103 protein-coding genes, 1 tRNA gene and 1 pseudogene (1 of these 105 running past the window's edge) are annotated in these 115343 nt (G+C 56.3%); 67 read left to right on the forward strand and 38 right to left on the reverse strand.

Annotation, left to right across the window (positions count from 1 at the left end):
* Window positions 1–92: 92 nt before the first annotated feature.
* Window positions 93–803 (forward strand): C39 family peptidase, encoded by a 711-nt coding sequence (locus M8006_RS05565; RefSeq protein ID WP_250080478.1) that lies wholly within the window; start codon window positions 93–95, stop codon window positions 801–803.
* A gap of 63 nt (window positions 804–866) precedes the next feature.
* Here M8006_RS05565 and M8006_RS05570 read toward each other — a convergent pair whose 3' ends face one another.
* From M8006_RS05570 to M8006_RS05580, 3 genes are read right to left on the reverse strand one after another with little or no spacing between them, the layout of a single operon-like run.
* A complete protein-coding gene (locus tag M8006_RS05570) occupies window positions 867–1730 on the reverse strand; it encodes a MurR/RpiR family transcriptional regulator (RefSeq protein WP_250080479.1) in 864 nt (287 codons plus the stop codon).
* 16 nt (window positions 1731–1746) lie between these two features.
* Complete coding sequence (locus M8006_RS05575; RefSeq protein WP_250080480.1) at window positions 1747–6114, reverse strand: EAL domain-containing protein; 4368 nt, start codon at window positions 6112–6114, stop codon at window positions 1747–1749.
* A gap of 46 nt (window positions 6115–6160) precedes the next feature.
* Window positions 6161–7525 carry an aldehyde dehydrogenase family protein gene (locus M8006_RS05580; RefSeq protein WP_250080481.1) on the reverse strand — a complete coding sequence of 455 codons (1365 nt, stop codon included), beginning with the start codon at window positions 7523–7525 and terminating at the stop codon, window positions 6161–6163.
* A gap of 90 nt (window positions 7526–7615) precedes the next feature.
* Between M8006_RS05580 and M8006_RS05585 the strand changes: the two genes are divergently transcribed.
* The 12 genes from M8006_RS05585 to lpxL all read left to right on the forward strand — a co-directional run bounded on the left by M8006_RS05585 (window position 7616) and on the right by lpxL (window position 18215).
* Window positions 7616–8815: a GNAT family N-acetyltransferase gene (locus tag M8006_RS05585; protein ID WP_250080482.1), complete on the forward strand. Its 1200-nt coding sequence runs from the start codon at window positions 7616–7618 to the stop codon at window positions 8813–8815.
* A 169-nt stretch (window positions 8816–8984) separates the two neighbouring features.
* On the forward strand, window positions 8985–9308 hold the full coding sequence (gene ftsB / locus M8006_RS05590) for a cell division protein FtsB (RefSeq protein ID WP_284046955.1): 324 nt from the start codon (window positions 8985–8987) through the stop codon (window positions 9306–9308).
* A complete protein-coding gene (ispD, locus tag M8006_RS05595) occupies window positions 9305–10006 on the forward strand; it encodes a 2-C-methyl-D-erythritol 4-phosphate cytidylyltransferase (protein WP_250080483.1) in 702 nt (233 codons plus the stop codon). Before ftsB ends, ispD begins: the two co-directional genes overlap by 4 nt.
* A 57-nt stretch (window positions 10007–10063) precedes the next feature.
* Entirely contained in the window at window positions 10064–10546 is a 483-nt protein-coding gene (gene ispF, locus M8006_RS05600) for a 2-C-methyl-D-erythritol 2,4-cyclodiphosphate synthase (RefSeq protein ID WP_250080484.1), read from the forward strand.
* Window positions 10543–11592, forward strand: coding sequence for a tRNA pseudouridine(13) synthase TruD (gene truD, locus M8006_RS05605; protein WP_250080485.1), 1050 nt, complete (start codon window positions 10543–10545; stop codon window positions 11590–11592). The genes ispF and truD overlap by 4 nt, the downstream gene beginning before the upstream one ends.
* 36 nt (window positions 11593–11628) lie before the next feature.
* A complete protein-coding gene (gene surE, locus M8006_RS05610; RefSeq protein WP_250080486.1) occupies window positions 11629–12375 on the forward strand; it encodes a 5'/3'-nucleotidase SurE in 747 nt (248 codons plus the stop codon).
* Complete coding sequence (locus tag M8006_RS05615; RefSeq protein ID WP_250080487.1) at window positions 12362–13039, forward strand: protein-L-isoaspartate(D-aspartate) O-methyltransferase; 678 nt, start codon at window positions 12362–12364, stop codon at window positions 13037–13039. Before surE ends, M8006_RS05615 begins: the two co-directional genes overlap by 14 nt.
* A complete protein-coding gene (locus M8006_RS05620; protein WP_250080488.1) occupies window positions 13036–14001 on the forward strand; it encodes a DUF368 domain-containing protein in 966 nt (321 codons plus the stop codon). Before M8006_RS05615 ends, M8006_RS05620 begins: the two co-directional genes overlap by 4 nt.
* Window positions 14002–14008: 7 nt before the next feature.
* Window positions 14009–15034, forward strand: coding sequence for a peptidoglycan DD-metalloendopeptidase family protein (locus M8006_RS05625; RefSeq protein WP_250080489.1), 1026 nt, complete (start codon window positions 14009–14011; stop codon window positions 15032–15034).
* A 101-nt stretch (window positions 15035–15135) separates the two neighbouring features.
* Window positions 15136–16113: an RNA polymerase sigma factor RpoS gene (gene rpoS, locus M8006_RS05630; RefSeq protein ID WP_250080490.1), complete on the forward strand. Its 978-nt coding sequence runs from the start codon at window positions 15136–15138 to the stop codon at window positions 16111–16113.
* Window positions 16114–16145: 32 nt separating this feature from the next.
* The gene (gene alr / locus M8006_RS05635; RefSeq protein WP_250080491.1) at window positions 16146–17240 is read left to right on the forward strand and encodes an alanine racemase; all 1095 of its coding nucleotides are present in this window, start codon (window positions 16146–16148) and stop codon (window positions 17238–17240) included.
* 60 nt (window positions 17241–17300) lie between these two features.
* Window positions 17301–18215, forward strand: a complete 915-nt coding sequence (lpxL, locus tag M8006_RS05640) for an LpxL/LpxP family Kdo(2)-lipid IV(A) lauroyl/palmitoleoyl acyltransferase (RefSeq protein ID WP_250080492.1) — start codon at window positions 17301–17303, stop codon at window positions 18213–18215.
* A 66-nt stretch (window positions 18216–18281) separates the two neighbouring features.
* Here the strand turns inward: lpxL and speD are convergent, their stop codons facing one another.
* From speD to M8006_RS05660, 4 genes are all read right to left on the reverse strand, one after another.
* On the reverse strand, window positions 18282–19076 hold the full coding sequence (gene speD / locus M8006_RS05645; protein ID WP_250080493.1) for an adenosylmethionine decarboxylase: 795 nt from the start codon (window positions 19074–19076) through the stop codon (window positions 18282–18284).
* Between the two features lie 165 nt (window positions 19077–19241).
* Entirely contained in the window at window positions 19242–19661 is a 420-nt protein-coding gene (locus M8006_RS05650) for an OsmC family protein (protein ID WP_250080494.1), read from the reverse strand.
* 107 nt (window positions 19662–19768) lie between these two features.
* Window positions 19769–20434 (reverse strand): N-acetylmuramate alpha-1-phosphate uridylyltransferase MurU, encoded by a 666-nt coding sequence (gene murU / locus M8006_RS05655; RefSeq protein WP_250080495.1) that lies wholly within the window; start codon window positions 20432–20434, stop codon window positions 19769–19771.
* Window positions 20431–21456 carry an aminoglycoside phosphotransferase family protein gene (locus tag M8006_RS05660; protein ID WP_250080496.1) on the reverse strand — a complete coding sequence of 342 codons (1026 nt, stop codon included), beginning with the start codon at window positions 21454–21456 and terminating at the stop codon, window positions 20431–20433. The genes murU and M8006_RS05660 overlap by 4 nt, the downstream gene beginning before the upstream one ends.
* Before the next feature lie 70 nt (window positions 21457–21526).
* On the opposite strand from M8006_RS05660, the gene M8006_RS05665 reads away from it, so the two are divergent.
* From M8006_RS05665 to M8006_RS05695, 7 genes are read left to right on the forward strand one after another with little or no spacing between them, the layout of a single operon-like run.
* Window positions 21527–23974: an LPS-assembly protein LptD gene (locus M8006_RS05665; protein ID WP_250080497.1), complete on the forward strand. Its 2448-nt coding sequence runs from the start codon at window positions 21527–21529 to the stop codon at window positions 23972–23974.
* A gap of 46 nt (window positions 23975–24020) precedes the next feature.
* Window positions 24021–25046, forward strand: coding sequence for a peptidylprolyl isomerase (locus M8006_RS05670; RefSeq protein WP_250080498.1), 1026 nt, complete (start codon window positions 24021–24023; stop codon window positions 25044–25046).
* Window positions 25046–26122: a 4-hydroxythreonine-4-phosphate dehydrogenase PdxA gene (gene pdxA / locus M8006_RS05675; protein ID WP_250080499.1), complete on the forward strand. Its 1077-nt coding sequence runs from the start codon at window positions 25046–25048 to the stop codon at window positions 26120–26122. The genes M8006_RS05670 and pdxA overlap by 1 nt, the downstream gene beginning before the upstream one ends.
* Window positions 26123–26139: 17 nt before the next feature.
* Window positions 26140–26955, forward strand: coding sequence for a 16S rRNA (adenine(1518)-N(6)/adenine(1519)-N(6))-dimethyltransferase RsmA (gene rsmA / locus M8006_RS05680; RefSeq protein WP_250080500.1), 816 nt, complete (start codon window positions 26140–26142; stop codon window positions 26953–26955).
* Window positions 26952–27329 (forward strand): Co2+/Mg2+ efflux protein ApaG, encoded by a 378-nt coding sequence (apaG, locus tag M8006_RS05685; RefSeq protein ID WP_250080501.1) that lies wholly within the window; start codon window positions 26952–26954, stop codon window positions 27327–27329. Before rsmA ends, apaG begins: the two co-directional genes overlap by 4 nt.
* 48 nt (window positions 27330–27377) lie before the next feature.
* The gene (locus tag M8006_RS05690; RefSeq protein WP_250080502.1) at window positions 27378–28193 is read left to right on the forward strand and encodes a symmetrical bis(5'-nucleosyl)-tetraphosphatase; all 816 of its coding nucleotides are present in this window, start codon (window positions 27378–27380) and stop codon (window positions 28191–28193) included.
* Window positions 28190–29335, forward strand: coding sequence for a tRNA nucleotidyltransferase/poly(A) polymerase-related protein (locus M8006_RS05695; protein ID WP_250080503.1), 1146 nt, complete (start codon window positions 28190–28192; stop codon window positions 29333–29335). The genes M8006_RS05690 and M8006_RS05695 overlap by 4 nt, the downstream gene beginning before the upstream one ends.
* Window positions 29336–29356: 21 nt before the next feature.
* Here M8006_RS05695 and folK read toward each other — a convergent pair whose 3' ends face one another.
* Both folK and folB read right to left on the reverse strand, forming a co-directional pair.
* On the reverse strand, window positions 29357–29899 hold the full coding sequence (folK, locus tag M8006_RS05700) for a 2-amino-4-hydroxy-6-hydroxymethyldihydropteridine diphosphokinase (protein ID WP_250080504.1): 543 nt from the start codon (window positions 29897–29899) through the stop codon (window positions 29357–29359).
* On the reverse strand, window positions 29899–30267 hold the full coding sequence (gene folB / locus M8006_RS05705) for a dihydroneopterin aldolase (RefSeq protein WP_250080505.1): 369 nt from the start codon (window positions 30265–30267) through the stop codon (window positions 29899–29901). Before folB ends, folK begins: the two co-directional genes overlap by 1 nt.
* A 113-nt stretch (window positions 30268–30380) precedes the next feature.
* Between folB and plsY the strand changes: the two genes are divergently transcribed.
* Complete coding sequence (plsY, locus tag M8006_RS05710) at window positions 30381–30956, forward strand: glycerol-3-phosphate 1-O-acyltransferase PlsY (protein ID WP_250080506.1); 576 nt, start codon at window positions 30381–30383, stop codon at window positions 30954–30956.
* Here the strand turns inward: plsY and tsaD are convergent.
* On the reverse strand, window positions 30940–32004 hold the full coding sequence (gene tsaD / locus M8006_RS05715) for a tRNA (adenosine(37)-N6)-threonylcarbamoyltransferase complex transferase subunit TsaD (RefSeq protein WP_250080507.1): 1065 nt from the start codon (window positions 32002–32004) through the stop codon (window positions 30940–30942). The genes plsY and tsaD overlap by 17 nt on opposite strands.
* 247 nt (window positions 32005–32251) lie before the next feature.
* Between tsaD and rpsU the strand changes: the two genes are divergently transcribed.
* The 3 genes from rpsU to rpoD all read left to right on the forward strand — a co-directional run bounded on the left by rpsU (window position 32252) and on the right by rpoD (window position 36483).
* Entirely contained in the window at window positions 32252–32467 is a 216-nt protein-coding gene (gene rpsU, locus M8006_RS05720; RefSeq protein WP_160419605.1) for a 30S ribosomal protein S21, read from the forward strand.
* A 102-nt stretch (window positions 32468–32569) separates the two neighbouring features.
* The gene (gene dnaG / locus M8006_RS05725) at window positions 32570–34414 is read left to right on the forward strand and encodes a DNA primase (protein ID WP_250080508.1); all 1845 of its coding nucleotides are present in this window, start codon (window positions 32570–32572) and stop codon (window positions 34412–34414) included.
* A gap of 218 nt (window positions 34415–34632) precedes the next feature.
* Window positions 34633–36483, forward strand: coding sequence for an RNA polymerase sigma factor RpoD (rpoD, locus tag M8006_RS05730; RefSeq protein ID WP_250080509.1), 1851 nt, complete (start codon window positions 34633–34635; stop codon window positions 36481–36483).
* A gap of 102 nt (window positions 36484–36585) precedes the next feature.
* On the opposite strand, the gene M8006_RS05735 is transcribed toward rpoD, so the two are convergent.
* Window positions 36586–37239 (reverse strand): hypothetical protein, encoded by a 654-nt coding sequence (locus M8006_RS05735; RefSeq protein ID WP_250080510.1) that lies wholly within the window; start codon window positions 37237–37239, stop codon window positions 36586–36588.
* Between the two features lie 142 nt (window positions 37240–37381).
* Between M8006_RS05735 and M8006_RS05740 the strand changes: the two genes are divergently transcribed.
* The 4 genes from M8006_RS05740 (at window position 37382) to mtgA (ending at window position 41624) form a co-directional block, all read left to right on the forward strand.
* The gene (locus tag M8006_RS05740) at window positions 37382–38749 is read left to right on the forward strand and encodes an L-serine ammonia-lyase (protein WP_250080511.1); all 1368 of its coding nucleotides are present in this window, start codon (window positions 37382–37384) and stop codon (window positions 38747–38749) included.
* A gap of 89 nt (window positions 38750–38838) precedes the next feature.
* Entirely contained in the window at window positions 38839–39948 is a 1110-nt protein-coding gene (locus M8006_RS05745; RefSeq protein WP_250080512.1) for an S-(hydroxymethyl)glutathione dehydrogenase/class III alcohol dehydrogenase, read from the forward strand.
* A 48-nt stretch (window positions 39949–39996) separates the two neighbouring features.
* Entirely contained in the window at window positions 39997–40851 is an 855-nt protein-coding gene (gene fghA / locus M8006_RS05750; RefSeq protein WP_250080513.1) for an S-formylglutathione hydrolase, read from the forward strand.
* 47 nt (window positions 40852–40898) lie between these two features.
* A complete protein-coding gene (mtgA, locus tag M8006_RS05755; protein ID WP_250080514.1) occupies window positions 40899–41624 on the forward strand; it encodes a monofunctional biosynthetic peptidoglycan transglycosylase in 726 nt (241 codons plus the stop codon).
* 21 nt (window positions 41625–41645) lie between these two features.
* Here the strand turns inward: mtgA and M8006_RS05760 are convergent, their stop codons facing one another.
* Window positions 41646–42419: an EAL domain-containing protein gene (locus tag M8006_RS05760; protein ID WP_488592956.1), complete on the reverse strand. Its 774-nt coding sequence runs from the start codon at window positions 42417–42419 to the stop codon at window positions 41646–41648.
* A gap of 21 nt (window positions 42420–42440) precedes the next feature.
* The gene (locus M8006_RS05765) at window positions 42441–43394 is read right to left on the reverse strand and encodes a DMT family transporter (protein WP_430886808.1); all 954 of its coding nucleotides are present in this window, start codon (window positions 43392–43394) and stop codon (window positions 42441–42443) included.
* A gap of 138 nt (window positions 43395–43532) precedes the next feature.
* Between M8006_RS05765 and M8006_RS05770 the strand changes: the two genes are divergently transcribed.
* The 3 genes from M8006_RS05770 to M8006_RS05780 all read left to right on the forward strand — a co-directional run bounded on the left by M8006_RS05770 (window position 43533) and on the right by M8006_RS05780 (window position 46764).
* Window positions 43533–43922, forward strand: a complete 390-nt coding sequence (locus tag M8006_RS05770; RefSeq protein WP_250080515.1) for a DUF4168 domain-containing protein — start codon at window positions 43533–43535, stop codon at window positions 43920–43922.
* Window positions 43923–44119: 197 nt separating this feature from the next.
* The gene (locus M8006_RS05775; RefSeq protein ID WP_250080516.1) at window positions 44120–46033 is read left to right on the forward strand and encodes a DUF294 nucleotidyltransferase-like domain-containing protein; all 1914 of its coding nucleotides are present in this window, start codon (window positions 44120–44122) and stop codon (window positions 46031–46033) included.
* Window positions 46033–46764, forward strand: a complete 732-nt coding sequence (locus tag M8006_RS05780) for a 3'-5' exonuclease (protein WP_250080517.1) — start codon at window positions 46033–46035, stop codon at window positions 46762–46764. Before M8006_RS05775 ends, M8006_RS05780 begins: the two co-directional genes overlap by 1 nt.
* A 187-nt stretch (window positions 46765–46951) precedes the next feature.
* Here the strand turns inward: M8006_RS05780 and M8006_RS05785 are convergent, their stop codons facing one another.
* The 7 genes from M8006_RS05785 to M8006_RS05815 all read right to left on the reverse strand — a co-directional run bounded on the left by M8006_RS05785 (window position 46952) and on the right by M8006_RS05815 (window position 54693).
* Entirely contained in the window at window positions 46952–48619 is a 1668-nt protein-coding gene (locus M8006_RS05785) for a BCCT family transporter (protein ID WP_250080518.1), read from the reverse strand.
* A gap of 96 nt (window positions 48620–48715) precedes the next feature.
* A complete protein-coding gene (locus tag M8006_RS05790; protein WP_250080519.1) occupies window positions 48716–49135 on the reverse strand; it encodes a universal stress protein in 420 nt (139 codons plus the stop codon).
* Window positions 49136–49224: 89 nt separating this feature from the next.
* Window positions 49225–50103, reverse strand: a complete 879-nt coding sequence (locus M8006_RS05795) for a glycine betaine ABC transporter substrate-binding protein (RefSeq protein ID WP_250080520.1) — start codon at window positions 50101–50103, stop codon at window positions 49225–49227.
* Window positions 50104–50334: 231 nt separating this feature from the next.
* Window positions 50335–51168, reverse strand: a complete 834-nt coding sequence (locus tag M8006_RS05800; RefSeq protein WP_250080521.1) for an ABC transporter permease — start codon at window positions 51166–51168, stop codon at window positions 50335–50337.
* Window positions 51168–52370 carry a quaternary amine ABC transporter ATP-binding protein gene (locus tag M8006_RS05805; protein ID WP_250080522.1) on the reverse strand — a complete coding sequence of 401 codons (1203 nt, stop codon included), beginning with the start codon at window positions 52368–52370 and terminating at the stop codon, window positions 51168–51170. The genes M8006_RS05800 and M8006_RS05805 overlap by 1 nt, the downstream gene beginning before the upstream one ends.
* A 408-nt stretch (window positions 52371–52778) precedes the next feature.
* Window positions 52779–53654 (reverse strand): AEC family transporter, encoded by an 876-nt coding sequence (locus tag M8006_RS05810; protein WP_250080523.1) that lies wholly within the window; start codon window positions 53652–53654, stop codon window positions 52779–52781.
* A 64-nt stretch (window positions 53655–53718) separates the two neighbouring features.
* Entirely contained in the window at window positions 53719–54693 is a 975-nt protein-coding gene (locus M8006_RS05815; protein ID WP_250080524.1) for a LysR family transcriptional regulator, read from the reverse strand.
* 207 nt (window positions 54694–54900) lie between these two features.
* Here M8006_RS05815 and M8006_RS05820 point away from each other — a divergent pair, with 207 nt between their 5' ends.
* Complete coding sequence (locus tag M8006_RS05820) at window positions 54901–56865, forward strand: ligand-gated channel protein (protein ID WP_250080525.1); 1965 nt, start codon at window positions 54901–54903, stop codon at window positions 56863–56865.
* A gap of 115 nt (window positions 56866–56980) precedes the next feature.
* Here the strand turns inward: M8006_RS05820 and M8006_RS05825 are convergent, their stop codons facing one another.
* The gene (locus M8006_RS05825) at window positions 56981–57448 is read right to left on the reverse strand and encodes an Lrp/AsnC family transcriptional regulator (protein ID WP_250080526.1); all 468 of its coding nucleotides are present in this window, start codon (window positions 57446–57448) and stop codon (window positions 56981–56983) included.
* A gap of 133 nt (window positions 57449–57581) precedes the next feature.
* Between M8006_RS05825 and kynU the strand changes: the two genes are divergently transcribed.
* The 4 genes from kynU to M8006_RS05845 all read left to right on the forward strand — a co-directional run bounded on the left by kynU (window position 57582) and on the right by M8006_RS05845 (window position 61983).
* Window positions 57582–58814 carry a kynureninase gene (kynU, locus tag M8006_RS05830; protein WP_250080527.1) on the forward strand — a complete coding sequence of 411 codons (1233 nt, stop codon included), beginning with the start codon at window positions 57582–57584 and terminating at the stop codon, window positions 58812–58814.
* A gap of 1 nt (window position 58815) precedes the next feature.
* Window positions 58816–59625: an alpha/beta hydrolase gene (locus M8006_RS05835; protein ID WP_250080528.1), complete on the forward strand. Its 810-nt coding sequence runs from the start codon at window positions 58816–58818 to the stop codon at window positions 59623–59625.
* 67 nt (window positions 59626–59692) lie between these two features.
* Window positions 59693–60553, forward strand: a complete 861-nt coding sequence (gene kynA / locus M8006_RS05840; protein WP_250080529.1) for a tryptophan 2,3-dioxygenase — start codon at window positions 59693–59695, stop codon at window positions 60551–60553.
* 173 nt (window positions 60554–60726) lie between these two features.
* Entirely contained in the window at window positions 60727–61983 is a 1257-nt protein-coding gene (locus M8006_RS05845) for an aromatic amino acid transporter (protein WP_250080530.1), read from the forward strand.
* Window positions 61984–62180: 197 nt separating this feature from the next.
* On the opposite strand, the pseudogene M8006_RS05850 reads toward M8006_RS05845, so the two are convergent.
* Window positions 62181–62798: pseudogene (locus M8006_RS05850) on the reverse strand (TonB-dependent receptor domain-containing protein); the annotation flags it as partial.
* Between the two features lie 267 nt (window positions 62799–63065).
* On the opposite strand from M8006_RS05850, the gene M8006_RS05855 reads away from it, so the two are divergent.
* The 7 genes from M8006_RS05855 (at window position 63066) to M8006_RS05885 (ending at window position 69607) form a co-directional block, all read left to right on the forward strand.
* Window positions 63066–63992, forward strand: a complete 927-nt coding sequence (locus M8006_RS05855) for an ABC transporter substrate-binding protein (protein WP_250080531.1) — start codon at window positions 63066–63068, stop codon at window positions 63990–63992.
* A 32-nt stretch (window positions 63993–64024) separates the two neighbouring features.
* Window positions 64025–64993 (forward strand): FecCD family ABC transporter permease, encoded by a 969-nt coding sequence (locus M8006_RS05860; RefSeq protein ID WP_250080532.1) that lies wholly within the window; start codon window positions 64025–64027, stop codon window positions 64991–64993.
* A 58-nt stretch (window positions 64994–65051) separates the two neighbouring features.
* Complete coding sequence (locus M8006_RS05865) at window positions 65052–66128, forward strand: FecCD family ABC transporter permease (RefSeq protein ID WP_250080616.1); 1077 nt, start codon at window positions 65052–65054, stop codon at window positions 66126–66128.
* Window positions 66125–66928: an ABC transporter ATP-binding protein gene (locus tag M8006_RS05870; protein ID WP_250080533.1), complete on the forward strand. Its 804-nt coding sequence runs from the start codon at window positions 66125–66127 to the stop codon at window positions 66926–66928. Before M8006_RS05865 ends, M8006_RS05870 begins: the two co-directional genes overlap by 4 nt.
* A 76-nt stretch (window positions 66929–67004) precedes the next feature.
* Window positions 67005–68750: an ABC transporter ATP-binding protein gene (locus M8006_RS05875; RefSeq protein ID WP_250080617.1), complete on the forward strand. Its 1746-nt coding sequence runs from the start codon at window positions 67005–67007 to the stop codon at window positions 68748–68750.
* 129 nt (window positions 68751–68879) lie between these two features.
* On the forward strand, window positions 68880–69125 hold the full coding sequence (locus M8006_RS05880) for a hypothetical protein (protein ID WP_430886809.1): 246 nt from the start codon (window positions 68880–68882) through the stop codon (window positions 69123–69125).
* Window positions 69125–69607 carry a phosphatidylglycerophosphatase A family protein gene (locus M8006_RS05885; protein ID WP_250080534.1) on the forward strand — a complete coding sequence of 161 codons (483 nt, stop codon included), beginning with the start codon at window positions 69125–69127 and terminating at the stop codon, window positions 69605–69607. Before M8006_RS05880 ends, M8006_RS05885 begins: the two co-directional genes overlap by 1 nt.
* 98 nt (window positions 69608–69705) lie before the next feature.
* On the opposite strand, the gene M8006_RS05890 is transcribed toward M8006_RS05885, so the two are convergent.
* The 3 genes from M8006_RS05890 to M8006_RS05900 form a co-directional block, all read right to left on the reverse strand.
* Window positions 69706–71088, reverse strand: a complete 1383-nt coding sequence (locus M8006_RS05890; RefSeq protein WP_250080535.1) for an NAD-dependent succinate-semialdehyde dehydrogenase — start codon at window positions 71086–71088, stop codon at window positions 69706–69708.
* Between the two features lie 219 nt (window positions 71089–71307).
* Window positions 71308–71967 carry a peptide-methionine (S)-S-oxide reductase MsrA gene (gene msrA / locus M8006_RS05895; RefSeq protein ID WP_250080536.1) on the reverse strand — a complete coding sequence of 220 codons (660 nt, stop codon included), beginning with the start codon at window positions 71965–71967 and terminating at the stop codon, window positions 71308–71310.
* A gap of 135 nt (window positions 71968–72102) precedes the next feature.
* Window positions 72103–73836, reverse strand: coding sequence for a methyl-accepting chemotaxis protein (locus M8006_RS05900; protein ID WP_250080537.1), 1734 nt, complete (start codon window positions 73834–73836; stop codon window positions 72103–72105).
* Between the two features lie 199 nt (window positions 73837–74035).
* Here M8006_RS05900 and M8006_RS05905 point away from each other — a divergent pair, with 199 nt between their 5' ends.
* The 6 genes from M8006_RS05905 (at window position 74036) to M8006_RS05930 (ending at window position 79859) form a co-directional block, all read left to right on the forward strand.
* Window positions 74036–75688, forward strand: a complete 1653-nt coding sequence (locus tag M8006_RS05905; RefSeq protein WP_250080538.1) for a GMC family oxidoreductase — start codon at window positions 74036–74038, stop codon at window positions 75686–75688.
* 186 nt (window positions 75689–75874) lie between these two features.
* Complete coding sequence (locus M8006_RS05910) at window positions 75875–76078, forward strand: cold-shock protein (RefSeq protein ID WP_009101184.1); 204 nt, start codon at window positions 75875–75877, stop codon at window positions 76076–76078.
* Between the two features lie 261 nt (window positions 76079–76339).
* Window positions 76340–78109, forward strand: coding sequence for an SLC13 family permease (locus tag M8006_RS05915; RefSeq protein WP_250080539.1), 1770 nt, complete (start codon window positions 76340–76342; stop codon window positions 78107–78109).
* Between the two features lie 69 nt (window positions 78110–78178).
* Complete coding sequence (locus tag M8006_RS05920; protein WP_250080540.1) at window positions 78179–78847, forward strand: alpha/beta hydrolase; 669 nt, start codon at window positions 78179–78181, stop codon at window positions 78845–78847.
* Window positions 78848–79024: 177 nt separating this feature from the next.
* Window positions 79025–79101 (forward strand) — tRNA-Ile (locus tag M8006_RS05925).
* Between the two features lie 275 nt (window positions 79102–79376).
* Window positions 79377–79859 (forward strand): nucleoside deaminase, encoded by a 483-nt coding sequence (locus tag M8006_RS05930; protein ID WP_250080541.1) that lies wholly within the window; start codon window positions 79377–79379, stop codon window positions 79857–79859.
* Window positions 79860–79864: 5 nt separating this feature from the next.
* Here M8006_RS05930 and M8006_RS05935 read toward each other — a convergent pair whose 3' ends face one another.
* Window positions 79865–80239: a septal ring lytic transglycosylase RlpA family protein gene (locus M8006_RS05935; protein WP_250080542.1), complete on the reverse strand. Its 375-nt coding sequence runs from the start codon at window positions 80237–80239 to the stop codon at window positions 79865–79867.
* A 180-nt stretch (window positions 80240–80419) separates the two neighbouring features.
* On the opposite strand from M8006_RS05935, the gene M8006_RS05940 reads away from it, so the two are divergent.
* Window positions 80420–80977 (forward strand): cytochrome b, encoded by a 558-nt coding sequence (locus M8006_RS05940; protein WP_250080543.1) that lies wholly within the window; start codon window positions 80420–80422, stop codon window positions 80975–80977.
* Window positions 80978–80990: 13 nt separating this feature from the next.
* Here M8006_RS05940 and ltaE read toward each other — a convergent pair whose 3' ends face one another.
* From ltaE to M8006_RS05960, 4 genes are all read right to left on the reverse strand, one after another.
* Window positions 80991–82007, reverse strand: a complete 1017-nt coding sequence (gene ltaE, locus M8006_RS05945; protein ID WP_250080544.1) for a low-specificity L-threonine aldolase — start codon at window positions 82005–82007, stop codon at window positions 80991–80993.
* Between the two features lie 717 nt (window positions 82008–82724).
* Window positions 82725–84167 carry an NAD(P)(+) transhydrogenase (Re/Si-specific) subunit beta gene (locus M8006_RS05950; RefSeq protein WP_250080545.1) on the reverse strand — a complete coding sequence of 481 codons (1443 nt, stop codon included), beginning with the start codon at window positions 84165–84167 and terminating at the stop codon, window positions 82725–82727.
* Window positions 84168–84183: 16 nt separating this feature from the next.
* The gene (locus tag M8006_RS05955) at window positions 84184–85755 is read right to left on the reverse strand and encodes a Re/Si-specific NAD(P)(+) transhydrogenase subunit alpha (RefSeq protein ID WP_250080546.1); all 1572 of its coding nucleotides are present in this window, start codon (window positions 85753–85755) and stop codon (window positions 84184–84186) included.
* Window positions 85756–85884: 129 nt separating this feature from the next.
* Window positions 85885–87735 (reverse strand): ABC transporter ATP-binding protein, encoded by a 1851-nt coding sequence (locus M8006_RS05960; RefSeq protein ID WP_250080547.1) that lies wholly within the window; start codon window positions 87733–87735, stop codon window positions 85885–85887.
* Between the two features lie 237 nt (window positions 87736–87972).
* On the opposite strand from M8006_RS05960, the gene M8006_RS05965 reads away from it, so the two are divergent.
* Complete coding sequence (locus M8006_RS05965; RefSeq protein WP_250080618.1) at window positions 87973–88533, forward strand: DUF1415 domain-containing protein; 561 nt, start codon at window positions 87973–87975, stop codon at window positions 88531–88533.
* Between the two features lie 31 nt (window positions 88534–88564).
* Here M8006_RS05965 and M8006_RS05970 read toward each other — a convergent pair whose 3' ends face one another.
* A complete protein-coding gene (locus M8006_RS05970) occupies window positions 88565–89557 on the reverse strand; it encodes an LLM class flavin-dependent oxidoreductase (protein WP_250080548.1) in 993 nt (330 codons plus the stop codon).
* Window positions 89558–89876: 319 nt separating this feature from the next.
* On the opposite strand from M8006_RS05970, the gene M8006_RS05975 reads away from it, so the two are divergent.
* Complete coding sequence (locus M8006_RS05975; protein ID WP_250080549.1) at window positions 89877–91634, forward strand: methyl-accepting chemotaxis protein; 1758 nt, start codon at window positions 89877–89879, stop codon at window positions 91632–91634.
* 137 nt (window positions 91635–91771) lie between these two features.
* Here M8006_RS05975 and M8006_RS05980 read toward each other — a convergent pair whose 3' ends face one another.
* Window positions 91772–92491, reverse strand: a complete 720-nt coding sequence (locus tag M8006_RS05980) for a murein L,D-transpeptidase catalytic domain family protein (RefSeq protein ID WP_250080550.1) — start codon at window positions 92489–92491, stop codon at window positions 91772–91774.
* A gap of 94 nt (window positions 92492–92585) precedes the next feature.
* On the opposite strand from M8006_RS05980, the gene M8006_RS05985 reads away from it, so the two are divergent.
* Window positions 92586–94265 carry a L,D-transpeptidase family protein gene (locus M8006_RS05985; RefSeq protein ID WP_250080551.1) on the forward strand — a complete coding sequence of 560 codons (1680 nt, stop codon included), beginning with the start codon at window positions 92586–92588 and terminating at the stop codon, window positions 94263–94265.
* Window positions 94266–94376: 111 nt separating this feature from the next.
* Here M8006_RS05985 and M8006_RS05990 read toward each other — a convergent pair whose 3' ends face one another.
* Window positions 94377–96077, reverse strand: a complete 1701-nt coding sequence (locus M8006_RS05990) for a peptidoglycan DD-metalloendopeptidase family protein (protein WP_250080552.1) — start codon at window positions 96075–96077, stop codon at window positions 94377–94379.
* A 472-nt stretch (window positions 96078–96549) separates the two neighbouring features.
* On the opposite strand from M8006_RS05990, the gene M8006_RS05995 reads away from it, so the two are divergent.
* From M8006_RS05995 to tpx, 4 genes are all read left to right on the forward strand, one after another.
* The gene (locus M8006_RS05995; protein WP_250080553.1) at window positions 96550–97470 is read left to right on the forward strand and encodes a LysR family transcriptional regulator; all 921 of its coding nucleotides are present in this window, start codon (window positions 96550–96552) and stop codon (window positions 97468–97470) included.
* A 75-nt stretch (window positions 97471–97545) separates the two neighbouring features.
* On the forward strand, window positions 97546–98544 hold the full coding sequence (locus M8006_RS06000) for a glutathione S-transferase family protein (RefSeq protein ID WP_250080554.1): 999 nt from the start codon (window positions 97546–97548) through the stop codon (window positions 98542–98544).
* A 524-nt stretch (window positions 98545–99068) separates the two neighbouring features.
* Window positions 99069–100772 carry a DEAD/DEAH box helicase gene (locus tag M8006_RS06005; protein ID WP_250080555.1) on the forward strand — a complete coding sequence of 568 codons (1704 nt, stop codon included), beginning with the start codon at window positions 99069–99071 and terminating at the stop codon, window positions 100770–100772.
* Between the two features lie 294 nt (window positions 100773–101066).
* Window positions 101067–101567 (forward strand): thiol peroxidase, encoded by a 501-nt coding sequence (gene tpx / locus M8006_RS06010; RefSeq protein ID WP_250080556.1) that lies wholly within the window; start codon window positions 101067–101069, stop codon window positions 101565–101567.
* Window positions 101568–101574: 7 nt separating this feature from the next.
* On the opposite strand, the gene M8006_RS06015 is transcribed toward tpx, so the two are convergent.
* Entirely contained in the window at window positions 101575–102255 is a 681-nt protein-coding gene (locus tag M8006_RS06015) for a gamma-glutamyl-gamma-aminobutyrate hydrolase family protein (protein WP_250080557.1), read from the reverse strand.
* Window positions 102256–102385: 130 nt separating this feature from the next.
* Window positions 102386–103399, reverse strand: a complete 1014-nt coding sequence (locus M8006_RS06020; RefSeq protein WP_250080558.1) for an amidoligase family protein — start codon at window positions 103397–103399, stop codon at window positions 102386–102388.
* Between the two features lie 157 nt (window positions 103400–103556).
* On the opposite strand from M8006_RS06020, the gene M8006_RS06025 reads away from it, so the two are divergent.
* Complete coding sequence (locus tag M8006_RS06025) at window positions 103557–105845, forward strand: mechanosensitive ion channel domain-containing protein (RefSeq protein WP_250080619.1); 2289 nt, start codon at window positions 103557–103559, stop codon at window positions 105843–105845.
* On the opposite strand, the gene M8006_RS06030 is transcribed toward M8006_RS06025, so the two are convergent.
* Both M8006_RS06030 and M8006_RS06035 read right to left on the reverse strand, forming a co-directional pair.
* Window positions 105762–106193, reverse strand: coding sequence for a hypothetical protein (locus M8006_RS06030; RefSeq protein WP_250080559.1), 432 nt, complete (start codon window positions 106191–106193; stop codon window positions 105762–105764). The two genes, M8006_RS06025 and M8006_RS06030, sit on opposite strands and share 84 nt — an antisense overlap.
* A 38-nt stretch (window positions 106194–106231) precedes the next feature.
* On the reverse strand, window positions 106232–107221 hold the full coding sequence (locus M8006_RS06035; protein ID WP_250080560.1) for a J domain-containing protein: 990 nt from the start codon (window positions 107219–107221) through the stop codon (window positions 106232–106234).
* Window positions 107222–107508: 287 nt separating this feature from the next.
* On the opposite strand from M8006_RS06035, the gene M8006_RS06040 reads away from it, so the two are divergent.
* The 5 genes from M8006_RS06040 to M8006_RS06060 all read left to right on the forward strand — a co-directional run bounded on the left by M8006_RS06040 (window position 107509) and on the right by M8006_RS06060 (window position 111770).
* Window positions 107509–108198 (forward strand): CBS domain-containing protein, encoded by a 690-nt coding sequence (locus M8006_RS06040; protein ID WP_250080561.1) that lies wholly within the window; start codon window positions 107509–107511, stop codon window positions 108196–108198.
* A 164-nt stretch (window positions 108199–108362) separates the two neighbouring features.
* Window positions 108363–108527: a DUF2256 domain-containing protein gene (locus M8006_RS06045; protein ID WP_250080562.1), complete on the forward strand. Its 165-nt coding sequence runs from the start codon at window positions 108363–108365 to the stop codon at window positions 108525–108527.
* Window positions 108527–109939 carry a DASH family cryptochrome gene (locus tag M8006_RS06050; protein ID WP_250080620.1) on the forward strand — a complete coding sequence of 471 codons (1413 nt, stop codon included), beginning with the start codon at window positions 108527–108529 and terminating at the stop codon, window positions 109937–109939. Before M8006_RS06045 ends, M8006_RS06050 begins: the two co-directional genes overlap by 1 nt.
* Window positions 109940–109956: 17 nt before the next feature.
* Entirely contained in the window at window positions 109957–110451 is a 495-nt protein-coding gene (locus M8006_RS06055; protein ID WP_250080563.1) for a DUF3429 domain-containing protein, read from the forward strand.
* 62 nt (window positions 110452–110513) lie between these two features.
* The gene (locus M8006_RS06060; RefSeq protein ID WP_250080564.1) at window positions 110514–111770 is read left to right on the forward strand and encodes a lytic murein transglycosylase; all 1257 of its coding nucleotides are present in this window, start codon (window positions 110514–110516) and stop codon (window positions 111768–111770) included.
* Between the two features lie 67 nt (window positions 111771–111837).
* On the opposite strand, the gene M8006_RS06065 is transcribed toward M8006_RS06060, so the two are convergent.
* Window positions 111838–112551 carry a 16S rRNA (uracil(1498)-N(3))-methyltransferase gene (locus M8006_RS06065; RefSeq protein ID WP_250080565.1) on the reverse strand — a complete coding sequence of 238 codons (714 nt, stop codon included), beginning with the start codon at window positions 112549–112551 and terminating at the stop codon, window positions 111838–111840.
* A 129-nt stretch (window positions 112552–112680) separates the two neighbouring features.
* Here M8006_RS06065 and phaR point away from each other — a divergent pair, with 129 nt between their 5' ends.
* The 4 genes from phaR to M8006_RS06085 all read left to right on the forward strand — a co-directional run.
* Window positions 112681–113190, forward strand: a complete 510-nt coding sequence (gene phaR, locus M8006_RS06070) for a polyhydroxyalkanoate synthesis repressor PhaR (protein WP_250080566.1) — start codon at window positions 112681–112683, stop codon at window positions 113188–113190.
* A 101-nt stretch (window positions 113191–113291) separates the two neighbouring features.
* Entirely contained in the window at window positions 113292–114587 is a 1296-nt protein-coding gene (gene purD / locus M8006_RS06075; protein ID WP_250080567.1) for a phosphoribosylamine--glycine ligase, read from the forward strand.
* A 36-nt stretch (window positions 114588–114623) separates the two neighbouring features.
* Window positions 114624–115076, forward strand: coding sequence for an acyl-CoA thioesterase (locus tag M8006_RS06080; RefSeq protein WP_250080568.1), 453 nt, complete (start codon window positions 114624–114626; stop codon window positions 115074–115076).
* A protein-coding gene (locus M8006_RS06085; RefSeq protein WP_250080569.1) for a phosphoribulokinase crosses the window boundary here: on the forward strand, window positions 115076–115343 show its 5' end (the start). Its footprint extends 605 nt past the window's final position; 268 of the gene's 873 nt are visible here — the first part of the coding sequence; it begins with the start codon at window positions 115076–115078; its stop codon lies beyond the right edge, outside the window. Before M8006_RS06080 ends, M8006_RS06085 begins: the two co-directional genes overlap by 1 nt.

Here is a 115343-nt window from a genome sequence, read left to right on the forward strand (position 1 = left end):
CGCGCATCTGCTGGAGCGCTTTTCTTTCTACTTGGGTCTGGACTTCAATTGCATAAAATCCCGACCCGACTTTGACGAGATGTGCCACTACGGTGCTATCGCGTCATGAAACTGTCCGAACCATTGTATTTAAAGAGTTGTTGTTATTGCATGCGGTTATATTTATTTTGCTGCCTGTTTCAGCATCGGCGTCAGACTCCGCGTATATCAGTCATTCTCATCTGCGTGGGTCTATTGGCATCACAAGCTGGAAATCGTTGCGCGATTCGGGAGTCGTCAAACAGGATCTTGATGCGTCATGTGGTGCGGCATCGGTGGCAACAATTCTTAATGAACACTACGGCCAATCAATTACCGAGAAAGAGGTGTTAGATGCCATGGGTGTTTTGGATGAGGAAAATGAAGATGGAATGGCCTCTTTTGATGATCTCGCCAATGCCCTGACGGAGTTTGGTTTTCGAGGCGTTGGGTATGCGGCCTCATTCAACCAGCTTACCCAGTTAAAAATTCCCACTATTGTCTATACAAAGCATCGCAAGAATGATCATTTTTCCGTCTTGCGTGGGATTGATGATGATACGGTTTGGCTGGCAGATCCTTCGCTGGGTAACCGCACCTATAGCAAATACCAGTTTCTGGATATGTGGGAAACTCGCGACGACTCGGTATTGAAAGGCAAGATTCTGGCGATTGTGCCTCTGATTGAAGAAACGCAGAGCGCAGAAGACTTCTTTACCACCCACCCACGTCGTCAAACGGCTCAGGCGGTAAAGCAGCAGGCTTTTCGGGCTCATAGCCCTTGAAAGACCTGCGCTTTTTTAGATAGCCGCCCTGGGTGGTTTGCAGCTACCCACGCCATTGATGGATCAACCACCCGCTTTCTTGATAGGGAAGCGGGTGTCGCGCAAGCTATCTTTGATTTTTTTTAGGTGCGGCAAAAAGTCTTCACCGCGGCGCAGGGTAACACCGGTGGCTAGGGCGTCGATCAGCGTGAGCTGAATCATTCGCGAGGTCATCGGCATGTAGTGGTCGGTGTCCTCGGGGGTGGCGACGTCTAGCGTAGCGGTGCATTCAAACGCCAGCGGTGAGCTGGGCGCGGTGATCCCCAATACCACTGCGCCCGATTCGCGCGCTAGGCGAGCGATATCAACCAGCTCCCGAGTGCGCCCGGTGTAGGAAATAACGACGACCACATCGCCAGTGTGGCAGGCGGCGGCGACCATACGCTGCATGAGCACGTCGATGTACACCATTACCGGTAAGTTGAAGCGGAAAAACTTGTGTTGGGCGTCTTGGGCCACCGCGCCCGAGGCACCTAGGCCAAAAAAATGGATCTGCTTGGCTTGAATGAGGTAATCGACCATTCGCTCAACGGCGTCGGCATCCACCGCTCGGCGCGCGTCATCAAGTGCGGCGATAGTGGCACCGAAAATCTTCTGTGTGTACTGGCTAGCGTCATCATTTGGCTCGACGGCACGGGTGACGTACGGCGTGCCACCGGCGAGGCTTTGCGCCAATTTGATTTTGAAATCGGGAAAGCCTTTAGCACTGAAGCTGCGGCAAAAACGGTTAACGGTGGGCTCACTGACACTGGCGGCTTGTGCGAGGCTGGCGATGCTCAAGCTGGTGGCGGCGCCGGGGTCAGCCAAAATGACGTTGGCGACCTTACGTTCCGAGCGGTTGAGCTCTTCCAAACGTTGGCGTAAGCGGTCAAGCAGGTCATGGGCCATTACGTATCTCCGTGGGTCAAGGGGTCGTGAGCTGGGGGGTTGGTATCGTGGGTGCCCAATGAGCACACCAATGAGCAAAGTCGGTCGCCGAGAGTGGGCGAGAGTAAAAATACCCCTGCGCCATTTCGCAGCCTATCGAGCGTAAATACGCCGCCTGTGCCGCGGTTTCGATGCCTTCTGCCACGACATCGCAGCCAACGCCGTGGGCGAGCTGGGTAATGGTGCGGGTGAGTTCGCGATCGGTGTCGCTCTCCTCTAGGTCCATCACGAAGGCGCGGTCAATCTTGAGCGTGGAGATAGGGAGCGTTTTTAGGTAAGCAAGCGAGGAGTGTCCCGTGCCGAAATCGTCAATCGCCACGCTAATGCCGGCCTCAATCAGCTGAGCGAGCTGATGACGGGCGTTAGCGATGTCGCGCATCAACCCGGATTCGGTCACTTCAATGCTGATCAAACGGTGCGGCACACGGTGTTCGGCCATGCGTGTAAGCAGCATTTGAGCAAAGTAGGGGCGCGCAAGCTGTCGAGTCGCGACGTTCACGGCGATATGAAACTCGTCGCTTACCCAGGGACTATGCCGCCAGGCGGCGGCTTGGAGGATGGATTGCTCAAGCACCCACTCGCCAATGGCGAGAATATCACCGCTGGCCTCGGCCAAGGGAATAAAAAGCCCCGGTGAAAGGTGGCCCATCTCCGGCTGTTTCCAGCGCAGTAGCGCTTCGGCGCCAGTAATGCGTAGCTCGTTTAACGAGAGTTTGGGTTGAAATACCAGCGACATTTCGCCCCGCTCGGTGGCGCCGCGTAGGGCGTTTTGTACCTTTAAGCGGTGGCGCTGCTGCGCTTCTAGGCTTTCGGAATAACGCTGTACGCGTAGGCCTCCTTCGCTATGCGGTAACGAAATCGTGGCCATGTGAACCAAGCGTTCGCCTGCAAAATAGCTTTTTGCCCAGCTAATACCGATGCGCGCATTGATATTGAGCAGCAAGTCATCTAGCTTTTGATCGTGATCGAAGCAGGCTAATAGGCGTGTGGCCAGGGTATTTAAAGTGTCTGGATCATTCTCGGGAGAAAGCAGCAGTAGCTCGCTACCGCCCCAGATGCCTAAGGTGTGTGTGTCGTCAAGCTGAGTTAAAAGCGTTTGGCCGAGCTGGCGCAGTAGCTTTTCAGCGACGCTATAGCCGTGGAGGCGAACCACATCGTCTAACCCATCGAGGGCGATAAACAAAAGTCCGGCACCGCTGCCACCCATGGAAGCTTCGCGTAGCGCTTGGGTGAGGCCCCGGCGGCTGGGCAGTTGTGTGATGGGGTCGGTGCGCGATTGGCGGTCGAGTTCGCGAGTGCGTTTTTCTACTATGCGTTCGAGCGTTTCCGCTTGTTGGTCGCGCACGTGGTAGCGGTGCTCTATCGTGAGTGTGTTGCGAATGCGCTGCAGCACTTCATCGTGCTTAAACGGTTTGGTGAGAAAATCGCGCACGCCCATGTCGAGCGCGCGATGGCGGGTTTCGTCATCGATGTGTGCCGTGAGTACGATGATCGGCGGGGTCTGCTCCGCGAAGTGTTCGCGTAACTGCTCCATTAAGGCATAGCCGTCGAGGTGCGGCATGCGGATATCCAAAAGGAGTAAGTCCGGCAGCTGCTCCTGGCAATAATCCAGCACTCGGCGTGGGTCGCTGATGCCGTGAACGCGGCCAAAACCGTGTTCATCGAGCAGTTCAAGCATTAGCTCGACGTTGATCGGGTTGTCGTCGACCACCAAGAGGTGTTTGTTGGCTACGTTCATTGGGCGGCTCCCTCGCGGCTGGGTGTGTCGCTCCAGCGTACTAAGCAGTTTATCAATTTCCAGGGGCTTCGTAAGATAGTCATCAAAGCCCGTCGCTAGACCGTTTTTAATATCGCTGGGCATGGCGTTGGCCGAAAGCGCGATGACCGGCAGGTGCTTGAGCCGCAAGTCGCTGCGAATGGCCTCTAACGCTTGGTAGCCATTCATGCCGGGAAGGTGAATATCCATTAGCACTATGTTGGGCAGACGGCTGCGCATGATATCTAAGCCAATTTCGGCGCTGGGCGCGATGTGAAGGGCAACATTATCGACGTCGTCAATAATGTCTTCCATCAGCCGCTGATTGGCCGGGTTGTCTTCGATGTATAGCAGTGCGTGTTGTTTGGGCGGTGCGCTTGGGTCGGACGTATGCTCAGCATGAGGGTGCTTGGGCGCCGTACTTTTGTCACGGATGGTCGGGAGGGTGAACCAGAACGTGGCGCCTTGGTTGGGCGAGTTTTCCACGTCGACTTCTCCGCCCATGCGCTCCACTAATTCGCGGGTGATGGCAAGCCCGATGCCGGTGCCTTCGATGGTACCGTTTTCGGCGTCGAGCCGATTAAACGGCTCAAAAAGCTCGTGTTGCCGCGCCAAGTCAACGCCGGGGCCGGTATCCGTGATGTCAAAGCGCAGCATATTGCCCTGCGCTTGTGCGCTGATTTCAACGTGCCCGTTGGCGCGGTTGTATTTAATGGCGTTAGAGATCAGGTTCAGCAGTACCTGTTTAGTGCGGGTGTAATCGGCGGATACGCGCCACTCACTGGGCACATGGCAGCGCCCAAGTGTGATGCCAGCCGCATCGGCATTCGCTTCTAGTGTATCGTATGCATCTTGAACCACGCTTTGCACATGAATAGGCTCAATCGAAAGCGGTAATTTTCCTGCCTCGATTTTGGCTAAATCCAGGACGTCGTTAATCAGGCTCAGCAAGTGCTGACCGCTTTTTTCAATTTGATTGACCTGACGTCGCTGCTTGTCGTTGAGGGGATGACGTTTGCCGCTGGCGAGAATTTGCGCAAACCCTAAAATGGCGTTGAGCGGGGTGCGTAATTCATGGCTCATGGAGGACAAAAATTCGCTTTTGGCGCGGTTGGCCTTTTCGGCTTGGTCGCGTGCTTGCGCAAGCTCGCCCATGACGTGTTCGCGTTCGGCCATCTGGCGGTAAAGGTTGATCAGTAGTGCGCAGGTGTCGGTGAACGGCTGCAGCCAGTCGAGCAACTCTTGGTCGAGCGCCTGCTGGCTATTGGCAATGGCGAACATGCCGATCAGCCTACCCGAGCTAAAAATAGGAACGCCGAGGTAATTATTGATCGGGGGATGCCCAGTAGGGAAGCCGCCACGCAGCGGGTGATGGTAAAGGTCTTCGGTCATGATGACTTCACCGTGCGCAAAGACGCGGCCGAGCAGTGTGTCAGGGTTGGTGAGCATCATATCGCCCCGGCGCAGTTGCTCCATTAATTTGCGTGACTTTTCACTCCAAGACAGGTCGGTAATGGCATGTATCTTTAAAATACTGTTGCTATCGGTGGGCAGTACTTCCCCAATCAGCGCGTAGTCGCTGTCGGTAAGATCACGCAACGCTTCCATTAAAAAAGCCCAAAGCCGCTCACCTGACATCAGCGCTTGATAATCGGTAATGCCTTGGTGGAGCACCTTGAGCAGGCTTTGTTCTTTATGTATGCGCTGATGGGTGGCATAAATGTCGCTTAAATCGGTGAGTACGCCAAGAAACTCATCCACCTTGCCGTGCTCATCATGGATGGCGTTAATGGCTAAATGCACAGGAACGCGATGACCATCTTGGTGCCGCGCTTCTACTTCGCGGCCTCTTCCGATCACGTTAGGGCGCCCACCGGCAAGGTAGCGGTTAATGTAGGTATCGTGGTCTTTTGCGATTTCAGGCGGCGTGAGTATCGCGACGTTTTGGCCGATCAGCTGCTCTTTGGTGTAGCCCAAAAGATCCATGATGGCGGTGTTAACCGCGATAATGGTGCCAGCGCGGTCAATGCGCACTTTGGAGACGGCACTGGAATAAAAAAGTGTTTCATAGCGTTTAGCCGTGAAGGCAAGGTCGGCGCTGATTTTTTGCTGGCGCAATAGCTCTTCCACCTGGCCCGCCAAGCGCTCAAGCCGGTGGAAGTCACGCGTGGAGAACTCTCGCGGCTGGCTGTCTATCAAGCAAAGTGTTCCTACTGGCAGGCCGTCGGTGGGGCGCAGTGGGATGCCAGCATAAAAACGGATATGAGGTGATGACTCAACCAGCGGGTTATCCGCAAAGCGCGCGTCTTTTAAAACGTCGTGAATCACCAACGGCTTGTTATCCGCCACGGCGTGAGCGCAAAACGATATGTCGCGCGGTGTCTCTTGAACATCGAAGCCGAGGTGCGATTTAAACCACTGCCGGTTTTCATCCACCAGCGACACGAGTGCGATGGGCATGTTAAACACATCACGGGCAAGTTCAGCCAGGCGTTCAAACGCCTGCTCTGCGGGAGTGTCGAGCACGCGAAGATCGCGCAGTGCCTGGAGTCGCTGGGCTTCATTATGGGGTATGTCGGGCACTTGCATAAGCCCTCCGTCGCAAAAGTCAGGCAGTGGCTGCGCGTATCAAGGCTCAGTAGCCAAGCAGTTTGAGTAGCCAGCGCCGGTAAGGGGGACGAATGAGTGCGATAGGCGTGCGTTTGGCCTGATAAAACACACCGCGCCGGTGGCTGAAGCGCTCAAAACCATGGCGGCCGTGATAAGCGCCATTGCCGCTATCGCCAACGCCGCCAAATGGCAGGCCGGGTACGGCATGATGCAAAAGCGTTTCGTTAAACACCAGCGCGCCGGAGCGCGTTTCATTCATTAGGCGACGCTGCAACGCAGCGTCGCGGGTAAAAGCGTAAAGCACGAGCGGATGCGGTCGCGCGGTAATATAACCAATAGCGGCGTCGATGTCTTTCACACTTATGATCGGTAACGCGCGGCCAAAAATCTCTTCTTGCATCAGCGCAAGGTCTTGGTTGGGGTCAACGACCAGCGCCGGGGCGTATTCGCCCGGGTCAATCACACGGCAACCGTGGTTGTGGGCTTCTTTGAGTAGTTCGGTACTACGAGCCGCATGACGCGCATTGATGGGTGTCGTAACGTCGCGCGCATCCGGGCGCTGCTTGGCGACGGTATCGCTTAGCGCGTGGATCAACGCGTCCAGGTGACGACCTTCGACCAGCACATAATCGGGTGCGATACAGGTTTGTCCGCCGTTGAAGCCTTTGCCGAAAATGATCGCCTCGGCAGCAGCATTAAGGTCGGCATCATCGGCAACGATAACCGGCGATTTCCCGCCAAGCTCAAGCGTGGTGGGCGTTAAGTTTGCGGCTGCGGCCTTGGCGACGTCCCGCCCAACGGCGGTGGAGCCGGTAAACAGTAAGTGATCAAACGCCAACGCACTGAAAGCTTGGGCAATCTCGGCGTTGCCTTGAACCACGTAAAACTCGTCCGGGTCGAAGTAGCGTGACACAAGCTCAGCGAGAAGCGCACTGGTCGCCGGGGTGTGCTCACTGGGTTTGAGCATCACGCGGTTGCCCGCGGCGATGGCGTCGATGGCGGGCATCAGCGCTAGGCTCCAGGGGTAGTTCCACGGCGAAAGAATGCCCACCACGCCTAGCGGCTGCGGGGTGATGCGCGCCCGCGCCGGGAGCAGTCGCCACGAAACGCTCGCCCGGCGTGGGCGCATCCAGCCTCTAAGCTTACGTCGCGCATAACGGGCTGCATGAATCACCGCGCTGGTTTCCGCCAGGCGGATTTCGCTCTCGCTACGCTGGCCAAAGTCTTGGACAATCGCATCGATAATCTCGCTCTGGTGGCGCTTTGTCATGCGCGCTAAGCGCATAAGTCGGTCACGACGTGTGGCAAGGTTTGGGAACGGCGCCTGATCGGCGGCCTGTCGCTGAGTGTCAAAACCGTGTTGAAGTTGGCGCTGAAGGTCGTGCGGCATCGGTGCGTCTCCAGGTGAATCCCGTCGGGCATTCCGCTAGTGTAGAAGGTTCGCGGCGCTGTTCGTATCTTAGTCAATCTTGGAGGTGCTATGCCCTCACCGACGCTGTCGTCTGGTTTACCGCCGCTTGTATGCACTATTCTACCTGGGATGGCGTGTGTAACCGCAAGTCAATGGGATCGATTGGTCAACCCCGATCAGCCGTTTTTGCGCCATGCATACCTGAATGCGCTGGAAGCGAGCGGCTCGGTGAGTGCGGCAACCGGCTGGGAGCCTGCGCATTTCGCTGTGTGGCAAGGGCAAAAACTGGTGGGGGCGCTGCCGCTTTATCGCAAGCACCACTCGTATGGCGAATACGTCTTTGATTGGACGTTTGCCGATGCTTTAGAGCGCGCTGGCGGGCGTTACTACCCGAAAGCATTGAGCGCAATCCCTTATACCCCGGTACCAGGGCCGCGAACGTTGATCGCTCCCGAAAGCGATGAGGCGGAGGTGCGCCAAGCCCTGGCGCAAGGTTTGTGGCAGCTGTGCGACGACGAAGCGCTTTCAAGTTGGCATCTGTTGTTTAGCGCGTGCGACGACGTGGCGGCCTGGCAGACACTTTGCCCTGAGCTCATCGCTCGCGAGGGCGTGCAATTTCAATGGCGCGATGGAGAAGGTGATACCCCGCGCTTTGGCGACTTTGACGGTTTTCTCGCGACGCTGACGGCCAAGCGGCGCAAGATGATTAAACGCGAACGGCGTATCGTGGCCGACCAAGGCATTACCCTGCACCGCCTGGAAGGCGAGGCCATTACCTCCGAGGCGCTAGCGCACTTCTACCGTTGCTACGCAAATACCTACCACGAGCGCGGTCGGCCGCCGTATCTTAACCGTGATTTTTTCCAACGCATAAAACGCACCATGCCCGAATCGCTATTGCTGGTGCAGGCGCGCTTGGATGGGCGCCCGGTCGCCGCTGCGCTTTACTTTCGCGGTACGCAAAGCCTTTATGGACGCTACTGGGGCAGCGAGGTGCTCGCCGATTGTCTGCATTTTGAGGCCTGTTACTACCAGGGAATCGAGTATTGCTTGGAGCAGGGGCTGACGCTTTTCGACCCCGGCACCCAGGGCGAGCATAAGCTGGTGCGGGGTTTCCACCCGCAGCCGCTTCGCTCGCTGCATTATTTTGCTCATCCAGGGCTTGCTGCCGGGGTTGCCCAGTTCTGCGAGGAAGAAGCCCAACACATGGCGGCTTACCGTCACGCCGCAAGCGATGCGCTGCCGTTTCGGCGGGAGAGTAAGACGTGAAGGCGCGCGAGTGAATCGCTTGAATAGCGTCGGGCGGCTCGCTGCGCTAGGTGCTTGGTGGCATAATGCGGCGCAGCGTTTTCTCAACATTTTTTCATCAGGCGGTGCAGTGAGTAGCAAAGCGAACGGTGACACGACAAGGGGGTGGCCTTTTCGGAAGTGGCTCGCGCTGGGGCTGTTTCTGCTGCTGTTATTGCTGCAGTATCAACTCTGGTGGGGAACCGGCGGTTGGTTTGATCTACAGGCGGTGGAAAAACGAGTGGCTACTCAGGAGGCTGCGAATGCGCCGCTGCGCGACCGCAATGCCCGCCTCGCCGCCGAGGTCACCGACCTCAAGCAGGGGCTGGATGCGATTGAAGAGCGCGCGCGCAGTGATATGGGCATGGTGCGGGCGGATGAGCAATTTTTCTGGGTGCCGGGCGTGGCGATTGAACCACAGCTGATCGAAATCAATGCCGGTCTCGTCGTGCCCGTGCAGGAGGGCAGTCAATGAGCGCCACCACCTGGCTGATTGTGCCCGCCGCCGGGCAGGGTAAACGCATGGGCGCGGCCCTGCCCAAGCAGTATCTCACGCTTACAGGCGCGCCGATTCTCGCTATCACCCTGGCGCGCTTGCACGCCGCATTGCCGCACGCGCGCTTGGTGCTGTGTCTGGATGAACAGGATCGCTGGTTTGATCCCGCATGGGTACCGTTTACTCGCTGGCAGCGTGTTTCGGGTGGGGCTGAACGGATGGATAGCGTGTTGAATGCGCTGCAAGCGATTGATGCCGCTGGTGATGACGTGGTGCTGGTCCACGACGTGGCACGCCCCTGCGTGAGTGTAGAAGATTTATGCGCGCTTGAGCAGGCCGCCAAGCAGTACGCTGGCGGGGCACTGCTGGCAATGCCGGTGGCAGATACCATGAAGCGTGAAAGCCGTGACGGTACCAGCGCGCGTACCGAGTCCCGCGATGGGCTGTGGCACGCGCTGACCCCGCAAGGGTTTCGCTATGCGCTGCTTTGCCAAGCGCTCGGCCACGCCCGCAAGCACGAGACGCTGGTCACCGATGAAGCCTCCGCGGTCGAGGCCTTAGGCCATAGGCCCAAACTGGTAAGTGGTCGGCGTGACAACCTGAAAGTGACGCATCCTGACGATTTGGCGCTGGCGGCGGCGATTTTAGCCGCGCAGCGCGAGCAAAGCCGCACGTGAATGCGCGGTCTTTGATGCGCTTTTTACTATGTGATCGATAACGAAAAGGAGTGTTGGATGCGCATTGGCCACGGCGTTGATGTTCACCGTTTCGGCCCCGGCGAGCATGTCATGATCGGCGGGGTCAAATTGCCCTTTACTCACGGCTTTGTGGCCCATTCAGACGGCGATGTGCTACTCCACGCACTCTGCGATGCGCTGCTTGGCGCCTGTGCGTTGGGCGATATCGGACGCCACTTTCCCGATACCGATGACGCTTGGAAAGGCGCGGATAGCCGCGACTTGCTGCGCCGCGTGGGGTCTCTGGTAAAGGATGCCGGTTGGGACGTGGCGAACCTGGATACCACTATCATGGCGCAGGCGCCGAAAATGGCACCGCATATTGAGGCTATGCGCAAGGTCATTGCCAGTGATTTAGCGCTATCGCTTTCACAAGTCAACGTTAAAGCTACCACCACCGAGCGCCTTGGGTTTACTGGCCGCGGGGAAGGCATTGCGGCTGAGGCTGTGGTGCTGCTCACGCCGCGGGGCAACCCATGAACGGGCTTCCCACTTGGGCGCGCACGCTAGACGCTGCGTTTGGGCCGCCGTTGCCGGGGCAATATCGCGCCGCCCCCGATGATTTTATCGTCGAGGAGCAGCTTGATTTCACCCCCGAAGCGCACGGCGAGCACCTGTGGCTTTATATCGAAAAACGCAATCAGACCACCTTGGACGTGGTGAAGCAGCTCGCGCGGCTGTGCGGCGTCACGCCAAGAGACATGGGTTACTCGGGAATGAAAGACCGCGTGGCGATCACCCGGCAGTGGCTGAGTGTTCACTTGCCGGGGCGTGACGCGCCGGTTGACCTCACCGAGCGTTTAGCCGGCGTGGACGTGCGTGTCTTGGCGCAGGCGCGCCATCCGCGTAAGTTAAAGCGCGGTGTGCATCGCACTAACCGTTTCACCCTACGCCTGAGCGGTGAGGCGGTGGCAAGTGACTGCTTCACCGCCCGCTGGCAGGCGCTTTGCCATCACGGTGTGGCGAATTACTTCGGCCCGCAGCGCTTTGGCCCCGGCGGGCGTAACCTCGCCCGCGCTGAGGCGGTGTTGGCGCGCGGCTGGCGCAAACGTGATGATCGTCAAGGAATGCTGCTTTCCAGCGCACGCAGTTTTTTGTTCGATGAAATGTTGAGCGCACGGATTGAAGCAGGCAGCTGGAACTCGCCGCTAGACGGTGACACGCTGATGCTGGACGGCACGCAGAGTGTATTTCGCACCGATCAGGTCGACCAAACGCTAAAAGCTCGCGCCGAGGCCTTAGACATACACCCCGCTGGGATACTGTGGGGCGTTGGCTATACGCCGGATGAAACACCCGCGCAGCGCTTTGAGGCCGAGGTGGTCGAGCGCCACCCGGTGCTGTGCGATGGGCTTTTGCGTAGCGGTATCAAACCGGCGCGTCGTGCACTGCGGATGCGCCTGGGCGAGCCTGAACTAAAGATTGAGGCGGGCCACGCGACGCTTACGTTTTTGCTGCCGCGCGGCGGCTTTGCCACCGCGGTGCTTGGCGAGCTGATCGCGCACCCCGACGTTGCCGGCGGCTAACCTAAAAGTCAGCGGTTGAAACTAAGGAGATAAATGATGCGACGATTGCTGCTTTCCAATGATGACGGCGTCCATGCGCCTGGCTTGCGCGCGCTGTTTGAAGCGCTGACGGCGCACGCGAAAGTGCGTGTGGTAGCGCCGGATCGTGACCGCAGCGGGGCGAGTAACTCGCTGACGTTGTCGCGTCCACTGCGCCTGAGCGCGTTAGATAATGGATTTTACAGCGTTGATGGCACCCCGGCCGACTGTGTCTACCTCGGCGTCAATGGGGTTTGGGACGAGATGCCCGATGTGGTTATTTCGGGGATCAATCACGGCAGCAATCTTGGCGATGACGTGCTCTATTCCGGTACCGTGGCCGCTGCGATGGAGGGGCGCAACTTAGGCATGACAGCGATTGCCATGTCGCTTTGCGGTGAGCGCTATTTTGAGACCGCCGCAAAAATGGCGGCCACGCTCGTCGGCGCGGCGGATCAGCTCTCGTTGCCACCGCGTACGCTATTGAATGTTAACGTGCCGGATGTGCCCTGGGAGCAAATTCGCGGGGTTCGGGTCACTCGCCTTGGCTTTCGTGGCCCGGCGGCCAAGCCGCTTGCCACCGAAGACCCCCGGGGTCGCACGCGCTATTGGATCGCAGCGGTAGGGGCGAATGCCGATGATGGTGAGGATACGGATTTTGCCGCTGTGGAGGCGGGATTTGTCTCCATTACGCCGCTGCAGACCGATTTAACCCGCCACCCAGCGCGTGGCGATGTGCAGGACTGGTTGGATGCTTTTGCCTGATTTGTCCCCGACGGAGCTTCGCGGTCGTGGCATGACCTCGCAGCGTACCCGTGATCGAATGGTCGAGCGCATAGCGCATCAGGGCATTCGCGATGAACGGGTGTTGGCGGTGATGGCCGAGGCGCCACGGCATTTGTTCGTCGATGAGGCACTCGCCCACCGCGCCTACGAAGATACGTCGCTGCCCATTGGCTTTGGGCAGACGCTCTCGCAACCGTTGACCGTGGCGCGTATGACGGAGCTTACGCTTCGCGAAGCGCCGCGGCGCGTGTTGGAACTCGGCACCGGATCGGGGTATCAAACACTGGTTCTTTCGCGCTTGGTGCCCGTGCTCTATTCACTTGAGCGTATTGACGCCTTACACCAACGCGCCGCTGCGCGGCTTAGTCGGTTGGACGCAAAAGCGCGTCTTGCGGTTGCAGACGGCAGTAGCGGTTGGCCACATGCCGCCCCTTTTGATGTCATTTTGCTTACTGCGTGCGCTCAGACGCTGCCCTCGATTCTGCTAGAGCAGCTAAGCGATGGCGGTGTGCTGATTGCCCCGCTGGAAGACGCCGACGGCACCCAGTGGCTCACACAGGTGCGCCGCGTTGGGCAAGATTACGACAAGCGCCGGCTAGAGCCGGTGCGGTTTGTTCCCCTGTTGCAAGGAGTGGTGGATTGAAGCGTCACACGTTGGGCCTCTTTTTTAAAGGCGCCGGGATGGGCGCCGCTGATGCGGTGCCGGGGGTATCAGGCGGGACGATTGCGTTCGTTACCGGCATTTATGAGGAGCTGATTCACACCATTCGCCAGTTTGGCCCGAGTGCCTGGAGCGCCTTTCGCCAAGAGGGGGTGAAAGGGGTATGGCGCCACTTGAACCTGGTTTTCTTGCTGCCTTTGTTGCTAGGGGTCGCGGTCAGTTTGTTCAGCGTGGCGCACTTGGCCGTTTGGCTGATGGAGGCGCACCCGCTGTTGCTCAATGGCTTCTTTTTTGGCCTCGTTGCCGCTTCGGCGTTGGTGGTGCACCAGGCGCACCGCGAGTGGAAAATATGGTATGTACTGCCGTTGGTCGCGGGGCTTTTGATTGCTAAAGCACTGCCGGGGCTGATGCCCCTTGTGCTGATGCTGGGTAATGAGGCGCTGATTGTGGCGGTGGCCGGTGCCATTGCGATTAGCGCGATGATACTCCCCGGTGTGTCGGGCAGCTTCTTGCTTCTCACCATGGGGCTTTACGGCACGATTATGCAGGCGATACGTGGGTTTGATATAACCGTGATCGCGATTTTTGCGGCCGGTTGCGCCGTTGGGCTTGCGCTCTTTACGCGTCTTTTATCGTGGCTCTTGCGCCGCCATCACGGCGCTACCATGCAGTTGTTATTAGGTTTTATTGTCGGCTCTTTGCCAGTTCTCTGGCCTTGGCGCGAGCTGGTAAGCTATCAACTTGGCCCTAATGGGCAGATGATCCCGCTGGCACATCGCTACCTGATGCCGAATGATTATGCGCTACTGATCGGCGGCTCTGCTCAGGTTTGGGGAGTTATCGTTCTTATGCTAGCGGGGGTAGCGTTGGTTGTCGCACTCAATCGCCATACCAACGGCGCAAACACGACACGTAGCGCTCACGTCAGCGCTGAAAAGGAGTAAGAATTGCATGCGTAAGGTTTTGATGATGTCGGCACTTGCTCTGGCCGTTGCTGGCTGTGCCAATCAGCCAGACGCTGGCCCGCAAGTGCGTGACCTAAGCGACGCGCGTCGGGCGGTCGAAAGCACCCCGCAATATACCGTCGAGGCGGGCGATACGCTCTATGGCATTGCGTGGGAACACGACATGGATTATCGCGGCCTTGCCGCGCTTAATGACATTGTCCCGCCTTACAATATTTACCCTGGCCAAACCATTCAGCTGCGCGAAGGTCAAGTTAGTGACGCGCCAGCGCGACGTGACGGTTCGCGCGACTCGCAGGGGGCGGTTGCCACCGGGCTAGGCGCAAATGGCGCTGACGTGGCGCCGGGAGAGCAAGAAATGGATTGGCTATTGCCGGATGAGTCGGCGATAGAACGCAATCAGCGCATCAAGGCGGAGCGCGAGGCGGTTCAAGCCGCTGAAAGTGTGGCGGTAGCGCAATCTCAGCAAACGCCAAACGGTGAGGCTGAAGTGGCCGCGAAGACCGCTTCCCAACCTAATACCGAGTCAGAACCAGAACCGCAAACCGCTGAACCCGAGTCGAAACCCGAACCACAAGCCGAGCCTAGCCAAGTGTCGAGCGTGGATCGCAGCGAGAGAACCTATACCCCCGCCGAAACGATAGATTGGCAATGGCCCGTTGAGGGCGAGGTGGTAAGCGCCTTTAGCGAAGGACAAATTATAACTGCCGGGATTGATATCGCTGGAGAAAAGGGGCAACCTGTCAAAGCAGCAGGGCCAGGAATTGTGGTTTATGCCGGCAGCGGCGTTCGCGGGTATGGCAACTTGGTGCTACTCAAGCATAACGATGCGTTTCTTACCGCCTATGCACATAACGATAACCTTCGCGTAAGCGAAAATGACGTGGTAAAAGCGGGCGAAACGATTGCCACGATGGGCGACAGTGACGCTGAAGACGTGAGGCTGCATTTTGAGGTACGCAAGGATGGTCAACCTCAGGATCCCCTGAATTTTCTGCCATCACGTAATTAAATCGACGCCTCAATAATGATAAAAGCAAACGCGCCAGCAGCGCGCAACGCTCTTGGCGTTTAGATAGTGGAACAAAAGGCGAGATAACGGGGGTGGGAACGATGAGTATGCTGGAACGAGAACTACAGGAAGTAGACCTTAGTGCGGCTGAAGAAACGCTAAGTGAGATAGATAGCGAAGCGGCAGCTGCAGAAGAAGAAGCGTTTGAAAAAGCGCTTGGGCGCGAAGGCCGCCAGCAGCATCAAAGCCTGGATGCCACGCAGATCTATCTCAATGAAATCGGCTTCTCGCCACTATTAACGCCCGAAGAAGAGGTTCACTACGGCCGCTTAGCGCGCAAAGGTGACCCGCTTGGCCGTTCACGAATGATCGAGTCCAACCTGCGTCTGGTGGTAAAGATCGCTCGTCGTTACCTTAACCGCGGCCTGACGCTTCTGGATTTGATCGAAGAGGGTAACTTAGGCCTCATTCGCGCCGTTGAGAAGTTTGACCCTGAGCGTGGCTTTCGCTTTTCGACGTACGCCACCTGGTGGATACGACAAACGATCGAGCGCGCGCTGATGAATCAGACCCGCACGATTCGCTTGCCGATTCACGTGGTTAAAGAGCTTAATATTTACCTGCGGGCCGCGCGGGAGCTGACGCAAAAACTCGACCACGAAGCCACGCCCGAAGAGATCGCTGATCATCTGGATAAGCCGGTCGAGACGGTCAAAAAGATGCTTGGGCTCAACGAGCGTGTTTCCTCGGTCGACTACCCTGTAGGCGGCGATAGCGATAAGCCACTGATCGATACCTTGTCCGATGACGACGACCACGGTCCGGAAGCCTCATTGGTCGATGGCGATGTCAAAGAGCACGTGGATGAGTGGCTGGGCGAGTTGACGGAAAAACAGCGCGAAGTGGTCGTGCGCCGCTTCGGTTTGCGTGGCCATGAAGCCGCGACATTGGAAGAAGTCGGGGCGGAAATCGGCCTCACTCGTGAACGTGTGCGTCAAATTCAAGTGGAAGCCTTGAAGAAGCTGCGGCGTGTACTGGAAAAACAAGGCCTGTCACTGAACGCCATTTTTGAAAGCTAATGTTAACCCACCGATGATAAGCGAGACCAGGCATGCGCCCGTTGGTAGCTCATATCGACCTGGACGCATTGCGTCATAATTATCGACTCGCCTGTTCCTGCGCGCCCCAAAGCCAGGCAGTTGCCGTGATCAAAGCCGATGCTTACGGTCACGGTGCAGTGGCGTGCGCCCAGGCGCTTGAAAGTGAGGTGCCGGCCTTTGCTGTTGCCTGTATAGAAGAAGCGATGGCGCTGCGTGATGCGGGTATTCAAACGCCGATTGTGCTGCTCGAAGGTATTTTCTCCGCCGATGAGCTCCCTTATGTGGATAAACACCGGTTATGGATGGCCATTCACAGCCGGTGGCAGCTCGAAGCCCTGCAGGCATTTACGCCGAGCGCGCCAATTCCCGTTTGGCTTAAGGTTGATTCCGGTATGCACCGGCTGGGGTTTGAGCCCGAGCAGACAGCAAGCGTATGGCGCTCGCTTGAGGCCATGCCGCAGGTGGGCGCCCTGCACTTGATGAGCCACTTTGCGACAGCTGATGCGACGGATACCGGCTATTTTTCTCAGCAAATGGTCACCATGGAAGCGCTGGCCGCCGAGCTTGGTGCGCCGCTTTGTCTGGCCAACTCACCAGCAACGCTGGCTCGCCCGCAAGCCCACGGCGCCTGGAATCGCCCTGGCGTTATGCTCTACGGCAGTGATCCGCTAAAAGCCCCCAACACATTCACGCACCAACTGCAGCCGGTGATGACGCTGCGTTCAGAGATTATCGCTCTGCGCGAGATCAAGGTGGGCGAGTCTGTTGGCTACGGCGGGCGTTGGCGTGCGGCGCGTCGTTCACGTATTGCGGTGATCGCGGCGGGCTACGGTGACGGCTATGATCGCCACGCCATTGACGGCACACCGGTGCTGGTGAATGGTAAGCGAGCCACGCTTGCGGGCAAAGTCTCGATGGATATGCTCACCGTGGATGTCACGGATATCCCCGATGCGGCCATTGGCAGCGAGATCGTACTTTGGGGCAAAGCGAAAAACGGCGAAGTGCTATCAATCGATGAGGTCGCGCGCCACTGTGACACCATCAGTTATACCCTGCTGACCGGTGTATTGCCGCGTGTGCCTCGGCGCTATGGTGGCGTTTAGAGCAGGCGTGTAAACGTCACCGAGCGTCAAACTCCCACTATCAAAGACGAATGAAACCGCATGGCGAAATCGCGCTATCCCAACTCCTTTGCCCATCCTCGTTACTGGCCGACATGGCTTGCCATTGGCGCTATGTATGTGGCGGCATGGTTGCCGTGGCGGGTCAAGCTGTGGCTGGGGAAAGGCATCGGTCTGGCGGCCTGGCGTTTGGCCAAACGGCGCCGATACATTACGGAAACCAATGTAGCGCTCTGTTTTCCTGATAAAAGCGCTGACGAGCAGCGCCGTTTAGTGAAGGAGACGTTCATTGCCAATGGCATTGGGCTGCTAGAAACCGCGGCGGTTTGGTGTCGCGATGCTGAAGACTTTCGCCACCGGGTGGCGTGTGTTGGCGAGGAGCATCTTGCCCGCGCCGAGGCGCAAGGCAAAGGCGTTTTGATTGCCGGAGTGCACTTTTCGGCGCTGGATTTAGGGGGGGCGCTGCATTCGCTGTTTTTTTCTGCCGATGCGGTCTATCGACCGCACAATAATCCATTGTTTGACCGCTTTATGATGCGCGCACGTAAGCGTAATTTCGGCCAGTTGATTGATCGTTACGACTTACGCACCGCCGTGCGGCGGATAAAAGCAGGACGTTCGGTTTGGTACTCACCGGATCAAGATTTTGGCCGAGATGCCAGTGTATTCGCGCCTTTCTTCGGCCAACAGGCCTCAACCATCAAGCTAACGGCAAAAATCGCCCGCTTAACCGACGCGCCTGTCGTATTGCTGATGTTCCACCGCAATCCGGATAACCGCACTTATACCTTCGAATGGCTACCCGCGCTGGAAGGCTATCCCAGCGGGGATGATGTCGCCGATGCCACGCGCGTTAACGCCATTATCGAACAGGCGATTCTTACCCATCCCGAACAATACCTCTGGCTTCATCGACGCTTTAAAACACGCCCCGAAGGCGAAGCCAAGATTTATTGAGTTCCTACCTACTTGAAAAACCGGGCCTGCTGCAGGCCCGGTTTTGTTTATCGAGAAGCGCTGACGCTAATCCAAGTTGCGCGAATAGAAAATTTCGAGCATCTCCTTGCGCAGGCGACTTTCGATATTGCGGGCTTCTTCGAAGGTGATATCGCGCCGTGAGGTGCCGAACAGGTAGTTATCCAGATCGAAGTCTTTCAGCAGCATTTTGGTGTGGAACATGTTTTCTTGGTACACGTTCACATCAATCATTTGATATTGCTGCTTGGTATCGTCGGCAAGATAATCCTGGATCGAGGTGATCTCGTGATCGATGAAGAGTTTCTTGCCGTCAACGTCACGGGTAAAGCCACGTACCCGGTAGTCCGTGGTGACAATGTCAGAATCGAAACTGTGAATCAGATAGTTCAGCGCCTTGAGCGGGCTGATATGACCACAAGTCGACACATCGATATCTAACCGGAAGGTGCTAATGCCATTATCCGGGTGCGATTCCGGGTAGCTGTGCACGGTCACATGGCTCTTATCTAAGTGCGCGACCACGGTTTCCGGCAGCGGGCCAGGGCCGGGCTTAGTTTGGCCGGGGTCGGCCTCGTCAAGCTCGTGCTCGGCAATCAGGATCGTCACGCTCGCGCCATGAGGCTCATAGTCCTGGCGTGAAATATTGAGCACATGAGCGCCAATGATATTGGTCACGTCTTTGAGGATCTGGGTCAGGCGCTCCGCGTTGTAGAGCTCATCGATATAATCGATATAAGCAGATCGCTGCTCTTCGGTTTTGGCGTAACAGATGTCGTAAATATTGAAGCTCAAGGAGCTTGTCAGGTTGTTAAACCCGTGGAGTCGGAGATTATCTGACACGTCCGAACCTCCCTATGGCGGATGAAGACACCCCGACGAGCCAGCGCCGGAACCGAGTCCACTTGATATCAGTGGAAAAGCCGTTAAATACGAGCGCGCGTATTATGCCCGGCTGAGGGCAGCGATGCATCCGGCCGGGCTATTTTTTTCATCGCGTGGTGGCGGCTACGCCTCAACGATTTCGAATGAGTGAGTAATCTCAACGCCACCTTGGCCGAGCATGATCAAGGCGCTGCAGTATTTATCCGCGGAGAGCTCAACGGCGCGCTGTACCTGTTTCTCTTTGAGCCCGTGGCCTGAAATCACAAAGTGAACATGAATTTTGGTAAAGACGGACGGCACGCTATCGGCGCGCTCGGCGTCGAGCTCTGCCACGCAGTCGGTCACATCGGCGCGCGCTTTGTCGAGAATATTGAGAATATCAAAAGCCGTGCAGCCACCCATACCCATCAGTAGCATTTCCATCGGGCGCGGCCCGGTGTTGCGACCACCGTGGTCGGGCGGGCCGTCAATCACGACGCTATGCCCGCTGCCGGATTCCGTCACAAATTGACGCCCATCAGTCCATTTAACCCGTGCTTTCACGTTTCTCTCCTATCTTGTCAGTCTTGCGTCTGGCTGCCGGTACGTATAGGGCACGCAGCATAGCATTTAATCGCTTTTGTGCGGGCGGGCTTTATGCGTGGCTTGGTCTAGACGCTATCGCGAAGCGCGCGATCAAGCGTTGTAAGTCGCGCGGGAGTGCCTACGTCTACCCATTGGCCGCGAAAGTGCTCACCGCTGACGCGTTCGTCGGCCATCGCCGCTTTGAGCAGCGGTGCCAGTGCAAAGGCGCCGGGCGCATGCTCAACGACAAGCGCCGGATCCATCACGCTCAAACCCGAAAAGGTGAGCTTAGGTTCCCCGTGGTGGCGAACGCGGCCGCCGCTCAGCGAAAAGTCGCCTTCGGGGTGGTGCCCCGGGTTATCCACGAGCATGAGATGGGCAAGATCGCCGTTTTTTAGTGCAAGCTGGCTTGGCAGTGCCTCGCACCACACATCGCCGTTAACCAGCAAAAAAGGCGCCCCGCCCAATAGGGGGAGCGCCTGACGAATACCGCCGCCGGTTTCTAGCGGGGTTGCCTCGCGGCTGAAATGCAGGCGTAACCCGAACGCTCGGCCGTCGCCTAAGGTGTGCATAATTTGCTCACCGCGGTAGCTAACGTTGATAATGACATCAACAAAGCCAGCGCGCTTTAAGCGCTCTAAGTGGTGGACAATCAGCGGTTTGCCCGCTACCGGAAGCAGTGGCTTGGGGCAGGTGTCAGTGAGTGGGCGCATGCGTTTGCCAAGCCCCGCGGCCAGGATCATCGCTTTCATTCGGGCCGCTCCTGAGCGTCAAGCGTGGTGAGTTTTTGCGTCATCGCCGGACGCAGCGTTTGGCTGAGCCACTGGGCAAAGTCGGCGTGCTCGGGGAGTGCGGCGAGGCTGTCTTCTAAATGCATGAGAAAATCGGGCAAGTGTTCGAGATACCCGCGTTTGCCGTCGCGCAGCGTCAAACGGCAGAAAATCCCCAGCACTTTGAGTGAGCGCTGAGCGGCCATGGCGTGGCTTTGGCGCAAGAAAGTCGCCTTGTCCGTGGTGCTTGATAGACGACCATCGTCACGGGCTTGCTGGTAAAACTCGACCATAAAGCCGTCGAATTCACGCTGGGAAAAGCGCCAGTAGCGCCCGCGCAAAAGCGAGATCGCATCGTAGCTTAAGGGGCCCGCCACGGCGTCCTGAAAATCGATCATGTAAAGTTGGCCTTGGTGCGGCATCAGGTTCATGGCATCGAAGTCGCGGTGAACAGTGACCACCGGCTGCGAGAGCGCTTGCTGGATCAGTGCGGTGCGCAGCGCACGCCAGCTCTCCGGCACCGGCAGGTCAAGCCAAGCGCGTAAGTGCCACTCGGGGAATAAGTCAAGCTCGCGGCCAAGCAGTGCAGCATTAAAGGCAGGTAGGGCGGCTGGGTTGGCGCGGTTTTGTAGCGGACCGATCAACGCAAGCGCGTCACGTGTGTGAGCGTGAACGGCATCCGCGTCAGTGAAAAGCGTTTGCAGCGGGGTCTCGCCCAAGTCATCCAGCAATAAAAAACCGGCATTCAGGTCGGCGGCGTGAACGCGCGGTACGGGAAGCCCTGCGGCTCGCCATTGGCGCGCAATGCTGACAAACGGCGTTGAGTCTTCTTGGTCGAGTGGAGCATCCATTACCACCTGCGTCTCGCCGCCTGGCAGCGTGAGGCGAAAATAGCGCCGAAAGCTCGCGTCGCCGCCGGCAGGTGCGAGGTGTATGTCGCTGTGTGCGAGGCCGTGTTGTGTCGCGGCCCAAGTTAAAAGGGCGTTTATCCGAGATGATGACATGCAAGCTCCTGGCTGGTCGGGCATGATGCGAGCTGTATAATACCGATTCCCGATGCCAAGGATAACGAACATGGGCAAGCGATTTTTGCGTACCGCGCCGCTAACGCTCGTCGGCAGCCTGCTGGCAGGGGCCTCAAGTGCCGCGATTGCCCAGAGCGAGCCGCTGCCAGCTCAGGCGCTGGACTGGCAAGCCTGGGAGCAGGACGAAGCGGCGAACCAGGTGTGTCGCGGGCGCTATGTGATGCCGGGCTACCGCCTGTCGGCCGGCGATGACCCGCGTGAGCTGCAGGTGGAAACCAGCGAGTCCGACTACGCGGCGGACGGCGAGGCGATCCTGCGCGGTGACGTTGTGTTGCGCCGTGGTGGTACGGAACTTGAAGCCGAGTACCTTTACGTGCCGGCCAGTCGCGAACGGGTCGATGCTGAAGGTGCATTTGCGCTACGCGATGGTCGCGCACTCTTGCGCGGGTCTGAGGCGACAATGTCGCTAGCAGAGGATCGCGGGCAGGTGAGCGACAGCCATTACGTGCTTTACCAAGAGCGCGTGCGCGGCCAGGCCGAGCGCTTAGAACAAGTGGGCGAAGCGCAGTATCGCCTGCGGGACGCAAGCTTTACCACTTGCGAACCCGGCGAGAATACCTGGCAACTGGTCAGCAGCGATATCCGCCTAGATCAAGCCAGCGGCTTTGGCACGGCGCGCAATGCGCGTTTAAAGATCCACGACGTGCCGGTGTTTTACTGGCCTTGGTTACGCTTTCCCATCGATGATCGCCGCCATACCGGTTTGCTCTCGCCAACGATTGGTTTCTCCAGCGACCAATTGGATTACACCCAGCCCTTTTACTGGAATATTGCCCCCAATCGCGATGCCACGATCACGCCGCGTTGGGTCAGCGACCGTGGCCTGCTGCTTGGCGGCGAGTATCGCTACCTGCTTGAGCGCCATGGCCGCGGTAGCCTTGAAGGGGCGTGGCTGAATAGCGATGACGGCGGCTCAGGCGGTGATGAAGGGCGCTACCAAGGCGACAACCGCTGGTATGTTGACGCCGAGCATCGAGGTCGCGTTAACGACCGTAGCGGGTATCAGCTACGTTATGGCGCGGCAAGCGACGGGCGCTATTTTGATGACTTTGGCAGCGAGTTCGGCTCTAGCGACCGTTATGGCATGGAGCGCTTAGCTCAGGTGGATTATCAGGGCGAGCGCTGGCGCTTGGATGCTCGTGCCCAAGGTTATCAACGCCTGGACGATCCCTTAAGCGACAGCGATAAGCCTTTCTACCGCTTGCCCAGCTTGACCGCTCAAGCGCGCTGGCAGCAGGAAAATGGCTTTTATCGTGAATGGAACAGTAACGCCACTTATTTTTGGCGCGATGTGGACGAAACCTTGGTGCCCGAGCGCGAAGCGGCTACCGGCGGTCGTATTCACTTAGCGCCTGCGCTGGGGTGGCGCGTTGAGCGCCCATGGGGCTATTTAGCTCCGCGTACTGAGCTTTGGCACACCGCCTACGCGCTGAATTACGGCAATCGCGAAACGACACTGGATACATCGCCCGATCGTAGTGTTGCAATAAGCTCCCTCGATGGTGGGCTCGTCTTTGAGCGCGAGCTGGATCTTGGCGAGCGTGATTACCGCCAGACGCTAGAGCCGCGAATGAACTATGCGTTTGTTCCGCGTACCAACCAAGTGGATTTGCCCGAGTTTGATAGCCGCGAACGCGCCTTCTCGTGGGAACAGCTATGGTCGGCTAAGCGGTTCTCGGGCACCGATCGGGTGGGGGATTTAAACCGTCTGTCGCTGGGCGTGCAATCACGGCTTTTGGCGGGTGAGTCGGGACAAGAAAGTGTGCGCATCGGCGTTGGGCAAAGCGTCTATTTTGCGGATCGCCGCGTGGGAATCGACGGTGATGACAGTACGTTGCCGGATCGCGACAGCGACAATAACGACGTCAATCCGGAAAGTTATTACCAAGCGACTCGTGATCGATCGCCTTGGGTGGCGCGCCTCGATTGGCAGATTAACGACCGCTGGAGCAGCGGGGCCGAGTGGCTTTACGATGATCAGCGCGAGTTGACCGAACGCTCAAGCGTCGATCTTACCTATCGCCATCCGCGCGGGCACGTGGCAAACCTTGGCTACCGCTGGGAGATCGAAGGCTTTGACCCAAACCTGGTTCCCGGCGATGACAGCTACCGGCGCTACGCGCGGGAAGAATGGGATGTGTCGCTTGCGTGGAAGGCAAGCCCACAGATTGATTTGATTGGCCGTTACCTGCACGATCAAACCAATAACCGCCCGCTGGAACAGCTTTTCGGCGTGCAGTGGAACGATTGCTGCTACGGGCTACAGCTCGTTTGGCGCCAGTGGCTAGACGACAACGATACGGCCCGTGTCGAGGATGACTTTAACGACCGCGGCCTGTTTTTACGTTTTGTCTTCCGCGGCCTAGGCGGGGTTGGCCAAGACGCGGACGGCTACTTTGAACGCACCATTCCCGGCTATCGTCCGACGTCGCTTTGAGCGGTAACGGGGACGATGAGTCAGGATAATTAAAAGAGACGTTTTCATGACGATGAGAAAGATGTTGTTAGGCCGCGCTAAATACCGCGCGTTAAGCAGTGCGTTAGTGCTTTGCATGGGCGCTGGTGTCGTCTTGACGGCCGAGTCGGTTGAGGCACAGTCGCAACCGTTAGGCGAGCGGCAAGTGCTTGACCGGATTGTGGCGGTGGTGAATGACGGCGCGATTATGCAAAGCGAGCTAGAAAGCCGCGTAGATCGCGTTGTCAGCCAGATGGAAGCGCAAGGCAACACACCGCCTCCGCGTGGGCAGCTTGAAGAGCAGGTGCTTGAACGTATGGTGGTGGAAGAAATTCAGCTGCAAATGGCGCGTGATGCCAACGTAAGCGTTGACGACACCGAGCTTAATCGCCAAGTGCGTAGCATCGCCGAGTCGAACAACATGTCGCTTGAGGCCTTTGCCGACCGTCTTGAGGAGGACGGCATGACGCTTGCTCAAGTGCGCGAAGACCTGCGCCGTGAACTGTTAATGCGTCAAGTGCAGCAGCGTCAAATCGGGCAACGAGTTTCGGTCAGCGAACGCGATATCGAGCGCTTTGTTAACCAGCAGCCATCGACCTCAGGCGACACCTCGTTCATCGAAGAGACGCGCGCCCGGCATATTCTGGTGAAGCTTAACCCCACGCGTAACGAAGAACAGGCCCGCGCACGTGCCGAGCAAGCGCGCGAGCGCCTCATGCAAGGCGAAGACTTCGCTACTGTGGCGCGCGAAATGAGCGACGATAGCGGTAGTGCACTCAACGGTGGCTCACTCGGCTGGGTACGTCCAGGGCAAACCGTGCCGGCGTTTGAGGAGGCAATGCGCGAGCTCTCGCCTAATCAAGTCTCGGCGCCGGTGCGTTCGCAGTTTGGTTACCACGTGATCGAAGTGTTGGAGCGTCGCCGTGAAGACGTCACCGACGAGGCGCGTCGTGAGCAGGTACGCCAAGCGATTTTCCAGCGTCGCGCTAACGAAGAGATGAATGCTTGGCAGCGGGAAATTCGTTCGCAGGCGTTTGTGGATATTCGCCTCTAATGCCACAGCGTGAGGCGACATACACTCCCTTGCCGGTGGCCATCACCACCGGCGAGCCAGCGGGTATCGGCCCGGAGTTGACGTTGATGCTCGCCGAAAGCGGTGAACTGCCGCCGCACAGCGTCTCCGTGGGGGATATAACGCTGCTGGCTGAGCGCGCTAAGCGATTGGGGCTTAAGGTCGAGTTGGTGGCCTGCCAACCCGGCGAGCCCTTGCCGCAAGGCCCCGGTGTGCTCCCCGTGTGGCCAGTGGCGCTAAACGCGCCGTGCCTGCCGGGGGTGCTGAATCCCGCTAACGCCGCTTGTGTGATCGCGACGCTTGCGCTTGCCGTGCGCGCCTGTCAAAACGGCCATGCCGCCGCGATCACCACCGCGCCGCTGCACAAGGGAGTGATCATCGACGGCGGCTTTGCCAGCTTTACCGGGCATACCGAATGGCTGCGCGACGCGTGCGGTGTCGACGAAGTGGTGATGATGCTGGCCACCGATAGCGCCTTGCATGCCCAAGCGCCGGGTTGGCTAGGGGCGGCGGATTTGCGCGTAGCACTGGTCACCACGCACTTGCCGCTGCGCGCCGTGGCCGATGCGATCACGCCCGAGCGCCTTACCCGCATTAGCCACATACTCGCGTCGGATTTGTCCCGGCAGTTTGGTATTCCTAAGCCGCGTATCGCCGTGTGCGGGTTAAACCCCCACGCTGGCGAGGATGGCCACCTTGGCCGTGAAGAGCTGGACATTATCACGCCCACCCTTGAGGCACTGCGTGCACAAGGGGTGGATCTGCGTGGCCCCTATCCAGCGGATACGCTTTTCACCCCGCGCCATCTGGCAGAGGTAGACGCAGTACTCGCGATGTACCACGACCAGGGCTTGGCGGTGCTCAAGTACGCCGGTTTCGGCAATGCCGCTAATATCACGTTAGGGCTACCGCTGGTGCGCACCTCGGTGGATCACGGCACGGCGCTCGATCTAGCGGGTACCGGCAAGGCCTCGCCAGCAAGCCTTGCCGTGGCGATTCGGCTGGCGCGTCGTCTGGCCGATCAGTGCGCCGCCACCTGTACGACTTCTTATCTTTGACCCAGGAATTTCGCTTCATGTCTCACGTGCCGCAACACCGCGCTCGAAAACGCTTTGGGCAGAACTTTCTTCGCGACCCCGGCATTATCGGACGCATCATTCGCGCCATTGGCCCGCGCGACGGTGACCGGCTCGTTGAGATTGGCCCCGGGCAAGGGGCACTGACCGAGCCGCTTTTAGAGGAAACGGGCAAGCTGGAAGTCATCGAGCTTGATCGTGACTTAATCCCTGGGCTGCGGGTGCAGTTTTTTAATTACCCTGAGTTTGTGATTCACGAAGGCGATGCGTTGGCGTTTGATTTCGACGCGCTGAAGGGTGACGGCCCGTCGCTGCGTGTAGTGGGTAACTTGCCTTACAATATCTCCACGCCGCTGATCGTGCACTTGCTTGAAGCCGAAGACGCCGTGGCGGATATGCACTTCATGCTGCAAAAAGAAGTGGTCGAGCGTTTGGCGGCAGAGCCGGGCGGCCCCGATTGGGGACGGCTATCAGTGATGGCACAGTACTACTGCCAGGTGGAGAAGCTTTTCATCGTGCCGCCGGAAGCGTTTGTGCCGCGCCCGAAAGTGGACTCGGCGATTGTGCGTTTAACCCCTCACGCGACGCTTCCCCAAACCGCCCATGATACAGCGCTTTTGTTTTCCCTGGTGAAGCAGGCGTTTGGTCAGCGGCGCAAGACGCTGCGCAATAACCTCAAAGGCCGCGTGGATACCGATACGCTGGAAGCGCTCGGTATCGACCCCGGCCGTCGCCCGCAAACCTTAACGGTGGAAGAATTTGTGCGCATTGCTAACCGTGTCGCCACGGATGACTCAGGAGGGAATGAAACGTGAGCGCATTACCCATTCACGTTGCGATCACCGTGGACTACAGCGCCCAGGAGTCCAGTGTCGCGGAGGCGCGCCATGTGTTCAGCTACCGCGTCACCATTGAAAACAACAGCCCGCACAGCGTTCAGTTACTCGCACGCTACTGGAAAATCACTCAAGGCAGCGGCGCCTGCCAAGAAGTGCGCGGCAAGGGCGTAGTTGGGCAGCAGCCGCTGATTGGCCCTGGGCAGCGCTTTCGCTACACCAGCCGGGCCATTCTGCAAACGCCTGTCGGCACCATGGAAGGCGCGTATACGCTGCTGGATACCTCGACGCAGCGCGCCTTTGATGTGAACGTTGCGCCATTTAGCCTGGCGGCGCCGCTGGCGATTCATTAACGACGATGCACTCATAACACGGCACAAAACGTCTTCAGGGAGTTCTCAATGAGCACTTACGTGATCGGCGATCTCCACGGTTGCCACGCGGAGTTTGTCGCGCTGCTGGAAAAACTCGCTTTCAACCCCGACCGCGACCGGCTTTGGCTGGTGGGCGATCTGGTCAATCGCGGGCCCGGCTCGCTTGCATGCTTGCGTGAAGCTCAGCAGATTAACGCCCGCTGCGTGCTGGGCAATCACGACTTCCACCTGCTAGTGGCGGCTCGAGGTGGCGGTAAGCTGCGCAAAAACGACACGCTGGACGACATCTTAAGCGCGCCCGACCGTGAGACACTGCTTGACTGGCTGCAACAACAGCCGCTCACCGTGCGCGAGGGTGAAACGCTAATGGTGCACGCGGGGATTCTGCCATCGTGGTCGCTGGCGCAAGCGCAGTCGCTGGGCGGCGAGGTACAAAATGCGCTGCAAGGCGAAGCGTCGGGTGCTTTTTTGCGCGATCTTTTTGGTAATCAGCCGGATCGCTGGCGGGACGATTTGGCCGGGATGGACAGGCTACGCTGCATCGTCAATGTGATGGCGCGCATGCGCTTTATCACCGCCGATGAGCGGTTAGATTTTGCCGCCAAGCAAGGGCTCGACAGCGCCCCCGAAGGGTTTTCGCCGTGGTTTCAGTGCCCCCGGACCGATCGAGCGCGACTTTTGTTTGGCCATTGGGCCGCGCTTTCGGGCCAAACGCCAGAAGCTGCCATCGATGTCCACGCGCTGGATACCGGCTGCGCTTGGGGTGGGGCACTGACCGCATTGACGCTGGAGACCGGCGAGCTAACGTCAATACCGAGCCATGAGGCAGGACGTAAACCATGAGCGCAACGCGCGAGCAAGGTTCGTGGCGAGACCCTTTGCTAAAAGGACTTGAGGTGTATCGCGTCGGCGGGGCAGTACGCGATGCGTTGCTCGGCTGGCCGGTCTATGACAACGACTGGGTGGTGGTCGGCGCCACGCCCGAAATGATGCGCGCACGTGGCTTCAAGCCGGTAGGGCGCGATTTCCCCGTTTTCCTTCACCCGGACACCGCTGAGGAGTATGCCCTGGCGCGCACCGAGCGTAAGGCCGGGCACGGTTATGTCGGCTTTGAGGTGCACGCAAGCCCCGATGTCACGCTGGAAGAGGATTTGCAGCGCCGCGATTTAACCATCAACGCCATGGCTGAAGCGCCAACCGGCGATATTATCGACCCGTATGGTGGGCGCCAAGATATTGAGGCGCGCGTGCTGCGCCATGTGTCGGACGCGTTCAGCGAAGACCCGCTTCGCGTACTGCGCACCGCGCGCTTTTTGGCCCGCTACGCCGAGCGTGGCTTTCGCATTGCCGAAGAGACTCAAGCGCTGATGGCGCAGGTGAGCGAGAGCGGCGAGCTTGAGCATTTGGCCGCCGAGCGGGTTTGGGTAGAGAGCGAGAAAGCGCTGGGTGAACCGGTACCCAAGGCGTATTTTCAAGCGCTAAAGGCGTGCGGGGCACTTGAGGTGTGGTTTCCCGAGCTCGCAGGCGATGCCTTCGACGAGGGTGTGGCGGCCATGGCGCAGGTGCCTGAGCACGGGGCGACTCAGTCGCACTGGCGCTACGCGCGGCTGGTGTCAGCACTTGACGACCACCAACGCGACGCCCTTGCCGCGCGGCTCAAGCTGCCTAAGGCGGTCGCACAGCTGGCTACGCACAGCGCGCTCACCCAGCGCTTTTTAGCGGGTGCGCAAACGCCTGACGCGGCACTCAAGTGGCTGGCACGGCTGGATGGCTGGCGCAGGCCCGAACAAGTGGCAACCCAGTTGGCACTGGTGGAAGTGCTTTCGCCATCGCAAGCGGCAACGTTGCGCTTCGCGTGGCAGCAGGCCGCCGCCGTTAGCCCCAAAGCGCTGGTGGACGCGGGCTATCAAGGCGCAGAAATTGGTAAGGCGCTGGATCAAGAGCGCCTGGTCGCCATTCAGCGAGCGCTATCGGCAGGGGGGTAACATATAGGCGCTTACGTGGCGTTAGCGCGCAGCGGCAAGCGCGATGGGGTCAGCCTGAGAGATCAAACGCCCGCGCCAAGTGAAATCCACCGGCCAGAGCCGCTGCGCGCCGAGATCAAAACGCTGCCATAAGGTGGTGTAGAGCGTGCCACAAGCCGGGTGTCTCTCACTGGGTAAAAGTTCCGCGAGCGGCTGTAACACAAAAGCGTTGCGCGTGATTTCGTCGCGGGGAAGCGTCACGCCCTCGATAACGCCGCAGCGTGCGCCGACGGTCAATAGGTCGATATCCAGCGCGCGTGGACTAAACTTGGGTGTGTTTGAGCATCGGCCGTGCTCGGCTTCCAAGCGTTTGGCCCATGCCTGAAGCTCTCCCGGCGAGGCGTCGCTTTCAAATGCCACCACCAGATTGTAAAAGTTGCGGCTGTCGTCAAAGCCGACCGGCTCGCTCTCAAATACGCGTGAGATCTTAAGTGCGCCAAAGCGTGCCGTTAGGGCATCCAGGCAGAGGCGAATATGGCGAGCGGGGTCGATATTGCTGCCCAGGCTGACGGTCACTTGTTGCATCACGCGTTCTCGTTCGGCAGGGTGCCGCGGCGGATGGTCAGCCCGACGCTGCGCGCACTGGGCACCGCCCCCGGTTTGCGCACGGTAAGCTCAAGCCAAGTAAGGGGGAACTCATGTCGCAGGGTTTCAACAAGACGCTCAGCGAAGGTTTCGACCAGCGCAAACCGGTGTTCGCGGGCAAAATGCTGAATGCGCTGGCAGATCGCGGCATAATCCAGAGTAAGGCGTAAGTCGTCGCTGGCCGCCGCCGGGCGAATGTTGGTGGCAAGTACCAGATCCAGGCTAAGTGACTGTGAAATGGTGCGCTCCCACTCATATACGCCGATCACGGTGTCGACGTCGAGCGCTTCGATAAAGATGCGATCCATAAACTTTCCCCTGCGATAAGTCAGGAATTGTACTTGAGGCGGGCGGGAAACGACAGTCGCCCGCCAGCAAAATCCGCAGGCGCAGGGCAGTGGGTAAATAAGGGGAAAGCGCCATGCTGTGGGTCATAGTGGGCTACTTAAGCGGCAGTTGGCTGTCATCATTGAGTGTTTGTCGGCTGGCCGGTGTGGCGGACCCGCGTGGGCGCGGTTCTTGTAACCCGGGTTTTTCCAACGTGTTGCGCCTTTACGGGCCGAAACTTGCTGGCCTCACGCTACTGCTCGATGCCGCTAAGGGCGTGCCGGCGGTGCTGGGTGCAAACGCGTTGGGCTATCCGGTATGGCTCCAAGGTGTGGTGGGTCTTGCGGTATTGCTTGGCCACAGCTACCCGCTGTGGCACGGCTTTCGCGGTGGTAAGGCGGTGGCGAGTGCGTTCGGCGTATTGCTGGTATTGACCCCCGCTGTTGCGCTGATCAGCGCGGCGGTATGGGCGCTTTGTGCGTGGCAGCTGAGAACAGCCGCGATGGCCTCGCTTTTCAGCGCGCTAACCGCGCCGCTTACGTGTATCTGGCTTGATCCGGCGTATGTCCCAGTGGTTGGCGTGTTTAGCCTGATGGTGCTGGCGCGCCACTGGGCTAACCTGCGGTGTATTCGGCGCGGGGAAGACGCGCGCGTTAAACATCGGCGCTAAGGGCGGTATCGGGCGTGCTGAGCTGATCCAGCGGCCAGCGCGGCGTAGCTTGCATTTGCCCTGTGGCGTCGCGCTCGCCTGCGGCTAAGCGTTGAGCGCCAACGTAAGCCATCATGGCGCCGTTGTCGGTGCAAAAGCGCCCGCGTGGATAATAGGCGCGCGCCTTGCGCTTTTCACACTCGACGGCTAAGCGCTCGCGCAGCCGCGTGTTGGCGCTGACACCGCCAGCCATGACGATACGCTTCAGGCCAGTTTGGTCTAGCGCGCGGCGGCACTTGATCGCTAGGGTATCCACCACGGCTTCTTCAAAGGCGCGGGCCACGTCAGCGCGGGCTTGCTCGTCAAGCACGTCGCTCGCTTCTAGCTCGCGAATCGCGGTTAGCGTATGGGTTTTTAAACCGGAAAAACTGAAATCCAGCCCCGGACGGTCGGTCATCGGGCGAGGAAAGCGAAACCGTTTGGGGTCGCCTTGTTCCGCCAGGCGGGCCACGTGCGGGCCGCCGGGGTAGGACAAGCCGAGCATTTTGGCGGCTTTGTCGAAGGCTTCACCGGCGGCGTCGTCGACCGACTCCCCCAGCAGCTGGTAGCGGCCGACCCCTTCTACGGCTACGAGCTGGGTGTGCCCGCCGGAGACCAAAAGTGCGACAAATGGAAACTCAGGCGGCTCGTTTTCCAGCATTGGCGCGAGCAAATGGCCTTCCATGTGGTGCACGCCGAGCACCGGAATATCTAGTGCCCGCGCCATGCCGTGCGCGGTCGCCGCGCCTACCATCAACGCGCCCACAAGGCCGGGTCCGGCGGTGTAGGCGATACCGTCAAGGTCTTGGCGCGTTAAGTGGGCCTCGCGCAATACTTGCTCGACCAACGGCAAAAGTTTGCGCGTGTGATCGCGGGAGGCAAGCTCCGGTACGACGCCGCCATACTCGGCATGCATGGCGATTTGGCTATAGAGCGCATCGGCAAGAAGTCCATCGCCGCCTGGGTAAGCGGTGTCATAGATGGCAACGCCGGTTTCATCGCAGGACGTTTCGATGCCCAGTACGCGCATAATGAGACTCCCCGAGCGTGATTGTTGATCATTGGAAAAAAGCGATTTTAGCAGCTTGCGACTCGTTTGTGCGCCGCGCTGCGTGTAAAAATGGCTGCAATGATTTGCAAAGCAAGCGTACCACTACTAGAATATCGTGCGCTGTAAACAGGGTCGTACACGATAGGCGTTTTATACGCTTTCCATACTGGATTTATCGTGTGCGCACTATCCGAACTCAAGATTCCTTAAGGTAGGTGAGTGCTTAATGCCTTCTGTAAAAGTACGTGATAACGAGCCGTTTGACGTCGCCCTGCGTCGCTTCAAGCGTTCTTGCGAAAAAGCCGGCGTTCTGTCTGAAGTACGTCGTCGTGAGAATTATGAAAAGCCGACTGCAGAGCGCAAGCGCAAAGCGGCAGCTGCCGTAAAACGTCACGCGAAGAAAATTCAGCGTGAACAAAAGCGCTTCGAACGTCTCTATTGATCCGTACCGGGAGAGCCTTGTGTAAGTGGTTCTTCTAGAAGGATGCCAAGCGGCTGCCTACGGGTAGCCGTTTGTTTTTCGTATTGGTGAGGCTTTTCCTGTATGGCCGGCCAGATTCCCCAGACGTTTATTGATGACCTGCTTGGCCGCGTTGACGTGGTTGAAGTGGTGGGTGAGCGCGTCCAGCTCAAAAAATCAGGGCGTAACTACTCAGGTCTTTGCCCTTTTCATCAAGAAAAAACGCCATCGTTTACGGTGAGTGCCGACAAGCAGTTTTACCACTGCTTTGGTTGTGGGGCTCACGGCAATGCGCTGCGTTTTTTGATGGAGTACGACAAGCTACCCTTTCCGGAAGCGGTTGAGCAGCTTGCCGGTCGCATGGGGGTAGACGTGCCCCGTGAGGGCGCGGACGATCCGCGTGAGCGCGAGCGGGAAAAAAAGCGCAAGCAAGGCGTTAACCTTTTAGAATTAGCCGCAAGCTTCTATCGTGAAAGGTTAGCCATGCAAGAAGGGCAGGCCGCTCAATACTATTTAGCGGATCGCGGTTTGTCGCCGGAGGTGGTTAAAACCTACGGCATCGGTTATGCCCCGGCGGATTGGGAATCTCTTAAGCAGCATCTTAGCGAGCGTGGCGTAAGCGAAGCGGTGCAGGTGGAATATGGTCTGTTGATCCACCGCGAAGATTCCGGTCGCAGCTATGACCGTTTTCGCGACCGAGTGATATTTCCGATCCGCGACCTGCGCGGGCGCACCATTGCGTTTGGTGGGCGAGTGCTTGGTGATGGTAAGCCGAAGTACCTAAACTCTCCCGAGACGCCGGTGTTTCATAAAGGCCGCGAGCTTTACGGCCTTTATGAAGCACGCCAGGCGCCGGAAAAAATTGAGCAGCTGGTGATGGTCGAGGGCTATATGGATGTGGTGGCGCTTGCGCAGTTCGGCATCCATAACGCGGTGGCCACGTTGGGCACGGCAACGACCGAGGATCACCTTAAGCGGCTGTTTCGTTTGGTGAGTCGCGTGGTGTTCTGTTTTGACGGTGACCGCGCCGGGCGCCAGGCGGCGAGCCGCGCGCTAGAAACGGCGTTGCCGCAGATGATTGATGGTCGCGAGGCGCGCTTTCTGTTTCTGCCCGAAGGCGACGACCCTGATGACCTAGTACGCCGGGAAGGCGCGCAGGCGTTCAAAGATCGTGTCACCTGTGCCATGCCGCTTTCAGAGTTTTTGTTTGAGCAGGCGTCCCAAGGTCGCGACTTGAACAGTGTCGAAGGCCGTGAGCGTTTTGCTAGCCATGTGCTGGCGGCGCTAAACCACGTGCCGGAAGGCATGCTCAAATCGCTTCTGTTGGAAGAGTTGGCGAAACGGAGCGGCCTACGCGAGGCACAGTTGGAAGCCTTGCTAGCAAAGCGTGCGGCTAAAACGTCCACCATGTCTGATGGGGCGAAGGCGCAACCGCAGTTGAGTGAGAGCCCGCAAGAAGAGGCGATGGCGCCAGAATCCGTCGGGGAGGATGCGCCGCGCCGCGCTGGCGTGCTTTCGCCGGTGGCGCGGGTGCTGCAGCTGCTGCTTCACGAGCCGCGTTTGGTTGAGGTTATCGAGGAGCCGCTGGATTGGCTGCCAGATAGCGCTGACGGCAGGTTGTGCCGCGAATTAATTGCGCTGCTCAAAGCAGGGCGTTATCGCAGCCCGCAAGTGCTATTGGCCCACTTTCAAGGCAGCCAGCAAGGCCAAATGCTGGCTGAACTTGCTCGGCGTGAGCTTTTGATTCCGAAGGCTGCTAGGGAGGAAGAGCTAAAGGGCATGATAGCGCACTTGCAGCAACGGCAGCGCAAGCGCTCGCCAGAGCAGGAATATAAGGCGTTGATCGCCCAGGAGCGTGCCGGACAAAAACTCGATAGTACGCAACGCGCCCACCTCGCTCGCTTAGTGGTCGAGCTCGCTCAGCGCTGAAAAGTCGGAAAAGAGGTAGCCGGGGTTGAATTTTGGCAACTTACCTCAAGATAAAGGCTACTCATCAAAATTGGCCGAACTAAATAAACTAACACACCTGAATGACCGCGAAAATACGTCAAGCTGGAAAATAACCCGCTGCTCACGCTATACTGTTCGGCTGGTTGTACGTTCAACGTTTCAGGTGCTTCATTCTTCTTCGTCGAGATAGGGTTTCTATGGCTGGAAATGCGCAGCAGCAGTCACGTCTGAAGGAGTTGATCGCGCGGGGTAAGGAACAAGGCTTCCTCACTTACGCGGAGGTCAACGACCATCTACCTGAGGATATCGCTGATCCGGATCAAGTGGAAGATATCATCGGCATGATCAACGACATGGGTATTAGTGTCGTTGAAGAAGCGCCTGATGAAGACACTTTGATGATGTCGGATCACTCTACCGATGAGTCCGCCGCCGAAGAGGCGGTAGCGGCACTGGCAGCGGTAGAGAGCGACGTGGGTCGTACTACCGACCCGGTTCGCATGTACATGCGCGAAATGGGGACGGTCGAACTTTTGACACGTGAAGGCGAGATTGAAATCGCCAAGCGAATTGAAGAGGGCACCCGCGAGGTGATGTCTGCGCTGGCGTATTTGCCTGGCGCGGTAAGCTCTATTCTCGATGCCTATGACGCCACGCAAGATGAAGAAGCCCCGGGGCGGCTATCGGATTTGTTCTCTGGCTTTATCGACCCAGATGAAGGCATCCCCGGCGTGGCTGAAGCCGAAGTGCCCGAGCCAGAACCTGTAGCAGAAGTTGACGAAGACACCGCAGAGGGTGGCGAGGACGAAGACGACGACTCCACGGCGAATGAAGGCGGCCCCGACCCAGAAGAAGCACGGGCGCGTTTCGAGCAGATTCGCGAACAGAATGCGGCGGTAAACGCCGCATTTGAAACGCATGGTCCTCGCACTCCCGAAGTGAAAGCAGCGCAAAAGCGTTTAGCTGAGCTCTTTTCACCCATTAAGCTCGTGCCCAAGCACTTTGAGCGCCTAGTGGGTCAGATTCGTATTAGCGTTGAGCAAGTACGTGCGCAAGAAAAGGCGATCATGCAGCTGTGCGTGAAAAAAGCCAAAGTGCCACGCAAAACGTTCATTAAAGCGTTTCCCGGCAATGAGTCGCGCAAGGCGTGGTTGAATGAGTTTCAAGAAGGTTTTCCCAAGTACGCGGACCGCTTAGAACCGCTACGGGCTGATATTGCGCGTTCGCAGCGCAAAATTGCCTTTGAAGAAAACATGGTGCAGCTCAACGTCGGTGAGTTGAAAGAGGTTAACCGGAAGCTTTCCATTGGTGAAGCCAAGGCGCGCCGCGCTAAGAAGGAAATGGTTGAGGCGAACCTGCGCTTGGTAATCTCGATTGCTAAGAAGTACACCAACCGCGGCCTGCAATTTTTGGATCTTATCCAAGAAGGCAATATCGGGTTGATGAAAGCGGTGGATAAGTTTGAATACCGCCGTGGCTATAAATTCTCTACCTATGCGACTTGGTGGATTCGTCAGGCGATTACCCGCTCCATTGCCGACCAAGCGCGTACGATCCGTATTCCGGTCCACATGATTGAGACGATCAACAAGCTCAACCGTGTTTCGCGCCAGATGCTTCAAGAAATGGGCCGCGAGCCGACACCGGAAGAGCTGGGCGAGCGCCTAGAAATGCCGGAAGACAAAGTGCGTAAGGTGTTGAAGATCGCCAAAGAACCAATCTCAATGGAGACGCCGATTGGTGACGATGACGACTCCCACTTGGGCGATTTCATCGAAGACAGCACGATGCTGTTGCCGGTCGATATGGCCACCGGCGAAGGCCTGATCGAAGCCACTCGCAATGTTCTTGGCGGCCTCACTGCAAGAGAAGCCAAGGTATTACGGATGCGTTTCGGTATCGATATGAACACCGACCATACGCTGGAAGAAGTCGGTAAGCAGTTTGATGTTACGCGTGAGCGAATCCGTCAGATCGAAGCAAAAGCGTTGCGTAAGCTTCGCCACCCAAGCCGCTCGGAGCCGTTGCGTTCGTTTTTAGACGAGTAGGCATTAAACCGGCGGGTAAAAAAGCCAAGTCGAAAAAAAAGCCCTTGCAGCGCTTAACTAGCTGCAGGGGCTTTTTGTTAGATCACGGTTAGCGGGATGCTATTACGTGCTGGCTAGCCGGGTCCGATAAATGCGCCGGGCAAGCAAAACTAGCTCTACCATCGCGATCAATATCATGCTGTAACCCAAAAGCTCGACGACTTCTTCGGCCATGTCTTTTACATCGCGCGTATAATGTTCTTGCATGACGGTTTGCCAGAACGCTTGACGCCCGAAAAGGCGAGAAAAAATATAGGTAGTAAGCACACCGGCCGTAAACAACCCTAACGAGAGCGTATTGCTATAGTGGGAAAATTCAGCGAGAAAATGTCGCCGCTGAATCACTGCCCACGTGATAGAGGGGATAACGATCAAGGTGACCAAAATTTTCCACGTGTGTTCTGCCACGTAAGCATCGAGAAAATGATCTTGTTCTCGCACCAGAGAAGCGGCAATAAAGGCCAGTAGCAATAGCGTTACGTTGGGCCAAACGCGCAGCACGTGACGAGCATACACCAGCAGCAAACATGCGGTGGCGAGAACCAAGGTTTGCATGAACTCGGTAAAACCTAGCTCCGAGAAGCGAACGGCGGGCAGGTACTTTGCCTCCCAATAAGCGCCTTGAGCAATCAAGCCTATCAATAAAGTGTAGATAACGGTGCGAACAAAAAGAGAACGAAAAGCAATCTGCCAAGTCGGTTCTGTGTGAGTCTTCATGGAATCCTTGATCGGCATGACGGCACGCGAAAGTCTCCGGGCGCGCGTGATAACGTGGCAATAAACATACGTGTGTGAATGCTTATTATATCGTCACTTTTTTGAGTTCGCACGCAAATAAAGACACGAAAAGGGAGCGGTCATGGCCATTAGCGTATTTGATTTGTTTCGTAGGGGGATTGGGCCATCAAGCTCACACACGGTAGGGCCTATGCGCGCAGCTCGCGATTTTTTGCTGTCACTGGGAAAAGCGCCTGTCACACGCGTTGACGTTACCCTACGCGGTTCGCTTGCCGCCACTGGGAAAGGTCATGGCACCGACCGCGCTGTGGTGATGGGGTTGCTGGGCGAAGCGCCGGAAACGCTCAACCCCGACGGCATTGACGCGCGCTTGCAAGCGCTTGATAGGGGCGCGCCGCTCGATTTCCCTAACGGTCAGGCTGTCGCGTTTTCGATGCATGAGCATATTGCCTGGGATGAAACGTGCCTGCCGTTTCACCCTAATGCCTTACAACTTGTTGCGTTCAGCGGCGAGCAGGAAGTGGCGCACAATACCTACTATTCGCTAGGTGGTGGCTTCTACATTGATCAGGCACAAGCGGACGCGGGAGACGTCGGGGAGGATGCCTCGTTGCTTCGCTACCCGTTTGATACCGCCGCCGAGCTACTGACCCAGTGTCGGATGCACGGCTTGAGCATCAGCCAATTGATGCTTGAAAACGAAAAAACCTGGCGTGATGACGCATCAATACACCGTGAGTTACTCACCATTTGGGACGCGATGCGTGAAAGTATCGATAACGGCCTAAACGCCCGAGGTCATTTGCCCGGCGGGCTGAACGTACGCCGCCGGGCGTATGAGTTGCATCAGCGGCTTTTGCACCCGGCTGAAAATGAGCGCCTCATCGTATCGACCTTCTCGGCGATGGACTGGGTTAATCTTTTTGCGTTAGCCGTCAATGAAGAGAATGCCGCAGGGCGACGCATGGTGACTGCGCCCACTAATGGCGCGGCGGGAATCGTGCCAGCGGTGCTGGCGTACTATCTGAAATTTGAACCTGATGCCAGCGACGACGATGTGGTGAATTTTCTACTGACGGCGGGAGCAGTGGGTATTCTGTGCAAGAAGAACGCATCAATCTCCGGCGCTGAAGTGGGCTGCCAGGGTGAGGTGGGCTCCGCCTGCGCGATGGCAGCAGCAGGCTTAGTCGATGTGCTTGGCGGCACCCCTGAACAGGTTGAGAATGCTGCCGAAATTGGGTTGGAGCACAATTTAGGCCTCACCTGCGACCCGATAGGCGGGCTTGTGCAGGTGCCGTGCATTGAGCGTAATGCGATTGCCTCGGTCAAGGCGATCAACGCCGCGCGTATGGCGCTCAACGGTGACGGCGAGCACTTTGTCTCACTGGATAAGGTGATTCGCACCATGCGCGATACCGGTCGCGATATGCAGGATAAGTACAAAGAGACGTCAAAAGGAGGGCTTGCAGTGAACGCGATTGAATGCTGATGTATCAGTTTTGTACGCATTTGGTTTATCCCACCGGCCTGACTGACCTACACTAGCGCCAGTTATTTTTGAACGACTTGGAGATGATGATGAAATCACGTGCTGCCGTTGCGCTAGACGCCGGTAAACCGCTCGAACTCACCGAGATTGATGTGGAAGGCCCGAAAGCGGGGGAAGTGTTGGTTAAAATGGCCGCCACGAGTGTCTGCCATACTGACGCTTTTACGCTTTCTGGCGCTGACCCAGAAGGTAATTTCCCCGCCGTGCTAGGCCATGAAGGCGCCGGTGTGGTGCAAGAAGTGGGCGAAGGTGTGGCCAGCGTGAAGCCGGGTGACCATGTGATTCCGCTATACACCGCCGAGTGCGGTAAGTGTAAATTTTGCTTGTCGGGCAAAACCAACCTGTGTGGCGCCGTGCGTGCGACCCAAGGTAAAGGCGTGATGCCCGATGGCACCTCGCGTTTCTCGCTCGACGGCAAAAAACTACATCACTACATGGGCACTTCGACGTTCAGCGAATATACCGTGCTGCCGGAAGTCTCGCTCGCCGTTGTCTCAAAAGAGGCGCCGATGGATAAAATCTGTCTGCTCGGCTGTGGTGTCACGACCGGCATTGGGGCGGTGCTGAACACAGCAAAAGTCGAGCCCGGGGCGACCGTCGCGGTATTTGGCCTAGGCGCGATTGGCTTGGCGGTCATTCAAGGTGCCGCGATGGCGAAAGCCTCACGAGTTATCGCCATCGATGTGAACCCCGATAAATTCGAGCTAGCCAAGCAGTTCGGCGCCACTGACTTCGTCAATCCCAAAGATTACAGTGACCCGATTCAGCAAGTGATCGTGGATCTGACCGATGGTGGTGTGGATTACTCCTTTGAGTGCATCGGCAATGTCAACGTCATGCGCTCGGCGCTTGAGTGTTGCCACAAAGGGTGGGGTGAGTCGATTATCATTGGTGTGGCCGGCGCAGGCGAAGAAATTTCCACTCGTCCGTTCCAGCTGGTGACCGGCCGCGTGTGGAAAGGCTCTGCCTTTGGCGGCGTGAAAGGGCGCACTGAGTTGCCTGGCTATGTCGACCAGTATATGAACGGGGACATCAATATCGACGATTTCATTACCCACGATATGCCGTTTGAGAACATCAACGACGCGTTTGATCTGCTCCACGCGGGCAAGAGTATCCGTACCGTTCTGCATTACTGATTATTTTGACTAACTCGCTTTTATAAGCCCGTCACCAGGAGCCAGCCCATGAGTATGAGTGAAACGTTAGAACTGGTCTCGGCCAACCGCAGTTTTGGCGGCTGGCACAAACGCTATCGCCACTATTCGAGGGCGTTGGATTGCGACATGGTGTTTGCGGTGTATTTACCGCCTCAAGCTGAAAAGGAGCGCGTACCGCTGCTCTGGTGGCTCTCGGGGCTGACCTGCAACGATGAAAATTTCATGCAAAAAGCCGGTGCCCACCGTGTGGCGGCAGAGCTTGGCGTGGCGATTATTTGTCCCGATACCAGCCCACGCGGTACGGACCTTCCCGGTGAGCATGACAGCTATGACGTAGGCTCGGGTGCTGGTTTTTATGTGAACGCCACTCAGGCGCCGTGGAAGTCGCACTACCGTATGTACGATTATATCGTTGAAGAGCTACCCTCTGTGGTGCGTCAGCACTTCCCGGTTAATGGGCGTGAATCGATCAGTGGGCATTCGATGGGCGGCCACGGCGCGTTGATTCTGGCGCTGCGCCATCCAGGGCGTTTTCGCTCGGTGTCGGCCTTTGCGCCGGTGGTGAACCCAATGGAGTGCTCTTGGGGACAAAAAGCGTTTAGCGCGTATCTGGGCGACGATGTGTCACGCTGGCGCCAGTACGACGCTTGTGAGCTGGTGGCTAATGGCGCCTCGCGTCAACGCTTATTTATCGATCAGGGCGACGCCGATCCGTTCCTTAAAGAGCAGCTCAAGCCTGAGCGGTTAGAGGCAGTGTGCGACGCCCATGATCACCCGCTGACGCTGCGCCGCCAATCGGGCTACGATCATAGCTACTTTTTTATCGCCTCGTTCATTGACGACCACCTGCGCTATCACGCCGAGCATTTGTATAAGCGCTAAGTCGTATTAATGCTTATTCGCAGATGATTAAGACGTAGGGAGTGCGCATGTTGAAACGAGCGCTGCGCCGATTGGCGGGTAGGCTATGGCGCTGGCTGTGGCGCGGCGTTCTGGCATTTGTGATCCTTTCGGTGGCATTCGTGCTGCTTTTTCGCGTGGTGCCGCCGCCTGGGTCGATGGTGATGGTTGAGCGCAAAGTGCAAAGCTGGATAGCTAGCGAACCCATTCGTTTGCAGCGCGAGTGGCGCGACTGGGACGACATGGCCTCTGTGGCCAAGTTGGCGGTGATCGCGGCGGAAGACCAGCGTTTTCCTGATCACTACGGTTTTGATCTCATAGAGATCAAGCGTGCGGTCGAAAATAGACTTGCCGGTGGGCAGTTACGCGGCGCAAGCACGTTAAGCCAGCAAACGGCAAAAAACGTATTTCTCTGGAGTGGGCGTAGCTGGGCGCGCAAGGGGTTCGAGCTGTGGTTTACGCTGTTGATCGAACTGGCCTGGGGCAAACAGCGTATTCTTGAGGTGTATTTGAACGTTGCCGAGTGGGATACGGGGGTTTTCGGGCTAGAAGCGGCCGCCCAGCACTACTTTGGCGTCTCTGCTAATGCGCTTAACGAGCGTCAAGCGAGTCTTTTAGCCGCCATTCTTCCTAGCCCGCTCAATCGCAGTGCGGCAGTACCAAGTGCCCAAGTAGAACAGCGCAGCCAGTGGATTCGCCAGCAAATGCGCAACTTAGGCGGCGCGCACTACCTTGAGCGTATTGCCAGACCTTAACTCGCCAGTGGCGTATTGCGACTAATCGTACAGTGCGTCGTCAACCATCGCTAATGCCTCAAGGCTAGGTCGTGCAAAATAAAAACCTTGTTGTACTGGAAACCCCAACGCTAATAAACAGCGTGATTCTTCCCGCGTTTCCACACCTTCGGCAACGAGCGAGACGTTAAGCTGTTCGGCAAGTGTTACGACACTGCTGAGAATAGCTTGCCGACGCGTGTCGGTATCGCACCCCATGACCAATGTACGGTCAATTTTGAGTGAGTCGGGGCGTAGGTCGGTGAGCAGGTCAAGATTGGCAAAGCCATTGCCAAAATCGTCCAGTGAAGTGGTGAATCCCATTGCGCGGTAGCTATCGATAATATTGCGCATGTGCTCGCGATCTTTCACTCGTTCGGTTTCGGTAATCTCAAAGTTGAGCCGTTCAATGGGCCAGCCAACCCGCTTCGACGTTTCCAGTGTCGCTTGAATACATGCCTCGGGTTCATACACCGCATTGGGTAAAAAGTTGATTGAGAGGCGCTCTTGCATATCGAGTTCACTGGCAATCTCGATCGCTTTAATGCGGCACTCTTGGTCAAAGCGGTACATCAAATCATCGGTGATTTGCGACAAAATACTGCCGGCGGATTCCCCTTTTGGACCGCGCACCAACGCTTCGTGATAAATAATGCGCCGTTTAGACACATCGACAATCGGCTGAAATGCCATGGTAAATGCAAACGGCACGGGGCGATCGCAGCGGTTGCAGTGGCCGTTAACCCGCGCACACTGCTGATTCGTCGAGCTATTCATAGTAGTCTTAATTTACCCATATTATGATGCTTTAGCATTATTTTGCGCTGTTTTGACGACTAATACTACGCCAATAATGGCGATAGCCATTCCTAAAAGCCCTAACCACGGCAGGCGTTCGTTAAACAGCCACCACGCCTGTAGCGCGGTAACCGGTGGTACTAAGTAAAACAGGCTAGCAACTCGCGATGCTTCACCCTTTTTGATCAGTGCCATGAGTAACAAAATAGCGGTGATTGACAAAATGAGCACGAGCCAACCCAACGTTAAAATAAACGTAGGTGTCCAGCTAACTTGGCGTGTCTCAAACACTAGGGCGCCGCTACCCAGTAACAACGCTGCCGCCATGTACTGAATCGCCGTTCCCGGCAAGAGCGGCATATGCGTGCAGAACCGCTTTTGGTAGAGCGTGCCGATCGAAATCCCCAGGAGCGCAGCGGTAACACTCGCGAGCGCCCCAAGGCCAAAGCCGTCAAAGAGTGATTCCGTCGGATCGAGTTTGCTGCCTAGCACCAAGCTTATCCCCACGAGCCCTAATACCAGCCCTATCCATTGCCGCTTAGTCAGTGTTTCACCCAGTAGTGGGCCAGCGCAGGCGGCGGTTAAAAGCGGCTGAAGCCCGACTAGCAGTGACGCAAGCCCTGCAGGCATGCCCAAATAAATGCCGTAAAAAACACCGCCTAAATAAGTGCCGTGAACCAAGCAGCCCGTCACGGCAATATGCCCCCAAAGTGCTGGCGAGGTAGGCCAGGGTACACGCATGACCATCACCAATGGCAAAAGTAGCAACAGCGTGCAAATAAAACGGATAAACAAAAACGTAAACGGCTCCGCATAGGGCAAGCCGAATTTTGCCCCGATAAAGCCCGTACTCCATAGCAGCACAAACACAATGGGCATCGCCGCAAGCCCTAGTTCACCCGGTGTTGCATGGCGCAGCGAGTTCGCAAAGCGCGTCAGAGATGTATTGGCCATAAGATTCCTTTTTTACAAACTGTTACTTAAAAACTTGAACCTGATCCGAACACAGTCATCATAGAAGGTACGTTCGCAACGCATCTGCATAGCAACGTGCTTTTCCACAACCATTTTGTTCACTACCAAGAGGTATCTATGCAACGTTTGACGGCTCTATTTTCTGCAGCGCTTCTCGCCACTGGCTTAATGGCCACAGCAGCTCACGCTCAGCAATCGCAAGACTCTGCACAAGATCCCATGGCAACCCAACAAGCACCGGTGCAGGACTTCTCAGATAATCAACTTCAGCAGTTTGCTGATGCCTCAAAAGAGATCGCGGTCGTTTCTCAAGAATATACTCAGCGTTTGCAGTCAGCAGAAGGTGAGCAAGCGCAGCAAGAGGTGCGTTCTGAGGCTAACGACAAAATGATCGAAATCGTTGAAGACAGCGGCCTAGACGTCGATACCTTTAATGCCATTGGTCAAGCGATTCAGCAAAATCCTGATATGATGCAGCGTGTTCAGGAAATGGCAGAGCAGTCGTAATATCGGCTTTGCCAAGGCAGATTTCTCAGTCTGCCAGATTTTGCTTAAATAGCGAATCCCGTCAGCGTGGCTAACGCCGCCTAAAAGCCCGGCTCCTTTAAGGGGGTCGGGCTTTTTGCGGCGTGCGCTTTACGTTTTCAGGTAGGCCTTCCAAACTGAGCAGTGTGATAATAATGGTCCATTTGTGAGGAGAGCGCATGGACGTGGAACTTCTGGAAATTCGTCAGCACATGAGTCAGTTTCCGCCGTTTGACGCGCTGTCGGACGAATTGCTTGATGTCATCGCGGAAAATATTGAAGTGCGCTATTTCAAAACCGGCAGCGATATTTTGCGTCTCAACGAGCCGGTTAATGAGCTTTGCTATATCCGTAGCGGTGCCGTCGAAGTATATCGCCGTCAGGGAGAGCTCTATAACCGGCTGGGTGAAGGCGATATCTTTGGCCATTTTAGTTTGCTACGTGATCACCGTGTGCGTTTTCCGGCCAAAGCCATTGAAGACACGCTGATTTACTTCATTCCTGAGACCGTATTTCAGCGCCTGTGTGAAAAAGATGAGCACTTTGCCGACTTCGTTGAGCTTGAAAGGCCGCGGCTAGAAAGTATTGCCGAAGAGCAGAAAAAATCCAATGACATGATGGTCACGCGGATTCGCAAACTATTGTCGCGTTACCCCGTCATGGTGGAGATCACCACAACCGTACAGGCAGCCGCTCAGCAGATGAGCGAAGCCCAGGCATCGGCACTATTAGTGTTAAAGCGCGGCGCCGACGAGCCACGTTATAGTTTTAAAGATAGCGAAGGCGAGACCTGGCAGATGTACGGCATCATGACCGATAGTGATTTCCGTACAGGGGTGGTGGCAAAGGGACTTGATCCCTCAACGCCCATTGAGCAAGTCATTACGCCGCGGCTGATTACTGTGCAGTCGGATGTGTCGATATACGAAGCGATGCTGATCATGCTGCGCAACAACGTGCATCATCTGCCGGTGCTTTATCGCCAACGCCCCGTGGGGGTGGTTCACCTATCGGATATTATCCGTTATGAAACCCACAGTGGTTTGTACTTGGTCAGTAACATCTTCAACCAATCGAGCGTGGAGGGGTTAGCCCGCTTAGCGCCTGATGTCCGGGCGGCTTTTGTGCGAATGGTACAGGAGGGCGCGAACTCGCAGATGGTTGGCAGTGCCCTTTCCACCATAGGTCGTAGTTATACTCGTCGCCTGCTAGAGCTTGCCGAAGAGTCGCTCGGAGCGCCGCCGGTGCCCTATTGCTATATGGTCAATGGTTCGATGGCGCGTAACGAACAAACCATCGTCACCGATCAGGATAACGCCCTCGTGCTTTCGGATGCGTTCGACCCTAAACAGCACGATGACTACTTTTATCAGTTAGCTAAATTTGTCAGTGATGGCTTAGACGCCTGCGGTTACACCTACTGCAAGGGTGATGTGATGGCGACCAATACCAAGTGGCGCCAGCCTCTCAACGTGTGGAAACGCTATTTCCATGACTGGATGGCGAACCCTACGCCGGAAAAGCTACTGCATAGTTCGATCTTCTTTGATCTCGATAGCGCCTACGGCGAGGATGTGTACGTTGAACAATTGCAGGATCTTATCGCGACCCAAGCGCCTACATCACCGCTGTTTCTCGCCGCGTTGGGCCGTAATGCGCTTAACCGTACGCCACCGCTCGGTGTGTTCCGTACGTTTGTGATGGAGCAAGATGGCAAACATAACAACTCTATCAATCTGAAACGCCGCGGCACCGCCCCCATGGTCGACCTTATACGCGTTCACGCACTCGCGTGCGGCTCCAAAGCGCAAAACTCGTTTGAGCGTCTGCAGGCCATCAACAATACCCAGCTACTCGCCAGCGGAGTGAGCGATAAGTTGAGCTATGCACTTGAGTTTTTATGCCTTTCGCGCATTCGCCACCAGATGATTGATCTGCAGGAGGAGCGCAACCCGGATAATAATATTGAGCCAGAGAACGTAGAGAGTAATGAGCGCCACGGATTGAAAGACGCTTTTCAGGTGCTAAGTAACGCGCAAAAATTCCTCAAGTTTCGCTACCCCATGCCGTCTAACCGGCAGGGGCGGCGCTAATGGTTGGCATTCGGCCGCGGAAAAAAATCGCTCAGGCGGATTGGAACGCCTATATGCAACAACGTGCCAAGGGCGCTAACGATCCTGAGATAGCACGCTTTTTTAGCACGCCGCTGCCCGCCGCCGATACGCCAATCGATGAGGTGCCGATGGTGGCACTGGATATGGAAACGACCGGGCTCGATGAACGCCGCCATGCGATTGTGAGTATCGGGATGGTGCCGTTTACGCTTAGTCGCATTATGTTATCTGAGCGCCGCTACTGGGTAGTAAAACCTCCACTCCCGCGTCCGCTCTCAGCGTCTTCGGTGACGTATCATCATATTACCCATTCAGAAATTGCCCATGCGCCGGATTTAAACGAGATATTAGCGCCAATGTTGGAAACGCTAGCCGGGCGATTGGTGGTAGTGCATTTTCGCAATATTGAACGACCGTTTTTGGACGCCGCGGTAAAAGCCAGACGCGGTGAAAGCGTGCTGTTTCCGATGATTGATACGATGTCGCTCGAAGCGCGTTTGCATCGCCAATCGCTGTGGGCGCGCTTTCGCCGCTGGGTAGGGCGCCCACCGGTTTCTATTCGTTTAAACGCCAGCCGCGAACGTTACGGGCTACCGGTTTACCAAGGCCACCACGCCTTGATAGATGCCCTCGCCACGGCTGAGTTATTGCAGGCACAAATTGCCACTCACTACGACGCTAAAACGCCGCTACGCGCGCTTTGGTGTTAGTGCATAATGGCGCACCGTTGGTAAAACGGTAAAACGGTAAAACGGTAAAACGGTAAAACGGTAAAACGGTAAAACGGAGAAGCGATAACCATAAACAAGCACAAAAAAAAAGGGCAGCCTAAAGGCTGCCCTAGTTGTTGAAGCGATACGTCATTAAAAATATGAGTTATCGAGATTGCCGCCTGTTTTATTTAGCTCGCGGTTCGCTCATTAGCCCTTTGACGATGGCGTAGCAACCTACCAATAGCACCAGCGTGAAAGGCAGGCCGGTGGTCAGTGCCGCCGTTTGCAAAGCGGCGAGACCGCCACCCAGCAGTAGAGCGATTGCCAGCGCCCCCTCGATCAGGGCCCAGAAAATGCGCTGTGGTTTTGGAGCATCCACCTTACCACCGGCGGTAATCGAGTCAATTACCAGTGAACCGGAGTCCGACGAAGTGATGAAGAACACGATCACCAGCGTAATACCGACAAAGGAGGTAATGGCGGTTAGCGGCAAGTGCTCTAGCATGGTGAAAAGCTGCAGTTCCAGCGCGGCATCCTGTACTTCGGTGATGCCAGAATTTACCACCTGATCAATGGCAGTGGTGCCAAAGGCGGTCATCCATACCACTGAGGCCAACGTCGGCACCAGCAGCACTGAGATCAAGAATTCACGCACGGTACGACCACGGCTGACGCGGGCGATAAACATACCCACAAACGGCGACCACGCGATCCACCAAGCCCAATAGAAGGCCGTCCAGCCTTGGCTAAAGTTGGCATCTTCACGCCCGAACGGCATGGAGAGCGCCGACAAATGGGTCACATAGCCGATCAAGTTGTCGACCACGCCGGTCGCGATCATTAGCGTTGGGCCGACGATGATAACGAACAACAGCAATAGAGCAGCGAGCACCATGTTGAGCTGCGAGAGGCGCTGCACACCCTTGTCGACACCGAGCAAGATAGAACCCAGCGCTACAAGAGTAATCCCTAGAATCAGCAGCACCAGTGTGGTGTCGCCGGAAGGGATACCGAACAAATAATCAAGCCCCCCGGCCGCCTGAGTGGCGCCGATACCCAGCGAGGTGGTCAGGCCAAACAGAGTGGCGAACACCGCCAGGATGTCAATACAGTGCCCTGGCCAGCCCCAAATACGCTCACCCAGAATCGGGTAGAAAATCGAGCGCATGGTCAGCGGCAGGCCCTTGTTGAAGGCAAAGATTGCCAGCGACAGGCCGACGATGGCGTAGGCACCCCAGGGGTGAAAGCCCCAGTGGAAAATAGTGGCGGCCATGCTTAAATCGATGGCGCCGGCCTGGTCTCCTGCGGCAGCCCCCAGCGGAGCCCAGTCGGTGCGTATGCCATTTTCGCCCATGCTGATACCGCCCATGGCGGTGCCGTAGTGGCCCAGCGGCTCGGACACACCATAGAACATCAGACCAATGCCCATGCCAGCAGCGAACAGCATCGAGAACCAACCGGCGTAGCCGAAGTCCGGCTTTGCATCAGCGCCGCCGATGCGCACCTTACCCATCGGGGTGAAGATCAGCACAATGGCCAGCACTACAAAAACATTAGCCCCGAGTATAAAGAACCAGCCCAGGTTGGTGGTCAGGAAGCTAAACATGCTGTTGAAGATCGGCTCCATCTGATCCTGCAAGGCCAGCGTCAGGATCACAAACAGCAGAATGACAATCGAAGAGAAGAGGAAGACCTTGCCGTGAAGGTCCACGTCGATCCCCATCGGAGAGGCGGTTATGTTGTCCTGACCGATCACGTAATCGGTATCAATTAAGTTTGACGCGCCTTCAGGCGCCGGAATACCTTCTGACGATGGTTTATCGTCATCAGGCCGTTGTGTGTTTTTTTCCACGAGATATCTCCGTAGCACGACAAGTTAACGTTGCTTTTATCGGCGCAAAAGTCAATTCAAAGCGTGCGCTGTTAAGCGCAAGTCGTAAAACACGCGTTAATGCGGTCTTACCAGAAAAACAGAGGCATCTGTATGGGTAGCAATCTTACCGCCGTGGGCGGGCATGACGGCGTCAAGTTTTTTCGGCAGGTGGGTGGCCATGATGATCAGATCAGCACCGATCTCATCAATGGCGTTTACCAGGATGTCGTCAAGGTTGGCCACCGGGTCCGTCGAGCCATATACCTTGGCCGTTACAGGTTGCCCATGCACGCCGTGGCGCTTTTGCGCGAAAGCGTCGAGTTTTTGCTCGTATTCATTCGGGGTGCGTGCAACGCTATTGGGGGTGTTGGAGGTGACGCCAACGTAGGTGATTTTAGCGTCGTAATGTTTGGCCATATCGGCAACAACATCAAGTGCTGGCTCCAGCACGTCGATGTGCGCCAGGTCAATGGGCACCATAATGTGCTTAAACATATAAGACTCCTTAGCTATTTAGGCGATGGTTCTTACCCCAACGCGGCCACACGGAAAGTGTGGCCGCTTAACCGTATGTTTAACCGGTTTTACGACTCGCCGTTAACCCACTCGTCAACGATATCTTGGTTGTTTTCAACCCACTGTTTGGCGCTTTCGTAAGGGTCTGCACCGTCTTCACGGTTCATGAGCATGACTTCGCCCATTTGCTCGGGCGTCCACTCAAACGCGTCTAAAATGGCGTAGGCTTCAGGCATATCGTCGCCTAAACCTTCGCGAACCACGGTGTGAATTTGTTCGGCACCGCCGTAGACGTTTTTGGGGTCATCAAGATATTTCAGATCCCAGCGCGAGAATTTCCAGTGCGGTGTCCAACCGGTCACGACCACGTCTTCTTCGTTCTGGATCGCGCTTGCCAGCGCCGCCGTCATGGTGGCACCGCTGCCGCTGCGCAGGTTTAGGTCAAGGTCATAGGTATCCACTACCTTTTCGGTGAGGCCCATCAAGCCCGCACCGGGGTCAATACCAATGATCTCGCCACTGAAGCTCTCAGCGTGCTCGTTAAGCTCAGGGATAGAATCAATATCAGAATAAGCGGGGACGACCAAGCCAAGCTTAGTGCCATCTAGATTGGCGCCTAAGTCTTCGATATCGCCGCCAAGGCGCTCCATGTAGTCGGCGTGCGTGGTGGGAAGCCATGCCGCGACGATGGCATCGGCATCACCGGTCGCGAGGGCTTGAAACATTGCCGCAGCGGAAAGTGATGTCAGGTCAACCTCGTAGCCTTCCTGCTCAAGTACGGCCGCGATGACGTTAGTGGAGGCTACCTCGGATGACCACTCAACATAGGCCAAGTTAATGCTGTTGTGGTCGTCTGCCTGGACGGCGCTGCCAGCTGCGAGGCCAGCACCGGCGACTAGGGCAAGTGCAGCTAAACGGACGTGGTGATTTAAAATGTGTTTTTTCATTCAGTGATCCTTCTTTTGGTTGATCGTCGTAAGCGTTACGAACTGATGCTAAGAACTAATGTTAAGAACGAACACTAAGAACTAACGCTAAGTAAGCAATTCAAAGGTTACTAATTGCGTATGACCTACCTATCATGGTTGTGAAAAAGCCCCTAATCAAGGGGCTTTCTCAACGAGGGTTCTCAACGCGTGCTTTCAATGCGACAAAAACGCTTGAGAAAAGGGCGCCTACTACTTAGCACGCGTACGGCGCAGTGACTGCGTCAGACGGTCTAGCAACATGGCCAGAATGACCACGGCAATGCCAGCCTCAAAGCCGTCACCTGGGCGTAAGCGCTGAATGGCACGCCAGACTTCGCTACCCAAACCGTCGGCGCCGATCATCGCCGCAATAACGACCATTGAGAGTGCCAACATAATGGTTTGGTTAACCCCTGCCATCACCGTTGGCAGTGACAGTGGTAGCTGAACTTTGAAGAGTTTTTGGCTACGCGTAGACCCGTAAGCGTCAGCGGCTTCAATCAGCTCTACCGGCACCTGGCGAATACCTAGGGCGGTGAAGCGGATCGCTGGTGGCATGGAGAAAATCACCGTCGCAAAAATCGCTGATACCGAGCCAATGCCGAAAAAGGGAATTGCCGGGATCAAGTAAACAAACGCGGGCATGGTCTGCATGAAGTCAAGAATCGGCATGACCCCACGATAAAGCCGCTCGGATAGAGCTGCCCCAATCCCGACCGGGATCGCAATGACGATAGCGACGAGCGTGGCGATGACCACCAGCGTCAGCGTTTCGATCATCGGATTCCAGAGCCCTAGGTTCCAAATCAGCGCCAGACCCGCCACAGCGCCGATCGCGAGGCGATACGACGAGGCGCGCCAGCACAAAATGGCGATAAGCGCCATTAATGCCCATTCGGGTAGCCACATCAGCGCGTCGTTTAACGCCTCAATGCCAGTTTGGGTAACGCGTGAAATAGCCCGAGTGACGACCGAGTATTCGCTGGTGAGCCAGTTTAGGCCGCCTTCAATCCAATCGCCCAGTGGGATGCGTGTGATTTCCATTATTTATCTCCTGCGCGTGCCAGTTCGCCTAAAACGGCGCCTTTCACCACGACGCCAAGTAGCCGCTGTTCTTCATCGACCACGGCGATGGGGAAACTTTTGTCGCTAAACATCGCGAACAAGTTTTGTAGCGGTTCATCTGGCGTTACGCGGCGAAAATCTTGGGTCAAGTAATTCGCAATGCTGTCGGCGCCGTCCTCGATGGCTTTGCTGGCCGCATCCACTTCCAAAAGCCCCACTAACTTACGGTTGCTATCGGTTACGTAGATGGAATCCATGGTGTTGTCGCGCATTTTGCGTAATGCCGTGCGTGGGCCGTCACCTTCACGTGCGGTGGAGCGCACTTTGCGCATGGCGTTTTCGGCGGTAAGAATGCGCGACATGTCGACGCCTTCGATAAAGCGCCGCACGTAGTCATCGGCAGGCTTAGTGAGAATTTCTTCAGGCGTGCCGATTTGCACAATCTCGCCGTCTTTCAACAGCACGATACGGTCGCCAATGTTCAGCGCTTCGTCCAAATCGTGGGTGATGAAAACCGTGGTTTTCTTCGTTCTGGCCTGCAGCTGAATGAGCTCTTCTTGCATGTCTTTACGAATGAGCGGATCGAGTGCCGAAAAGGCTTCATCCATCAGCAAAACGCTGGCATCGTTAGCCAATGCACGCGCAAGCCCTACACGCTGTTGCATCCCGCCCGATAGCTGGTCGGGGTACGCGTCTTCCCAGCCTTCGAGCCCCACTTGCGTGAGCGAATCTTGGGCGATTTTTTGCCGTTCGGTTTTATCGACGCCTCGGATTTCCAGACCAAACTCGGCGTTTTGCCGCACCGTCCGGTGGGGAAAAAGCGCAAAGTTCTGGAATACCATCGAAAAATGACGGCGGCGGCAATCGAGTAGCGCTTTCTCGCTTAACGCGGGAATATTTTCGCCGTCAATGATGATCTCGCCTTCGGTGGTATCAATCAGGCGATTGAGGCAGCGGATTAGCGTGGATTTGCCAGAGCCGGATAGCCCCATGATCACTAAGAGCTCGCCTTCATAGACATCGAAGTCGATGTTAGAAAGGCCGAGGGTTAATCCGGTTTGGTCGAAAATTTCCGAGCGCTTAAGGCCTTGATTGCGTAGCTCCAGCCCCTTTTTAGGGTTTTTGCCGAAGACCTTGCTTAAACCGCGCACCTGAATTTTGACGTTACGTGTCTCGTCCATCGGCTATGCCTTTATCAGTAGAAAATTTATCAGTAGAAACTGTCGCCAGTTGAAGAAAAGTCGCCATGCCTTGACCGATGAGCCGCCGTCAAACCGCAAATAATCGACGCTAGCCTTATGCAAAGACTAGCGTCGTATTATCAGTTCATCATAAGTAAAAAAGGCATGAAGTCTGTTTAAATTATTATCGGCAATTATACATAAGTGATGGCAAACTTCCACAAAGTGCCATGTATGCCTACTGTATCGCATCACTATGCGCTATTGGCGGGAAGGTTAGCGTTTACTTAGCTTGCGGCTTTAAACGCTAAAGCGCTTTTGGGTTCTCATCGGGGAGTCAATAAATGCCACCCTCTACCAAAGGGCGAAGTCGTTGCTGGTCACTTCGGCCATGTCCTTCAGCTCAGCTCACACCAACAGCGCCAGCAGAATCGGCAGATAGATGAGCGCCAACAGGGTCGAGCAAAAGACGAGGCTTGCCACGTAAGCTGGCTCGCGGCCTGATTTCTGAGCAAACAGGTAGTTGAACACCGCCACCGGCATGCTCATTTGCAGCACCAAAATGCTCTGTGCCATCGGCAAAAGGCCAAGCGCCTGGCCGATAAGCCAAGCGACGGCTGCGGCAAGGGGGATGCGCACGAGGCTGAAACCAACGCCCGAGCGCAGACTTTTCACCTGGATGCTAGCAAGCGAGACGCCAAGAGTGATCAGCATCAGCGGCACGGTAAAGCCGGACATCAAATCCACACTGTTAGCGAGCCACAATGGGAGCGAGGTGTCGGTGAGCAGCAGCGCCATGGCGATCACGATGGCGTAAACCGTGGGGGTTTTGGCTAAGGCTTTGAGAGGGTTGCCTCGGCTTGCGAGAACGGTGCCGAGGGTGAACTGAAAAAGTGAAACGGTCACCATCACGGTAATGCCGTAGGCAAATCCCGCGCTGCCAAACGCGTAAAGCACCACGGGCAAACCCATGTTGCCGGTGTTGGGGTACATCATGGGTGCCAGCAACACGCGCCAGTCATGGCGTAACAGCTTGGCGACGGCAAAGGTCGCCGCGGCCATGCTCACCATCACCAAGGCGGTTGCCAACATCGTGCGCCCGAAGCCACTGGCGTCAATTTCCGCGCCGCTTAGGGAGGCCAAAACGAGAGCCGGTGTGCCGATGTTAAACACCAGGCGCGTGACAAAATCGACCGGGTAAGGGTGGCCTAAACGCACCCAGGTAAAGCCCAGCCCAGCACCGGCGAGAACAGGTGCCATGACGGCAAAGAGTTCAGCAAGCATGGCGCCTCCAAGCGCGGGCAACAGCGGGAAAGAGAATAACGAAGCGAGTTATTCTGCTGATGCCCTAGCGCTGATGCAACAAGGTTGGCGCAACCGCTGAGGTGCTTGGCACGGGAGATGTCGTGGTGGCTGTGGCATAACCGCTTTGCCAGTCGCGAGGGGTGGCATCGCGCAGCATGTTAAGCAGCGCTGAGACTTTGCGTGGCTGGTGACCATAGGCATACACCAAGGTGACGGGTAGCGCGTCCGGCTGCCAGTTCGGCAGGCAACAAATAAGTTCGCCTGGATGCGCAGCTTCGCGATTTGCTGCAAGCCAGTCGGGCATCAGGCCAATGCCCCGCCCGCGTGCGATCGCATCGGCATGCAGCATCATCTGGTTGACGCGGTAACGCGTCGGGGGCGGAGAGTAGTGGTAACTGCCATATTCACGATGGTGAAACTCAAGCCCGGCCTGCGTATCACCGAGCAGGTCGACCCAATCGTGCTGTACCAGCTCGCGGGGGTGAGTGAGGTCAGGACGATTGGCTAAATAGCTCGGCGAGGCATAGAGGCGACGTGTCAGCCAACCCAAGCGCTCTTGGCGCAACGGTGTCTGGGGAAGTGGGCCTAGCCAGAGCGTTACCTGATGGGCATCGGGCGCGTGGGGTGGCGCATCGCAAGTGCGCAGCGTTACTGAGATGCCGGGATGTTCATCCATAAAGCGATAGATCAAGCGGCCAAGCCAGCCGCGCACCAGGCCGCTGTGGGTATGCACTTCCAGCTCACCGCTGACCTCGTGGCGGAGTGTATCCAGTGCGCTTTGGCTTTGCTCGGCCAAGTTCAACATTTGCCGACAGTAGCGATGAAACAGCTCACCGGCCTCCGTCGGGATCAGCCGGTTGGCCTGGCGGCGCAGTAATGGTTGTCCCACGCGCTGCTCCAATTGGGAGATACGTCGGCTCAGTGTGGATTTCGCCAGCCCCAGTTGACGTGCGCTCTGGGTTAAGCTGCCGCTTGTCATCACGTCGGTAAACGCAGTGAGTTCGTCAAAATCGTGCATGGTAGGCACCGCAATGCTAGAAACAGCGGTATTGTGCCAGTATTATGGGTAAATAAAAATTATTGTGATTTGCTGTTGCGTGGAGTTGAACGCCCTGTCCCGCCTCGTGGTGCCTAAATTATGCGAACATTTAAAGACTAATAGTTCTTATTAGTTTTTAAGTTGATTGTTACCACTTAAAAACTATCACGCAACAGGGGGCCCCGCATGCCGAAGCATCTTCGCAAAACATTATTGACCAGTGCCATTGCCGGTTTGATGTCACCACCGCTGCTCGCCCAGCAAGCCGAGTCGCTGGGCAATATGGTCGTCACGGCTTCGGGCTTCGAACAGCAGGTGGCTAATGCCCCAGCGTCTATCAGCGTGGTATCCCGTGAAGAGCTTGAGCGAGGCCATTATCAAAATATCACTGATGCGCTGCGCGATGTGCCCGGAGTAATTGTCACCGGAGGAGGCGCCGGGGATCGTGGTCATGATATCTCTATCCGTGGAATGCCGTCCCAATACACGCTGATGTTAGTCGATGGCCGTCCGCAAAATTCCCGCGAGTCCCGGCCCAATGGAAGTGCTGGGTTTGAGCAAGACTGGCTCCCGCCGCTACAGTCTATTGAGCGCATCGAAGTCGTGCGTGGACCCATGTCGACGCTTTACGGTTCAGATGCCATTGGTGGGGTCATCAACGTGATTACCCGCAAGGTCGCCCAGGAGTGGCGCGGTAATGTGCAGCTCGACGCTGTGCTTCAAGAAGACAGTGATTCCGGCGACAGCCGCCAGGCCAATTTTTATCTCAGCGGCCCCCTGGTCGGGGATCGGTTAGGGCTTCAGCTCTATGGCCGTACATCTCAGCGTGATGAAGACAATATTCTTAACGGCTACGAAGATAAAAGCCTGCAAAGTGTGACGGCACGGTTCAGCCTTGCCGCCTCAAAAAAACATGACTTTACTTTTGAAGCCGGTATCACGGAGCAAGAGCGCGAATCGTTGATGGGTAACTCAGCGCCATCAGAGGGCTGCCGCTTCGGCTGTGAAGACAGCTTTAACGAATTTACCCATCAGCATGTGGCGCTAACGCACAGCGGCCGTTTCGATTGGGGTACCAGTGAGAGCTACATTCAGCGTGAGCGCAGCGATAACAAATCGCGAGATATTGAAATCACCAACACCACCGCAAAAACCAGCGCGGTCATTCCGCTAGGTATGCATATGGTGACGGTAGGGGCCAACTACGAGGAAGAGTCACTTGAAGATAGTACGACGAACAGACTGCCTGATTCTGATCGTAGTGAGATTGAGAATAGCCAATGGGCAGTTTTCGTTGAAGATGAATGGATGTTGACGCAGTCCTGGGCATTGACCGGTGGTTTACGTGTCGATGACGACGATAATTACGGCAGCCACCTCAGCCCGCGCCTTTACAGCGTGTGGAGCATGACCCCTGACTGGACATTGAAAGGTGGCGTCTCGACCGGCTACCGCTCACCAAGCTTGCGTGAGATCACCCCTGATTGGGGGCAGGTTAGTCGCGGGGGTAACATCTACGGTAATCCTGATCTTGAACCCGAAACGTCGCTTAATAAAGAACTTGCGCTGTTGTACGCCAACGAAGCCGGTCTAAACGCAAGCCTGACGGTGTTCCACAATGATTTTGACGACAAAATCACCCGCATTGCGTGCCCCATCGACATTTGTACCGATGGCAAAAACATGTTTGGCAGCGACCCGACTTACCGAGTCAACGTCGATGAGGCCGTTACCCAAGGGGTAGAGGCGAGTTTTGCCGCGCTGCTCAGCGATACCTTAGCGCTAACTGCCAGCTATACCTTTACCGATTCTGAGCAGAAAAGCGGCGAGTACAAAGGCGAACCGCTTACTCAACTGCCACGCCACCAGGTATCAGCGTCGCTGGACTGGCAGGTGTCCGGCAAGCTAAGCCAGTGGACCAAAGTGACCTATCGCGGTGAAGAAAGCCAGCCCAACACTGGGCCTTCGCAACGCGCGACGGTCGCGCCATCCTACACCGTCGTGGATACCGGCGTTGGTTACCAGCTAAATAAAACGACCCAACTGAACGCGGGTATCTATAACCTCTTTGACGAATCGATCAACTACGACGAGTACGGTTATGTAGAAGATGGTCGCCGGGTTTGGCTGGGGCTGAACGTGGCCTTCTGATATCTGATGAGCCAGTGAGTGCTATAGCGCCATGAGCGCAGCGGGGGCAACGTTAACTAAACGGCTCCCCGTTTTTTATGGCGATAGCACCGCGTTAAGCCCTTGCCAGCAATCCTCAAGGTGTGACCTTAAGGGGGCCACCCACCTTTAAGCTATTCATGGCAACCTGGCTGGCAATATCACGTATGCCCTCCATTGGACTGACGGTGGTGGAGAGAAAGTGAGATAGCTCGGCGAGGTCCGCAACCACAACCTTAAGAATAAAATCATGGTTGCCGGTCACTGTGTAGCAGTCAATGACCTCATCTCGCGATAGCAACGTCGCGACTGCATCTTTGGGTGAGGTCATATGCCCCTTATCAATCGAGAGAAAAATAAAGGCGGTTACCTTGAGGTCCAGCGCCTCTGGGTCAATTCGTAACGCGTGGCCCTGGATAATGCCAGTTTCTTCAAGGCGAGCGATGCGCCGAGAGCACTGGCTTGGCGATAAGTTTACCTTCTCGGCTAGAGAGGCAAGGATTAGGCGGGCATCCCGTTGTAGGGCATGAAGAATCCAGCGATCAAAACGGTCGAGTGGTTCCATTCTTAATTCAAGGCCTTTTTATGCAAAAAAATTGCATAAAATACCTATTTCTCGCTGTGGAACACAAGTTATTCCCACTCTATTCCTTTTAGAATCAATGGCAGGTTCATTGATTGGTTAACTGGAGATGTCCATGCCCCCTATTCCCGAAAGTGTCAGCGAGCTGGATCGTCACGATCCCCTGGCGCCGTTCAAGGCGCGTTTTGCCTTGCCTGAGGGTGTGCTTTATCTGGATGGCAACTCCCTGGGAGCTCAGCCTCTGGCGGCCCGAGATGCCCTTGCCGCGACTCGTGATCAGTGGCGAGATGAGTTGATTAAAGGGTGGAACCAGGGGTGGTTTGATGCGCCTGAGCGTTTGGGCGACCTGCTGGCACCTTTGATTAGTGCTGGGAAAAGTGAGGTGGTTGTAACTGACAACATCACCTTGAATATCTTCAAACTGCTTGGCTATATCACGGAATTACAAGGCCGTTCGCGCCCAGTCATCCTGAGCGAAGGCGGTAACTTTCCGGCGGATGGTTATATTGCTCAAGGGTTTTGCCACTGCGCAGGTTTTGAGCATCAAGTGCTGCCGGAAGGTGGCGCACTTGCTGACTACCTTGATGACAGAGTGGCTGTCGTCGTGCTAAGTCAGGTGAATTATCGGACCGGGCGGCTACGGGATATGTCTGAGACAACCGCTTTGGTGCATGCACATGGCGCTGAGGTGGTGTGGGATCTTGCTCACTCTGCGGGTGCTCTCCCGGTAAACCTGCATGGCAGTGGTGCACGTTATGCGGTCGGCTGCACCTATAAGTATCTCAACGGTGGCCCTGGCGCGCCGGGGTTCCTGTATGTACATAGCGACCACCAGAACCGTGGCTGGCAGCCGCTTTCCGGCTGGCACGGCCATGCAGCGCCCTTTGCCTTCGATGGTGATTACGCTCCCGCTGCGGGAATGACCCGCTTTCGCACAGGCACTCACTCAGCGTTGACCTATGCGCCTCTGGAAGCGTCTTTGCAGCTTTGGCAGGACGTCGACATGGCCGCGTTGAGGAAGAAAAGCCTGGCCTTGGGTGAATTGTTCCGAGACTGCCTGACCGATCTCCTTGAGGCCGAAGGCATCGACGATATCACGATGCCCCAAGAAGAACGCGGTAGCCAAGTGGCCTTCATTCACCGTGAACATGGCTATGCCATCGTACAGGCGCTGATCGCCCGTGGCGTGATCGGCGACTATCGGGAACCCGGGTTAATGCGCTTTGGGTTTACACCGCTTTATCTGAGCTATGCGGATGTCTGGCAGGCAGCTCAGCACTTCCGTGAAGTCGTAGAAAGCCGCGAGTACCTGGAGGCACGCTTCCAGATTCGCTCAGAGGTGACCTGATATGTTGCCTGATGATGCCATTGCTGCGCGTGAACATGCCTATTCCCCTAGCCGCTGGGCTCGGGATTTTGAGGCAACGCTGGCTCGCCAGGCAGGGTGGGGGGAACGGCTAAGTCAGCGCCATCCGCCTAAACGTTTGGCCTATGGCGCCGGTCGTCTGGAAGGAATGAATCTTTTTATACCCCAAGGCGAGAAGCCCAGGCCGCTAATGGTGTTTCTGCATGGGGGTTACTGGCAGGAGTTAAATGCTTCCGCCGTCGATTTTATGGCCTCCCATTGGCTAGAGCAGGGCTGGGCCTTCGCCTCGATGGATTATCCTTTGGCGCCGGAGGCCTCAATGGAAGCGATGGTGGCAGCTTGCCGGCAAGGGGTAGAGATGTTGCGCCGTGAGTCAGCAGCGCTTGAGCTGAATGGGTGTTTTCATTTGGGTGGGCACAGCGCAGGGGCCCAGTTAGCCCTGATGAGCTGTCTGGGCGAGGAGCGATTAGATGGCATTGAATCACTCTTTCTGATCAGTGGTATCTACGATCTTCAGCCTCTGGTAGGCACCTATATCAACGAACCCCTGGAGCTGGACGCCGAACGAGCCGAGCGGCTTAGCCCCTTATACCAGACATTGCATGGGCTGCCGCCATTGCAATTAGTGCACGGTGAGTTGGACCCCCCCGCTTTTCGTGCGCAAGGCGAGGCACTGAAGGAGCGAGCAACGCAGGCGGGTGTGAGCGCAGAACTTTACACTCGGCCAGATTGCGATCACTTCGATATTCTTGAGTATTTAAATACCAGTTTCATGCATTTTAATCACCAATAGCGTGGAAGTTTTTCCGTAACCCCATGACGGGTAGATAAAAGCGATAAATGTCTTAAAGGGAGTGGCTATGAACGGTAATGATAAGAACAAGGCGAGCCAAAACGCATTGAACCTGGATGATGAGAAAAGCGTTCACTGGGACCAGGATATAAGCTATGGGCAATACCTGGAGCTGGAACCACTGCTGTCCTGTCAACGTCCCCGGTCAGAGGTTCACGATGAGATGCTGTTTGTCATTATCCATCAGGTCTCTGAATTATGGCTCAAACAGTGTCTTCATGAAGCCCATGCGGCTGCGAATAACATTATGGCCGACGAACTGCGACCAGCCCTCAAAATGTTGACGCGTGTCGCAAGAATTCAGGAGCAGATGATCCAGGCTTGGGAAGTATTGGTTACCATGACACCGGCGGATTATATTGCCTTTCGCGATAGCCTTGGGCAAAGCTCAGGGTTCCAGTCTTACCAATACCGCGAACTGGAATTTCTTCTGGGTAATAAGCATCCAGGGCTAGTCGAAGTGCATCGTTCACACCCTAAGAACTATCAGCACCTGATGAATGTATTACATGCGCCAAGCCTTTATGACTCGTGCCTGAAGCTGCTTAATCGCCGTGGCTTCAATCTTCCCGACAACGTGGTTAACCGTGACTGGTCCGAGCCGTATATAGCCTCTCCCGAGGTTGAGGCTGTCTGGGCTGAAATCTATAGCGATACCAATCAGTATTGGGACCTCTATGAGCTGGCCGAGAAACTGATTGATACCGAATACAATTTTCAGAAATGGCGTTTTAGTCATATGAAAACAGTGGAAAGAATTATTGGGTATAAAACAGGTACGGGAGGCACTGCGGGGGTTTCTTATCTTAAAAAAGCCTTGGATTTAAAGTTTTTTCCTGAACTTTGGTCAGTTAGAACCGCGATGTAGTTAACGATGACGGGGTCTTTTTTTGGCGTACCTGATTTCTCATAAGTGATGGAGGCGGCTGTTTAGGCCGTCCTCATAGTGGCAGAACCAATCAGGCTAATAAACTGCCAGCTTTAAGGTAAGCCTTCTCGAGAAGCGTGATTGATCTTCGTTAATAACAAAAATGACGACTCATGGTGATGCTTTACCATGCGATGGGCGACAGGATGATTACGATGACAAATAAACCATCTATTTTTGGCGGTGCCAGTATCGTGGCAAGTGTCTGTGTCGGGGCAGGCATGCTCGGGTTGCCGACCGCTGGAGCGGGTGCCTGGATGCTATGGTCCGCATTGGCGTTGATTATCACAATGCTTGTCATGACAGTATCGGGCTGGATGTTACTAGAAGCATTGAAAAATTATGAATATAGAGCGTCGTTCAGTACCGTTACGAAAGATTTGCTGGGAAATAAAGTAAATCTTGTTAATAACGTAATGGTTTATTTTGTCGGTGGGATTTTGCTTTACGCATATATAACATCGGCAGGGTTGATGATTGAGAAGGTGGTCAATGTAAGCAGTGAAGTGGCTTCCATTTTATTTGCGTTTGTTTTCTCAGCGTTTGTGCTTCACTCAACCCGGTCGGTTGATCGGGTATCAGTGATTCTCATCATTTTTATGATTTTGAGTTTTCTGTTTGGCGTGTTTGGTCTGACATTTAATGTTGATATGTCTAACCTTTTTAACGGATTTTCTCAAGAGTCTCACTATTTCCCTTACGTTTTTGCCATGTTTCCTGTGGCACTGACATCCTTTGGATATCATCACTCAGTCGCCTCGTTGCGGTCTTACTATAAAAGTGAAGACTTAGCCAAAAGGGCAATATTGATAGGCACATTAATAGCCTTATGCCTGTATGTTGTGTGGGTGTTTAGTGTGTATGGAAACTTGCCCCGTTATGAGTTTGGCCCCGTCATTTCTCAAGGCGGAGATGTAGACGTTCTGTTATCGAGTCTGGGAGGCGCGATAGAATCTGAGCGGGTATCCAACATCATCAGTATTTTTTCAGCAGCGGCTATTTTTTCGTCTTTCGTCGGTGTTGGCCTGGGCGTGTTTGATTTTATCGCTGATCTGCTTGGCTTTGAAAATAACCGTAAAGGCCGTATGAAAACATGGGTGGCGACTTTTTTTCCGCCTCTTGTCTTGTCCTTATTCTTTCCTTTCGGTTTTTTAATCGCGATTGGTTATGCGGGCGCCGCTGCTACCGTTTGGACGTGTATCGTTCCTGCATTGCTGGCGAGAAAATCACGTGCTATGGCAACAGGTGAGGCAGGTTTTGTGGCACCGGGAGGGAGCAAGATGATTGTCCTGGTCGTTTTTTATGGTGTTGCTGTGGCTGTGTTGCACTTCATGGGCGTTCTAGGTTTATTGCCGCACCCTGGCCTCTGACAATGCGAAGCAGGCTCCCTGCTGAATACCTGACCTTAGATAGAAAAACGGGCGGGCCATTGAATGGCACCGCCCGTTTTTTTCAGTGAGAGATCGAGGTGCTTATATCACTGCCTGGCGCACCATAAAAAAAGCCCCGACGGGTGCCGGGGAAAAATGTCAGCATAAGGATCGAAATAATAGGCTAGCTTAAGCCGTTAGAACGCGTAGCGCGCCGATAGCCATAGGCGGCGGCCTTCTTCGCTATTGGCGTAGCGATTTCCGTAGCTGGTTTGTGGCTTGCCCGAACGGTTGGTTGATGCGTAGCTTTGATAGTCGACGAAGTCTTTGTCGAACAAGTTATAAATCGTCGCGCTTACCATGAATTGCTCTGTGAATGCGTAATTACCACCGAGGTTGAATAGCGAGTAAGCGTTGAAATCACCTAAATCATCAAAGGAAGGTGCACCGCGTACACGCTCGCGGTTGCGGTAGCGCTCGCTGCGGTACTCTGCAGAGAACCAGGCATCTAGCTTGGCGGTCGCCTGCCAGCGTAGGGTAGCGTTAACGGCGTGCTCTGGTGTATCGGTGAGCGGCTCGCCTTTATTACCCCCGCTTTTCTGCTCGCTATCGGTGTAGGTGTAGTTGGCGTTCAAGCGCCAGTCCGGGGAGAACTGATAACCGGTTGAAATCTCCACCCCCTGGGTGATCGCTTCATCGATATTGATATCTTGATCGTATAACCCGTTAGGAATCAGCGGATCGTTCTCAACCAGAATATCGCCGCCTCGAGAGATTTTGTCGTCAAACTGGTTGTGGAACAGTGTCGCACTGGCGGTAAACCCTTGCTGGGAATCCTCTTAAAGACGATGTTTATTAACTGATGATATTAGTTATCAAATGAGACGTGGATTCTAAAAATAAAAGTTCCCAAATACGAGGTGATCCACAGAAGCGGTGTGTTGCACATTTTACAACGGCTGACTTGAGCATGTGATTTGAGAGCGTTGCGTAGTGCGGAACAGGGTATTCGCTGGAATATGGATGCAAGCGTTTTTGATAATCGTTATTATCTTTGGCTGTTTTAATAGCGAGGACACCTTATGCGGGCCGTAACGTTGCGCAGTGGCATTGTAGGACTACTACTGAGTGGATGTTTGGTGAGCGCCGTCGAGGCGCGCACGCTCGATACCGCTTATGGCGAGGTAGACGTGACGGACACGCCTGAGCGTGTGGTCACACTCTACGAGGGCGCGCTGGATGCTTCCCTGGCGGCTGGCGTAATGCCGCTAGGCGCGGTAACCACTCGCGGCGGCGATAACGTGGCCGAGTATATTGACGCGCATTTAGGCGATAAGCGGCCTGCGATCATGGGCGTCGTACGCGAGATTAACCTTGAGGCAGTGCTTGAGCAGCGCCCGGATTTAATCTTAGCGCCCGCTCGGCTCACTCAAGCGCAGTATCAGCTGCTTTCGCGCATTGCACCCACCGTGGTGCCGCCCACCCAGCCAATGGCCCCGGATAACTGGAAGGACGAAGCTCGCCTGTACGGCGACGCGCTGAACCGTCTGGATGCCATTGAAGACGCGATTAACGCCGTTGACGAACGCGCCGCTGAGATCGCTGGCGCCCTGGAGGCTTCAGGCGTGGACGGCAATGCCTTTGTGGTGCGCTGGATGCCGGGCGGGCCGATGGTCATGTCGAAAAACCTGTTTGCCGCCGGGCTACTCACTCAAGTAGGCCTGACGGTAGAAGACGCTGGGCTAGTGGGCGAGCGCGGCGTGCATAGCGATGTGCTCAGCCTTGAAAACCTTTCCCAGGTGGATGGCGACTGGCTGTGTCTGGCCACGCTCAATGAAGACGGCCAGGAAGCCTTGGCATCGGCCAAGCAGAGCCGTGCTTTTATGCGGCTTGACGTGGTTCAGCGCGACCAAGTGGTGCCGGTAAACGGTCAGCTATGGACCAGCGCCAACGGCCCGCTGGCTGCCCTGGCGATTCTTGACGATGTCGAAGCTGCCCTGTTGCCGTGATGCCGATATGCGTTGCCAATCCACGAACGCAAATGCCGTTACTCCTCACCGCCCTCGTGGCGGTGAGTCTCGTTAGCTTGCTGATTGGCGCAGGTGACGTCGGCCCGCTGCGTGCCCTGACGGCGCTGGGCGGTAGCCAGGATAGCGACGCAAGCTTTGTGGTGTGGCAGCTGCGCGCGCCGCGCACATTGATCGGCATTATTGTCGGCATGGCGCTGGGGGTGGCGGGGGCGCTGCTTCAGGCGGTGTCGCGTAACCCGCTCGCCGAACCCGGCCTGTTGGGCGTTAGCGCTGGCGCTGCTTTTGCCGTGGCGATAGCGCTTGTCATGGGCGCCAGTGCGGCCACGTTGCGTATTTCGGTTGCCCAGTTAGGGGCTTTGATAGGCTGCGTGTGTGTGCTGAGCGTTACCCGCGTTCGCGGCGTAGGCAGCGACCCGGTGCGTTTGGTGTTGGCAGGGGCGGCGTTTTCGGGGCTGCTTGGGTCGCTTACCTCGCTGATGCTGCTGTTTGATCAGCGCGTGGCGGATGAAATCCGTTTCTGGGTGATAGGCAGCCTCGCTGGGCGACGCCTCGACGATGTGGTTGCGCTGCTACCCAGCCTGTTGATCGCGGCCGTGGCGGTAGCATTAATCGCCCGCCCGTTGTCGGCATTGGCATTGGGCGAGCGAGCGGCGTCTGGCTTGGGCCATCACCCTGGGCTCATCCGTTGGTGTGTCGTGGCCTGCGTGGCCGTGCTGGTGGGTGCCGCCACGGCGATTGCCGGGCCGATTGCCTTTATCGGCCTAGTGGTGCCGTTTGCCGCGCGGGCGATGGCCGGGCCGGATATTCGCCACACGCTGTGGTTTTGCCTACCGATTGGCCCATTGATGGTGCTCTCGGCCGATATCATCGCCCGCGTGGTGGTGGCGCCCTCGGAGCTACCTATTGGCGTGCTGACCGCATTATGCGGTGCGCCTGTGCTGGTCGCGGTGGTGCGCGCCCGGCGTCTTCCAACTTTGTAACGTCTGGCGTTGAATGCCCATGAAATCGAACGCAAGTGACCTTTCCACGTCGGCTTTTATGCTTGAGCGCAGTTCACCACGGGTAGCCGCGCCGCCAGGTTACTGGCGTATTGCATGGCAATCCCCGCGCGGCAATGCCTGTAGCCTGCTGATTGAGCGGCGTTCGCTGGTTGTCAGCACGGGGCTTTTTGTCGCGCTGCTGTGCGTCTGCGTGCTCTACTTGGGCCTGGGCAGCATGGCGTTGGCTCCAAGCGCGGTAATTCCGGCGCTATTCGGCGCGGGTGAGATGATCAGCGTGTTTACCGTTCAAGAACTGCGCTTGCCCAGGCTGGCCGCCGCCTGCTTGACCGGAGGCGCTTTTGCGCTTGCGGGAGTGCTGATGCAAACCCTGGCCCGTAATCGGCTGGCTACGCCGGGGATTATCGGTATCGATAACGGTGCAACGGCCTTTGCTGTGGCATCCATCGTGAACGTGGGTGTTTCCATCGCCCCGCCCGCCATGGCGCTGGTGGGGGCCGCCACGGCCGCCGCGTTAACCTTTGGGTTAGTGGCGGGTGGTGGCACTCAGGGCTACCGCTTTATCGTCGCGGGGTTTGGCGTGGGCGCGGTGTTTGGTGCGCTCACCCAGTTGATGCTGGCGCGGGTGGCGATTGATGTCGCCAATGCCGCTTACCCTTGGACTGTCGGGTCGCTCAATGCCCGCCATGACAACGCGGTAGGCTTGCTCGCCATAGGGCTGACGGTAGGCATCGTAGCCGCAGGGTTCGTCGCGCGGCCGTTATCGCTAATGCGCTTTAAAGACGCCACCGCCTACGGGCTGGGTATTAACGTCAAAGCGTGGCGTTTTCAGGTGCTGATGCTGTCGGTGGTATTGACCGCGTTGGCGGTGGCGGTAGCCGGGCCGGTTGGTATGGTGGGGCTTATCGGCCCGGAAATCGCCCGCTCGCTTTCCAGCTCCCGCCAAGTGCCTTTCGTCGCGTCACTGCTGTCAGGGGCGTTGGTGATGGTGCTGGCGGATCTTGCCGGGCGCACTTTGTTAGCGCCAATTGAGATTCCCGTCGGCATTGTCATCGCCGTGATTGGCGGCCCCTGGTTATTATGGATACTAATGCGCCCGCAACGGAGCCATGCATGACGCCTGCTGAACCAACCCCTACGCTTGCCACCCAATCGCTTGCTCTGAGCTATGGCACCCGGCGTGTCATCGAGTCACTGGGTGTCAGCTTGCCCAGCGGCCAGGTAACCGCGATTGTTGGCCCTAACGGCTGCGGCAAATCTACGTTGTTGTCCGGCCTGGCTCGGTTGCACAAGCCGGAAAGCGGCGCGGTACTGTTAAACGGCGAAGACATTCAGCGCCTGCCCGCCCGGAAGCTCGCTACCCAGCTGGCGCTACTGCCGCAAGAAGCCGTCGCGCCGGAAGGGCTGACCGTCAACGAACTGATTCGCTTTGGCCGCCAACCCCACCAGGGATGGCTGCGCCAATGGTCGGCGGAAGATCAGCGCGTGGTCGAGCACGCACTCGCCGCCGCTGGGCTTGAAGCGTTGGCCGAACGTCCGTTGGAAGCGCTTTCCGGCGGGCAGCGCCAACGGGCGTGGATCGCTATGACCATCGCTCAGCAAACGCCGCTGTTACTGCTTGATGAGCCAACGTCCGCGTTGGATTTAGGCCATCAGATCGAGGTGTTTGAACTGGTGCGTCACCTGGCCTGTGATGGCCGTACGGTGGTGATGGTGCTCCACGACCTGGCCAGTGCCTGCCGCTACGCTGACCACCTAATCGCCCTGTGCGACGGGCGGATTGTCGCCCAGGGCGCGCCAGCTGAGGTGGTCACACCGGCGCTGGTGCATACACTTTACCAGGTAGAGTGTACCCTCTTGACCGACCCTGACACCGGCAGCCCGCTGTTGGCTAGCGTCAAGCGCTCAAGGCGTTAAGGTTCGCTTTTTAACTTCTGACAATTGCTAAGGAACCCACGTGGCTTCTTCTTCGACGAACAGCTTTCAGGCGTTGATGCGCCTTTTGCGCTATGCCAAAGGCTATCGGCGTCAAATCATGACGGCCACCGTCTGTTCGATTATCAACAAGCTGTTTGATATTGCACCGGAAATTCTCATCGGCGTGGCCATTGACGTGGTGGTTAATCAGGAACAGAGCTTTGTGGCGAGCCTGGGATTTGAAACGCCGCAAGAGCAAATCACCATGCTGGCTGCGCTGACCTTCTTTATTTGGGCGGGGGAATCGCTGTTTGAATATCTCTTTCAAGTCCTGTGGCGCAACTTAGCCCAACGGCTGCAGGCCAATATGCGCCAAGATGCCTACGAGCATGCCCAGTGGCTGGACATGGCGTTTTTTGAGTCGAAAAGCTCGGGCCAGCTGGTCGCCACCATGAACGATGACGTCAATCAACTGGAGCGTTTTCTCGACGGCGGTGCCAACGCGCTGATTCAAGTAGGCGTTACCGTGCTTGCCGTGGGCGCGGTCTTTTTCGTGCTTGCGCCGTTGATCGCGCTACTCGCGTTTACCCCGATTCCGTTGATTATCTGGGGCGCGTTTTTCTTCCAGCGCAAAGCCGGGCCACTATATAACGACGTGCGTGAAAAGGTGGGTGATCTATCAAGCCGCCTTTCCAACAATTTAAGCGGTATCGCCACGATCAAAAGCTTCACCAGCGAAGCCCGTGAAGCCGAGCGCCTGCGCGACGCCAGCGAAGCCTATGTCGACGCCAATCGTCGCGCTATCAAAGTGAGCTCGGCGTTTATTCCGGTAATTCGCATGGCGATTTTGGCAGGCTTTCTCGCCACCTTTACTGTCGGCGGCATGATGGCGCTTAACGGCAACTTGAACGTGGGCGCCTACGGCGTATTGGTCTTTCTGACTCAACGTCTGCTCTGGCCGCTGACCGGCTTAGCACAGGTGATTGACCTGTTTGAGCGCGCCATGGCCAGCACCCGACGGATTCTCGACCTGCTGGAAGAGCCGATTACCGTGAGGGATGACAGCTCCACACCCATGTCCCAGCCAGTTAAGGGCGAGGTGCGCTTTGAGTCGGTGAGTTTTCATTACGCTGCCAGCCAAGTAGGCGTCGATGCGGTGAATCTCCACGCGCCTGCCGGGCATACGCTGGCGCTGGTCGGCGCGACCGGGTCGGGTAAATCGACCTTGGTCAAGCTGCTGCTGCGCTTTTACGACCCGGAAGATGGGCGAGTGTTGATCGATGGCCAGCCGGTGAATGAGGTAAGTATGCACTCACTCCGACAAGCAATAGGCCTGGTCAGCCAGGACGTTTACCTGTTTGAAGGCAGCATCCGCGACAACATCGCCTACGGCAAGCCCGAGGCTGGCGACGCGACGATTATCGACGCCGCTAAAACGGCGGAAGCGTGGAGCTTCATCGAGATGTTGCCCGAAGGGCTGGATACGCCGGTGGGAGAGCGGGGCGTGCGTCTCTCCGGCGGCCAGCGTCAGCGCCTCTCATTGGCTCGGGCGCTGCTGAAAGACCCACCGATTTTGGTGCTGGATGAGGCCACCAGCGCGGTGGACAACGAAACCGAGGCGGCCATTCAGCGCTCGCTGAAACACATCGCCCATGGGCGCACGGTGATCATGATTGCCCACCGGCTATCCACCATCGTGCACGCCGATGAAATCGTAGTGATCGAGAAAGGCCAGGTAGCTGAGCGTGGCACTCATGGCGAACTGCTTGGCGCTAACGGCCACTACGCCGCTCAGTGGCGGGTACAAACCGGCGCCGCGTAATAAGCGTTTAGGATATTGTGTCGCGCGCGTTGGCGTCGCATATTAGGCATACGTTAACGGTACAAAGATACGCCCCGCGAGCTCGATAGACGGGCGCAAAACGGCGTTGTCCAAACGGGGAGGCATGTAATGAATGCAAGCAAAATTCTTCAGCAGTTGATGCAACAGGCCGGCGGGAGCCAGAAGGGTAGCGGTGTCGATGTTCAAGGGATGCTGAGTGGTCTCTCGAAACAGTTCGGCGGCGGCAGCCAGGGGCCGAGCCGTCAACAAAATGCGAGCAGTTCCAGTAGCGATTTTGATATGAAAAGCCTGCTTGGCGGTGGGGTGATGGGACTACTCGTCGGCTCCAAGCGCCAAGCGCAGCAGGCGGGGTAATGCTGGATACGGTTATTTTTTGGTTAGCCACCGGCTTTGGATTGGGGCTAGCGCCGATGGCGCCTGGGACGGTGGGATCGCTGTTGGGGATTCCGCTGGCGTGGTGGCTGTTGAGCCGCCCGCTGGTTCAGCAAGGGACCATCATGGTGGTTCTGCTGGCCCTTGCGGTGCCGATTTGCCACGCTGCTGCGCGGCAGTATTACGCCGGGTTAGACCATGGCAGCATCGTCGCTGATGAGTACCTAGCGTTTCCGCTGGCGGTAATAGGGTTGCAAGCGGCGCGTCATCCACTGGTAATGGCGCTGGCATTCGTTATTTACCGCTTCTTCGATTCGATCAAGCCGCCGCCGATTCATCTGGCAGAGTATGTTCATGGCGGTTTCGGCATTGTTTTGGATGATGTTATCGCGGCGATAGCGACGTGGGTAGTGATGGCGGTTGGGCTAGCACTATGGCAGCGCGGAGTCTCCGAACAGCATTGAAGCTTATAAAAATACGAGCAACGAAAAAAGCGCCGCTAGCCTGATGAAACGCTAGCGGCGCTATTTTTTAAGGCTCACGCTTTTAAGCGTTTACCGCATTACTCTTGCACCACAATCACTGATTTGGCATTCACAAATTCAAGCATGCCGAAACCGCCGTGCTCACGTCCGTAGCCGGAATCTTTGACTCCGCCAAAAGGCATTTCCGGGGTAGCAACACCAAAGCCGTTAATAAACACCATACCGGTATCGAAATACTTGCTGGCCAGCTCCGTGGCACGTTTCACGTCTTTGGATATAATGCCGCCGCCAAGCCCATAGCGGCTGTCGTTGGCGATACGCATGGCGTCTTCATCATCTTTGGCGCGAATCAGCGCTGCCACGGGGCCAAACAGCTCATCATCGTAGGCGGGTTGGCCGGGTGTCACGTTATCCAGCACGGTGACCGGGTAAAAGGCACCTTTGCCTTCCGGCTTCTCACCGCCACAAAGCACGTTCGCGCCTTTGCTAACGCTCTGTGTTACTTGATCGTGCAGGCCGTCACGCAGGTCCACTCGCGCCATGGGGCCAAGGTCGCTATCGGGAGCATTGGGGTCGCCCGCTTTTAACGCCTTCATTTTCGCCACAAGACGCTCTTTGAACGCTTCATAGTTGGCATTGGTCACCACAAAACGTTTGGCGGCGACACAGGTTTGGCCGCCATTGAATACCCGGCCTTTTACACACGTATCGATGGCAACATCCAAGTCGGCGTCGTCCAGTACCAGAAAAGCATCGTTGGAACCCAGTTCCAACACCGTTTTCTTCAAATGTTCAGCGGCTTTTGTCGCTACTTTACGCCCTGCGCCGTCGCTACCGGTGAGAGTGACGCCACGCACTGCTTTGTGGGCAATCACCTCATCGGAAACATCATGAGAAATAATCAGCGTGCGAAAAACATTCTTCGGCAGGCCGGCTTCGCGGTAAATTTTTTCAAGTAGCAGTCCGCTGCCCGTCACGATTTCAGCATGTTTTAGCAGCACGCTGTTGCCCGCCATAATGTTAGCGATGGAGTAACGCACTACTTGATAAGCGGGGAAATTCCACGGCTGAATGCCGTAGATGACCCCCGTGGGCGAGTACGTCACAATTCCACGCTCACCGTTGCTGGGATTGCGCACCTCATCGGCCAGCTTGGTGGGGCCGTGCTCAGCAGTGTAGTCGCAAATACCCACACATAAATCAACTTCCTGGCGGGCTTCTTCGGGCAGTTTGCCCATCTCTTTTACCATTAACTCAGTGAGCGCTTCTTTGTGTTCGTTAAGCGCCTGACCGATGGCTTTGACTACCTTAGCGCGGTGCTCTAGTGGCTTTAGCCGCCAATCAAGAAACGCCTCGTGACTTGCCTCGACCACCTGCTTTGCCTGGCTGGAATCCATCAGCGTGTAGTGGGTAAGCGCTTCGCCGGTGGTGGGGTTTACGGTCGTAATACGGTTGCTCATAAAATCTCCTATCTTTAGATCAACGGTTAAATAAGGCTAAGGTTCAAGCCGTTGAGTGCGAACATCAACTGGTAATAGTCGACCGGTCTATTTGTGATGGCTTACTACTCTAATAGAAAAATGGAGATTTTTCACGAATAAATTGTTAGCGCCTTAATTAAGGCGCTAACCATAAGCTCGCGTTAAAAACGTTTCATGATCATTTGTCCGGTTGCCGCGTTATTTGTAGGTCGGGCCGCCCGCTTCCTCACCCCACACCTCTTCTAAGCGACCATCGCGGCCGCAGCTAAAGCGGTAGAACTTGTAGCGCACCGGATTTTTTTCGTAGTAGTTCTGGTGGTACTCCTCGGCTGACCAGAAGGTATTCGCAGGAACGATCTCGGTCGCAATATCGCGCCCAAAACGGTCTTCCATGTCGGCTTTGCTCGCTAGGGCGAGTTCACGCTGTTCGTCGTTGCCATAAAAGATTGCCGAACGGTACTGGCTGCCCTCATCGCAAAACTGTTGGTCCTCGGCGAACGGGTCGATATTGCGCCAAAAAATGGCTAACAGCTGTTCGTAGTTGATCTGTTCGGGGTCGTATTCAATTTTCACTGCTTCGGCGTGGCCGGTATCGCCTTCGTTGGTTTCTTCATAGGTGGGGTTGTCTGACTCGCCGCCAATGTAGCCTGAGGTGGTGGCGCTGACACCACGCTGGCGGTCGTAGGGTGGTTCCATACACCAGAAACAGCCACCGGCGAAAATAGCCTGGGCGCTTGTATCCGCATGAGTATCAGCATTGGTTTTGTTGTCGGTGTCAGCGGCAAGAGGAAAGCTCAGGCTGCCTGCCGCGGCGACAACCATAAGCGTCAGGGGGTGAAAACCTGTCAAAAGCGACATAAACACTCCAAGCGTCGTATGAGTCCAAAAAGGGACACACCTATAGAAGGTTTTATCGCTGACAGGTTCCTGTTTTTTTATTATGTTTTATATCGTCTTGATTTTTATATAGTGCTTGATTTTTGTAGAGGGTGTTTAGGGTTGCGCAGGCATTAGTGTGCGGCGCTCGCTCTCTTCGAGCACGAAAGTGCCAATGAGGCTTTTTAGCTGCTCTGCCTGCTGGCGCATGCTGCCCGCCGTGGTGGAGGAGCGTTCTACCATGCTGACGTTGCGCTGCGTCATGGCGTCCATGTCGCCGACCGCTTGGTTCACCTCATCGATACCGCTACTTTGCTCCTGGGCTCCGGCGCTGATTTCGGCAATTACATCGGCTACCTGCATAACGCTAGTCACGATATGACGCATGGTATCGCCCGCCTCACTCACAGTGGTTTTGCCGTGGCGCGAGCACTCAACCGAGGTGTCAATCAAAGAACGAATCTCTTTCGCCGCATCGCTTGAGCGAGACGCGAGTTGGCGGACTTCTTGGGCGACAACGGCAAACCCTCGTCCGTGCTCGCCCGCGCGGGCTGCTTCTACCGAGGCGTTGAGTGCCAGAATATTGGTTTGGAAAGCAATCGAATCGATCATGCTGATGATATCGCCTATCTGCGCGGAAGCGTCATCAATCTCTACCATTGTATGTTCCACTTGGCGCATGGTGTCATCGCCACGTCGTGCTACGTTAGCTGTTTCAGAGGCGAGCTGGTTGGCCTTCTGGGCGTTATCGGCGCTATGGGAGACGGTGGCGGTGATCTCCTCCATGGCAGAGGAGGTCTGCTGCAAGTTGGCTGCAGATTGATCGGTGCGCGCGGCAAGTTCTTCACTGCTCTGGGCGATCTCGTTGGAGGCTTGGTAAACGCTGTCAGCGCTTTGCCGCACGGTAAGTAGCGTCTCGCGGATGCGCGTCATAAACGCATTGAACTGATCGGCAAGGTGGCCGATTTCATCGTCGCTGGCTACGCTTAGTTGGCGGGTTAAATCGCCACGCCCGTCGGCCACTTCGGCGGCGATCTCTTCCATGGCTGAGGCAGTGCGTTGAATTTGTCCGACGATGCGCCGGGTCACCCAGACGGTAATAGCGGCAATCGCACAGAAAAGTAGCAGTGATGCGCCGATAATCTTGGTTAGCGTCTGGCGCAAATCGGCTGCGGCGGCGGCTTCGATGCGGGCCATTTCGGTGTTGATGTCGGTCATATAAACGCCAGCGCCGATCACCCAATTCCACTCAGGTATTAGCATGGTGTAGGAGTACTTGGCTTCAGTGTCGCCGGTGGCGGGGTTCGGCCAGTGGTACTGATAGATGCCACCGCCATCCTGGGCGGTCTCGATCAAGCGGCGAGCAAAAGGTTGGCCTTCGGCGTCTGTTGCGTTCATCATCGACTGCCCCTCCTGCTCGGGCACCGCTGACTGCACCAGCATGGTGCCATCGGTATCGAAGACAAAAATGTAGTTGCCGTTCTCAAAGCGCAACTCGCGCAAGCGCTCGCGAGCCTCGGCTTGGCGGGCAGGTAGGCTGCCACTGCCTTCAACTAACGAGTTAATCGATGAGGCCGCCATCTTAACGATATTGGTCACGCTTTCAGTGCGCGACTCAACCAGCATTTCGCGCTGTTGGGTCAGTTGTGCACGGTTATCTTTGGTGCGCTCAAACGCTTCCGCGCCGACCAACCCAATGCAGGCAATCAGCAGGGGCGTGAGCACTAGCAGCAAAATTTTGCTTTGCAGGCTCAGCCGCTGCAACAGCGTAAAACGTCGAGCTGGGGCATGGTATTGGTCGGACGTGTGGTCTCGTTCACCGCTTGGGGAGAGGGATAAAAACTGCGACATGGTGAGTTTTCCTTAACGTTGTCGTTTTTGTTACCAGAATTAGACCCTTTATCTAAGCTTGAATATCGTCTCGGTGTATTGATATAGATCAATGATATTCAAATTCACGTCAGGTGCGTTGGTCAGACACGGTTGATGCCGACGCTGAGTTTGTCATGCTGACACACAAATAAAACAAGGCTGGCTGGGAGAGCATGCCGTGGCGGAACACAGATTTGACTATATCGTCGTGGGAGCAGGCACCGCCGGGTGCCTGCTGGCCAATCGACTGAGCGCCGATCCGGGGAATCGGGTCCTGCTGATCGAAGCGGGCGGCCGGGATACCTACCACTGGATCCACATTCCGGTGGGGTATCTCTACTGCATCAATAACCCGCGTACCGATTGGCGCTTTCGCACCGAGCCGGATCAAGGCCTCAATGGCCGCTCGCTGATTTATCCGCGCGGTAAAACACTGGGTGGCTGCTCAAGTATCAATGGCATGCTCTATCTGCGCGGTCAGGCGCGAGACTACGATCAATGGGCCGAGGCAACCGGTGATGACGCTTGGCGTTGGGAAAACTGCTTGCCCGATTTCATCAAGCACGAAGACCATTGCCGCTTGGACGGCGGCGGCGACGCTGACGACGAGCACCGCCGCTACCATGGCCACGGCGGCGAATGGCGCATCGAAAAGCAACGTTTGAGCTGGCAGGTGCTGGACGACTTCGCGGAAGCGGCGGTACAAGCGGGTATTCCGCGTACCCAAGACTTTAATCGTGGCGATAACGAAGGCGTCGACTATTTCGAGGTTAATCAGCGCAGCGGGTGGCGTTGGAATACGTCCAAAGCGTTTTTGAGGCCCGCGAAAAAACGTCCAAATCTCACCATTTGGCATTCGACCCACGTCAACCGGTTGTTGTTTGAGCGTGAGGCCAGCACACCTCGCTGCGTAGGCGCGGAGCTTACGCGAGATGGCAAAACGCTGACGGTCATCGCAAATAAAGAGGTGGTGTTAAGCGCGGGAACCATTGGGTCGCCGCAGATTTTGCAGCTTTCCGGGATTGGTCCGAAGGATTTGTTGGCCGAACACGATATCGACGTGGTAGCGGAGCTTCCCGGCGTGGGTGAAAACTTGCAGGATCACCTGCAAATCCGCTCGGTTTATAAAGTGAAGGGCGCAAAAACGCTCAATACGATGGCCAATTCGCTGATGGGCAAAGCCAAGATTGGTTTAGAGTACGCCCTAAAGCGCACCGGCCCGATGAGCATGGCGCCGTCGCAGCTGTGTATTTTTACCCGCAGCTCGGATGACCACGCGCATGCCAACATTGAATACCATGTTCAGCCGTTAAGTTTGGATGCGTTCGGTCAGCCGCTGCATGATTTCCCGGCGATTACTGCGAGCGTCTGTAACTTAAACCCCACAAGCCGTGGCACGGTGCGCATTAAAAGCCGCGACCCTAAAGCAGCACCCGCGATTGTGCCCAACTACCTGAGCACGCCAGAGGATCGCAAGGTGGCGGCGGATTCACTGCGGGTGACGCGAACGATTGCCGAGCAGAACGCCTTTGCGAAATATCAGCCGGAGGAGTTCAAGCCAGGGCTTGAGTACCAAACCAACGACGAGCTGGCCAAACTGGCCGGCGACATCGGCACGACGATCTTTCATCCGGTGGGAACGACGAAAATGGGAGGCGACGATGATCCGATGGCAGTAGTGGACGCAAAGCTCAACGTACGCGGTGTAAAAAGCTTGCGCGTGGTGGATGCCGGTATTATGCCGACGATTACTAGCGGGAATACGAATTCGCCGACGTTAATGATCGCTGAGAAAGCGGCAGGCTGGATGCTGGCGATGTCATCGTCCTGACATACTGACAAGATAGTGTTGACGTGCGCTTAAATTAAGCGCAAGATAAGCGCAGTAGGTTAGCAAGTCGAACGATGTCAGCAGTATCAAAACGCTTAGCGTTGAGTCTGGTGAAGGTTTCTTGTTCTGCCCACTGCAACTCGGGTATTACCCGGCTCTAAATACGCTAAATCGAGGACTTCGATCATGGCAACTGGTACTGTAAAGTGGTTTAACGACACTAAAGGCTTCGGCTTCATTTCTCCTGACGACAATGGCGACGACCTGTTCGCACATTTCTCCGAGATTCAAGCTGACGGCTTCAAAACTCTGCAAGACGGCCAGAAGGTTTCCTTCGACGTCACTCAGGGCAAAAAAGGCCTTCAGGCTTCTAACATCAAAGTGCTGTAATTAGCGCTATTGATGTTCGCAGCTAGCATCTAACGCTAGCATGCTAAAAAACCCCGCCAAGTGCGGGGTTTTTTGGCTTTTATAGTAATCAATGTGCTGTTTCATGCGCCACGCCTCACGCCTCACGCCTCATTGGTCTTATGCTTTTTTGGTCTTATTGTGTTTCTAAAAAGAACTTTTTTGAATATCTGCAAGGCGGCACAATAGCCCATGTTTTTCGTTATGTCTTTTTATAAAGCCTTCTACTAAGGGCGCGGGGTTATGTCGCTGGATGCTTGGATCGCGGTTGGGGTAGTGCTGACTATCTTCCCGCTAATGACGCTATCACGTCTCGGCCCCGATATGATTCTGTTGGCTGCGGTAGTAGTGTTGATAACGTTGGGCGTTATCGACCCGCAACAGGCGCTAGGCGGGTTTTCAAATAGTGGTCTGTTCACCGTCGCGTTTATGTATGTTTTAGTGGCCAGCATTCGTGAAACTGGCGGCATTGATCTGATTATTCGCTATGTCTTAGGCCGCCCTACCGGAGAGCGCGGCGCACTTGTGCGGTTGCTGCTGCCAGTCGCCTCGCTAAGTGGTTTTCTTAATAATACGCCGGTAGTGGCGACCTATATTCCAGCGGTGATGAGCTGGAGCCGTCGGCTACGGCTCTCTCCGCAGCGGCTTTTGATGCCACTGAGCTTCGCGTCGATTCTAGGCGGGACGATTACCTTATTCGGTACCAGCACTAACTTGGTGGTGCATGGATTGCTGGTCGAGCGTTATCCCGACCTTGCCATGGGGTTGTTTGATTTGGCCTGGGTAGGCATTCCTGTCGCCGTCGTTGGGCTTAGTTATTTGATCTTGTTGGGACCGCGCCTGCTGCCTTCCCGGGATGGCATGGCAAAAGCATTTGCCAACCCCCGCGAGTTCACCATTGAAATGGAGGTCGACCCGACAGGCGTGCTGGTGGACCGCACGGTAGAAGAGGCGGGGCTACGCCATTTGCAGGAACTATTTCTGGTCGAAATTGAGCGTGCCGGTAACGTGGTTAGCGTGGTGGGGCCAGGGGAACGGCTAAAAGCAGGCGACCGGTTAGTGTTTGCGGGCACTTCCGATGCGGCCGTGGAACTACAGCAGATACGTGGCTTGATACCTTCCCATGATGGCGCTTCCAGTCTAGAGAAAGAGTTTAAAGAGCGCCGCCTGGTAGAAGCGGTGGTATCCAACCAGTGTCAATTTATCGGCCAGAGCATCCGCGATGGACATTTTAGAACCCTGTATGGTGCCGCCGTATTGGCGGTTTGCCGGGGTGGTGAGCGCGTGACGGGCAACCTGGGGCAGGTGCGTTTGCAGTCAGCCGATGTGTTGCTGCTGGAAGCGCGTCCGCCATTTATTGAACGCCACCGCCAATCGAAAGATTTTCTGCTGATCAGCGAGCTTAACGGCGCAGCGCGCCCGGTACACGAAAAGGCGCCGCTGGCCTGGGTGATCTTGTTGGGTGCTGTACTGTTGGCCGCAGTCGGCGTATTGAGTATGCTAAACGCTGCCATGCTGGGGGCATCGCTTTCGTTGTTAACCGGCTGCTGCAGCGTGGGAGCTGCCAAACGCGGGTTAGATACCCAAGTGCTATTGACCATTGCCGCCTCGTTTGGTGTGGGTGCAGCGCTGCAAAGCTCTGGAGCTGCCGACGAAATCGCGGGGGGGATTCTGTCTCTGGTGGCTGGCAGCCCGCTGCTACTGCTGATTGGCACTTACTGCGTCGTGGCGGTGCTGACAGAGCTTGTCACTAATAATGCCGCTGCGGTGATCATTTTTCCGGTGGTCATGGCGGCAGCGGAAAGCCTGGGGGTCAATCCAATGCCCTATGTGGTGACGGTGATGTTTGCGGCCTCAGCAAGCTTTCTAACCCCGATTGGTTATCAAACCAACTTAATGGTGCACGGCCCTGGTGGCTACCGTATTAGTGATTTTTTGCGCGTAGGTGCTGGTTTGAACCTACTGACCGGCGCGATTGCCTTGGCGCTTATTCCACTGATTTGGCCGTTTTAAGCGGGCAATGTCTCGCCGTCAACGTTGCTTTGCGCTAGGGTGTCGCTTTTATTTGTAAGGAAGATGCTGATGAGTGAATCAGGCGAACTGATAATTGAACCGAAGAGTGGCCAACCAGCGGATGCCTGCGTTTTTATTCTTCATGGCCTAGGGGCTGACGGCCACGACTTTGAACCGCTAGTGCCAGCACTCCCGCTGCCCGAAAACGCGAACGTGCGTTTCATCATGCCTCATGCACCGCGACTACCCGTCACCGTCAACGGCGGCATGATCATGCCGGCTTGGTACGATCTTTTAGCTATGGACTTAGGCCGTCGGGTGGATGAAGTGCAGCTCAAAAAGTCAGCCGAGCGTATTCAGGCGCTGATAGAAGAGCAGATCGATCAAGGCATCGATAGCCGTCGGATCATCATGGCAGGCTTCTCTCAGGGCGGCGCTGTCGCCTACCATGCGGCCCTTTCGTTTTCGCAGCCGTTGGGCGGGCTTTTGGCGATGTCGACTTACTTTGCCACCGCTGACAGCATTGAGCTCGCCGAGGCGAACCGCTCCATTCCCATTGAGGTTCATCACGGTAACTTTGACCCCATCGTGCCGGAAACACTTGGGCGTGCGGGGTTTGATAAGGTTAAAGCGCTTGGCTACCCGGTCAATTATCGCCAATATCCCATGGCGCATGCACTTTGCCCCCAGCAAGTGCAAGATATCGGTAAATGGTTAAGCGAGCGCTTGGCATCGTAGGCCTCGCCCATGGTCGTCTCGACAGCGTTAAGAGATGGCCGACTCAATGTTTATGTCCGGCGACTTTCGCGACGCTTTAAAAGCTATCGACTCGACCTATAACGAAATCTATCAAGGCGGATAGTGAATAGGGGCTAGCCTCACTATCCGTCTTTCGCTATCATACTCGCGCTTTACGGGCCCATAGCTCAGTTGGTTAGAGCAGAGAACTCATAATTCTTTGGTCGTAGGTTCAAGTCCTACTGGGCCCACCATTTTCCCTTCGAATATCCTTTCTGCGTTAAACCCTCTGGTTTTTCTTGTCTTTTCCGCTTCACTTCGCTGTGGCAACGTTGCCTTTTGCTTTGAATATCACTTGCCTTAACAAGTGCGTCCTTTTTTAGGCGTGGTAGGCATCCTGGTGCCAATTTCAGGGGCTCGTATCACGGGCGGATTCGCACTAGAGTAAAGCGGTATCTTACTAAGTGGCGTGCGATGACTAAGTGGCGTGCGATGACTAAGTGGCGTGCGATGACTAAGGGGGCGTGCGATGATTGCTGAACATGAAATGCCGTATTTGAAGCGTTGTGTGGTGTTGGCAGAAGAGGCGCTGAATGCGGGTGATGAGCCGTTTGGTAGCGTGCTGGTGAGCTGCGATGGCGAGGTGCTAGCGGAGGATCGTAACCGTATTGCGGGCGGGGATGCGACTCGGCACCCTGAGTTTGCGTTAGCGCGTTGGGCGGCGGAAAACATGACGCCAAGCGCGCGCGCTGAGGCGACGGTTTACACGTCTGGTGAGCATTGCCCGATGTGTGCGGCGGCACATGGCTGGGTCGGGCTCGGGCGGATTGTCTATGTCAGCTCATCCGCGCAGCTAAGCGAATGGCTGCAGGCGTTTGGCGTAGCGCCGCCGCCGGTGGCAACGCTTCCCATTGAGCAGGTCGTGCCGGGGCTTGTGGTGGAAGGGCCAGTATTCGTGCTGGCGGAGGCGATGAAAGCGCTTCATAAGCGCTGCCACCAGAGGGCGGTATAAGCCGTTCAATCCAACTGAGTCACCAGAACCGGCGCGACGCCGCGTTTAAGCATCCCCAATTGGCGCGCTGCGCGTTTGGAAAGGTCTATAATCCGCCCTTGCACGTAAGGGCCGCGGTCATTGATGATCACTTCTACTGCTTGCCCTGTATCCGGCCGGGTGACGCGCACTTTAGTGCCGAAGGGTAAGCTCGGGTGAGCCGCCGTTAAAGCTTGCTGGTTGAAAGGTTCGCCGCTGGCGGTAGTAGCGCCTTGGAAGCGGTCACTGTAGTAGGAAGCTTTGCCTTTCTGGGTGACATCATCCGCATAAGCGATATTGAGACTACCGAGCAGCAGTACGATAAAACACAGCAGTGGGGTGAAGCGTTTGAAATCTACCATGGACATTCCTCATGGTGTTTCTTGCGTTGAGCACAGGCACCAATGAAATGCCACGCTGGGTTATAGATGATAACGGCTGGAAAAACGCTGGGCAAGAAGTATCAAGATCGGCGATTTTAGCAGCAAAATTGCCTAAACTAAGTTTTCATCAATTGACAAGGCGAGTGCCAAGGGGCTTTTATGCATGAATTGGACCATTATATTTATCCGCATCGAGTGCTGCATTGGCTAGTCGCTTTGGGCGTTTTACTCTCACTGGCAAGTGGGCTTACGCTTGGCTTTCTAGGATTTGAGCGGGCAGTTGCGCTGATCGGGGAAACGTTGACGAATGCGCTTTATACGGCGCATAAAACGCTGGGTATCACGCTACTTTTATTAATGACCCTACGCATTATGACTCGGCTGGCATTTGTCGTGCCGGACCACGATCCGCCGTTGAACGCCTTTGAGCGCCTCGTCAGCACGAGTGTTCACCACCTGCTTTATTTGGCACTGGTGGTGATGCCCATACTCGGCGCGTTGGCCACGGCAACGGGCGGCTTTCCCGTGCAGTTTTTCTATTGGACGCTGCCAAGCGTGGTCGGTGAAAACGAGGCGCTCTCAGAAACGTTGTTTCTTTGGCATGAGCGCGTTGGCTGGTTGCTTATCGTGCTGATTACCCTTCACGTTATCGGCGCGCTATATCACGGGTGGATCAAGCGCGATAACGTGATGAAGCGGATGAGTTTGTTTGATTGATTGAACGGCTAGCTTATTGACGAGAAAAGTAAGCGGTTGTTTTTTCGATGACTTTCTCGATATCGCGTGCGCTAATATCCCGGTGAATCACCAAGCGCGTTTTGTCCTCGGAATAGAACGGGTCGAGTAGGATATCGTGCTCCTTAAGCCAAGCGGCTAAAGGCGCGGCGTGGGCAGTGGGGAAACGTACAAATAGCATATTGGTCGCGATATAAGCTAGCTCGACGCCGGGCAGGGTGCCAAGGGCGTCGGCGAGTTGTTCCGCGCGACGGTGGTCGTCGGCAAGCGAGTCGACGTGATGCTCCAGCGCGTATTGGCAGGCAGCCGCGATAACGCCCGATTGGCGCATGCCGCCACCCACTACCTTGCGCCAGCGGCGGGCACGGTCGATGAGTGCCTGTGAGCCGACTAAAACCGAACCTATCGGGGCGCCGAGCCCTTTAGAAAAGCATAGCGATACGCTATCAAAAGGCAGGCAGAGAGTTTTCAGCGGGGTATTGGTAGCAATGGCGGCGTTAAATAACCGGGCGCCATCTAAGTGGGTGGCAAGGCCGTGTTCGCGCGCGAGGTCGGTGGCTTGGGCCACATAGTCGGCAGGCAGTACTTTGCCGCCAATGGTGTTTTCCAGTGCCAGCACGCGGGTGCGGGCAAAATGGAAATCGTCGGCTTTTATAGCAGCGCTTATTTTGTCTAGCGGTAGGCTACCGTCTGCCGCATTTTCGATGGGCTGCGGCTGGATGCTGCCTAACACGGCGGCGCCCCCGCCTTCATAGCGATAGGTATGCGCGGACTGACCCACGATATACTCATCGCCACGTTCGCAGTGCGACATCAAGGCCACTAAGTTACTTTGGGTGCCGCTAGGAAAGAGCAGCGCAGCGTCTTTACCGGTTTCCCCGGCAACGCGGTGTTGAAAGGCATTGACGGTCGGATCATCACCCCAAACATCATCGCCCACCGGCGCCGCGTGCATCGCGGTATACATATCCGGTGTGGGTCGCGTTACCGTATCGCTGCGTAGATCAATCATTGCGTCTCCTAGCGGTATGCACCATGAAAGCAATAGAATACGTCAAATGCCGATGGTGCGAAAAGCGCTTTCACAGCGCTAGCGAATGAAGGCAGCAATCGCATCAAAAGCGGTACGTTGCTGTTCTGCGCGCTTAGCCCAAACATCAAGAACATCGATTGGCATGGCGTGGTCTCCTCATGAAGTAGCAGTTGACGGATGTATTTTTACGTTATGCATACCCTGCGCTTAAAACGAGCGTAAGAGAGGGTAGGATCACATATTAATCATTTTGGGGTGAATCTGCTAGCACGAAAGGTGTAAGTGAAATGCATCCATTGTGTAAGCAATAACTTACAAAACGATTTGATAATGCTTATTTATTTGAATGGAAAGGTTTTTTCCAATAAATGAAAAGCCGGACGTTTGTCCAGCTTGATGACGTTTTTGCATCTAACGTCTTAAGTCATTTATCGCAGTAAGCGCTAAAAGCATCAACAAAGGTGCGTTGCGACAGTGCTTGGCGTAGCCACGCACGCAACACGTCGCAATCATACAGGGGATAGTGAGTCATGGTCGGCATTCCTTCTTTGGGGCTGCTTTGCCAGTGTAGCTGATTTTTGTTGCATTGCAGCATGGTATTATTTCATTGACTCACTGCTTTCCATGCAAACGCGTCATAGAGAACGAAAAAACGCCCCCAGTAGTGGGGGCATTATCTGATGGCTTGCCGTTAGGTTAGTCGATTTGCGGTAGCAACGACTCGATACTGCCCTTGGCATCGCCGTAGAACATCCGAGTGTTCTCTTTGAAGAACAGCGGGTTCTCGATGCCTGAGTAGCCGGTACCTTGGCCGCGTTTACACACGAACACTTGCTTGGCTTGCCACACTTTCAATACCGGCATGCCGGCGATCGGGCTATTGGGATCGTCTTCTGCAGCCGGGTTGACGATATCGTTGGAGCCGATAACGATCACCACATCGGTAGAAGCGAGATCGTCGTTGATTTCGTCCATTTCCAGCACGATATCGTAGGGTACCTTGGCTTCGGCTAAGAGCACGTTCATGTGCCCAGGCAAACGACCCGCCACCGGGTGAATGCCAAAACGCACGTTCTTGCCGGTACTGCGCAGCTTGCGCGTTAGCTCGCTGACCGCGTTCTGCGCTTGAGCTACCGCCATGCCGTAACCAGGCACGATGACCACGCTGTCAGCATCGTTAAGCGCACTGGCTACGCCACCTGCGTCGATGGCGATCTGTTCGCCCTCGATTTCAGCGGCAGGCCCACTAGTGCCACCGAATCCGCCGAGGATGACGCTGACGAAGTTGCGGTTCATCGCCTTACACATGATGTAAGAGAGAATCGCCCCCGAGGAGCCGACCAGCGCACCGGTCACGATTAGCAGGTCATTGGAGAGCGTGAAGCCGATGGCCGCCGCCGCCCAGCCGGAATAGCTGTTGAGCATCGACACCACCACCGGCATATCGGCGCCGCCAATGCCCATGATCAGGTGATAACCAATGAAGAACGCCAGCAACGCGATCAGTAAGAGCGTCCAGAAACCGGCGCCGCTGATATAAAGAATCGCCAGCAGTAGCGAAAGCGCGGCGGCGCCCGCGTTGAGCGCATGGCCGCCGGGCAGCTGCTTGGCCTTGCCGTCTACCTTGCCTGCCAGCTTGCCAAAGGCAATGATCGAGCCGGTGAAGGTCACCGCACCGATGAACACACCCAATACGACCTCGATCTGCAAAAACATCAGCTCGTCTGGCGCCTTGGTGGCTACCAGGGCCGCAAAGGCAGAGAACTGCTCGGTACCGGCTTCAACCGCGCGAGCCGCCATGACGCGGCGACGCTCCAAGTCAGCGCTCCAGCCGACAAACACGGCGGCTAGGCCGACAAAGCTGTGCAGTGCGGCGACGAGCTGCGGCATTTCGGTCATGTCGACCTTTTTCGCCACGTAAACGCCAATACCTGCGCCGATGATTATCATCGGGATCATCCAGCCATAAGCGCCAATACCGGGGCCGAAGGCAGTAAAAAAGACCCCGACGGCCATACCGACGATGCCGTACCACACTGCCCGTTTGGCTTTCTCTTGATTGCTTAACCCCCCTAGAGAGAGGATGAACAGAACACTTGCCGCGATTGCCGCGGCAGACACGAATCCTTGACTCAGCATGGGTTGTCTCCGCGGTTTAAGATTTCTGGAACATGGCAAGCATACGGCGGGTGACCAAGAAGCCACCGACAATATTGATCGTCGCGATCAGCACTGAAATAGACGCCATGATTGTCACAATCCCGCTACCGGAGCCGATCTGTAGCACCGCCCCTAGGATAATGATCCCGGAAATGGCGTTCGTCACCGCCATCAGTGGTGTATGCAACGAGTGGCTGACGTTCCAGATCACTTGGAAACCGACGAAGCAGGCGAGCGCAAAAACGATAAAGTGTTGCATGAAAGACGCCGGAGCGACTTGACCGAGGAGCAGCATGATCGCACCGCCGACACCAAGCAGCGTAGCCTGACGCTTGGTTTGCGCTTTGAATGTCGCAAGCTCGGCGGCTTTTTTCTCCTCCGGCGTTGGCTCTTTTTCCTTGGGCTTTGGCTTTGCTGCCGCGATGGCCTTCACTTTAGGCGGCGGCGGCGGGAAGGTGATGTCACCTTGGTGGGTCACCGTGGTGCCGCGAATGACATCGTCTTCCATGTTGTGCACGATCTGGCCATCTTTTTCTGGCGTAAGATCCGTCAGCATGTGGCGAATGTTAGTGGCGTAAAGCAGCGAGGCTTGCGTCGCCATGCGCGAGGGGAAGTCGGTGTAGCCAATGACCACCACGCCGTTGTCGCTCACTACCCGCTCATCGGGCTTGGTTAAATCGCAGTTACCGCCTTTTTCAGCGGCCAAATCGATAATCACCGAACCCGGTTTCATGGCCTTGACCATATCCTCAAGCCACAGCTTGGGCGCGGGCTTGCCGGGAATCAGCGCGGTAGTGATAACGATGTCGATATCGGGAGCTTGCTCGCGGAAGCATTCAAGCTGCTTTTCGCGAAATTCGGGGCTAGACGGGGCGGCGTAACCACCGGTTTCCGCGCCGTCCTGACTGTCTTCAAAGTCGAGAAACAAAAACTCAGCGCCCATGGATTCGATCTGCTCGGCCACTTCCGGGCGCACGTCAAAGGCGCGTACCACTGCACCAAGGCTGGTGGCGGTGCCGATGGCGGCAAGCCCGGCAACGCCAGCGCCGATCACCAGCACCTTCGCCGGTGGTACTTTACCGGCGGCCGTGATTTGACCGGTAAAAAAGCGCCCAAAGTTGTTACCGGCTTCAATCACCGCGCGGTAACCGGCAATGTTGGCCATGGAGGAGAGCGCGTCCATTTTCTGGGCGCGAGAAATACGCGGTACCATGTCCATCGCCATCACGGTGGCGCCTTGGGCTTTGCACTTCTCTAGCAGCGCTTCATTCTGGCCTGGCCAGAAAAAGCTGATCAGCGTTTGTCCTTCACGCAGATGCTGGGTTTCGGCGTCGCTGGGTTCGCGGACTTTGATCACGGTATCCACCGTTTGCCAAAGTGACTCGGCGTTTTCCACAACGCTTACATCGGCATCGCGATAGGCCTGATCATCAAAGCCAGCAAGCGACCCAGCACCGGCTTCGATAAAGCAGTCGTGCCCTAGCTTTTGCAGTTGCAGCGCGCTTTCGGGGGTCAGCGCGACGCGCGCTTCACCCTTGGCGAGCTCTTTAGGTGCACCAATTTTCACGTTGGATCTCCCTTGTTGCGATTGTTGGTGTTCTGCTAATGAATATCCGAATAGCTATACCTGACTCTATCGCTGTGTACAACTGTCAACCTCTATGGGGCATTGCCAAGAATCAATGGTAAGGCTTTTTTACTGATAGCCTTTGGCTTGCAAATGAAAGAGCGTAGCATAGCGGCCATTTTGCGCTAACAGCGCGTCATGCGTGCCGTGTTCGATGATCCGCCCCTGATCAATCACTAGGATGTGCTCGGCACTTCTTACCGTTGAGAAACGGTGAGAGATCAGTATGGTCATTTTGTTGCGGCTATGTTCACGAAAGCGGGCAAAGACGTCTGCTTCAGCGGCGGCGTCCATGGCGGCGGTGGGCTCATCCAGCACGAGAATATCGGCATTTTCGCGCATGTAGGCGCGCGAGAGAGCGATTTTCTGCCACTGTCCACCGGAAAGCTCCTGCCCGTTTTTGAACCAGCGCCCCAGCTGGGTACGGTAACCGCTTGTCATTTGGTCGATAAAGCTATCGGCCATCCCTTGATGAGCGGCTCGCTGCCAGCGGTTTTCGTCGTCAAAGGCGTGCGTATCGCCCACCCCAAGATTTTCTCCCACTTGCAGCTGGTAGCGTACAAAGTCTTGAAAAATCACCCCGATCCGCTCACGCAGCGCCGTGGCGTCCCAGTCGCGTAAGTCACTGCCATCCAGTAAAATACGCCCCGCAGTGGGGTGATAAAGGCGGGTCAAGAGCTTGATCAGTGTGGTTTTTCCCGAGCCGTTTTCTCCCACCAGAGCGAGGCTTTGCCCCGGTTTGAGATGCAGGGATATATCGCGTAGAACCGCTTGGCCGCCGGGATAGGCGAAACTCACATCTTCAAAGCGCAGGCCGTCGCCGGGTGCTTCGCCTTGCGTTAACGTGCCGCGTTCTACCTCGGCGGGCTGTTCCAGGTATTCGTATAAGTTGGAGAGATACAGGTTGTCTTCGTACATGCCGCTGATGGCGGTAAGGCTTGCCGAAAGCGCAGCTTGTCCCTGCTTGAACACCATCAAATACATGGTCATCTGCCCCAACGTTAGCGTCCCGGCGATGGTTTCCACCACCACCCAGCCGTAAGCACCGTAGAAGGTCAGCGTGCCAAGCAGACCTAGGGCAAACCCCCAGCTTTCACGGCGCAGCGTCAGGCACCGTTCCTCGCTAAAAAGGCGCGTGAAAATATCCCGGTAACGTTGCAGAAAGAGCGGCTCCAAGCCGAACAGCTTCACCTCTTTAATGCTGTCTTCGCGGGCGAGCACAGTTTCCAGATACATCTGCATGCGCGTTTGTGGCGAGCGCCAACGAAAAAGCCGAAAGGCATCGCCGGAGAACTTGGCTTCGGAGATAAACACCGGCAGCGCGCCCGCGATAAGAATCAACAGCGCCCAGGGCGAAAACTGCACCAAGAGTACGCCAAAGCTCGCCAGTGAAATCGCGTTTTGCAGTAGGCTAAAGGTTTTATTTACTAGCCCCAGCGGTCGCGTGGACGCTTCACGGCGCGCGCGGGTGAGCTTGTCGTAAAGCTCAGAATCCTCAAACTGGCCAAGCGAGAGCGAGCCGGCTTTTTCCAGAATCATGACGTTGACTTTCTGCCCCAGCAGGGCGCGTAGCAATGACTGTTGCGCCGAGAGGCCGCGCTGGGCCAGCGCAATAAGCGCGATGATGCCGCCCTCCAGCGCGACCCACCCAAGTACCGGTGTAATCGTCACCCATAGATCGGGCGCATCGGCTGTTTGGTAAGTGTCCATCGCGCTGACCACGCCGTCGACGATCAACTGCCCGACCCAGGTCGCCACGGCGGGGAGTACGCCTGCCACCAAGGTACACAGTGCTAAGCCCAGCATCATCGCGGGAGACGTTTGCCACACGAGCGAAAGCGCGCGGCGGCTATAGCGAAATACACCGAAAAAACCGCTGAGTGGCTTGGGGGGCGGTGGATAAGACGCGGCACGAGACATAAAAGAGGGGGGCCTAAAGGAAGTCGAGAAAGAAAGCGCTATGATGCGCGAGTCAGACGCGAACTGCCAGGCTCACTCACGTTGGAGCGGGGCCGTTTTTAAGCGCGCACTTTTTAATAAAACACTTTTTAATAGAACATTTTTTACCCGAACGAGGCCTTCATGCAGCATGGGGATAGCACGGCGAACGCAAACAATTCGGTGGATAGCAAGAATTTAGTGAATAGTGGGGATGTGATGGATAGAGACGGCGTGGTAAAAGCGCAAACGCTTCACTGGGTGCGCGATTTTATCGTGGCGCACACCATTTGCCCGTTTGCCCAGCGCGAAGTCGAGCGCGACAGCGTGCGCATTGAGGTCGTGCGCTCAAAAAAGCTCGCGGTTGCACTTGAGGAGCTAATGGCGGAGGTTGCGTGGCTCGATGAGCACGAGCAAGCCGAAACCTCGCTACTGGTGTTTCCCACGCTGTTTCGCGACTTTGAGCACTACCTGGATTTTGTCGATATTGCCGAGTCGCTCTTAGCGGAGCAGAGGTACGAAGGGGTTTATCAGCTCGCCACCTTCCATCCGGATTACTGCTTTGCCGATGCTGCGCCGGAAGACGCTGCCAACTACACGAATCGCTCGCCTTACCCCATGCTGCATCTTCTGCGAGAGGCGAGCCTAGAGAAGGCCATCGCCGCTTACGGCGATACCGAGCAAATCCCTGAGCGTAATATCGCCTACCTAGAGGCGCTGGGTGGCGATGCTGCAGAAGCGATTCTGGCGCGCTGCATGCGGGAAGAAAGCCGCGAGTGAGCCTCTCTTGGGTATCGTCAGGGCGCTACAGCTAACGCGCTACTTCCGCGACAATTTCATAGCTGCGCAAGCGGTCGGCGTGATCGTAAAAGTCGCTATTGATCATCAGTTCATCGGCGCCAGTGCGGGCTTGGATCTCTTCAAGCCTGGCTTTAACGGTTTCAGGCCCACCAATGATTGCCGCGCCGAGAAACTGATCCACTTGGGCGCGCTCCATCGGCGTCCAATCCAGCTGCTCGACCGGGGGTAGCGACTGCGTGCGTTGACCTCGGATCATAGTCAAAAACTTCTGCTGCGCCGTCGTGGCGAGATAGTGTGCCATGGCATCGTTTTCAGCGACCATGACCGGCAACCCGATCATCGCGTAGGGGCGCTCTAGGTGCTCGGAAGGACGGAAGTTGTCGCGGTAAATCCGCAGCGCTTCAAACAGGTAGCCAGGGGCAAACTGCGCGGCAAAGGCGAACGGCAAGCCTAATTGCGCGGCGAGCTGGGCGCTATAACCGCTAGAACCCAAAAGCCAAATGGGCACATGGGTATTCTGCCCAGGAATGGCTTTGACGCGCTGACTGGGCTCGGGCGTGCCCAAGTAACGACGCAGTTCCGCCAGCTGGTCGGGGAAGTCATCCGCGCCGCTCTCAAGGCGGCGGCGCAGCGCGCGCATGGTCAAGCCATCAGAGCCGGGTGCACGCCCAAGGCCAAGATCGATTCGGCCGGGGTAGAGCGTTTCCAGCGTGCCAAACTGCTCGGCAATCACCAGCGGGGCGTGGTTGGGTAGCATAATACCGCCGCTGCCCACGCGAAGTGTCGCGGTGTTGCTGGCGATGTGGCTGATCAATACCGAAGTGGCGGCGCTGGCAATGCCTTCAATATTGTGGTGTTCGGCCAGCCAAAAGCGTGTGAAACCCAGTTGTTCGGTCAACTGGGCGAGTGAGACGCTATTCGCAAAGGTTTCAGCGGCGCTACCGCCTTGGCGGATCGGGGCGAGATCCAAAACGGAGAGCGCTGTGTTGGCGAGTTGACTCATGCGGCACCTTATTAGATGGGTCGGGAATAGGGGGGGCGTGGGTGGTGTCGTCGTGAAATGACTATCATCACGCGAAAAGTTAGCACGCTTGTTAAGTCGTCGTTATGCGGCCGATGTCAACGGTTTGCAAGGCATGCCGTGTGATCGAAACGACGTGGGTCGAGAGAGAGGCAAAACCGCTAACGCTTGGTCCTAGACAAAGGGCTATATTGATCCTCATCGATGGGTATGTAATCGTCGCTACGCGAATAACTTCATGCGCGCCAAACGTCTGGTGGCGACAAGGCTCTCCAACGCTTATATAGGTGGTATAACAAGAATGGCTGATCAACAGAGATCCCGGTTTAATATTAGTTTGCAGGCCAAAATGGTTTTTTTGGTGCTCTTCCCGATGCTGGTGCTGGCGGTGGTTTTATTTGCGCTTGAAATGCGCAGCTCTGCTGAGCGAATTCAAGAAACCCTTGATGAGCAGCGTGACGTGCTCATCAAAGAGCGCGAAAATACCGTACGCTTTTTGGTCGAGTCGGCTCGCAATGCGGTATCGCATTTGGTCGATAACCCTGCGTTAAGCCAAGACGAGGCACAAGCGCGCGCGCAGGAAATTCTGCAAAACTTCCGCTTTGGCGATGATAACTATGTATTTGCCTTTGATTTCGACGGTACCGCCATGGCGTTAGCCGCCGCGCCTGGTCGCATTGGTACCAGCATGTCAGGTATCACCGATAGCGAAGGCAATGCGTTTGTGGATGATTTGATCGACCGTGCGCGTGACCGAAACGATAGCTTCTATGACTATCAGTGGATTAATCCGGCAAATGGCGAAACCGAAGCCAAACACTCAATGGCAATCCCCATTCCTGAGTGGGATTGGATGATCGGTACGGGGATTTATCTAAGCGATATTGATCAAAGGCTGGCCGAAGTGGAAGCCTTGGCGTGGTCCGAGTTCCGCAACGACCTTGTGATTAAAACGATCGTTACGATTTTGATCCTGGTCGGCGTGGGGTTTGTCGCGACTTACCTGGTGCATCGCGCATTGCGTCCGGTTCGCCGTGCGGCGGCTGCGATGCATGGTGTGGCGACTGGCGAGGCTGACTTGACCCAACGCCTCGCTGTCGAATCCAACGATGAAGTGGGAAATCTGGCCCGTCAGTTCAATGCGTTTGTCGAGCGTATGCAACTCACGCTACAAGACGTTCACCGTACGACGCGTTCGGTGCTTCAAGCCTCGCAGGATATCGACAGCGGTACCAATGAATTGGCCACGCGTACCGAGCAGTCGGCGTCCAACTTGCAGCAGACCTCTTCGTCGATGGAAGAGATTACCTCTACCGTGCAGCACACCACGCAATCGGCCGAGCAAGCGTCTCAACTCTCACAAAGCGCCGTTGACGTTGCGCGTCGCGGCAGCAACGCCATGGAGCGGGTGGAAAGCACCATGGGCACGATTAATGATTCCGCCACGAGAATTGGCGATATCATTACCATGATCGACTCGATCGCCTTTCAGACCAATATTCTGGCCCTTAATGCCTCCGTTGAAGCGGCGCGTGCCGGTGAGCACGGGCGTGGATTTGCCGTGGTGGCGGAAGAAGTGCGCAAATTAGCAAGCCGTTCAAGCGAGGCCTCAAGCGAAATCCGCGAGCTGATCGATGGCTCCATGAAGCATACGCGTGAGGGCACGGAGCTGGTGCGTGAAGCAGGCGCTACCATGCAGGACATCATGGAAAGCGTCACGCGGGTCACCGATGTTATCGCTGAAATTAGTGCGGGTGCTCGTGAGCAAAGTGCTGGTATTGGCGAAATCAACACCGCTGTGGCGGAAATGGACTCAATGACCCAGCAGAACTCGTCAATGGTGCAAGATAACTCATCGGCGGCACAGAGCCTGCGTGAAGGGGCGGAGCACCTATCGCATCTGTTGGATGCGTTCGTCTTGGGAGAATCCTCCGATTCACCGGCGCTAAAGCGCCCGTCCAGTGCCTTGCCCGCGAGCAATGCGCCAAAAAGCCAAGCACCCTCGCGTACGCCAGCCAAGTCGTCATCGGCTGATCACGACGATTGGGAAGAGTTCTAAGGAAACGGTTCTAAGGAAAGGGTTCTAAGGAAAGGGTTCTGATAAAAGCGCTTTATAGCGCTTCTCATAGAACGCGCAGGGCTAAAAAACGCTAACAAGCTGAATGACCGTCGCCCGGCTTGCCAGGCGGCGGTTTTTTAACGTCTTGCAAGCTGGGTATCGGTATCGCAGTTTAAAAATGTCGATGTCGCTAGCCACTCCGGGTCGGGATAATAAGCGAACACGTACTGCTCTTCTTTGAGGCTGTTAATCAGCGGATAGGTGACATCAGCGCGGACGGCCGGGCAGCCCTGGCTGCGTCCTAAGCGGCCGGTTTGGTCAATAAAATCCTCGCTGACATAATCGGCTCCGTGAATCACGATGGCGCGCTCAAAGGCAAGGTCGTTGACTTCAGGCTCTAGGCCATCCAGCCGTAGCGAATAGCCGTTGCGGCCGTAGTAGCTGTTCATGGTGCGAAACAGCCCCAAGCTCGTTTGGTGGCTATCGGGCGTATTGGAGAAGGCCTCGGCTAACGCATCGCCAGAGCCTTGACCGTGGGAGACTAACTCTTCAAAAAGCAGCTCATGCTGGTGTAGGTCAAAGACCCACATCCGTTGTTCGCTAGAAGGCAGCGAATAATCGATCACTGCAAGGCGCTCGGCATTCGGGTCGGCGCAAGTGAGGGCTTCTGCCGCCATGCGTAACGCCTCAGGGGTCGCTTGGGGAGCAAGCTGCTTGAGCTGATGATGAAGGGAAGAGGTCTGTAATGGCGGTGAGGCGGCAACGTTGGCAAAGAAATTCGCGGCATGAAGTGGTAACGTAACTAAACTGAGAGGCAGCATAAGCAGTAATGCTGACGCTTTTAAACGAAGCACCATTGTGGTCATCCTGATTAAGAATAAAGAATATTAGCGGCCGAAGGGCGCGGCAAAGCTACCGTCAATGTCGCTATCGTAACGCAAGGAGAGGGCGATGCACGAGGTTCCCCGACGACAACGATCAACACTTGAGCGGCATGGATGGCCGTTAGCGGCGTGTTTGTCACTGATGCTTGTGGCGGTGGCTCCAGTAAACGCGCAACAGACGCTGGAAAAAAGCATACAAACGGCGCTGAAAGAGCAGCTGACAAGCCAAAAAGAGGGTGGCGATATAGCGCAGGCGCAAGCTGATGAAGACTTACCGCTTATGCGTTTTTATCAGCACGTGGATCAGGCGCTCGTTTGGCAGCAACCCGCGCGAGTCGAATCGTTGGTAGCCGCCCTTCAAGGGTTAGTGGACGACGGTCTCACGCCGTCTCATTACGGTGCCGACCAGCTAAAAGCCAGCTATCAGCACAGCCAAACCCAAGGAGTGACGGCTCAGGTAGCGTTTGATATCAGCGCTACGCGCGCGTTGCTAAAGGCCCTGGATCATCTGCAAAACGGTAAGCTGAACCCGCGTGAGGTAACGCCGCGGTGGGACGCACCGCCGCGGTTGCAAGCGTTACCCGTGGCGGCTATTGCCCAGGCTGTTGTCAGCGATGAGATGGCAAACGCCTTTGCTCAGGCGCGCCCTGCGTTGCCTTATTATCAGCCGCTACGCGAGACGCTGTCTGCGTATCGTGATTTGGCCGCGCAACATAGTGCGCCCTTTTTTCCTTCGCGTGAGGCGTCGTTGCGACCCGGCGAGCACCATGCTGATGTGATAATACTGCGTCAGCGGCTGACCTATTGGGGGGAAACAGGACTTCTCTCAGGAAGCCCGGAAGCATACCCGGGGGTGGACATCGAACAGCGGGACCCGCGCCGCTTTGATCGCGAACTTGAAGGCGCAGTCAAGCGCTTTCAGCGTCGCCATCTTCTCCATGCGGATGGCGTGGTGGGAAGTAAAACGCGCCAAGCGCTGAATGCCTCCATTGCCACGCGGGTGGCGCAGTTGCGGGTTAACCTTGAGCGGGGGCGTTGGATGGCCCCTACGCTGTCGCGTGAACCCCACGTTTGGGTCGATATTGCTGGCTACCGTATGACGTATGTGCGCCCAAACGGAGAACGCTGGTCATCGCGGGCGGTGGTGGGCTCATCGCGGCGCGAAACCCCGGTGATTCATTCGCAGATTACCCGCCTCACGGTGAATCCGTCCTGGACGCTACCACCCACGATCATGCGGGAAGACATGCTGCCACAATTGCGGCAAAACCCCGCTTACTTGTCCGAGCGCGGCATTAACGCGATCAATTATAGCGGTGAGGTAGTGGATGCTAGCGACATTGATTGGGCGTCGCCGGGTAACATTATGCTGCGCCAGCCGCCGGGGGCTGCTAACCCGCTCGGGCGGGTTGTGGTGCGCTTCCCGAACAATGAAATGATTTACCTGCACGATACGCCCGCGCAAGGGCTTTTTGGGCGTGACCAGCGGGCGCTGAGCTCGGGATGTGTGCGCGTGGAAGGGGTGCATCAATTAGCACGAATGCTACTGGAAGACACTGGCAGCCGCTATCGGCTGGAGGCGTTGATCAATACGTCGCGCAGTGATATTAACGTCAATCTGCCACAGCATATTCCGGTGTCACTGCATTACGTCACCGCTTGGCCGGATGAAGAGGGGGAAATCACATTCCGAGAGGATATTTACCGGCGCGACGAGCGCGTGCTCAATGCCCTGAACCAACGTTAGCCTCTTGTGTGATAGGTAGCCCTTAAACGCAGAAAAGCCGCTCAACGAGATACTGACGTTAAGCGGCTTTTCTGTTTCAGCTCGTGCTGTTTTACTCAGTAATAGCTATCTTCAGTCCCGATTTTCCACGGTGTTACTTTCGTAAGACGCGACGTTAACGGTGCCTGTTTCTCCGCTCTCAAGCGCTGCCAACATGGGGGCTGCCTGGCGCTGGAAAGCAATCAGCGTATCACCGCTTAAACTCGTGTTTTCGGGGAGATCAACTTTCATGGCATTAACCGGAGCGTTATTCACATGCACTTCATAATGCAAGTGGGGGCCGGTACTGCGCCCGGTGTTGCCGGAAAGTGCTATGCGCTCGCCCATTTCTACCCGCTGGCCACGGCTAACCAGCGGTTTAGAAAGGTGCAGGTAACGCGTGCGGTAACCGTTATCGTGACGAATCACCACATAGCGACCCGCTGCATAGTGGTTTTCAACGCGTTCTACACGACCGTTTGCGGGGGCCGTAATGGGAGAGCCAATCGGCATGGCAAAATCAGTACCATTGTGCGGGCTAGTTCGCCCCGTGACGGGATGTTTGCGGCGGGGGTTGAAGCTAGAGCTTAAGCGATAGCGGCCTTCAAAAGGGTAGCGCGAAAAAGCGGGGTCTAAGCTTTTACCTTCAGCGGTGTAGAATTTATCGTCGTTGGCATTACGCACGGCGGTTAAATTCATACGCTCACCTTCATAGCGCACAGCCAAAACACGTGAGTCGAGAGTTTCACCTTCAATCATGTCCGACTCGACCAGCACTTGAAATTTATCGTTGCGGCGACTATCACGGCGAAAATCGAGCTTTTTCTCTAGCAGGTGCGTGAGCTCCGTGACCGCGCCGCTACTTAACCCTGTCGCCTGGGCGGAGCGCGCAAAGCTGCCGCTAATGCTGCCCGCATATAGACGCTGAGCCGGTTCACCCTGACGCTCAATGGGGGTAACCGCATACTGTTTTTCTTGTTTTTCCCCACGCTCGATTAATACCCCTTCACGGGTGTTTTTCATCATGCGCAGTGAAAGCAGGCGATTATCTTCACCGAGCTGATAGTCAAAACTCTGCCCGGCACGCCAGTGGGTCAAAAGACGTGGATTGGGCAATTTGTCGAGTAACGTTAATACTTCGCTGTAGCCCAAGCCGAGCTTGTTTTGCGCGAGCACTGCAAAGGTGTCGCCGGGTTCGACGAGATGAGTTTGCCACTCAGGTATATAGGGCTCTTCAGCAGCGAGCTCCAAATCGAAGTAGGAAACGTCATCAAAAAGCGTGATGCCATAATCCTCATATGACGTGGCATCGGCGATATTTGTTTTTGCATCAGTGTCGGCTTCTAACATGCCGTTGCCTAGCGTCCCCACGACCACCGCGATATGCAGAGCACCGTCATTGATGATGCGGTTATCCGGCGTGGTGGGCTGGGGTGTGCTTGAAACCTCAGAGATAGTCGCGGTGCTTACCGAGGCGCTATCGACCATATCAAGGTCGATCACTTCCATCGCTTGCAGGTTGCTAAGTGGAATATGGTGGCGGGTCGCATCGAGTGCGCGGGATGCTTTGCCAATCGCATTGGCCATGGTCGTGCGCTCTTCCTGTAAGGAAGGAACACCGGGAGATGAGTCACTAGGAAGCGGGACAAAGACGCGCTCAACCGGTGTGTTTGATGCATTAAAACTTTGATACGTTGTCACTAATTTTTGTGTGCCCAGCACCGTGACCATTGTAGCCACTGGTAATAACAATAACTTGTGCGTACGGGGCAGCGAATGAAGGATTCGCAACATGGGTGAATAGACCGCCAAAAGTAATGAATAAAAATGACTAAAAATGTAGTAAGTGGCGAAACCTTACCCCAAGAAGCAAGATGTGAATAGACTGTACACGCATACACAGAACGCCCGCGCACGTGCCTTTATGTCATATTATTATTATCAAACGCTGTTTGTTAACATAACTTACCTAATTCATGACCTAATGCGACAAAAACTTTTTTAAACACCCTAAAAAATCAACGTGTGGCAGTTATCTGGACGACCGTGCCATTCCGGTAATCACGTTACGCTTGATCTGGCTCATGTCTGACAATCGCCGCCTAAGACAAGAAGCCAAGGGGTGTCAATTGCGCTACCCATCTTTTGTGCGAATAGTGATTAATTTGGTGAAATGTGGGTATCACTCACAGTTTCCTGGCATCCTAGTGAGGTTTTTTCGAAAATTGAGCGTAGAGTTTTGTCCTAATGCGTCGAGGAAATCGAAATGTCACGTGTCACCCTTGCCCAGTGGCAAATGTTAGCCGCCGTGGTAGACCACGGTGGCTTTGCCCGCGCGGCAGAAGCCATACATAAAAGCCCCTCAACGCTCAACCACGCCGTACACAAGCTGGAAGAGCAGCTTGGTGTGCAGGTGTTGGAGCCCGTCGGACGGCAGGTGCGTCTCACTGAAGCGGGTAAGTTATTGTTGCGCCGCGCCCGCCAGCTCATTGAAAGTGCGGCCTCGCTTGAGGATGTCGCCTCTAGGCTTGCCTCGGGGCTTGAGGCGGAAGTCGTCGTAGCCATTGACCAGACTTTCCCCGAAGCGGCACAGGCACAAGCGCTGGAGGCGTTTTCCTCCACCTATCCGCAGGTGCGTGTCCAGCTTCATGAAAGTGTGCTCAATGGCGGGGTCGAAATGCTCTACGATGGGCGAGTCGATCTTATTGTTTCGGGCCTTGAGGCCCAGGGGTTTTTGGGCGAGCCGCTGGTGACTGTGCGCTTTATTGCGGTTGCCCACCCCCAGCACGCGCTGCATCAGTTAGACAGGGCGCTGGATCTGCGCGATCTGGCGCAACATCGTCAGCTAGTGGTGCGAGATTCAGCGCTGCGACAATCGGCCAATTCTGGCTGGCTAAAAGCCGAACAGCGCTGGACGGTGAGCCATCTGAATACATCGCTGGATATGGTCAAGCGCGGTCTAGGCTTTGCCTGGCTACCCGAAACGCGCATTGCCGATGAGCTTGCTAGTGGCGAGCTGAAGCCACTGCCGCTGGCCGCAGGCGGTGTGCGCGAAGTGCCCATCCAATTGATCTTTCGCGACCGTGACCGCGCCGGCCCTGCGGCTCATGCCATGGCGGCTGCGTTTAAGCAGGCGGTTACCGCGTGCGCGCTGGACGATTCGAAAACATCGAATGCTGCACGGTAAAACATCCGCTTGAGGCTTTAGGGCCGGGGCGTATGCTGTTAATCATTGAGCGATTACGTTAACAGGAGGCGCCTTATGGGCTTATTAGTAGACGGTGAGTGGCACGATCAGTGGTACGACACCAAAAAGCACGGCGGTGAGTTTGTGCGCGAATCTGCGCAGCTGCGTGATTGGGTCGGAGCCGAAGCACCTGACGGGGTGTCGTCGCATTCGGCAGAAGCCGACCGCTATCACCTTTATGTCTCGCTGGCGTGCCCCTGGGCGCATCGCATTCTCACCATGCGCAAACTCAAAGGGCTAGAGTCGCTGATGGGTGTGTCTCACGTGAGCCCCTTGATGCTCGACCAAGGCTGGACTTACGACGAAGGCGAAGGCTCAAGTGGTGATCCCGTCAACGGCGTTACCTATCATCGCGAGCTTTATACCCTAACTGACCCGCACTACACCGGCTGTGTCACGGTGCCGGTGCTTTGGGATAAAAAACGCCGGGCCATCGTCAACAATGAGTCGGCAGATCTGCTGCGTATTCTCAACAACGCGTTTGATGAGCTAACTGGTAACCGGCTGGACTTTTATCCGCAAGATCTGCGCGAGGAGATTGATGCCGTTAACGCCGATCTATACGATTACATCAACAACGGCGTCTATAAGTCGGGGTTCGCGACAGAGCAAAGCGTCTATGAGAAGCACGTGCATGCATTATTTGAATCGCTTGAACGAATGGAAGAGCGTTTAAGCCAGCAGCGCTATTTGGCTGGTGAATGGCTGACCGAGGCGGATATTCGCCTCTTTACCACGCTGGTGCGCTTTGATGCCGTTTACTACGGCCACTTTAAGTGTAACCTTAAACGGATCGAAGACTTCCCGAACCTAGCGAACTACCTGCGCGAGCTTTATCAATGGCCGGGGGTAGCTGAGACGGTCAACATGGATCACATCCAGCGCCACTACTATTACAGCCACGCTACCATCAACCCCACGCGTATCGTGCCCGCCGGACCGCTTTTGAATTTCCATCGCCCCCATGACCGCGAGCGGTTGCCAGGGCAGGGTGTGCGCCAAAAAAGCAAATGATCGACTGGACACACAAAAGCCACCGCGGAGATGGTTTTTTAGCGTGCTCTTTGGGCTCGCATCACGTCCTGCGGCTCGCTGGAAGTCACATTTGCATAAGCCGCATTTGCATAGGCCACATTTGCATGGGTAACGCAGTGGTGTTAGTATGCGCACTCCTCGCATGTGTTGACCCCTCCATCATGACGAATGCTAAAGCGTTTAGGCTAGCGCAGAGTTTTCCCCTCTATGGGAGCTCATTGTTGTGTGAAGATGGCGCGCCGCTTACCAAACCTTGAGGTTTGTTCGAAAAGCCGGCGCAGAAGGTCGCCACAGCGGTTGGTCCGCGACGTCGGGCTTAACCCTTAATGCTAGGTGCGACCGGCGTCTCCGACTCACTTTGACGCATTCCGCCAGAAACGGAAGCGGTGACTGATTACACATAGCCTTTTGCATAATGGCAAATAGCGTCGTGTGAGTCATCGAGTCAGAGACGCTTTTGATGTTTTTTGCCGTGACGACCACGGCCTACCAAGGTGTGATTAATGACCTCGACTTCTGTCGCCTCGCCGAGCTTCGGTGAACTGGCTCTATTGCCTGCCGTTTTGTCCGCTGTTAAAACACAGGGCTACGAAACGCCCTCGCCGATCCAGGCGCAGACGATTCCTGCGCTGCTGGAAGGCCGCGATATGCTGGGCCAAGCACAAACCGGCACCGGCAAAACCGCCGCGTTTGCATTACCGTTACTGTCACGTTTAGAACTGACGCGCCGCGAACCTCAGGTGCTGGTTATGGCACCGACCCGCGAGCTTGCTCAGCAGGTCGCCGCCTCGTTCAGTAAATATGGCCAAAACCTCAAAGGCCTTGAAGTTGCCACCCTGTGTGGTGGTCAAGAGTATCGTGAACAGCTCGGCGCGCTAAAGCGTGGCGCACAAGTGGTGGTGGGTACCCCAGGTCGTGTGATTGATCACCTGGATCGCGGTAGCTTGAAGCTTGATGGCCTCTCAGCGTTGGTGCTGGACGAAGCCGATGAAATGCTGCGCATGGGCTTTATCGACGACGTGAAGCGCGTGGTTGCCGATACCCCCAAAGACGCACAGCGCGTGTTCTTCTCAGCCACGCTGCCGCCGGAAATCGAGCGCATCGTTAACCGTTATTTAGTCGATCCGGTGAAGGTGGCGATTGAATCGGGCACCACTACCGGTGAGAACATCGAACAGCGTATCGTGCGCGTCGATGGCGGCGCTAAACTTGAAGCGCTGTCGCGTATTCTCGAAGTAGAGCCGGTCGATGGGGCCATCGTCTTTGTGCGCACCCGCGCTGCCTGCACCACGCTGGTGGAGCAGCTAACGGCACGTGGCGTGAATGCGGCAGGCCTCTCCGGTGATCTCGACCAGAGCCTGCGTGAGCGCACGATCCAGCGCTTAAAGCGTGGCAAGGTTGATGTGCTGATCGCCACCGACGTCGCCGCACGTGGTCTTGATGTGTCGCGTATTACGCACGTCATTAACTATGACCTGCCCCAGGATGCTGAAGCTTATACCCACCGCATCGGCCGTACCGGTCGTGCTGGGCGCAGCGGCATCGCAATTACCTTTGCCGGTTTCCGTGAAGGCCGTAAAGTTGGCTGGATGGAGCAGGCAACCGGTCAGAAAATGGCCGAAATGCCGCTGCCGGATGAATCTGCTATTCGCGCCCATCGCGATGAAGTATTTCATCATCGCGTCATCGCCTCCTTAACCAAAGGTGCAGAAGAGCAGCGTGCGCTGATTGAGCGTTTGATCGAAGAGGGTTACGACCCCATTGAGCTGACCTGCGCCTTTGCCGCCATGGCCCGCGCTGACGAAACACCGATCGGTCGCCTGCAAGCGCCGCGCAAAGAGAAACCCTCGCGTGATGGCGGCGGCAAGCCAGCGGGTCGTCGCGAGCGTAGCAGCGCCCCGAGCGAAGGCATGACCCGCTATCGTGTCTCCGTCGGCCATAAAGACGGCGTTAAGCCCGGTCAGTTAGTTGGCGCATTGGCAAACGAAGGCGGTATCGAAGGCGCGCGTATCGGTCGCATCGATATTCGCAACGCCTTCTCCGTCGTTGAGTTACCCAACGGCTTGCCAAGCTCGATTCTGGCCAAAATGTCGCGTGCTCGTGTTGGCGGTCGTCCGTTGGAAATCAGCGAAGACAGTGCCCCGGAACGCGCGCCGCGCCGCCGCCAAGATGGCGAAGCGCCCGCACGCCGCCGTGAGCGTGCGTGATCAGCTAGCGATCGAGCACTCGTGGGATCTCGCGCCTGAAAAGGCATGAGTCCTGCAGTCTCGTCTGGCACAGTGCGTTATTTGTGCCGACTATATCGACCCCGTCGAGCATATCGCCGGGGTCGATATCGGTTTTGAGGTCGGTGGCGATATCACCCGCGCCGCCGTGGTGATACTGAAGTGGTTACCTAAACGCGTACTCGGGGGTGTCAAGCTGCTATATTCGCGTTAGCAGCCGTTTAGCTGTTAAGCTTGCAAATGATTGTTTTTCCCATGACGAAAGAGGAGTGAACGATGCCACAAGTGACTCGCGCGGGTGAACCGATGGAAGTGGCCGGCACATTGCCGACAGTAGGGGAGACGGCTCCGGCATTGACGCTGACCAACGTTGAGCTAAAAGACGTGACGCTTGACGATTACACTGGCAAGCGCAAAGTGTTGAATATTGTGCCGAGTGTTGATACGCCGACGTGCGCCACGTCGGCGCGGCGCTTTAATGAGCTGGCTTCAGAGCTGCCCAATACGGTGGTGCTGGTGATCTCGGCCGATTTGCCGTTCGCGACACTGCGTTTTTGCGGTGCCGAAGGCTTGGACGATGTGGAGACGCTCTCGACGTTTCGCCATTCGGAATTTCGCGAAGCCTGGGGCGTAGCGTTCAAGAATAACCCGATGGAAGGGCTCTGCGCTCGGGCGGTGGTCGTGCTTGATGCTGACAACCGTGTGCTGCATAGCGAGCTGGTCAGCGAAATCAAAAACGAGCCGGATTATGACGCTGCCCTCGCTGCTTTAAAATAGGCGCTGCTTAGCCGTGCTTATTAACATGGCGGTTTGCCGCTCTCACCAAGGCGTTGATAAGGCGCTGCTGAGGGCGGTTAAACAAGAGCCATTCAGGATGCCATTGCACACCAATTAAAAAGTCGTGATTTCTCGACTCTATCCCTTGTACCAGCCCATCTCGGTCGCGTGCCACAATATCAATGCCTTCCCCCGCGCGGTTTACCGCTTGATGGTGGAGACTGTTGACGCGGCACCACGTGACCCCCAAAAAATGATGCAGCTTGCTATCTCCTACGATATCCACAGTCTTACGCGGTAATACCGTACGTCGCTGTTTTAGCCCTTCGTGGGTGGTGTAAATATCGGGGTCCAGCGTGCCGCCTAGGTGTATGTTAAGTAGCTGTGCGCCACGGCAAATGCCCAGTACAGGGGTTTGTTGTGGAATAAAACGTTCGAGTAGTGCCAGTTCCAGCTCATCTCGCTCGGGGTCGACGCGCACATCAAGTTGGACTTCAGCATCGTAAAGGTGAGCCTGAATGTCATCCCCGCCGCCGATGATTAAACCATCAAGGCGGTCCGGGCGTGGGCGAGAAGGGGAGAGCCGAACCGGGCGGCCGCCGTGTCGCCAAACGGCAAACCAGTCGAACCACCAAGCCAGGCGGCTTTTGCGATCAGACGTTGTAATTCCAATGATAGGGCGTGGCATTCAGTGGCACTCTCTGTATAAATTCGGTCTATAAAGCTTGTCTATCTCTTCAGTCCACAATATCTGTCATCTGTCGGTAAGACCGGCCTACCTGGGCTGGTTTAAGCGAGCGAGTTAAGGGCAGGGCCCGTTAGGGGCGTCGGCGTTGCCACCAGCGGCGGATATGCTCCGGCCAGCGAATATAAAAAGGCCGATTTTGGTCACGGATGTACGCTGCGCAACGTTTGGCCAGTTTGTCGCTGTCCGCGGCGAGCTCTTCAACGCTGACCCAGCGGTTCCACTCTGTCACGGCTCCCCAGTTCGGCTCGGATAACTGCGCGTTAGGTAGGCGGTAATGGAACGTGGGGCGCGGTTTGGTGAGCTTGCTGTGCAGCAATTTATGCGGGTGGTCCGGGCAGCAGTGAGCAAATAGCGGCAACATATCCAGTTCACGGTTGCGTGTGGGGTTATCGTATAAGTAATCGTCGATCAATGTCTTGAGGTCAGGCTGATAAGACGCGGCGAGAATCTTAAGTGCATACTCCTTGGGAAACGGGTTGGCGTGGGGCAGTACTTCGCGTGTGATGTCGACGTTGATCTCCTCGCGCAGCCAAGGGGCGAGCAGCACATAAGCGCGTAGCATCGATAGCAGGTAGTCAACATCGAGCGCGGCGGCTTCTGGGTTTAAATGCAAGCCAAACCCGTAGAGAAGGCTGGCATCCGTGCCTTTGGCGCCGTGTTCGCGCAGGGCCTCGAAAAGTTCGTCAAGCTTGGGTAACGCATCCCATGGCACTGGCGGACAAACAATCTCGGTGGGTACCAAGCCGGTCACCATATCGCCGATCAATTCGCGGGTTTTTTGGTGAAATTCCACGCGCATCTGGTGCTGTTGGCGCGCCCATTCCGTATCAAGGTAAGCGCTATCATCCAAGATTTTGCTATCCGGGTGAGCGTATTGGGTATCGAGCTCAATACTGAAATTGCCCCAGCGCGTATCGTTGACCTGTAGCCGATGGGGGCTGACAACGTTAAGCTCACCGCCGAATACATCACTGACAAGCTGCGCCGTATCGCGGGGCGGCAAGCCGGCAAATTCAATTTCAACGCCGACTCGGCGGGGTTGGCCGTCAGTATTGACCTCGGCGGGTGGAGTTTTCAGCGCCATCTCGAGATCCTGTGAAGTGAACAAATGAAGCGCTCAGCCTATCATAGAAGGATGCAGGGCGGTGAATGCCGTCTTGACGAGGAATGCCAAGAGTGAGGAGAGTGACGTGCGACAGCACACAACGGCAGTTAATGTGGCTGCCTCCATTAGGCGGGGCATGGTCGGGATACTGCTTGTGTTCTGCCTGCTCGCTCCGCAAGCCTCCGCGCAGTTGGTCTCGATACCTGGGCTCAATAGCGGTGACGAGCAAAGCACGGAGGTCAGCAACGCATCGTTTCAGCAGTCGTTGGATGATGTGGTCACGATGCTGGAAAACGAGCAGCAGCGCGAGCAACTGTTACAGTCGTTGAAAGAACTGCAAACGGTGAACGCAGCCATGCAGGACACGAGCATTGGGCCCCAAGGCTTGTTGGGGGCATTGGCTGACACACTCACCGATCTTGGTGAGCAGGTACAAGGCGGCGATTCGCCTGCCAATCAGTGGTCGCAGCAACTCACTCGCGGCGTTGAAGGGCTAAACGCATTAAGTCGTAGCGTCAGTCGGAGAGAGCTAATTCGCACGGCGGCAGATGGCGCTGTGCTGGCGGTGATTTGGGTGATGTTATTGGTGGTGATGATTGCCTTGGGGCGGTTAGTGGCCACCCGCCAAAGTTGGCCGCATGATTTACCCCGAGACCCACCCGGTTGGCTGCTTGCGGTACATTTTTTGCGCCGTATGCTTCCCTGGGTACTATCGTTTGCCGTCGTTTTAGGGGTGGGGCAGCTGCTGCCACACAGTCCAGGGCGGGCGTTGGTACAAGTCATCGCGTACGTTTGCGTTTGTGGGCGTGCGCTCTCCGTTGTCTTTGAAACTGTTATCGCGTTCTTTAGTCGCGGCCACCGCTTTACGGCGGTGCGTTTGCTACAACAACGCGCATTGCGAGCGTTATTTGCGATTGGCGCGCTGATTGCGCTGGGTGATGCCGTTAGCTCTAATCGGCTAGTCACAATGTTAGGGGATGATCTTTCCGGGCTGGTATCGGTACTCGCCAACATGATCGCCGCGCTGATTTCGATTCGGTTTATCTTCAAGTTTAAGCGCCCCATCCGCCATTTGATTTGCAATCGTCCGTATTATCAACGTCGAGACGCTAGTACTACCATCGAGCTTATCCGAGCGCTGGGCGGGTTGTGGCATATCCCGGCGCTATTGCTGGTGGTGGGGTCGCTACTGGCGATTTTTATCACCGCAGGCGATGTGGGTACGGCGCTGGCACGCTCGATTGTTTCCGCTAGTCTCTTGGTACTTACGCTGGTGGTAACGGGCCTTTTGCGTCGTCATGCTGAACGTATGAGCAAACGGCGTTATCACCGCCGTCATCGCTACAGCGAATACCGTAAGCGCTTGGAGCGTTTTGGTTTTGTGTTGGCACATATCTGTGCGTGGGGTGTCTTTGCTGAGCTTTTTTTCCAGGTGTGGGGCGGGTCGCTTTTTGGCCTTGGCCAGCAGGGGGTCACGAGTGCCTCTATTGGAAAGGCGCTTTTGAGTCTGGGAGCAACGATACTGTTCGCATGGCTGGTATGGATTATCGCGGACACGGCGATTCAACGTGCGCTCATTACCTCGTCCCGTTCACGCGGGCGTCGCGTTAACAAGGCTCGGGCGCAGACCATCACGCCGATGATTCGTAACGTGATTTTTGTCGCGATTTTGATTATCGCCGGGATTGCCGGGCTAGCGAACTTGGGAGTTAACGTCACTCCGCTGCTTGCCGGTGCCGGTGTGATTGGTTTAGCGCTCGGTTTTGGGGCGCAAACCTTAGTGCAGGATCTGATTACCGGTATTTTTATTCTGATCGAAGACTCGCTGGCGGTAGATGATTTCGTCGAAATCAACCGCCACATGGGAACGGTTGAAGGGCTGACGCTGCGCACGGTTCGGTTACGCGACCTTGACGGTGTCGTCCACATCATCACATTTAGCCGCATCGAGTCGATTCACAATATGTCACGGCAATTCGGCATTGCGTTGATGAAAGTTCGGATTCCGTTCGATATGGAAATCGACGCGGCGACGACGCTGATGCAAGAGACCGCCCAAGCGCTACGCCAGGACCCGATGATGCGCCACCATATCTGGTCGCCGCTGGAGATGCAGGGCATTGATGCCTTCGAAGATGGCTGCCCGATTTTGCGTATGCGCTTTCGCACCGCGCCGGAAATGCAGTGGGACGTCGCGCGGGCGTTTAACTTGTTGTTGAAACAGCGCATGGAAGCACAAAAGATCGATCTCGGCGTGCCGCGCTTGAGCGTCAATATGGAGGCGCGCGCCGAAACTGTAAACGACGCGCAAGCAGGTGCGGAAGAGGCGGACGATACTGCCTTAAGCCGCCCACAAGCGCATACACAGGGCGAACCCAGCGGCAAGTCCCGCACACGTGCCAATCCCGAAGGTGGCAACGAATAGCCATGTGCCCCGAAAGCGCCACCAGCGGTTATACAGCGTGACGGCGTGGCTGACGCGGTCAACGAGTTCATCATGGCGTGAAATCGCGTTATCTGGTGGCAAAGAGAAGTCGTTAGCCACGTTGCCTTGCCAGTGGGCCGCGTGGGTTAGCCCCAGGCGAGCACGCAAGCGGCCAATATCGCTAACCGTTGTGTGTGTACTATCATAGACTTCGCGGCGCTCGGGGATGGCTAACACCGCTTCGGCATCTTGCTTTAAGGCGCTGTGTTGGCACGCTGCAATGGCGCTTTGTAGCTCCTGCGGCGTAGCATGGGGGGGTAGCGCTAGGCGCTGGTACAAGTCACGCATAGGCAAATTAGGTACCCGTGGCTGTTGTTAAGCGTCATTTATCGATAGGTTTGCATCAAGTAATCATACGCATTTTTGATGCGTTGAAAACGCGCTGAGGCCAGCGCCACTTGCTGCTCGCTCTCAGAGAAAAAGCGATCAGGGTGGTGCAGTTGCGCCATACGCCGATAGGCACGGCGGATATCGCTTCGGTTAGCGCCCTGGGTAAGGCCAAGGACTGCTAGCGCCCGCGACGTTCGATCCGGCGGCGATTGGGGACGCGGTTTGTATTGTTGATAGCGTTTTTCGTGGTGTTGGTGACGCTGCTGATGGCGTTGATCATCACGTTGGCGCTGTTGAGAATCTTGCTGTTTTTGCTGGCGTCGGCGCGCTTTCTCTTGCTGAGCACGTTCACGCTTGGCTTTTGCGTGTTCTTCGCGCTCTTGGCGGCGGCGCTGCTTTTCCTGCTCGCGCTCTTGGTGCTGTGCTTGCTGCTGCCGCTCGGCTTCTTCTGCACGCGCTTGGGCCTGTTCCTTTTCGGCGGCTTCTTGGGCCTTACGCTCATAATATTGAGGGTCGTGACGTTTCCAGTAAGCCTCGGTGCTAATATCTTCCGGTGCCTTTAGTGCTTCACCGGTGAGCTCTTTAAACAACGTGCTGAGCGTCTCAGGTACTACCCCTAAAAGGTCGGCAAGAAAGCGTAATATATAATGATTGGCCAGTGAGAGCGTGCCGTCGTCGGTCGCCAAGGTAATCGCCTGATGCATAATGCTAAGGCTGCGCTCTTGCGAGCACTCTTTGCGCAGCACTTCTGACGCAAGCTGAATCGCCTGCAAATCTTGGCGTTGGGCAATTTCCATCACCGGGTCTATGTCATGGCCGTGGCGAAATGGCGCGGTAACTTGCGCGAGCCGCCGGCGTCGTTGGCCTTCGGTAATCGGTTGGCGGTTAACCAGAACCCACGCCAGCAGCAGCAACGTTGCCGTATCCACTTGGCTGCGGCTTTGAAGCAGCACCAGCTCAAATGGGGAAAAACGGGCAATCGACATTCCCAGGCTCCAGGGCAATGGGGTAAATAGCAGGCAATGGTCGCTTTACACGCAGCAGATGGCAAGCCTCAAGCGCCTAATGTCGAACGGTGGTCGACCCGGCCAGCGTTAACTCAGCGCAGTATGTCCATGGGTCCTTAAGTAAAATTGAGCCTTAAGCCCATTGAGTCGTATGCGTCAGGTCAACGTAGTCGGTATTGCAGGATTAGGGCATGGAAACTCGCCCAAGAGACAGCTACGCTTTAAGTAAACGTGCTTTTTACCAAAAATAAGCGGAGGAATGCTAGATGCAAGCTGCCGATATTATGACTCATGATGTGATTAGCGTTGGTCCGGATGACGACGTTAATGCGATTGCCAAGCTGTTGCTGGCTCACCGTATTAGTGCCGTGCCCGTTGTGGATGACCAACTGAAAGTGATCGGCATTGTGTCAGAAGGCGATCTGATGCGTCGCGTCAAAGATGAGAGCGGCGAAGAGCGCTCTTGGTGGCTTTCCCTGTTTGCCGGGCAAAAAGACCCAGGTGAGTACGTTAAATCGCACGGGCGTAAAGCCAGCGAGGTGATGACCCCCAACCCTTTCACCATTGATGAAAGCACGCCGCTGCATAAAATTGCGCGTCTGCTAGAAAAGCACCGCATTAAGCGCGCTCCCGTGGTCAGTGGCAATAAATTGGTCGGTATTGTTAGCCGTGCCAACTTACTTCAAGGCCTTGCAAGCGCTGAGGTGACCAACGCTGAAGCCCCGAGTGACGACCGTGCCATTCGCGAAGCCATACTCAAAGAGGTCGATGACAATACCGGTGTGCGCGTTGCAGGAATTAGCATCATTGTGAGCGATGGCGTAGCGGAGCTTTGGGGTTTGGTCGAATCTAGCGAGCAGAAAAAAGCCGTCCAAGTCGCCGCTGAAAACACCCCCGGCGTTAAACAGGTCGAAAACAACCTGGGTTTGGTGCCTAAAGGCGTAGGCGGCTATTAACGAGCCATCACGTAACGCGCATTGAGTGATCATACTGCCGATAAACTCGGCGGTTTTTATTGCCACTGAAGCAATATTCCTATACAAGATTGTCATTATTGAGGGTGTTGACGTACAATGATTGTACGAACTAATTTTGCTCTCATCCCCAATGTGACGATGCCATGCGACGCAAAGCTGACCTACCGCAAAAACCGTGCGCCCACTGCAATCGCCCGTTTTCCTGGCGTAAAAAGTGGGCACGCTGCTGGAATGACGTGCGCTACTGCAGCGAGCGTTGCCGTCGCTCAGCCAAGCCGCTTCGCCGGGTAAAAGAGGCGAGCGCATGATGTCGCCTACCTTAGATATCATTTGGCTGCACAACGAGCTACGTGTAGCCGACAATCCGCTTTTGCACTTTGAAAAGCTGCCCGAGCAGCTTCTGTGTGTCTATGTATTGGATCAACGTTGGCTGCAAGCCCCTTTCCCCGGTGAAACGCCTGCTCGTATTGGCCCGGCACGTTTGCGTTTTTTATGGCAAAGCTTAATAGAGCTGCGTGGAGAATTGCTGCGCCGAGGTAGTGATCTTCTTGTACGCATTGGCTCACCAGTAGAAGAAGTGGCCGTATTAGCGCAGCAGCTAAACGCTCAGTACGTACGCGTCGCTGAGCAATCCGGTGCCGATGAAACGGCCGATATAAAAGCGCTCAAGGCCGAGCTTCCTGATAATATCGAGCTAGACGTGGTTGAGAGCGGCGTATTAATTGATCGTGAGAGGTTGCCGTTTTCTCTTGAGGAGCTTCCTAGCAGCTTTTCTGCTTTTCGTCGTCATGTGGAAGCTCACTGCACGCTAAATGCGCCGTTGCCTGCCCCGGTGACGCTACCCCCATGGCCGGAAGCATCGCGGGGCTTTCCGGCGCTACAAAAGGTGTGCGGCGTTACCGCTGCATGGCAGCCCGATGAGCGCCAAGGGCTGGCCTATGCTGGCGGAGAAGCGGCCGGTTTAGAACGCCTTGAGGATTACGTTTGCAAGCAAGATGGCCCTGCTTCTTACAAGCAGACTCGCAACGGCTTGCTCGGATCAAATTTTTCTACGCGCCTATCGCCCTGGCTGGCGCACGGTTGTATTTCGCCCAGTCAAGTGCATCAAAAAGTGAAAGCCTGGGAGGCAAAGCATGGCAGCAGCGAGTCGAGCTATTGGATTACCTTTGAGCTGCTCTGGCGTGATTATTTTCATCGCGCAGCACAGCGTGAGGGCGCGGCTATGTTCGGCTCACACGAGCTGCCTAAGCCCTGTGCGTATTTCACGGCCTGGCGCGAAGGGAACACAGGCTTACCCTTCGTTGATGCCGCCATGCTTGAGCTGCGTCTAACGGGGTGGATATCGAATCGCGCGCGGCAAAACGTAGCGAGCTTTCTGGTAAAGGATTTAGGCGTTGATTGGCGTTTGGGTGCCGCCTGGTTTGAACACTGTTTGATTGATTACGATGTGGCCAGCAACTGGGGTAACTGGCGCTATATGGCGGGCGTAGGCCGTGATCCGCGCCAGGATCGCTATTTTAACGTGCTCAAACAAGCCGGCCACTACGACCCGAAAGGCTGCTACGTTGCCAATTGGCTGCCAGCGCTCGGCGAGTTACCCTGTGATCTGGCGCGCCAACAACCCTGGCGCGTGTTGCCTGAGTCCTTTGCACCCCCCGTGGTTGAGCCCGACGCCTGGCAGCGCTGGCTAATCGATAACGCAAGGGCGACTCACCCCTAAGCGCAAAAGGAGAGCCAATGCCCTCACTGCAACCCAAGGCAAAAAACACGCTGCATAGTCGTGGCAAAACGGCTTGGTTACTTGGCTTGGCGGGGCTATTGCCTTTTTGGTTGTCTCTCGCGGTCGCCTTTTGGGGGCCAATGGTCTGGCAGGTGAGCGCGGTGTACGGTTTTCTCTATTACGGCGCCGTTATTTTGTCGTTTTTAGGTGGTGTTCACTGGGGCGCCGTTATTCAGCGTGCCGACCACCAGCGCCATTCGGGCGACATTCGCCGTTTGCTCATGGCCATGGTGCCAAGTCTTATCGCGTGGCCAGCGTTAATGCTCAGCCCCGTGACCGGTGTTTGGGTGGTAATGATTGGCTTCGTGTTGGTGTGGGCGTACGACGTAAGCCGTGAAGGGCGTCTAGGCTGGCCGGGTTGGTACCTGTTACTGCGCTCGGTGCTGACCGTTGCCGTGGTGCTCGCCCATATTGGTATGATTATACGCTTAGGAAGCCGTGCGTGGGGCTAGCGTTTGCGATCATTGTAGGTGATCATCGTGGCCATGCTCTGACCCCCTAAGGATCACACTATATGCCTCTACTCACCCCGCGCGGCATGCTCGCGGGTTTTCTTTTGAGCCTGACACTAGCTGGGTCTCCCGCTGTTGCCGAAAGCGCTGGCCAAAACCTCATGGCCGAAGTGGATACCCAGGCGGCGGAAGAGGTTCACTACGCCGACTTTCGCGCATGGCGAGATAACTTTCGCCGCTATGCTGCCTCGCAGGGTATTAGTGAGCGCACACTAACGCAGGCGTTAGATAACGCGCACTATCGCGAACGCGTGATCGAGCTTGACCGCTATCAGCCCGAATTCGTGCGCCCTATTTGGGAGTATTTGGATACCGCCGTCTCCCGCACGCGAATCAATAACGGCCGTGAGAAACTCGCCGAACACCGCGATACGGCCAAGCAAATGGAACAGCGCTACGGCATTCCTGCCGAGGTCATCGTGGCGATTTGGGGTATCGAGAGCAATTACGGCAGCAACTTTGGCAGTTTCTCAGCCCTCGATGCATTTGCCACCCTGGCGTACGATGGGCGGCGACGCGATTTTGCCCGTGGTGAGCTTCTTGCCGCGCTGCGCATTATCGACAGTGGCGACATCCCCGCCGATAAGATGGTCGGCTCCTGGGCCGGTGCCATGGGTCACACGCAGTTTATTCCCTCAAGCGTTGAAGCGTACGCTGTCGACGGTGACGGCGATGGTCGGCGTGATATCTGGGGCAGCATAGCCGATGTGATGGCATCAACGGCTAACTATCTCGCTAAGGCCGGCTGGCAGCGCGGCCAGCCGTGGGGCACCGAGGTCACGCTGCCGGATAATTTCGACTACGCGCAAACCGAGCGTCGCAGCCGCGATGCGTGGGCCGATCAGGGCGTGCGCGCGGTCAGCGGCGAACTCCCCGACTTTGACAGTGACAGTGCCGCGGTCATTGTGCCCGCTGGGGCAGAAGGCCCAGCGTTTATGGTCGGGCCGAATTTTCGCGCCATTTTGCGCTACAACAACGCCACCAGTTACGCCCTAGCGGTCGGCACGCTAGCCGATGCGATTGCCGGTCGCGCCGACGTTCAGCAACGTTGGCCCCGCGAACAGGCGCCGCTCACACGTGACGACGTGCGTGAACTGCAGCGCCAGCTGAATGCTGCCGGTTACCACGTTGGGGGTGCTGACGGCATTATGGGGCCGAACACCCGCCACGGCCTGCGCGAGTTTCAGCGTGACCAAAGCCTGACGCCGGACGGCTTTGCCACCCAGGCGCTTTTATCACGATTGAAAAATCGCCAATAACACACGTTTCCAGCCGCCATGTTTTACGCTGGCCCCACAAATCCAGCGATTAATGCTGGCTAACGGCTTAAAAAAGACGCGCTAGTAGCGCCGTTACGGCGGTTTCGACCCGCAAAATGCGAGGGCCAAGGTGCATGCCCTCGCAGCCCGCCTCAAGCAGTTTTTCCACCTCCCACTCGATAAAGCCGCCTTCTGGGCCGATCAGTAACAGCGTCGGCGATGTCATGCCGCGCGGGCATGCATTCGCCATACCGGGGTGAGCGAGCAGCCCGCGCCGCCCGGTGAGCAGCGTTGGCAGTACGTCTTCAACAAAAGGGCGAAACCCTTTACGCAGCGTCACCGTGGGCAGCACGGTATCTTTGGCCTGCTCAAGGCCGAGAATCAAGTGCTGATGCATTTTTTCGGGTGTCAGCTCCGGCGACTGCCAATAGCTTTTTTCCACGCGCTTGGTATGCAACAGCGTGATGTCTTTAACACCGAGGGCAGTGACATGCTCCAACGTACGAGCCAGCATCCGCGGGCGCGGTAGGGCTAGCACCAAATGTACCGGCAGCGCTGGGGGCGGTGGGGTGTCTAGCGCCTCCAGGGTGAAGCTTGCGTGTTCGTGATCCAGTGCGGTGAGCGTTGCCGTGCCCATAAGCCCCCCTTCTAGCCCCACTGTCAGGCGAGCGCCGGGCTTTGCGCGGTGAACCTCTTTCAAGTGGCGTAAACGTCGAGGGTCGCGAATAATCACACGGTGTTGCGTGCTCGTGTCTTGCGGGTCTAATAAAATCAAATTCATGCGGTTGTTTATGCTCTACTGGGGCGTGGTGGCTGACGAGCCGAGCGCTGCGCTTGCATGGCAGCACAGGGCAGGCACAATAGCGGTCAAGAGAATAACAGCTTTTTTCGTGTTTTAAGGAGAGTCGCCGTGCGCGTGATTCGTAAGTATGCCAATCGCCGATTGTACGATACGCAGCAAAGTCGCTACGTCACACTAGAAGGTTTGCGTCAGCTGATTTTAGACGAAGCGCCCTTCCGGGTGGAGGAGGCCAAAAGCGGCGAAGACATCACCCGCACGATTCTGCTTTCGATCATTATCGAGCAGGAGCAGGCCGATAGTGAGGCGGAAGTTTTCTCCAACGATCTGCTCGCGAAGCTGATTCGCGTGTATGACATGTCCTCGCCGCTCCCGCTGGCGCGATACCTGGAGCAGGGCACGCAGCTGATGATGGAGCAGCAACAACGCATGCAGGATCAGTGGCAGAAAGCGATGCGTCACTCGCCCATGGAGTTCATGCGGGAGCTGGCCGAAGAGAACATGCGTTTTTGGCAGAAAACCTTTAACCAGACCGGCCCGCCCTTTGACGAAGAAGACACAACCGAGAAAAGCAATAAACCCGACACACCAGAAAAAACCGACGATAAGCCCGTTAGCTAAGCTAGCACCGCACGCTTATCGCAAGCGCTATGGCATAATGCGTATCACTCACGTGATACGTGGCTCCATCCAGTAAAAGCCTACCCAGTGAAAGGATAAGCATGAAGGTTTTGATGATCGGCGGCGGTGGCCGCGAACATGCGCTAGCGTGGAAGCTGGCGCAGTCTGAGCAAGTTGAGGAAGTGCTGGTCGCGCCGGGCAACGCTGGCACCGCGATGGAGCCGAAGCTCACCAACGTCGATGTTGCCGCCACCGACCTTGATGGCTTGGTGGCGCTCGCCACCCAAGCGCCGGTGGGGTTAACGGTGGTGGGGCCGGAAGCACCGCTGGTGGAAGGCGTGGTCGACCGTTTTCAGGCCGCAGGGCTTACCATCTTCGGCCCCACGCAATCGGCCGCGCAGCTAGAAGGCTCTAAATCTTTCACGAAAGACTTTCTTGCCCGCCACCAAATACCGACCGCCGATTACCAAACCTTTACCGCTGTCGAGCCAGCGCTTGCCTATCTGCGCGAGAAAGGCGCGCCGATTGTGATCAAGGCCGATGGCCTCGCGGCGGGTAAGGGCGTGATCGTGGCGATGACCGAAGCTGACGCCGAAGCCGCCATTCGCGACATGCTCGAAGCCAACGCCTTTGGCGATGCTGGCGCACGGGTGGTGGTCGAGGAATTCTTGGATGGCGAAGAGGCGAGCTTTATCGTCATGGTGGACGGCGCAAACGTGGTGCCCATGGCCACGAGCCAAGACCACAAGCGCGCCTATGACGGCGATAGCGGCCCTAATACCGGCGGCATGGGCGCTTACTCGCCCGCGCCGGTAGTCACGCCGGAGGTCGACGTGCGCATTATGGAGCAGGTGATTTTGCCCACCGTGCGCGGCATGGCCGACGAGGGTAACGCCTACACCGGCTTTCTCTATGCGGGGCTGATGATCGACCCCGCAGGCAACCCTAAGGTGATCGAGTACAACTGCCGTTTTGGTGACCCGGAAACCCAGCCGATCATGCTGCGTTTAACCTCGGACCTTACCGAGCTTTGCCTCGCTGGCGCCCAAGGCAATCTGGCGGGGAAAGCCTGCGAGTGGGATCACCGCTCCGCCGTTGGCGTAGTGATGGCCGCCGGTGGCTACCCGGAAAGCTACCGCAAAGGCGATGTGATTGACGGTATCGACGCCGCCGAAAAGCGTGGCTGTAAAGTCTTCCATGCCGGCACGACGCTTTCCAACGCGGGCGACGTCACCACCGCTGGCGGGCGCGTGTTATGCGTGACCGCCTTGGGGGAAAGCGTATCAGACGCGCAGCAGCAAGCGTATCAAGGCGTTAGCGCAATTAACTGGGAAGGCGTTGAATATCGGCGCGATATCGGCTACCGCGCGATTGCACGCGAGCAAGCCCGCGATTAAGGTCTGGTATCGCACAACCAACGAAAGGAAACCGCTATGGAGCGCGTAACGCTCGACTTTCCCGGTGAGGCATTGATTCACCGTCATCCGCTTGCGGTGCGGGTGACCGATATGAATTACGGCCGCCATCTCGGACACGATGCACTGGTATCGCTTTTGCACGAAGCACGCCTGCAGGCACTGCTGGCGCTGGATCTGCCCGAGTGGGACCTTGCCGGTTACCCTAGCGTGGTGGTGGATCTCGCCGTCCAGTACCAAAGCGAAGCGCACTGCCCCGACATGTTAGTGGTCGAAACCGCCGTGCCGATGCCAGCGGGCAAAGCACTGACGGTGTACCACCGCGTTCTCAAGCAGGATAGCGAACAGGTAGTGGCAACCGCGCGGCTCAATTTGCTATTGATCGACCCGGCACAAGGGCGGCCTGTTGCCATCCCCGAGGCAGTGACACAGGCGCTTGCCAGCGCCCAATCCAAGGTGAGTGAGCGCTAATGTCCCGCGAATACCCCATCATTGCCGTGACCGGCTCGTCCGGTGCCGGTACGACCACAGTGCGGCGCAGTTTTGAGCGCATGTTTCAGCGGGAAGACGTGCACGCGGCGATGGTGGATGGGGACGCGTTTCACCGTTATACCCGCAGTGAGCTTCACCGCATGTTCCGCGAAGAGCCCGAGCGTAAAGATCAGCTCTCGCACTTCGCCGTGGAAGCCAACCTGCTCGACCGGCTCGAAGGGCTTTTTATCGAGTACGGCGAGCACG

Origin of the sequence: Halomonas llamarensis (assembly GCF_023555005.1) — a bacterium.
Lineage (GTDB): Bacteria > Pseudomonadota > Gammaproteobacteria > Pseudomonadales > Halomonadaceae > Vreelandella > Vreelandella llamarensis.

Coding starts and splice junctions, on each gene's coding strand:
- M8006_RS05570 (WP_250080479.1), bottom strand. CDS start 1,730: ATGGCCCATGACCTGCTTGACCGCTTACGCCAACGTTTGGAAGAGCTC.
- M8006_RS05575 (WP_250080480.1), bottom strand. CDS start 6,114: ATGCAAGTGCCCGACATACCCCATAATGAAGCCCAGCGACTCCAGGCA.
- M8006_RS05580 (WP_250080481.1), bottom strand. CDS start 7,525: ATGCCGCACGACCTTCAGCGCCAACTTCAACACGGTTTTGACACTCAG.
- M8006_RS05585 (WP_250080482.1), top strand. CDS start 7,616: ATGCCCTCACCGACGCTGTCGTCTGGTTTACCGCCGCTTGTATGCACT.
- ispD (WP_250080483.1), top strand. CDS start 9,305: ATGAGCGCCACCACCTGGCTGATTGTGCCCGCCGCCGGGCAGGGTAAA.
- ispF (WP_250080484.1), top strand. CDS start 10,064: ATGCGCATTGGCCACGGCGTTGATGTTCACCGTTTCGGCCCCGGCGAG.
- truD (WP_250080485.1), top strand. CDS start 10,543: ATGAACGGGCTTCCCACTTGGGCGCGCACGCTAGACGCTGCGTTTGGG.
- surE (WP_250080486.1), top strand. CDS start 11,629: ATGCGACGATTGCTGCTTTCCAATGATGACGGCGTCCATGCGCCTGGC.
- M8006_RS05615 (WP_250080487.1), top strand. CDS start 12,362: ATGCTTTTGCCTGATTTGTCCCCGACGGAGCTTCGCGGTCGTGGCATG.
- M8006_RS05625 (WP_250080489.1), top strand. CDS start 14,009: ATGCGTAAGGTTTTGATGATGTCGGCACTTGCTCTGGCCGTTGCTGGC.
- rpoS (WP_250080490.1), top strand. CDS start 15,136: ATGAGTATGCTGGAACGAGAACTACAGGAAGTAGACCTTAGTGCGGCT.
- alr (WP_250080491.1), top strand. CDS start 16,146: ATGCGCCCGTTGGTAGCTCATATCGACCTGGACGCATTGCGTCATAAT.
- lpxL (WP_250080492.1), top strand. CDS start 17,301: ATGGCGAAATCGCGCTATCCCAACTCCTTTGCCCATCCTCGTTACTGG.
- murU (WP_250080495.1), bottom strand. CDS start 20,434: ATGAAAGCGATGATCCTGGCCGCGGGGCTTGGCAAACGCATGCGCCCA.
- M8006_RS05660 (WP_250080496.1), bottom strand. CDS start 21,456: ATGTCATCATCTCGGATAAACGCCCTTTTAACTTGGGCCGCGACACAA.
- M8006_RS05665 (WP_250080497.1), top strand. CDS start 21,527: ATGGGCAAGCGATTTTTGCGTACCGCGCCGCTAACGCTCGTCGGCAGC.
- M8006_RS05670 (WP_250080498.1), top strand. CDS start 24,021: ATGACGATGAGAAAGATGTTGTTAGGCCGCGCTAAATACCGCGCGTTA.
- pdxA (WP_250080499.1), top strand. CDS start 25,046: ATGCCACAGCGTGAGGCGACATACACTCCCTTGCCGGTGGCCATCACC.
- rsmA (WP_250080500.1), top strand. CDS start 26,140: ATGTCTCACGTGCCGCAACACCGCGCTCGAAAACGCTTTGGGCAGAAC.
- M8006_RS05690 (WP_250080502.1), top strand. CDS start 27,378: ATGAGCACTTACGTGATCGGCGATCTCCACGGTTGCCACGCGGAGTTT.
- M8006_RS05695 (WP_250080503.1), top strand. CDS start 28,190: ATGAGCGCAACGCGCGAGCAAGGTTCGTGGCGAGACCCTTTGCTAAAA.
- folK (WP_250080504.1), bottom strand. CDS start 29,899: ATGCAACAAGTGACCGTCAGCCTGGGCAGCAATATCGACCCCGCTCGC.
- folB (WP_250080505.1), bottom strand. CDS start 30,267: ATGGATCGCATCTTTATCGAAGCGCTCGACGTCGACACCGTGATCGGC.
- plsY (WP_250080506.1), top strand. CDS start 30,381: ATGCTGTGGGTCATAGTGGGCTACTTAAGCGGCAGTTGGCTGTCATCA.
- tsaD (WP_250080507.1), bottom strand. CDS start 32,004: ATGCGCGTACTGGGCATCGAAACGTCCTGCGATGAAACCGGCGTTGCC.
- rpsU (WP_160419605.1), top strand. CDS start 32,252: ATGCCTTCTGTAAAAGTACGTGATAACGAGCCGTTTGACGTCGCCCTG.
- dnaG (WP_250080508.1), top strand. CDS start 32,570: ATGGCCGGCCAGATTCCCCAGACGTTTATTGATGACCTGCTTGGCCGC.
- rpoD (WP_250080509.1), top strand. CDS start 34,633: ATGGCTGGAAATGCGCAGCAGCAGTCACGTCTGAAGGAGTTGATCGCG.
- M8006_RS05735 (WP_250080510.1), bottom strand. CDS start 37,239: ATGAAGACTCACACAGAACCGACTTGGCAGATTGCTTTTCGTTCTCTT.
- M8006_RS05740 (WP_250080511.1), top strand. CDS start 37,382: ATGGCCATTAGCGTATTTGATTTGTTTCGTAGGGGGATTGGGCCATCA.
- M8006_RS05745 (WP_250080512.1), top strand. CDS start 38,839: ATGAAATCACGTGCTGCCGTTGCGCTAGACGCCGGTAAACCGCTCGAA.
- fghA (WP_250080513.1), top strand. CDS start 39,997: ATGAGTATGAGTGAAACGTTAGAACTGGTCTCGGCCAACCGCAGTTTT.
- mtgA (WP_250080514.1), top strand. CDS start 40,899: ATGTTGAAACGAGCGCTGCGCCGATTGGCGGGTAGGCTATGGCGCTGG.
- M8006_RS05760 (WP_488592956.1), bottom strand. CDS start 42,419: ATGAATAGCTCGACGAATCAGCAGTGTGCGCGGGTTAACGGCCACTGC.
- M8006_RS05765 (WP_430886808.1), bottom strand. CDS start 43,394: ATGGCCAATACATCTCTGACGCGCTTTGCGAACTCGCTGCGCCATGCA.
- M8006_RS05770 (WP_250080515.1), top strand. CDS start 43,533: ATGCAACGTTTGACGGCTCTATTTTCTGCAGCGCTTCTCGCCACTGGC.
- M8006_RS05775 (WP_250080516.1), top strand. CDS start 44,120: ATGGACGTGGAACTTCTGGAAATTCGTCAGCACATGAGTCAGTTTCCG.
- M8006_RS05780 (WP_250080517.1), top strand. CDS start 46,033: ATGGTTGGCATTCGGCCGCGGAAAAAAATCGCTCAGGCGGATTGGAAC.
- M8006_RS05790 (WP_250080519.1), bottom strand. CDS start 49,135: ATGTTTAAGCACATTATGGTGCCCATTGACCTGGCGCACATCGACGTG.
- M8006_RS05795 (WP_250080520.1), bottom strand. CDS start 50,103: ATGAAAAAACACATTTTAAATCACCACGTCCGTTTAGCTGCACTTGCC.
- M8006_RS05800 (WP_250080521.1), bottom strand. CDS start 51,168: ATGGAAATCACACGCATCCCACTGGGCGATTGGATTGAAGGCGGCCTA.
- M8006_RS05805 (WP_250080522.1), bottom strand. CDS start 52,370: ATGGACGAGACACGTAACGTCAAAATTCAGGTGCGCGGTTTAAGCAAG.
- M8006_RS05810 (WP_250080523.1), bottom strand. CDS start 53,654: ATGCTTGCTGAACTCTTTGCCGTCATGGCACCTGTTCTCGCCGGTGCT.
- M8006_RS05815 (WP_250080524.1), bottom strand. CDS start 54,693: ATGCACGATTTTGACGAACTCACTGCGTTTACCGACGTGATGACAAGC.
- M8006_RS05820 (WP_250080525.1), top strand. CDS start 54,901: ATGCCGAAGCATCTTCGCAAAACATTATTGACCAGTGCCATTGCCGGT.
- M8006_RS05825 (WP_250080526.1), bottom strand. CDS start 57,448: ATGGAACCACTCGACCGTTTTGATCGCTGGATTCTTCATGCCCTACAA.
- kynU (WP_250080527.1), top strand. CDS start 57,582: ATGCCCCCTATTCCCGAAAGTGTCAGCGAGCTGGATCGTCACGATCCC.
- M8006_RS05835 (WP_250080528.1), top strand. CDS start 58,816: ATGTTGCCTGATGATGCCATTGCTGCGCGTGAACATGCCTATTCCCCT.
- kynA (WP_250080529.1), top strand. CDS start 59,693: ATGAACGGTAATGATAAGAACAAGGCGAGCCAAAACGCATTGAACCTG.
- M8006_RS05845 (WP_250080530.1), top strand. CDS start 60,727: ATGGTGATGCTTTACCATGCGATGGGCGACAGGATGATTACGATGACA.
- M8006_RS05855 (WP_250080531.1), top strand. CDS start 63,066: ATGCGGGCCGTAACGTTGCGCAGTGGCATTGTAGGACTACTACTGAGT.
- M8006_RS05860 (WP_250080532.1), top strand. CDS start 64,025: ATGCCGTTACTCCTCACCGCCCTCGTGGCGGTGAGTCTCGTTAGCTTG.
- M8006_RS05865 (WP_250080616.1), top strand. CDS start 65,052: ATGCTTGAGCGCAGTTCACCACGGGTAGCCGCGCCGCCAGGTTACTGG.
- M8006_RS05870 (WP_250080533.1), top strand. CDS start 66,125: ATGACGCCTGCTGAACCAACCCCTACGCTTGCCACCCAATCGCTTGCT.
- M8006_RS05875 (WP_250080617.1), top strand. CDS start 67,005: ATGCGCCTTTTGCGCTATGCCAAAGGCTATCGGCGTCAAATCATGACG.
- M8006_RS05880 (WP_430886809.1), top strand. CDS start 68,880: ATGAATGCAAGCAAAATTCTTCAGCAGTTGATGCAACAGGCCGGCGGG.
- M8006_RS05885 (WP_250080534.1), top strand. CDS start 69,125: ATGCTGGATACGGTTATTTTTTGGTTAGCCACCGGCTTTGGATTGGGG.
- M8006_RS05890 (WP_250080535.1), bottom strand. CDS start 71,088: ATGAGCAACCGTATTACGACCGTAAACCCCACCACCGGCGAAGCGCTT.
- msrA (WP_250080536.1), bottom strand. CDS start 71,967: ATGTCGCTTTTGACAGGTTTTCACCCCCTGACGCTTATGGTTGTCGCC.
- M8006_RS05900 (WP_250080537.1), bottom strand. CDS start 73,836: ATGTCGCAGTTTTTATCCCTCTCCCCAAGCGGTGAACGAGACCACACG.
- M8006_RS05910 (WP_009101184.1), top strand. CDS start 75,875: ATGGCAACTGGTACTGTAAAGTGGTTTAACGACACTAAAGGCTTCGGC.
- M8006_RS05915 (WP_250080539.1), top strand. CDS start 76,340: ATGTCGCTGGATGCTTGGATCGCGGTTGGGGTAGTGCTGACTATCTTC.
- M8006_RS05920 (WP_250080540.1), top strand. CDS start 78,179: ATGAGTGAATCAGGCGAACTGATAATTGAACCGAAGAGTGGCCAACCA.
- M8006_RS05930 (WP_250080541.1), top strand. CDS start 79,377: ATGATTGCTGAACATGAAATGCCGTATTTGAAGCGTTGTGTGGTGTTG.
- M8006_RS05935 (WP_250080542.1), bottom strand. CDS start 80,239: ATGGTAGATTTCAAACGCTTCACCCCACTGCTGTGTTTTATCGTACTG.
- M8006_RS05940 (WP_250080543.1), top strand. CDS start 80,420: ATGCATGAATTGGACCATTATATTTATCCGCATCGAGTGCTGCATTGG.
- ltaE (WP_250080544.1), bottom strand. CDS start 82,007: ATGATTGATCTACGCAGCGATACGGTAACGCGACCCACACCGGATATG.
- M8006_RS05950 (WP_250080545.1), bottom strand. CDS start 84,167: ATGCTGAGTCAAGGATTCGTGTCTGCCGCGGCAATCGCGGCAAGTGTT.
- M8006_RS05960 (WP_250080547.1), bottom strand. CDS start 87,735: ATGTCTCGTGCCGCGTCTTATCCACCGCCCCCCAAGCCACTCAGCGGT.
- M8006_RS05965 (WP_250080618.1), top strand. CDS start 87,973: ATGGATAGAGACGGCGTGGTAAAAGCGCAAACGCTTCACTGGGTGCGC.
- M8006_RS05970 (WP_250080548.1), bottom strand. CDS start 89,557: ATGAGTCAACTCGCCAACACAGCGCTCTCCGTTTTGGATCTCGCCCCG.
- M8006_RS05975 (WP_250080549.1), top strand. CDS start 89,877: ATGGCTGATCAACAGAGATCCCGGTTTAATATTAGTTTGCAGGCCAAA.
- M8006_RS05980 (WP_250080550.1), bottom strand. CDS start 92,491: ATGGTGCTTCGTTTAAAAGCGTCAGCATTACTGCTTATGCTGCCTCTC.
- M8006_RS05985 (WP_250080551.1), top strand. CDS start 92,586: ATGCACGAGGTTCCCCGACGACAACGATCAACACTTGAGCGGCATGGA.
- M8006_RS05990 (WP_250080552.1), bottom strand. CDS start 96,077: ATGTTGCGAATCCTTCATTCGCTGCCCCGTACGCACAAGTTATTGTTA.
- M8006_RS05995 (WP_250080553.1), top strand. CDS start 96,550: ATGTCACGTGTCACCCTTGCCCAGTGGCAAATGTTAGCCGCCGTGGTA.
- M8006_RS06000 (WP_250080554.1), top strand. CDS start 97,546: ATGGGCTTATTAGTAGACGGTGAGTGGCACGATCAGTGGTACGACACC.
- M8006_RS06005 (WP_250080555.1), top strand. CDS start 99,069: ATGACCTCGACTTCTGTCGCCTCGCCGAGCTTCGGTGAACTGGCTCTA.
- tpx (WP_250080556.1), top strand. CDS start 101,067: ATGCCACAAGTGACTCGCGCGGGTGAACCGATGGAAGTGGCCGGCACA.
- M8006_RS06015 (WP_250080557.1), bottom strand. CDS start 102,255: ATGCCACGCCCTATCATTGGAATTACAACGTCTGATCGCAAAAGCCGC.
- M8006_RS06020 (WP_250080558.1), bottom strand. CDS start 103,399: ATGGCGCTGAAAACTCCACCCGCCGAGGTCAATACTGACGGCCAACCC.
- M8006_RS06025 (WP_250080619.1), top strand. CDS start 103,557: ATGGTCGGGATACTGCTTGTGTTCTGCCTGCTCGCTCCGCAAGCCTCC.
- M8006_RS06030 (WP_250080559.1), bottom strand. CDS start 106,193: ATGCGTGACTTGTACCAGCGCCTAGCGCTACCCCCCCATGCTACGCCG.
- M8006_RS06035 (WP_250080560.1), bottom strand. CDS start 107,221: ATGTCGATTGCCCGTTTTTCCCCATTTGAGCTGGTGCTGCTTCAAAGC.
- M8006_RS06040 (WP_250080561.1), top strand. CDS start 107,509: ATGCAAGCTGCCGATATTATGACTCATGATGTGATTAGCGTTGGTCCG.
- M8006_RS06045 (WP_250080562.1), top strand. CDS start 108,363: ATGCGACGCAAAGCTGACCTACCGCAAAAACCGTGCGCCCACTGCAAT.
- M8006_RS06050 (WP_250080620.1), top strand. CDS start 108,527: ATGTCGCCTACCTTAGATATCATTTGGCTGCACAACGAGCTACGTGTA.
- M8006_RS06055 (WP_250080563.1), top strand. CDS start 109,957: ATGCCCTCACTGCAACCCAAGGCAAAAAACACGCTGCATAGTCGTGGC.
- M8006_RS06060 (WP_250080564.1), top strand. CDS start 110,514: ATGCCTCTACTCACCCCGCGCGGCATGCTCGCGGGTTTTCTTTTGAGC.
- M8006_RS06065 (WP_250080565.1), bottom strand. CDS start 112,551: ATGAATTTGATTTTATTAGACCCGCAAGACACGAGCACGCAACACCGT.
- purD (WP_250080567.1), top strand. CDS start 113,292: ATGAAGGTTTTGATGATCGGCGGCGGTGGCCGCGAACATGCGCTAGCG.
- M8006_RS06080 (WP_250080568.1), top strand. CDS start 114,624: ATGGAGCGCGTAACGCTCGACTTTCCCGGTGAGGCATTGATTCACCGT.